83 protein-coding genes and 1 tRNA gene (2 of these 84 running past the window's edge) are annotated in these 115,343 nt (G+C 53.9%); 42 read left to right on the top strand and 42 right to left on the bottom strand.

The window, feature by feature from the left end; all coding sequences use genetic code 11:
• Positions 1 to 1,531, bottom strand: partial view of a phosphoenolpyruvate--protein phosphotransferase gene (gene ptsP / locus M8T91_RS01460; protein WP_301416127.1) — the 5' portion only. Its footprint begins 737 nt before the window's first position; the window shows 1,531 of its 2,268 coding nt (coding positions 1-1,531); the start codon lies at positions 1,529 to 1,531; its stop codon lies off the left edge, out of view.
• A gap of 138 nt (positions 1,532 to 1,669) precedes the next feature.
• A complete protein-coding gene (locus tag M8T91_RS01465; RefSeq protein WP_436970314.1) occupies positions 1,670 to 2,350 on the bottom strand; it encodes an RNA pyrophosphohydrolase in 681 nt (226 codons plus the stop codon).
• A gap of 168 nt (positions 2,351 to 2,518) precedes the next feature.
• On the opposite strand from M8T91_RS01465, the gene M8T91_RS01470 reads away from it, so the two are divergent.
• Complete coding sequence (locus M8T91_RS01470) at positions 2,519 to 3,175, top strand: histidinol-phosphatase (protein ID WP_301416129.1); 657 nt, start codon at positions 2,519 to 2,521, stop codon at positions 3,173 to 3,175.
• A 37-nt stretch (positions 3,176 to 3,212) separates the two neighbouring features.
• Positions 3,213 to 4,382, top strand: a complete 1,170-nt coding sequence (locus tag M8T91_RS01475; protein WP_301416131.1) for an imelysin family protein — start codon at positions 3,213 to 3,215, stop codon at positions 4,380 to 4,382.
• A 70-nt stretch (positions 4,383 to 4,452) separates the two neighbouring features.
• Here the strand turns inward: M8T91_RS01475 and mepK are convergent, their stop codons facing one another.
• The 5 genes from mepK to M8T91_RS01500 all read right to left on the bottom strand — a co-directional run bounded on the left by mepK (position 4,453) and on the right by M8T91_RS01500 (position 11,259).
• The gene (gene mepK / locus M8T91_RS01480; protein WP_301416134.1) at positions 4,453 to 4,986 is read right to left on the bottom strand and encodes a peptidoglycan L,D-endopeptidase MepK; all 534 of its coding nucleotides are present in this window, start codon (positions 4,984 to 4,986) and stop codon (positions 4,453 to 4,455) included.
• A 311-nt stretch (positions 4,987 to 5,297) separates the two neighbouring features.
• Positions 5,298 to 6,488, bottom strand: coding sequence for a L,D-transpeptidase family protein (locus M8T91_RS01485; protein ID WP_301416136.1), 1,191 nt, complete (start codon positions 6,486 to 6,488; stop codon positions 5,298 to 5,300).
• A gap of 24 nt (positions 6,489 to 6,512) precedes the next feature.
• Positions 6,513 to 7,760 (bottom strand): L,D-transpeptidase family protein, encoded by a 1,248-nt coding sequence (locus M8T91_RS01490; RefSeq protein WP_301416138.1) that lies wholly within the window; start codon positions 7,758 to 7,760, stop codon positions 6,513 to 6,515.
• A gap of 194 nt (positions 7,761 to 7,954) precedes the next feature.
• Complete coding sequence (locus tag M8T91_RS01495; RefSeq protein ID WP_301416140.1) at positions 7,955 to 9,937, bottom strand: L,D-transpeptidase family protein; 1,983 nt, start codon at positions 9,935 to 9,937, stop codon at positions 7,955 to 7,957.
• A 434-nt stretch (positions 9,938 to 10,371) separates the two neighbouring features.
• A complete protein-coding gene (locus M8T91_RS01500; protein ID WP_301416142.1) occupies positions 10,372 to 11,259 on the bottom strand; it encodes an NRDE family protein in 888 nt (295 codons plus the stop codon).
• A gap of 35 nt (positions 11,260 to 11,294) precedes the next feature.
• Here M8T91_RS01500 and lgt point away from each other — a divergent pair, with 35 nt between their 5' ends.
• The 9 genes from lgt (at position 11,295) to M8T91_RS01545 (ending at position 18,989) form a co-directional block, all read left to right on the top strand.
• On the top strand, positions 11,295 to 12,149 hold the full coding sequence (gene lgt, locus M8T91_RS01505) for a prolipoprotein diacylglyceryl transferase (protein WP_301416144.1): 855 nt from the start codon (positions 11,295 to 11,297) through the stop codon (positions 12,147 to 12,149).
• Positions 12,150 to 12,983, top strand: a complete 834-nt coding sequence (locus tag M8T91_RS01510) for a thymidylate synthase (protein WP_301416146.1) — start codon at positions 12,150 to 12,152, stop codon at positions 12,981 to 12,983.
• Between the two features lie 15 nt (positions 12,984 to 12,998).
• On the top strand, positions 12,999 to 13,508 hold the full coding sequence (locus M8T91_RS01515) for a dihydrofolate reductase (protein ID WP_301418984.1): 510 nt from the start codon (positions 12,999 to 13,001) through the stop codon (positions 13,506 to 13,508).
• Positions 13,509 to 13,795: 287 nt separating this feature from the next.
• Positions 13,796 to 14,578 carry a DUF3450 domain-containing protein gene (locus tag M8T91_RS01520; RefSeq protein ID WP_301416148.1) on the top strand — a complete coding sequence of 261 codons (783 nt, stop codon included), beginning with the start codon at positions 13,796 to 13,798 and terminating at the stop codon, positions 14,576 to 14,578.
• Entirely contained in the window at positions 14,575 to 15,945 is a 1,371-nt protein-coding gene (locus M8T91_RS01525) for a MotA/TolQ/ExbB proton channel family protein (protein ID WP_301416150.1), read from the top strand. The genes M8T91_RS01520 and M8T91_RS01525 overlap by 4 nt, the downstream gene beginning before the upstream one ends.
• Positions 15,946 to 15,959: 14 nt before the next feature.
• On the top strand, positions 15,960 to 16,487 hold the full coding sequence (locus M8T91_RS01530; RefSeq protein ID WP_301416152.1) for a MotA/TolQ/ExbB proton channel family protein: 528 nt from the start codon (positions 15,960 to 15,962) through the stop codon (positions 16,485 to 16,487).
• Positions 16,488 to 16,602: 115 nt separating this feature from the next.
• Positions 16,603 to 17,004: an ExbD/TolR family protein gene (locus M8T91_RS01535; RefSeq protein WP_301416154.1), complete on the top strand. Its 402-nt coding sequence runs from the start codon at positions 16,603 to 16,605 to the stop codon at positions 17,002 to 17,004.
• Positions 17,005 to 17,006: 2 nt separating this feature from the next.
• The gene (locus M8T91_RS01540; RefSeq protein WP_301416156.1) at positions 17,007 to 17,624 is read left to right on the top strand and encodes an energy transducer TonB; all 618 of its coding nucleotides are present in this window, start codon (positions 17,007 to 17,009) and stop codon (positions 17,622 to 17,624) included.
• A gap of 12 nt (positions 17,625 to 17,636) precedes the next feature.
• Positions 17,637 to 18,989: a tetratricopeptide repeat protein gene (locus M8T91_RS01545; protein ID WP_301416158.1), complete on the top strand. Its 1,353-nt coding sequence runs from the start codon at positions 17,637 to 17,639 to the stop codon at positions 18,987 to 18,989.
• 412 nt (positions 18,990 to 19,401) lie between these two features.
• Here M8T91_RS01545 and M8T91_RS01550 read toward each other — a convergent pair whose 3' ends face one another.
• Complete coding sequence (locus M8T91_RS01550; protein WP_301416160.1) at positions 19,402 to 19,995, bottom strand: TetR/AcrR family transcriptional regulator; 594 nt, start codon at positions 19,993 to 19,995, stop codon at positions 19,402 to 19,404.
• Between the two features lie 506 nt (positions 19,996 to 20,501).
• Between M8T91_RS01550 and M8T91_RS01555 the strand changes: the two genes are divergently transcribed.
• Complete coding sequence (locus M8T91_RS01555) at positions 20,502 to 21,566, top strand: MBL fold metallo-hydrolase (RefSeq protein WP_301416161.1); 1,065 nt, start codon at positions 20,502 to 20,504, stop codon at positions 21,564 to 21,566.
• Between the two features lie 281 nt (positions 21,567 to 21,847).
• Positions 21,848 to 22,498 carry a cytochrome b gene (locus M8T91_RS01560; RefSeq protein ID WP_301416163.1) on the top strand — a complete coding sequence of 217 codons (651 nt, stop codon included), beginning with the start codon at positions 21,848 to 21,850 and terminating at the stop codon, positions 22,496 to 22,498.
• A 305-nt stretch (positions 22,499 to 22,803) separates the two neighbouring features.
• Here M8T91_RS01560 and rtcR read toward each other — a convergent pair whose 3' ends face one another.
• A complete protein-coding gene (rtcR, locus tag M8T91_RS01565) occupies positions 22,804 to 24,405 on the bottom strand; it encodes an RNA repair transcriptional activator RtcR (protein ID WP_301416165.1) in 1,602 nt (533 codons plus the stop codon).
• A gap of 222 nt (positions 24,406 to 24,627) precedes the next feature.
• Here rtcR and M8T91_RS01570 point away from each other — a divergent pair, with 222 nt between their 5' ends.
• The 5 genes from M8T91_RS01570 to M8T91_RS01590 all read left to right on the top strand — a co-directional run bounded on the left by M8T91_RS01570 (position 24,628) and on the right by M8T91_RS01590 (position 30,990).
• Positions 24,628 to 25,863: an RtcB family protein gene (locus tag M8T91_RS01570; protein ID WP_301416167.1), complete on the top strand. Its 1,236-nt coding sequence runs from the start codon at positions 24,628 to 24,630 to the stop codon at positions 25,861 to 25,863.
• A gap of 302 nt (positions 25,864 to 26,165) precedes the next feature.
• Positions 26,166 to 27,236, top strand: coding sequence for an RNA 3'-terminal phosphate cyclase (gene rtcA, locus M8T91_RS01575; RefSeq protein ID WP_301416169.1), 1,071 nt, complete (start codon positions 26,166 to 26,168; stop codon positions 27,234 to 27,236).
• Positions 27,237 to 27,872: 636 nt separating this feature from the next.
• Complete coding sequence (locus M8T91_RS01580; RefSeq protein ID WP_301416171.1) at positions 27,873 to 29,141, top strand: RNA ligase RtcB family protein; 1,269 nt, start codon at positions 27,873 to 27,875, stop codon at positions 29,139 to 29,141.
• Position 29,142: 1 nt separating this feature from the next.
• Positions 29,143 to 29,832, top strand: a complete 690-nt coding sequence (gene prfH / locus M8T91_RS01585; RefSeq protein ID WP_301416173.1) for a peptide chain release factor H — start codon at positions 29,143 to 29,145, stop codon at positions 29,830 to 29,832.
• Positions 29,833 to 30,033: 201 nt separating this feature from the next.
• The gene (locus M8T91_RS01590) at positions 30,034 to 30,990 is read left to right on the top strand and encodes a hypothetical protein (RefSeq protein ID WP_301416175.1); all 957 of its coding nucleotides are present in this window, start codon (positions 30,034 to 30,036) and stop codon (positions 30,988 to 30,990) included.
• A 177-nt stretch (positions 30,991 to 31,167) separates the two neighbouring features.
• Here the strand turns inward: M8T91_RS01590 and M8T91_RS01595 are convergent, their stop codons facing one another.
• The 8 genes from M8T91_RS01595 to M8T91_RS01630 form a co-directional block, all read right to left on the bottom strand.
• Positions 31,168 to 32,058 carry a U32 family peptidase gene (locus tag M8T91_RS01595; RefSeq protein WP_301416177.1) on the bottom strand — a complete coding sequence of 297 codons (891 nt, stop codon included), beginning with the start codon at positions 32,056 to 32,058 and terminating at the stop codon, positions 31,168 to 31,170.
• 10 nt (positions 32,059 to 32,068) lie between these two features.
• Positions 32,069 to 33,064: a ubiquinone anaerobic biosynthesis protein UbiU gene (gene ubiU, locus M8T91_RS01600; RefSeq protein WP_301416178.1), complete on the bottom strand. Its 996-nt coding sequence runs from the start codon at positions 33,062 to 33,064 to the stop codon at positions 32,069 to 32,071.
• 12 nt (positions 33,065 to 33,076) lie between these two features.
• Positions 33,077 to 33,559, bottom strand: a complete 483-nt coding sequence (gene ubiT / locus M8T91_RS01605; protein ID WP_301416180.1) for a ubiquinone anaerobic biosynthesis accessory factor UbiT — start codon at positions 33,557 to 33,559, stop codon at positions 33,077 to 33,079.
• A 217-nt stretch (positions 33,560 to 33,776) separates the two neighbouring features.
• On the bottom strand, positions 33,777 to 34,163 hold the full coding sequence (locus M8T91_RS01610; protein WP_301416182.1) for a putative zinc-binding protein: 387 nt from the start codon (positions 34,161 to 34,163) through the stop codon (positions 33,777 to 33,779).
• A gap of 954 nt (positions 34,164 to 35,117) precedes the next feature.
• On the bottom strand, positions 35,118 to 37,550 hold the full coding sequence (locus M8T91_RS01615; RefSeq protein ID WP_301416184.1) for a PKD domain-containing protein: 2,433 nt from the start codon (positions 37,548 to 37,550) through the stop codon (positions 35,118 to 35,120).
• A gap of 33 nt (positions 37,551 to 37,583) precedes the next feature.
• The gene (locus M8T91_RS01620; protein ID WP_301416186.1) at positions 37,584 to 40,280 is read right to left on the bottom strand and encodes a TonB-dependent receptor; all 2,697 of its coding nucleotides are present in this window, start codon (positions 40,278 to 40,280) and stop codon (positions 37,584 to 37,586) included.
• A gap of 598 nt (positions 40,281 to 40,878) precedes the next feature.
• Entirely contained in the window at positions 40,879 to 41,856 is a 978-nt protein-coding gene (locus M8T91_RS01625) for a FecR domain-containing protein (protein WP_301416188.1), read from the bottom strand.
• Positions 41,857 to 42,018: 162 nt separating this feature from the next.
• Positions 42,019 to 42,606: a sigma-70 family RNA polymerase sigma factor gene (locus M8T91_RS01630; protein WP_301416190.1), complete on the bottom strand. Its 588-nt coding sequence runs from the start codon at positions 42,604 to 42,606 to the stop codon at positions 42,019 to 42,021.
• Positions 42,607 to 42,733: 127 nt separating this feature from the next.
• Here M8T91_RS01630 and M8T91_RS01635 point away from each other — a divergent pair, with 127 nt between their 5' ends.
• From M8T91_RS01635 to M8T91_RS01655, 5 genes are all read left to right on the top strand, one after another.
• The gene (locus M8T91_RS01635) at positions 42,734 to 43,363 is read left to right on the top strand and encodes a biliverdin-producing heme oxygenase (RefSeq protein ID WP_301416192.1); all 630 of its coding nucleotides are present in this window, start codon (positions 42,734 to 42,736) and stop codon (positions 43,361 to 43,363) included.
• Positions 43,364 to 43,392: 29 nt separating this feature from the next.
• The gene (exbB, locus tag M8T91_RS01640) at positions 43,393 to 44,346 is read left to right on the top strand and encodes a tonB-system energizer ExbB (RefSeq protein ID WP_301416194.1); all 954 of its coding nucleotides are present in this window, start codon (positions 43,393 to 43,395) and stop codon (positions 44,344 to 44,346) included.
• Positions 44,346 to 44,780: a biopolymer transporter ExbD gene (locus M8T91_RS01645; protein ID WP_301416196.1), complete on the top strand. Its 435-nt coding sequence runs from the start codon at positions 44,346 to 44,348 to the stop codon at positions 44,778 to 44,780. The genes exbB and M8T91_RS01645 overlap by 1 nt, the downstream gene beginning before the upstream one ends.
• Entirely contained in the window at positions 44,777 to 45,613 is an 837-nt protein-coding gene (locus tag M8T91_RS01650; RefSeq protein WP_301416198.1) for an energy transducer TonB family protein, read from the top strand. Before M8T91_RS01645 ends, M8T91_RS01650 begins: the two co-directional genes overlap by 4 nt.
• An 86-nt stretch (positions 45,614 to 45,699) precedes the next feature.
• Positions 45,700 to 46,146: a YbaN family protein gene (locus M8T91_RS01655; protein WP_301416200.1), complete on the top strand. Its 447-nt coding sequence runs from the start codon at positions 45,700 to 45,702 to the stop codon at positions 46,144 to 46,146.
• Here the strand turns inward: M8T91_RS01655 and M8T91_RS01660 are convergent.
• The 10 genes from M8T91_RS01660 to M8T91_RS01705 all read right to left on the bottom strand — a co-directional run bounded on the left by M8T91_RS01660 (position 46,136) and on the right by M8T91_RS01705 (position 60,278).
• Positions 46,136 to 48,154 (bottom strand): TonB-dependent receptor, encoded by a 2,019-nt coding sequence (locus tag M8T91_RS01660; RefSeq protein ID WP_301416202.1) that lies wholly within the window; start codon positions 48,152 to 48,154, stop codon positions 46,136 to 46,138. The genes M8T91_RS01655 and M8T91_RS01660 overlap by 11 nt on opposite strands.
• A 338-nt stretch (positions 48,155 to 48,492) precedes the next feature.
• Positions 48,493 to 50,058, bottom strand: a complete 1,566-nt coding sequence (locus M8T91_RS01665; protein ID WP_301416204.1) for an ABC transporter ATP-binding protein — start codon at positions 50,056 to 50,058, stop codon at positions 48,493 to 48,495.
• Complete coding sequence (locus M8T91_RS01670) at positions 50,055 to 50,861, bottom strand: ABC transporter permease (protein WP_301416206.1); 807 nt, start codon at positions 50,859 to 50,861, stop codon at positions 50,055 to 50,057. Before M8T91_RS01670 ends, M8T91_RS01665 begins: the two co-directional genes overlap by 4 nt.
• Positions 50,862 to 50,879: 18 nt before the next feature.
• Entirely contained in the window at positions 50,880 to 51,869 is a 990-nt protein-coding gene (locus tag M8T91_RS01675; protein ID WP_301416208.1) for an ABC transporter permease, read from the bottom strand.
• 60 nt (positions 51,870 to 51,929) lie between these two features.
• Positions 51,930 to 53,492, bottom strand: coding sequence for an ABC transporter substrate-binding protein (locus M8T91_RS01680; protein WP_301416209.1), 1,563 nt, complete (start codon positions 53,490 to 53,492; stop codon positions 51,930 to 51,932).
• Positions 53,468 to 54,001, bottom strand: coding sequence for a tRNA (N6-threonylcarbamoyladenosine(37)-N6)-methyltransferase TrmO (gene tsaA / locus M8T91_RS01685; protein ID WP_301416211.1), 534 nt, complete (start codon positions 53,999 to 54,001; stop codon positions 53,468 to 53,470). The genes M8T91_RS01680 and tsaA (M8T91_RS01685) overlap by 25 nt, the downstream gene beginning before the upstream one ends.
• Positions 54,002 to 54,834: 833 nt before the next feature.
• On the bottom strand, positions 54,835 to 55,341 hold the full coding sequence (locus M8T91_RS01690; protein WP_301416214.1) for a DUF8051 family protein: 507 nt from the start codon (positions 55,339 to 55,341) through the stop codon (positions 54,835 to 54,837).
• Positions 55,342 to 55,351: 10 nt separating this feature from the next.
• Positions 55,352 to 55,885: a tRNA (N6-threonylcarbamoyladenosine(37)-N6)-methyltransferase TrmO gene (gene tsaA / locus M8T91_RS01695; protein WP_301416216.1), complete on the bottom strand. Its 534-nt coding sequence runs from the start codon at positions 55,883 to 55,885 to the stop codon at positions 55,352 to 55,354.
• Between the two features lie 498 nt (positions 55,886 to 56,383).
• Positions 56,384 to 57,268, bottom strand: coding sequence for a LysR family transcriptional regulator (locus M8T91_RS01700; protein ID WP_301416218.1), 885 nt, complete (start codon positions 57,266 to 57,268; stop codon positions 56,384 to 56,386).
• 658 nt (positions 57,269 to 57,926) lie between these two features.
• Positions 57,927 to 60,278, bottom strand: a complete 2,352-nt coding sequence (locus M8T91_RS01705; RefSeq protein WP_301416220.1) for an Ig-like domain-containing protein — start codon at positions 60,276 to 60,278, stop codon at positions 57,927 to 57,929.
• Positions 60,279 to 61,417: 1,139 nt separating this feature from the next.
• On the opposite strand from M8T91_RS01705, the gene csrA reads away from it, so the two are divergent.
• The 6 genes from csrA to M8T91_RS01735 all read left to right on the top strand — a co-directional run bounded on the left by csrA (position 61,418) and on the right by M8T91_RS01735 (position 80,831).
• Positions 61,418 to 61,606, top strand: coding sequence for a carbon storage regulator CsrA (csrA, locus tag M8T91_RS01710; protein ID WP_301416222.1), 189 nt, complete (start codon positions 61,418 to 61,420; stop codon positions 61,604 to 61,606).
• A 1,272-nt stretch (positions 61,607 to 62,878) separates the two neighbouring features.
• Positions 62,879 to 71,494: an RHS repeat-associated core domain-containing protein gene (locus M8T91_RS01715; RefSeq protein ID WP_301416224.1), complete on the top strand. Its 8,616-nt coding sequence runs from the start codon at positions 62,879 to 62,881 to the stop codon at positions 71,492 to 71,494.
• A gap of 2 nt (positions 71,495 to 71,496) precedes the next feature.
• A complete protein-coding gene (locus tag M8T91_RS01720) occupies positions 71,497 to 72,111 on the top strand; it encodes a hypothetical protein (protein WP_301416226.1) in 615 nt (204 codons plus the stop codon).
• A gap of 411 nt (positions 72,112 to 72,522) precedes the next feature.
• Positions 72,523 to 77,778 carry an Ig-like domain-containing protein gene (locus M8T91_RS01725; protein ID WP_301416228.1) on the top strand — a complete coding sequence of 1,752 codons (5,256 nt, stop codon included), beginning with the start codon at positions 72,523 to 72,525 and terminating at the stop codon, positions 77,776 to 77,778.
• 816 nt (positions 77,779 to 78,594) lie between these two features.
• On the top strand, positions 78,595 to 80,022 hold the full coding sequence (locus M8T91_RS01730; RefSeq protein ID WP_301416230.1) for a cytochrome-c peroxidase: 1,428 nt from the start codon (positions 78,595 to 78,597) through the stop codon (positions 80,020 to 80,022).
• A gap of 269 nt (positions 80,023 to 80,291) precedes the next feature.
• The gene (locus M8T91_RS01735; RefSeq protein ID WP_301416232.1) at positions 80,292 to 80,831 is read left to right on the top strand and encodes a hypothetical protein; all 540 of its coding nucleotides are present in this window, start codon (positions 80,292 to 80,294) and stop codon (positions 80,829 to 80,831) included.
• Positions 80,832 to 80,978: 147 nt separating this feature from the next.
• On the opposite strand, the gene M8T91_RS01740 is transcribed toward M8T91_RS01735, so the two are convergent.
• The 6 genes from M8T91_RS01740 to M8T91_RS01765 form a co-directional block, all read right to left on the bottom strand.
• On the bottom strand, positions 80,979 to 82,238 hold the full coding sequence (locus M8T91_RS01740; RefSeq protein ID WP_301416233.1) for a sensor histidine kinase: 1,260 nt from the start codon (positions 82,236 to 82,238) through the stop codon (positions 80,979 to 80,981).
• Entirely contained in the window at positions 82,228 to 82,902 is a 675-nt protein-coding gene (locus tag M8T91_RS01745; RefSeq protein ID WP_301416235.1) for a response regulator transcription factor, read from the bottom strand. The genes M8T91_RS01740 and M8T91_RS01745 overlap by 11 nt, the downstream gene beginning before the upstream one ends.
• A gap of 738 nt (positions 82,903 to 83,640) precedes the next feature.
• Entirely contained in the window at positions 83,641 to 84,813 is a 1,173-nt protein-coding gene (locus M8T91_RS01750; RefSeq protein WP_301416236.1) for an alpha/beta hydrolase, read from the bottom strand.
• 6 nt (positions 84,814 to 84,819) lie between these two features.
• Positions 84,820 to 87,945, bottom strand: coding sequence for an efflux RND transporter permease subunit (locus M8T91_RS01755; RefSeq protein WP_301416238.1), 3,126 nt, complete (start codon positions 87,943 to 87,945; stop codon positions 84,820 to 84,822).
• Positions 87,942 to 89,021 carry an efflux RND transporter periplasmic adaptor subunit gene (locus tag M8T91_RS01760; RefSeq protein ID WP_301416240.1) on the bottom strand — a complete coding sequence of 360 codons (1,080 nt, stop codon included), beginning with the start codon at positions 89,019 to 89,021 and terminating at the stop codon, positions 87,942 to 87,944. Before M8T91_RS01760 ends, M8T91_RS01755 begins: the two co-directional genes overlap by 4 nt.
• A gap of 1,146 nt (positions 89,022 to 90,167) precedes the next feature.
• Positions 90,168 to 90,905, bottom strand: a complete 738-nt coding sequence (locus tag M8T91_RS01765) for a hypothetical protein (protein ID WP_301416242.1) — start codon at positions 90,903 to 90,905, stop codon at positions 90,168 to 90,170.
• Positions 90,906 to 92,136: 1,231 nt separating this feature from the next.
• Here M8T91_RS01765 and M8T91_RS01770 point away from each other — a divergent pair.
• The 4 genes from M8T91_RS01770 to M8T91_RS01785 all read left to right on the top strand — a co-directional run bounded on the left by M8T91_RS01770 (position 92,137) and on the right by M8T91_RS01785 (position 96,212).
• Positions 92,137 to 92,877, top strand: coding sequence for a hypothetical protein (locus M8T91_RS01770; protein WP_301416244.1), 741 nt, complete (start codon positions 92,137 to 92,139; stop codon positions 92,875 to 92,877).
• A gap of 221 nt (positions 92,878 to 93,098) precedes the next feature.
• A complete protein-coding gene (locus M8T91_RS01775) occupies positions 93,099 to 93,332 on the top strand; it encodes a hypothetical protein (protein ID WP_301416246.1) in 234 nt (77 codons plus the stop codon).
• 390 nt (positions 93,333 to 93,722) lie between these two features.
• On the top strand, positions 93,723 to 94,382 hold the full coding sequence (locus tag M8T91_RS01780) for a response regulator (protein WP_301416248.1): 660 nt from the start codon (positions 93,723 to 93,725) through the stop codon (positions 94,380 to 94,382).
• Positions 94,383 to 94,412: 30 nt separating this feature from the next.
• Positions 94,413 to 96,212, top strand: a complete 1,800-nt coding sequence (locus M8T91_RS01785) for a sensor histidine kinase (RefSeq protein ID WP_301416250.1) — start codon at positions 94,413 to 94,415, stop codon at positions 96,210 to 96,212.
• A gap of 110 nt (positions 96,213 to 96,322) precedes the next feature.
• On the opposite strand, the gene M8T91_RS01790 is transcribed toward M8T91_RS01785, so the two are convergent.
• Positions 96,323 to 97,060, bottom strand: a complete 738-nt coding sequence (locus M8T91_RS01790) for an NUDIX hydrolase (RefSeq protein WP_301416252.1) — start codon at positions 97,058 to 97,060, stop codon at positions 96,323 to 96,325.
• 125 nt (positions 97,061 to 97,185) lie between these two features.
• Here M8T91_RS01790 and M8T91_RS01795 point away from each other — a divergent pair, with 125 nt between their 5' ends.
• From M8T91_RS01795 to M8T91_RS01825, 6 genes are all read left to right on the top strand, one after another.
• Complete coding sequence (locus tag M8T91_RS01795) at positions 97,186 to 98,349, top strand: hypothetical protein (RefSeq protein ID WP_301416254.1); 1,164 nt, start codon at positions 97,186 to 97,188, stop codon at positions 98,347 to 98,349.
• 168 nt (positions 98,350 to 98,517) lie between these two features.
• A complete protein-coding gene (locus tag M8T91_RS01800) occupies positions 98,518 to 99,582 on the top strand; it encodes a bifunctional nicotinamide-nucleotide adenylyltransferase/Nudix hydroxylase (protein ID WP_301416255.1) in 1,065 nt (354 codons plus the stop codon).
• A gap of 92 nt (positions 99,583 to 99,674) precedes the next feature.
• Positions 99,675 to 101,126, top strand: coding sequence for a nicotinate phosphoribosyltransferase (locus tag M8T91_RS01805; protein ID WP_301416256.1), 1,452 nt, complete (start codon positions 99,675 to 99,677; stop codon positions 101,124 to 101,126).
• Between the two features lie 588 nt (positions 101,127 to 101,714).
• Entirely contained in the window at positions 101,715 to 102,284 is a 570-nt protein-coding gene (locus M8T91_RS01815; RefSeq protein WP_301416258.1) for a hypothetical protein, read from the top strand.
• A gap of 62 nt (positions 102,285 to 102,346) precedes the next feature.
• Positions 102,347 to 102,676 (top strand): hypothetical protein, encoded by a 330-nt coding sequence (locus M8T91_RS01820; protein ID WP_301416260.1) that lies wholly within the window; start codon positions 102,347 to 102,349, stop codon positions 102,674 to 102,676.
• Positions 102,677 to 103,742: 1,066 nt separating this feature from the next.
• Positions 103,743 to 104,387 carry a hypothetical protein gene (locus M8T91_RS01825; RefSeq protein ID WP_301416262.1) on the top strand — a complete coding sequence of 215 codons (645 nt, stop codon included), beginning with the start codon at positions 103,743 to 103,745 and terminating at the stop codon, positions 104,385 to 104,387.
• Positions 104,388 to 104,917: 530 nt separating this feature from the next.
• Here M8T91_RS01825 and M8T91_RS01830 read toward each other — a convergent pair.
• The 6 genes from M8T91_RS01830 to rpsU all read right to left on the bottom strand — a co-directional run bounded on the left by M8T91_RS01830 (position 104,918) and on the right by rpsU (position 110,689).
• Positions 104,918 to 104,994, bottom strand: a tRNA-Ile gene (locus M8T91_RS01830).
• Positions 104,995 to 105,340: 346 nt separating this feature from the next.
• Positions 105,341 to 105,730 carry a diacylglycerol kinase gene (locus tag M8T91_RS01835; RefSeq protein WP_301416264.1) on the bottom strand — a complete coding sequence of 130 codons (390 nt, stop codon included), beginning with the start codon at positions 105,728 to 105,730 and terminating at the stop codon, positions 105,341 to 105,343.
• A gap of 91 nt (positions 105,731 to 105,821) precedes the next feature.
• Positions 105,822 to 107,645 carry an RNA polymerase sigma factor RpoD gene (gene rpoD, locus M8T91_RS01840; protein ID WP_301416266.1) on the bottom strand — a complete coding sequence of 608 codons (1,824 nt, stop codon included), beginning with the start codon at positions 107,643 to 107,645 and terminating at the stop codon, positions 105,822 to 105,824.
• Positions 107,646 to 107,845: 200 nt separating this feature from the next.
• Complete coding sequence (gene dnaG, locus M8T91_RS01845; protein WP_301416268.1) at positions 107,846 to 109,804, bottom strand: DNA primase; 1,959 nt, start codon at positions 109,802 to 109,804, stop codon at positions 107,846 to 107,848.
• A gap of 19 nt (positions 109,805 to 109,823) precedes the next feature.
• Positions 109,824 to 110,270: a GatB/YqeY domain-containing protein gene (locus M8T91_RS01850; protein ID WP_301416271.1), complete on the bottom strand. Its 447-nt coding sequence runs from the start codon at positions 110,268 to 110,270 to the stop codon at positions 109,824 to 109,826.
• 203 nt (positions 110,271 to 110,473) lie between these two features.
• Positions 110,474 to 110,689 (bottom strand): 30S ribosomal protein S21, encoded by a 216-nt coding sequence (gene rpsU, locus M8T91_RS01855; RefSeq protein WP_043319591.1) that lies wholly within the window; start codon positions 110,687 to 110,689, stop codon positions 110,474 to 110,476.
• A gap of 174 nt (positions 110,690 to 110,863) precedes the next feature.
• Here rpsU and tsaD point away from each other — a divergent pair, with 174 nt between their 5' ends.
• From tsaD to folK, 3 genes are read left to right on the top strand one after another with little or no spacing between them, the layout of a single operon-like run.
• Positions 110,864 to 111,898, top strand: coding sequence for a tRNA (adenosine(37)-N6)-threonylcarbamoyltransferase complex transferase subunit TsaD (tsaD, locus tag M8T91_RS01860; RefSeq protein ID WP_301418986.1), 1,035 nt, complete (start codon positions 110,864 to 110,866; stop codon positions 111,896 to 111,898).
• A gap of 41 nt (positions 111,899 to 111,939) precedes the next feature.
• Positions 111,940 to 112,329, top strand: a complete 390-nt coding sequence (gene folB, locus M8T91_RS01865) for a dihydroneopterin aldolase (RefSeq protein ID WP_301416274.1) — start codon at positions 111,940 to 111,942, stop codon at positions 112,327 to 112,329.
• Positions 112,330 to 112,331: 2 nt separating this feature from the next.
• A complete protein-coding gene (gene folK, locus M8T91_RS01870; protein ID WP_301416276.1) occupies positions 112,332 to 112,829 on the top strand; it encodes a 2-amino-4-hydroxy-6-hydroxymethyldihydropteridine diphosphokinase in 498 nt (165 codons plus the stop codon).
• Between the two features lie 182 nt (positions 112,830 to 113,011).
• On the opposite strand, the gene M8T91_RS01875 is transcribed toward folK, so the two are convergent.
• Entirely contained in the window at positions 113,012 to 114,070 is a 1,059-nt protein-coding gene (locus M8T91_RS01875; protein ID WP_301416278.1) for a type 1 glutamine amidotransferase domain-containing protein, read from the bottom strand.
• A gap of 103 nt (positions 114,071 to 114,173) precedes the next feature.
• Positions 114,174 to 115,343, bottom strand: partial view of a HAMP domain-containing sensor histidine kinase gene (locus M8T91_RS01880; RefSeq protein WP_301416280.1) — the 3' portion only. Its footprint extends 105 nt past the window's final position; 1,170 of the gene's 1,275 nt are visible here — the last part of the coding sequence; its start codon lies beyond the right edge, outside the window; it ends in the stop codon at positions 114,174 to 114,176.

A 115,343-nucleotide genomic window follows, 5' to 3' on the forward strand; every position in this document is an offset into this window, starting at 1 on the left:
CACCGCCAATATCCAGGGTGCGCATGGTCACCGGCAGGGGGGCGAAGCATTCCAGCTGTTCCCGGTAAATCTCCCGTTGCTCCTCCTCCGAGGGGAAGCGGTCGCGCAGCAGGAAGGGCACTTCGGTGCGAAACAGGCCGACACCCTCGGCACCGCGCTCCCTGGAGCGCACCACATCGGCCATCAGGCCGGTGTTGACCAGAAGACACACCCGGTGGCCGTCTGTGGTTTCTGCGGGGAGACTGGCGGTGTGATCCAGGTTGCGGGTGAGCTCCCGCTCTTCAGCCACAATGGCGTTATAGTGGCGTTTGAGTGCCTCACCGGGGTGGATATGCAGTACGCCGCGATAGCCGTCCACGACCACGGAGATGCCATCAATGGTCTCATAGGGCAGGTCCTGCACGCCCATTACGGCTGGCAGCCCCATGGCCCGCGCGATGATGGCCACATGGCTGTTGGCGGAGCCCTTTACGGAAACAACGCCGATCAGTTTTTGCCGGGGGACTTCGGCCAATACCGCGGCGGTGAGCTCCTCCCCCACCAGGATAGTGTTTTCCGGGTAGTTGCGCTCGCTCTGCTGTTGTTGGTACAGGTGGGCCAGCACCCGCACGCCGAGGTCGCGCACATCGGCGGCTCTGTCGCGGAAATAAGAGTCGGACATGGTTTCAAAGCGCCGTACATGCTCCAGCATAACCTCGGCCCAGGCCCTCGGCGCACAGAGCTGCTGTTGCCGGATGCGATCACAGACTTCGGAGGCAAGGACGTCGTCGTCCAGTATGCTGATGTAGGCATCGAACAGTGTGGACTCCTCGCGGCTGAGTTCGCCCTTGAGGCGCTCCCCCACCTGGTGGATTTCCTCCCTGGCGGCGGAGAGGGCCTGCTGAAACAGGGCCAGTTCGGAGTCGACATCCAGGCACAAACAGTAGGGTACGGTGGCCAGGTTGGCCTGGGGTGTGACGATGCACGCGTGGCCGATCGCAACCCCGGGGGATGCAGCGATGCCACTAAAGTGGGTTTCGCGCCTCTGCTTGCGCATGGTCGCCAGTACCCCGGTGGCTTCCGCATGGGCAATGACACCGGCGAGCTGGGCAGAGAGGGTCACCAGAAACGCCTCTTCGCCCTCATCGAAGCGACGCTGTTGCTCCTGTTGAACGACAAGAACCCCGAGTACGGTGCGGTGGTGGATAATCGGTGCGCCGAGGAAAGCGCAGAAACGCTCCTCCCCGGTCGCGGGGAAATACTGGAAAGCGGGATGGGACTTGGCCATATCCAGATTGATGGGTTCCTCGCGGGCCACCACACTGCCCACCAGCCCCTCGCCCGGCGCCAGGTGTACCTGACCGACAGCATTGGAGTGGAGGCCGTCGGTGGCCATCAGCACATAGTTTCCGGACTGCTTGTCGCGAAGATAAACAGAGCAGACCCGGGTGTGCATTACCTCACGCACACGTTGCACAATAATTTTGAGCACCGCGGGGAGGTCCCTGGCGGTGTTGACTTCCTGTACGATACTGCGCAGAGATCCGAGCAATGGCCTGTCCTCGCCAATCAACGGAGAAAGTTCAGGCCCGGAACCGGTGGGTGCTCCGCCAGGGCCCTAGGTGTTCAGACATAGTAAAGATTCCGGTAACTCCCCTATACCGGACTCATCACTGGCGAAAGGGGCGCGCTATTCGCCCTGTTTGTGCAGCCAGCGCCTTTCCAGCTGTATTTGCTGTGGGGCCAGCTCGGTTAGCGCGCGCCGATACACCTCGCGCTTGAAGGTCACTACCTTGCTGAGCGGATGCCAATAGCTCACCCAGCGCCAGTGGTCGAATTCGGGCTTATAGCCGTTATCAAAACTGATGGCGGTCTCCGCCGCCACCAGTTTTAATAAAAACCATTTCTGTTTCTGGCCAATGCACAGCGGTTCGGCACGCCGGCGGATCATCCGCTGCGGCAGGCGGTAGCGCAGCCAGCCGCGTGTGCAGGCGATCATACTGACCTGATCGCGAGTGAGACCGATTTCTTCGTAAAGCTCCCTGTACAATGCCTGTTCTGGGGTTTCGCCTGGATTAATGCCGCCCTGGGGGAACTGCCAAGCGTCCTTGCCACCGACCCGTCTGGCCCACAGCACCTGGCCGCGGGCATTCAGCATAATGATACCGACGTTGGGGCGAAAGCCCTCTGCATCTATATTACTGCTGTCCTCGCCACCCTGCCTCTGCCTCCTGTTGTTCCGTGCAGGGGGATTGTTGCGATTTGATTGCTTGTTGGGCCTACGGCGGCTTCTTCTCCCGGTTTGAGCCGGCTTGCCGTCGTCCAAAATAATACTGTCCTCGATACTGTTGCGTGCTGCTGTACGCTGCACTCGCTTGTCCCGTATTGTTCCACAGAGGGGTGTTTACAGCAATTCGGTGACGCAGTCTGTGTGCAGCGCGTGAATGCAGGGTAAAATTGTATGACGGTGTGGTGGCATTGGCTGGATTTTGGCAGTGGAGTTTCCTTTGGCAATCAATAGTAACGGGGCAGGTGAGCGGTGCACTTGGCAATTTTTGATCTCGACAATACCCTGATCGGCGGAGACAGCGACCATGCCTGGGGCGAGTTCCTGGTACAGCGTGCGCAGGTGGACGGCGAGCACTACCGCTCCACCAATGACCATTTCTATCGGGACTACCAGCGGGGAGAGCTGGATATCTCTGCTTATCTGGAGTTCGCACTGGCGCCTCTGTCCCTGCTATCGCGCGAGCAGCTGGAAAGCCTGCAAAGGGAATTTATGCAGGAAGTCGTCAGTGAGCTGTGGCTGCCCCGCGCACAGGCGCTGATTGGGGAACACCGCCGCAAAGGGCACCATATCATGATCATTACCGCGACCAATCGCTTTGTTGTGGAGCCGATTGCCGCACACCTGGGTGTGGATACCCTACTGGCCACAGAGCCGGAGGAATTAGAGGGGCGCTTCACCGGGCGCGTGGTCGGCGAGCCCTGTTATCGGGCTGGCAAGGTGGTGCGATTGCAGCAGTGGCTGTCACACAACGCAGACTATGTGGACGGGCAGAAGTGGTTTTACAGTGACTCGATCAATGATTTGCCACTTCTGACTGAAGTGGAGCATCCGGTCGCTGTGGACCCGGATGCTCGCCTGCGCACAGAGGCGGAAGCGCGGGGCTGGCCGGTAATCAGTCTCCGATGACTGCAGATTCTGGCAAAGGGCAAAAACGGGGAATCGCGTGAACGATACCATTCGGCAAACAGCCTGTGCGCTGTTGCTGGCCAGCCTGGGGGCCTTGTTGGGTTGTGAACAAAAACCCGCAACGCCACCGGAGTCCGTGCAGGGGGCTGCGCTGGTGCCCATCAGTGAAAAAGCGGCCTCGGATCTCTCGCTGGCGATATGGCAGGCGGGCCAGGCACAGGTTATGCACACCCGTGCCACCGCGGCGACCCTTCGACGTGCAGTGGCGGCACTGTTGGAGCACCCCAATGAAGACCGGTTGGAGAAAGCCAGGCTTGCCTGGCTGGATGCCCACCGGGAGCTCGCTGCGATGCTGCCCTATATCCAGTTGGCCTTTTCTCCGGTGGCTTTGCGCAGTCAGGGTCGCGAGCTGCTGCTGACTTTGGACAGCTGGCCTGCGCAGGCGGGGTACCTGGATACGGTGCCGGGCTATTCAGACAGCGGCATCGTCAATGACACTGCCATAGAGCTAACCCTGGCAAACCTGCGCAAGCAGCACCGGCTCACTGCCCATGAGGAGGCGAGCATCGGTTTTCACGCCCTGGAGGTCATGCTCTGGGGGCCAACCAGCGAGCGTATGGCGGAACAGTTTGTCGCCGACTCCAGGGGGGAAAAACCCGAGGCCCTGGCGGCCAATCGGCGCCGTGCGCTGACCCGCCTGATCGCCCAGGGTATTGAAGAGGATATGGATGGTCTGGCGCGCAGCTGGCCCAGTGCAGCCAATCAGCTGTCGCGTCGCTACCTCGCCCTTGGCCCTGTGGCACGGCTGCAACAGATTCGCGCCGCCCATACCCAGGTAATCGACGAATTGCTATTGCCGCGCCTGCCTGAGGGCTCTGAAAGCGATGTGGAGAGCAGTCGCGCAGCGGACTCCAAGCAGGCGCTGCTGGCGGCTATGGCAACTTTACAATCCAACTGGATACCCACCGGGGGGGGCGGTTTGGCAGAGTTGCTGCTGGATCGTCACCAGGTGAGTGCGCTGGAGCAGACCTTTGCCGATCTGGAGGCCCTGTTACTGGAGATGGAAGATCCGTTTGAATTAGCGGAATTGGGCCAGCTGGCCAAGGCGCGCAAATTGCTGGAAAAGGTGGCGGGCCTGATGGCTGGTACTACCCAGATTCCCGTTTCCGAAATGGATGTGGTGCCCGTTGTCCTGCCGGTAGAGTGAGGCGCAGAAATATCAAACCCCGCTACAGGCCGGGGTTTGATAGTGAGCAGACAGAATCCCTGATAGCGCTTTACCAGCGGCGTACCGGGCCGGTGTCCACGTGGACGAAATTGCTCTTGGGGTAATAGCCAACGCCACCCGCTTTCAGGGCCAGGGCTGCCTGCCGCAGTTTTGACAGGGAAACACCGGGCATGCGGATGTCCATGGCCATACCGCGTGTATGGTAGCTGCGCTTGGCGACTCCGCGGCCGGCCGCGCGCAGTTTGGCATTGGTCTTGGCCGAACGGTACCCGGAGATAATCTCAATAGTGCCTTTAAAATTGAATTTTTCCTTCAATTTATACACGATATCCAGCAGTTTGGGGTCCATTCGGGTCACTTCATTGGCCCGGTGGTCACGCAACAGTCGGTTGAACTGCTTGAGACCACTGCTGCTGTAGGCTCCATTGGTCCAGTAGGCGGCCTCCAGTTTCTCCCCGGTATGCAAGTTGCGCATTTTTAGGGTGCGGGAACTGCCGACTTTGGCAAAAGTTGGCCCGGCGCTGACCGCCGCCGCTGTTGCGCAGGTTACAGCCAGAAACCGACGTCTGGATGGATTCTTCATAATTCCGCCTCGTCGCTTGGGGACTTCGGTGCGCCAGGGGGCCAGCGCATCGAGGGTACAGCGGAAAATGTACAAAAAATAACCAGATGTTACAAACCACAGGCTGCTAATTTGAAAATATTCGAAGGTTTTCGCTGGTAAATTATTGCTTGTGAGCTAAGGCCCAGGCACCACCGCCCGGACTATTCCAATGTTGCGGGGCAGCTGGCGGGGACAGCGTTGTCATTTTTGCAAACAGCATAAAAATTCATTTTTTTGTGACTGGTTGGTTCTATTTCTTGTGTTTTAGTACCGAAGACGGAAGGGCGCGCTTAGCCTTCGGCCGGGGAGTGGGTTTTCTTGTCGCGGTGGTAAATATCGCGTCGGAACTGCGGACGTCCGTCACGACCCAGCCAGGCGGTCATATAGACGATATAGAGACGGGGTGCCGGCTTGATGCGCACATTGCGGGTTTGGTCTCCCGACGCTGCCTGAGCAATCTGGACTCTGTCCCAGCCCTGGGGCGCCAGCAATGCGTAGGCCAGCTCTTCCGGGTGCTGTAGGCGCACACACCCGTGACTGCGTGCGCGCGCCTGTAATGAAAACAGGCTCTTGGCCTGCGTATCGTGCAGAAAGATGGCTCGCTTATTGGGTGTGACAAACTTTAACTTGCCCAGTGTGTTCCCCGGACCACTGATCTGGCGCAGAGTGGCGTGGCCGCCTGCGGCACGGGCGATGCCCTCAGTGGTAATGGGGGAGGTGACCCCGCTGTGGTACTGGATAACCCGATACCCGCGCCGGTGCATAGCCGCGGGGTTGTGGCGCGCTTTGGGCAGCAGCTGCGTGACCAGAATACTGCGTGGTACGGTCCAGGTGGGGTTGAATACGACATGGGTGATACGGCTGCGCATATCCGGCGTGCGGGTGCTGCTTTTACCCACTACCGTTTTCATATCGAGCACCACCTGATTGTCCTCCACAAGCTGCAGCCGGTAGTCGGGAATATTGATCAGTACATAGCGGCTTTCCGGGGGAAGAGACAGCCTGTCCCAGCGCTCTGCGTTCAGGGTCATTTGTCCGGCCCGCTCCGTGGGAGAGACAGCCAGCGCAGCGAGGGTTTCCCCTTCCGCAACGCCGCTGGGCGCCAGCCCGTGCCGGCGCTGGAAATTCTCCAGGGCGGTCTGAAGGGCCATGTCGAAGCGCAGGGGGTCTCCCGCGGGAGCGGAGGTTGGCCCCGGCTGTCCGCGATAGTCCCCGTAGAGTTGCAACAGTTTGCGCAGTTGCAGCACCCGCACGTTTCTATCGCCGGCCTGTAGTGGCTCGCCCTGGGCAATGGGCTGCCAGTGTTTGGCCAGTTCTCGGTAGCGGTTGGCCGCTTTGCGCAACTGTTCCCCCGACGTTGTCGGGTCGAGTGCCTGCTGGACCCTGGCTGCCAGCAGGGCGCCGCCGCTTGGGGCCGCGGACGCGATCATGCCGAGCAGTGCGGCGAGCCCGAGTTGGCGCAGCAGGTCACAGGCCATCATGAATGCCCGCAGGGGGGCTTGTGACTAGCCACGACTTGCCTCTGCTACAGGGCCGTCGCGGCGGTAGATATCCGGGCGGAATTGCAACTGCCCCTTTTCATCTATCCAGGCAGTCCAGTAGGCGACGTAAACGGGTACCGGTTTTTTCAGCGCTACGCCGTGGGTGCGGCTGCTCGCCAGGGCGCGGTTGATACGCGCGTTACCCCAGCCGTTTTGCTGCCCCAGCATCATTCGGGCAAACACCAGCGGCTTTTCCAGGCGGATACAACCGTGACTAAAGGCCCGCTGGGACTTTTTGAACAGGTGCTTGCTTTTGGTATCGTGCAGGTAAATGGCATGGCGGTTGGGGATCATAAACTTGACCCGACCCAGGGCGTTTCCCGGCCCACCCCTTTGATGCAGCATGACCTTGCCGCGGCGCACGGCGGCGATATTGCCACGGGTGAAGGGCACGGCTCTGCCGCGGTGGTTGATCAGCCGATATCCTCTGGCGCCCAGCGCAGAGCCGCCTTTCGGCAGCAGCTCTTTCAGGGCGATACTCGGTGGCACACGCCACACTGGATTGAACTCAAGCCGTGTCATGCGGGTGGTCAATTGCGGGGTTTTGTGTTTTGGCTTGCCCACTACCACCTTCATGCGGAATTGTTCACGATTGTCCTCTATCAGGCGCAGGCTGAAATCGGGAATGTTGACAACGATATAGCGCGGACCCAGATCTTTTGGCAGCAGCTCCCAGCGTTTGAGATTGGCTGCAAGGACACGCACCAGCTTGGCGGGATTGGTATTGAGGCGGCTGCGGGTGTGTTCGCCAACCAGTGCGTTCGCTTTCAACCCGTGACGCCGCTGGAATCTGCGCACTGCCTGTTGCAGGGATTTGTCATACACATCGGCGTGGAGGTTGTCCTTCGATCCTGAAGTATCGAAATCACTGGGGCGGTAATCCCCGTACAGCATCAGCAGGCTGCGCAGTTGTGCGACACGCGGACCGCGACTGCCCGGTGCTATTGGTTGCCCGGCACGAAGCGGTTGCCAGTGATCGCTTTCCGCCAGCGCCCGGTAGCGCGCCAGTTCCTCACTGAGCAGCGCATATTGCCGCCCCGCTGGTGCAAAGGGGTCGCTGCCGACAACTGCATTGGTGCCAGCAGACTTTCCGGTCTCGGCAGTGGCCGGGGGCAGCCCGGACCCGAAAGCCAGCAGCAAAGCGAGGGCGCCGGCGTGTCGTAGAGCCCTGTGCAGTGTGCACCCAGAGGGCGGACGCTTGCGAATACCCATAAGTCACCCCTGTCAGCAGTGGAAGGATCAAAGAGACCGAACACTCTGCTCACATTGGTAACTTGTGACTGCGGGACTCCTAATACTTTTGAGAAATGCGTTCCCCAGGCTCTGTGAGGCAAAAGGAATATAGAGCAGTTGACCCGGACAGGGGACTCAGGGCCGGGTCAGAAAGAAAGGGTGCAGCGGTAGACCTAGAACTGGTTGTCTGTGAGGCCATCTTTGGCATAGATATCAGGGCGGAAATTCAGATTGCCCTCGCCGTCGACCCAAGCGGTCCAGTAGGTAATGTAGATGTTCACCAACTGGGTCAGATCTATCTCGGTGGTTTTTTCACCAGTGGTGAGCTGGCCGATGCGCCACTGATCCCAACGCCCCTGGGGACGCAGCAGGGCCTCCGCCAGGTGGCGCGGTTTTTCCAAGCGGATGCAGCCGTGGCTGTAGCCGCGGTCCGTGCGGGAAAAGAGGGTGCGGGCGCGGGTATCGTGCAGGTAGACATCATGCTTGTTGGGTATCTCGAACTTTATCCGCCCCAGTATATTTTCCTCACCTCCCATTTGGCGCATCAGATAGGTGCCGGCACCAGCAGCCGAGAGGTTGCCGGAGGTGAGTGGGAGATACTCACCGCTTCCGCCGACCACCCGGTACCCCATGTTTTCCATACCGGCGGGATTCTTGCGGGCCTTGGGCAGTATTTCATTGACGAGGATACTGCGCGGTACTGTCCAGGTGGGGTTGAAAATCACCTTGCTGACCCGTGTGGTGATCTCGGGTGTTGCGTGTTTCTTCTTCCCCACAACCACATTCATGGCCAGTTTGACCCGGCCGTTTTCAACATATTGCAGCCGGTAGGCGGGGATATTGACCTGGATAAAACGGTCTCCCAGGCTGGAGGGCAACGCTTCCCGACGGTCGATATTCATCTCCACAATCTTCGCCCGCGCAGCGGGAGAGAGATTGAGGCGCTTGCGGGTGGTGCGCCCCACGATCCCATCTGGCTTGAGACCGTGGCGTTTCTGGAAGCGCATGACAGCCTGGTGCAGGTTCCGGTCGAATCGATTGTGATCGGCGCCGCGATAGCGGTAGTAAGCCTGATAGTCGCCGTAGAGAGAGAGCAGATCCCGCAGTCGGCCCACATGGGGATGGCGGGCCCCCAATGTCATTGCCGGGCCTGGGGGAATCGGGCGCCAGCGTCCACTGGCGGACAGGTCGCGCAATCGCTGCAGCTGGTTTCTCAGTGAATACGCATCGCTGCCATAGGGGGTATCCTCCTCGAAATAGGCCCCCTCGTTATTGACCGGAGATGGGATAGCTGTGCTGCTGCGGCCGTGATAGTCGCGCCTAAGCTGGTTGCGGTTTTGGTTGTAGTAGACCCGGCTGTCGCTGCCACTGGCTCTCGAGCCGCTTGCGCTGCGGTCTGTATGCGTATTGTGGCGTATGGGATCGAGGCTGCGGGTGGAACTGGCGGGAGGCGAGTGGCTGTCTTCATTGCCGCTGTTGTAGTCCTGGGAATAGGGATGGCTGTGCGGACTGCTGCCGATGATACGGGCCCGGTCGTAGCCGCGAAAATACCTGCGTCCACTGGGTTCATTTGAGGCTTGTCGAGGTGCGGTGGGCAAGGCAACCATGCGAAACCCCTGGTCTTCCCGTAATACCGGGGTGATACCGCGGGGTGGACGACTTTTGGGGGTGAGGCGTTCCAACTGGGTATCCTGGGCGTAGGAGACAAACGCATCGGTCAGAAGGACATCCAGCACCGCGGCCATCTGCAGGCGCTGTGGGGTATCGCGCAGGGTGCGGTCGAAATACCCGAGGTGGTAGCGGTAGTCCACCATACTGCTGGGGTTGCCGGAGCTGGCCGCAGTGAGTTGCCTGAGCAGGTCGTTGGCACTGTCACTGAGACTGTAATTATCGAACCAGAGCAGGCGGTAATCGGTGCGCTGGTAAATTTTGCGCACCGCTGCGGGGTTGAAAATGGGGTCCTGGGCGGGCCAGGCATTCGGGTTCTCCTCCAGCCAGTGTATCAGGTGGGGGCGCACGGCATTTTCCGGCAGTATCGGTATGGTTTTCTGGTTAGCGGCGAAGGCGTAATAGAGAATAGACACACACAGGCTGCCGAGAATCAGCAGGGGCAGAATGGACTTGCGTTTGTGCTGCTCTGGGTTGAAATACGACATGGTACCTCAGCGATACTGCAGGGGCCCGGTGTTGTCTTGTGGATAATCCCGGGCGCCAGATCGTTGTTACCTTCCCAACCTGTGGCGAGCCCAACCTGATGTTGCTCGGTGTTTGGCGATGGCTCGCACTTGTCATGCGTCCCGCGCGACCTCCTCTTCAGACGCTGACTGGCACTGCACACTTGCGCGTAACTCAACCAACTGCCGTCTGTGAGAGTAAGTATGGCAATAAATGCAGAATTTGCTTGGCGTTTCCTTCTTCTCGCAATGGTTGCCGGGGAGAAGGCGGCAATGAGGCAGGAAACGCCATACGTCCTGTGGCGCGGATGTTGATTTGAAGGAGAGCATTTGATTAGGGAGTAAATGCTTGAGCGATCAGATACGGCCAATTATTCTGCCATGGCGCCCTCGTCTGACGGCCTTCAGGGGGCAGACTAGGGAATCGCGAAATGACGCAGTGGTCCCTCGGGCTCCCCCTCTGTAAAAGACTGCTCCCACAGCTGACAGCGTCCTTTTTTACTGACCGCAATCAGGGTGCTGGCACGTGTGCCATAGCCGACTTGATCACTGTCTGGTGCCGCTGTGCCGAGCCGCGGGGCTCTTTGCTGATCAATCTGTACGAATATAGGAGAGAGCGCCCGCTCTCTTGCCAGTCCTACACCAGTGTCGGGGAGTGCGGCCTCGGGCGCCGATCGTCGGTTGCGCAGCAGCGCCAGGGCGGGGCGCACAAAATTGTTCTCGGTGATGGCATCGCCCATGCCCTGCAAGATGCGCCTGAGCCCTCTTTTTCCCTGTATAACCTTCGGCCAGGGGGCGTCCGGAGCGCCGTTGGAAATACCGTGTACACCGATAGGAAAGGGGAAAGGGACGTGGCGATTACCGGCGCAGATCAGGGGTTTTTCGGCCTCCAGATCGAAGAGCAGTGCATTGAAGCCGCGATAGTGCTGCCCCTGGAGCCCCAGGGCAAATTGGCAGGGTGTGCTGTTGCCGGCGAGGAACTTCAGGGGGATTTCGCCGCGGGAGAGCAGGTCTTCGGGCACATCCCGCCGGGGTTCACGGATATTGGTCACTGCGGCGACCCGGCCGCGGGCCATGCCCGCCCAGGTGCCGCCGCCTTGCAGGTCGCGTCCAGCGACCAGGCCGAGTCCTTTCCAGGGCGCTGCGGGTGCGCTGGGTCTGGCATAGAATTCATCGCGATTGGCGAGCAGCAGCAGTGGGTAGTCCCGGTGGCAGCGATACGCGAACAGCAAAAGGCACATAGGGATTTTCCAGGGTGACAGGGCCGGATGCGCCCCTTTCGCTGAGGGGGGCTTTGTGAGCATAATACGCCCTTTATCGCTGCCAATCCCGATCACCCATGCTGACTTACCCTGAAATTGACCCTGTGGCCTTCGCCGTTGGCCCCTTAAAAGTGCACTGGTACGGGCTTATGTACCTGGCCGGCTTTATTGTTGCATGGTGGCTGGCATTGCGGCGCAGTACCAGGCCCTGGTCCCCGGTGATTAAATCCGAAGTGGAGGATTTGATTCTTTACTGTGCCATCGGGGTGGTTGTCGGCGGGCGGCTCGGTTATATGTTCTTCTACAACCTGCCGGAGCTGATTGCAAACCCGCTGTCTCTGCTCAAGGTGTGGGAAGGGGGGATGAGTTTTCACGGCGGCCTGATTGGCGTAATGCTGGCCACAGCCTGGTACGCCCGTAAGATTGGCACTACCTTCCCTGCCCTGATCGACTTTGTCGCTCCCCTGGTACCTATTGGACTGGGGCTGGGGCGCCTGGGTAATTTTATTGGCCAGGAGTTGTGGGGGCGCCCTACCCAGGGGCCATGGGGGATGGTGTTTCCAAGGGATCCAGAGCTGTTGGCGCGCCATCCTTCGCAACTGTATCAGGCTTTTCTCGAGGGGCTGGTGCTCTTCGCCGTACTTTGGTGGTTTTCCAGCCGACCGCGCCCACGTCTTGCTGTTGGCGGTATGTTTGTATTGCTTTACGGGGTTTTCCGTTTCCTGGTGGAGTTCGTGCGCGAGCCCGATGGCCATATTGGTTTTGATCTGTTTGGCTGGATGACTCGTGGTCAGCTGCTGAGTTTACCGATGATGGTGGCCGGTATTGCCCTTTTGGTGTGGAGCTACCGCACCCAGCCCTCGCCGGAGGAGCGGGACAGAGGTGCTGTCAAGCAGGCGTGCACCCATTCGAATGATGGGGCGCAACAGTAGATGAAGCAGTATCTGGATCTGATGCGCCATGTGCGGGAGCAGGGCGCGGAGAAGGAAGATCGTACGGGCACCGGCACCCTGAGTATTTTTGGCTATCAGATGCGCTTTAACCTGGGCGAGAGTTTCCCGTTAATTACTACGAAAAAATGCCACTTGCATTCCATCATCCACGAACTGCTTTGGTTCTTGCGGGGGGAGACCAATATCCGTTATCTGCGCGAAAACGGGGTGCGGATCTGGGATGAGTGGGCCACAGAAGCCGGTGATTTGGGGCCGGTATACGGTCGCCAGTGGCGCTGCTGGCCGGCGCCACACGGGCGACATATCGACCAGATGGAGCAGCTGGTGCACCAGCTGAAGACCCGGCCGGACTCCCGCCGCCTCCTGGTCAGTGCCTGGAACCCCGCGGACCTGCCGGATGAGAGCGCCTCCCCTGTGGACAATGTGCGTGCAGGGCGCATGGCCCTTGCCCCCTGTCATGTGCTTTTTCAGTTTTATGTGGCGGACGGCAAGCTGTCCTGCCAGCTGTACCAGCGCAGTGCGGACATCTTCCTCGGAGTACCTTTCAATATCGCCTCCTACAGCCTGCTTACCCTGATGCTGGCACAGGTGTGCGGGCTACAGGCCGGTGAATTTATCCATACCTTCGGCGATGCGCATCTCTACGCCAATCACCTGGTACAGGCAGAGCTGCAGTTGCAGCGGGAGCCCCTGCCGCCACCCACGATGCACCTGAACCCGGATGTGGAAGACCTGTTCGCCTTCCGCTTTGAGGATTTTGAACTGCGGGATTATCGGGCCCACCCGCATATCCCGGCACCGATTGCGGTTTAAGGGGGCGTTGTGGCGATGGATATCCCTGTGGCCCTGATTGCCGCAGTGGCGCGCAATGGCGCTATCGGCAAGGACAATGGTTTGCCCTGGCGGCTCTCCGGAGACCTTCAGTTCTTCAAGCGGATCACCATGGGCAAGCCCGTGGTCATGGGGCGCAAGACATTTGAATCCATTGGTCGCCCCCTCCCGGGGCGCAACAATATTGTGATCACCCGCAATGCCAGTTGGCAGGCTGGTAGTGTAGAGGTGGTGGCGTCATTGGAGGCGGGGCTCTGCCGGGCCCGCGAGTGGGCCTTGAAGGTCGGTGCAGCGGAGGTGATGGTGATTGGTGGGGCGCAAATTTACCGCCAGGCCCTGCCCCTGGCGTCGCACCTTTATATCACCGAAGTGGATGCTGAGGTGGATGCCGACGCCTTTTTCCCAAAGTTGGATGACTCATGGGTCGAAATTGTAAGAGAGTGTTACCCCGCTTCAGACAGGAATGAGTATAATTACGCGTTAGTTCAATACGGCAGATTTAAATAAAAACAATTTGATTAAAAGTTGATCAGTCTGTTAAATTCTCTGATAGCTTGCACAAAGCGTGACGCCGCCAATGTGTGAAAGTGACTCGACCGTGTTACCCGGTTGTTACCTTGTTACCCATGCTGGCCGATGCTGACAATCGGCATTTGAATAATCAAATCGGCTGTTTACAATGTGCGGCTCTTAGCTGTCTTCTAACCAATGTTTTTCAAACAAAAGGACACCGCGTTGTGGCAGCTAAATCATCGCGACCATGTTGTGAAATATTGAACCCACTGGGGGGTCTAATGAAAACCAAGCGATTCATGGCTGTGGCGCTGACCACTGCGCTGTCTGCCGGCGCGCTCTATGGCAGCGTAGCCACCGCGGATACTCTCGATAACGTCCTTGCCGTCGGCCAGCAGAAAACCACTGCGGCCCGGGCATCGCAAAAGCGCATCGACAAGATTGCCGAGGAGACCAGCGACCTGCTGCAGGATTTCAAGGTGGTCAACAAGGAAATCGACGGTCTGCGCGTATACAACCGGCAGCTGGAAAAGCAACTGGCCAACCAGCTTGCAGTGATCAACGAACTGGACGAATCCATCGCCAACGTCACTGTCATTGAACGCCAGATCCAGCCACTGATCCTGCGCATGCTGGAGGGCCTGGAGCAGTTCATCGAACTGGACGCGCCCTTCAAACTGGATGAGCGCATGGCCAACCTGGAGCATGTAAAAAATAATATGGACCGTTCCGACATTACGGTTGCGGAGAAATTCCGCGAGGTACTGGAACTGTATAATTACGAAGCGGAGTACGCGCGCAAGATTGACACTTACGGCGACACCCTGAATGTAAACGGCCAGGAGCGCGAAGTGAACGTGCTGCAGATCGGCCGTATTGCACTGCTCGCCCAGACAACCGATTCCACGATCTCCCTCGCTTACGACAAGGGCCAGCAAGCCTGGGTTGAAATCGATTCTGGCACCTACCGCCGCGCCCTCATGAACGGCTTGAAGATTGCCAGGAAACAGGCCTCCATCGATATCATGACCATGCCGATTCCGGCTCCGGAGGCAGCGCAATGAAAACCTCTATCGCCAAACACATACTAGTGGCAGCTGCGGCTGGCCTGATCAGCTTCTCTGCAGTTGCGCAGGAAAAAGCCACTTCTCTCGATGACCTGTTGAAGATGGTTCGGCAATCCAAAATTGCGGAATCCCAGGAACACAAGCAGCGCGAAGCTGAATTCCGCCGCCAAAAGGCCAACCAGCAGGCGCTGCTGAACAGGGCCAAAAATATCCGCACCGCTGAGGAAAACCGCTCTGCGGAGCTGGAAAAGCGATATCAGGAGCAGGAAGCCGCCGTTGACCAGAAACGCCAGCAGCTGGATGAGCGCCTGGGTTCTCTGAGAGAGCTGTTCGGCCATATGTCCTCTACCGCCGCAGACCTGCGCGCTAGTATCGATTCTTCTCTGGTCTCTGCGCAGTACTCGGGCCGTACAGAATTTATCGACGGCCTGCTTGCCAAGATGAATACGGCCACCAAGCTGCCCACCATTGCAGAAATCGAGCGCCTGTGGTTTGAAATCCAGCGCGAAACGGTTGAATCCGGCAAGGTTGTCAAGTTCAACACCACTGTGATCAAGCCCAATGGCGAACAGACTCAGCAGGAGATTGTTCGTGTAGGTAACTTCAACTTGGTATCCAACGGCAAATACTTGGAGATGAACGACGCCTATAAAGTGGCTGAGTTGATTCGCCAGCCGGACGCCAAATTCCAGAAAATGGCGGAGAATCTGCAGGTTTCCACCGCCGGCTTCAGTGCGTTTGGCATTGACCCCACAGGCCCCACCGGCGGTTCCTACCTGAAAGCCATGATCAACAGCCCGGATCTTATCGAGCGTTGGCACCAGGGTAAAATTGTGGGTTATATCATCACAGCCGTTGGTGCCTTCGCCATGCTGCTGGCTATCTTCCGCCTGGTCGTGCTGTTCGGTGTCGGCGCCAAGGTGAATGCCCAGCTGCGTTCCGCCACGCCGAATACCAACAACCCGCTGGGCCGCGTACTGGCGGTGGCAGAGGAAAACAAGGGTGTTGACGGTGAAACCCTTGAGCTGAAAATGGAAGAAGCGGTACTGAAGGAGCGCCCGGCAATCGAATCCGGCCTCAATCTGCTGAAAATCATCGCCATGGTGGCGCCGCTACTGGGTCTTTTGGGTACCGTTACCGGCATGATCATTACCTTCCAGGCGATCACCATCTTCGGTGCCGGTGACCCGAGAGCAATGGCCGGCGGTATCTCCTCTGCGTTGATTACCACGGTTTTGGGTCTGTGTGTCGCTATCCCGACGGTATTGATGCACACTATCGTGAACGGTCGCGCCAAGCGTATCCTGCATATCCTGGAAGAGCAGAGTGCCGGTATCGTGGCGGAAAACGCCGAGCGTAAATAAGAGGAGGCGGCGACATGCACGCACTAATCGACGCGTGGGCCGCTGTCAACGCCTTTATGGCGTCGGGCGGGCCAGTACTGTTCCTGATCGCCGGCCTGACCTTCTTTATGTGGACGCTGATTTTTGAACGGATCTTCTATTTCAACAAGGGCTTGAAAAGTGACGTTCAGGGTGCGGTAGACCTGTGGGAGGGGCGCGGTGAGCGCAATTCCTGGGGTTCCCACCAGATCCGTTATGCGATGATCTCCCGGGTTTCCGAGAGGATCCAGGACAATATGGACATGATTCAGGCCTGTGTGGCCCTGGCGCCCCTGTTTGGGCTCCTGGGTACGGTCTGGGGCATGATCAATGTGTTCGATGTTCTCGCGATTACCGGTGGTGGTGACGCCAAGCAGATGGCCAGCGGTGTGTCCATGGCAACTATCCCCACCATGGCGGGTATGGTTGCGGCTCTGTCCGGTGTTTTTGCCAACACCTACCTCACTCGCAAGGCAGAGCGGGAGACCCAGCTGTTGGAAGATCATCTCACCATGGATCACTAGGCACGCATCAGCAAATAGGCCAGCTTATTTGCTGTGAAGGTTTAGCCAAGCCAGAGATTCCCGCCACGGGTGCCCCGTGGGCCCCTCGCGGGAAAAGTTCGCTAAGAGAGTTGCTATGAGCAAAAGACAAAATACGGCAGAAGAAGAGGCAGGAGCCATTGACCTCACGCCCATGTTGGACGTGGTGTTTATTATGCTGATCTTCTTTATCGTCACCGCAACTTTTATCAAAGTGCCGGGTGCCGAAGTGGTGAAGCCGGAAGCGACAACCGCTGAACTCAAGGCCGCTTCTATTCTGGTAGCGATCAACGAAAGCAATGAGATCTGGATTGCCAAAGAGAAAGTTGACGAGCGCCAGGTAAGAATCGTCCTGGAGCGTCTCTACTCCGAAAACCCGAAAGGGTGGTTGGTGATTCAGCCCGATAAGGGAGCGAATATTGAGAAAATTGCCCTGATTGCGCAAGCGGCCAGGAAGATCGGTATCGAGAAAGTTTCGGTCGCGACAGAGAAGAGTTAGCTATGAATCCGGTAAGACTCCTTGGGGCCGGTACGTTGGCGGCAGCCACGACATTTGGTCTCATCTTCACCATGCATCAGCTGATTGAGGCAAATATGACTGCTCCGGAGGAAAAGGAGCAGTTCAAAGTTGCCGATGTGGTGATGCCCGAACAAGAACTTGAAACACAATACAACACCGCCAAACCGGAGAAACCGGAAGATCCGGAAACACCTCCGCCGGAGATGCTTGAGCCGGAATTCGACGACCCAACCATTGACAGCAGCATCAATATCGCGGCCCCCCGCGGTAACGACGGTATCAAGCTGTCCGGGTTCAGCTTTGGCGAGGGCGATTATCTGCCCATTGTGAAAGTACAGGCCCAGTATCCCCGCCGCGCACAACAGCGCGGCATCGAAGGCTATGTTATTGTTATGTATACGGTGACCACCAATGGTTCTGTGCGCGACCCCGTAGTGGTTGAGGCCTTTACTTCGAAGGGTAAGCCAACCACTATTTTCAACAGGAACGCGCTTAAGTCTGCATTGAAGTACAAGTACAAGCCGCGGGTGGTCGATGGCAAGCCGATTGAGGTGCCCAATGTGCGCACCAAGATCAGCTTTACTATGGCCGAGAACTAAAGGGGAAGCACTATGAAGTTGACAACCATGGCTAGAGGTTTGTCCAGGCTCGCTGTGCGCGTGTCGGTAGCCTTTCCCCTGGTCCTGGCACCGGCGGTCAGTGTTACCATACTGGAAGCCGCAGGTGCTTCCGCGCCTTTCTCGCAGGCACAGGCACAGGAACAAAAAAAACCCAGCAAGAAGAAGACCCGCAAGGTGCCGGCCATGCGCCAGGCGGCCTATAAAAAGCTGGAAAAAGCCCAGGAAGCTTATGACGCAGAAGACTGGGCGGGCGCACTGGCTGCGCTGAAGGACATGGATGCCAGTAAGAAGCGGTACAATGGCTATGAAATAGCGCAGATGTACAATCTGTTTGGTGTTGTCTATTACAGTATGGAGCGCTACAAGGAGGCGATCCCCTACTTTAAGAAGGTGCTCAACCAGGGTGAGAAAAATCTGTCGGTAGCGCTGGAAGAGAGCACTTTGTTTACACTGGCCCAGTTGTATTTTGTTACTGAGAATTATAAGCAGGCGGTCAACTACCTGAACCAGTGGATGAAGGTTTCAGACCGCGTCACGGCGGATTCTTATGCGTTGCGCGCCCAGGCCTATATGCAGACTGGCGACCAGGGCAAAGCGCTTGCGGATATCAATGTAGCGGTATCCATGTATGAGAGAGAAGGCAAAGTGCCCAAGGAGAACTGGTACGGATTGCAGCAGTACATTTATTTTGAGCGTAATGACTACAAAAGCGTGGCTGCTGTGCTGGAAAAAATGTTGCAGCATTATCCAAAGCCTGTGTACTACGTCACCTTGGCGGCAATGTACGGCGAGCTTAAGCGCGACAGGGACCAGTTGCATATGATGGAGGCGGCATACCTTGCCGGGGCTTTGCAGAAGGAAAAAGACCTGCTGAATATGGGCTATCTCTTTATGGGGTATGAGATGCCCTATAAGGGGGCCAAGGTCATTTCCAAAGGGATCAAGGAGAAGAAAATTCCGCGCAATGCCAAGAATCTGGAAACCCTGGCCCAGGCATACCAGATGGCTCAGGAACTGCAAAAGGCCATTCCGCAATTGGAGGCAGCAGCCAAGCTGTCCGACAAAGGCCAAATCTATTCCCGCCTGGCGAGTATCTATCTGGATCTGGATGAGAATGAGAAAGCCGTTGCGGCGGGCAAGAAGGCCCTGGCCAAAGGCGGGGTTAAACGCCAGGATCAATTGTATGTTGTAATGGGCATGGCCAATGCCAACCTGAAGCAATATGACGCTGCACTCAGCAGCCTTAAGAAAGCCCTGAAAGACAAGCGCTCTGAGAGAACTGCCAGGCAGTGGATCGCTTTTGTCGAGGGTGAAAAGGCCCGTGAAGAGAAGCTGGCAATTTAATTGTCTCAGCGTTTATTTTTTAAAAAGGCCGCATAGTTTCATGCGGCCTTTTTTTATGTTACAGCAATAACCTTTTGCTGTGCAGTAGCGGAAATACTCAGCCACCTTGAATAGGATTGGATTGTGCGTTCTCAGTCCATAGAATAATTGGCTCTCCACGCAGGCTGGTACTTTAGGGCAGCCCTAACCATCTCGTTTCCTCGACCGCGCCGACAAAGGCTTTCTATCTTCCGGAGCTGGTCACCAGCACTACTTCCACACTGCCACAGGTAGCATCTCCTTTGTATTGATAGGTGTTAGGGTGGCAGCAAAAATAGGTGTGAAACCTTGCACATAACTGCGGGTTTTGCCTCACCACTGGGGCACTTTAGGAATGGCTTCTTATGTAGCCTGGGAAGTGCCACTTTTCGGGTTAATCCGCTGGATAGGCAATACCCTTTTGGATAGCGCGCTCCAATAGGGTGAACAGGTGGTCAAAATCTTCTTTGAGGTGGGCATCTCCCCACTCGTTTGCGTGCAGTGGGTGGTGAAAGCGAAATGTTGCGAAAAACAGAGAGCGGGCAGTTGCAGGGCAGTTGTCGATTTCAAATGAACCGTCAGCGCAGCCGTCGGACAGGATCTGTTCAACCTGTTGGATCATAATCTCAACATGCGCTAACACGATTTTTTGCGATGTATTTTTCGCAAGTAATAAATAGGAGGCGAACAGCTCAGGGTCATCATCAGCCTTGTGCTGTTTGATAGCCATCAGTGTTTCAAACCACTCCCGCAAGCGCTCGCTGGGGCTGGAGGGTTTCTGCGCTATTGTGGCTAAGGGCGATGTGACCCTCTCAAACCACCGTGTCGTAATGGCTTCATGGAGCGCGGCCTTGGTGTCGAAATGCCGATACACGGTCCCGTGGCTGACGCCAAGTGCGCGCGCGACATCCACCACCGTCGTTTTGCGCGGGCCAAACCGGCGCAACACATCCTCAGCGGCATCCAATATCTGTTCAGTAGTAAGCATCTTATCGAAGAACCCTTGTTGGGCTTGACTTCAATTGGAATGACAATTATCGTAAATTGTCATTACAACGTCAACCAGAGCAGTTAACCGGTGATCTCTGTGGAAATGAGTGAATCTTATGTCTTTTGATCTGAGCGCCACTATACCGCGATCCAATCGGATTAGCCGTATTCTGGCCGGTACGCCGGGTCAGAAAAAGAAAAACCGCCTCTGCCCCCCAACTCCCCGCCTGGACGGCAGGAGGGCCCTGGTCACCGGAGGAGCGGCTGGCGTTGCAGAATTTGTCTCATGTGGATTGATGGAGCGCGGGGTCCAGGTGGTAACAGGGGCCAGAGGCCTGTCCCGCGGCACCGCTAGTCACACTGAAACAGACACGCTGGCAGTTGATTTGAGTGATCCCGCCCTTGACTCCAGTGGAGCCTCTTGCCTTTGGAACCAGTTGGGGGGCCTTGCAGCTCCGTTTCTTACCTAGTGCAAGCGGGCTGGATCAAGCAAACCCTTTCGAAATGGTAATCGCCAGAATGAGGAACCTAATTATTTTATTTTTCGGCACGCTACTGGCTGCTTGCGCCGCGAGCAAAGTGGATATCAGGGAAAGATCCCCAAATTTCAAGGATGGGGTATTTAGCAATACCAACCCGGTAGAAACCAAATCTTTCTGGGAAATTGTATGGAGTGGGCTTACTACCGAGACCCCTACAGAGCGTGCCGAGTGGCCGGACTGGGTGGAGGCACAGACGGATGATGCCCCGCTCGAACGGGTTTTGGGCAGTGATGCACGGATCACCTTTATAAATCATGCCACCTTTCTGATTCAAGTGGGCGGATTCAATATCCTGACTGACCCGGTTTTCTCCGAGCGTACCAGCCCGGTTTCTTTTATTGGACCGAAGCGGGTACATAGTCCGGGCATTGCTATTGACAGTTTACCCAGGGTTGATGTCATTCTGATCAGCCACGATCATTATGATCACCTGGACTTGAATACTATCAGCAAGTTGATTGAACGGGACAACCCAAATCTCTATATGGGACTTGGGGTTGGGCGGCGATTGTCGGTCTCTGAAAAAATTAGCGAGTTGGATTGGTGGGAGAATATACAGGTTGCTGACAACTTCCAGCTTTGGTTCCTTGATGTCCAGCACTTCTCTGGCCGTTCACTGACGGACCGAAACTCTACCCTTTGGGGCGGCTTTCTTTTGGAGGTTGGTGGTAAGAAAATCTATTTTGGCGGAGATAGTGGCTATGCGGATCATTATCTGCGTACCTATGAGCGCTTCGGGCCAGTAGATGTCGCCTTGCTTCCGATCGGCGCCTACGCACCCAGAAACTTATTCAAGCCTGTTCACCTGGACCCGTTTGAAGCTGTTCAAGCACATATTGACCTAAAGGCTAACCTATCGATAGGCATGCATTATGGGACCTTTCAGCTGAGCGCAGAAGCGCATAACGAACCCGTTGAACTTCTTGAGCAGGCCAAACGTGAGGCAGGTCTTCCTCCCGACACCTTTATTACGCTTGAGGTGGGGCAACCATTTCAGTTGCCCAATCTCGTCGCCTCCGGCATATAACCTGCACAGTGAATATTAGATACTGGTGCTGTATGCAGCCTTTTAATGGCTTTTGGTGGGGAATGGAATTTGTCGGAGAAACAGTATCGCTGAACAAATGCCGTCATTAATTTGTGCAGCGGTAATAAAAAGATGCCATGAAAAATAAATTGCCCAGGCAGATCCATAACTGGATGTGCCACAAAAATCTCAATTTCGAAAAGGGATTTACGAAATCGACGTGATAGGTTGATGTATGGATCGTTTGATGGCCAGAACACCGGGGAATTCAGGAGAACCTGATGAGTATTAGAAACACTGCCAGTAATTATGGTGCAATCGCCAAGTGGTTGCACTGGGTAACGGCTGTACTTTTTCTCGCATCCTATGTCAGTGTCTATTATCGACATTGGTTTACGCAGGAAGAGACCCCGGAAAATTGGGTCGCTCTGCAGATGCATTTATCCGTGGGGGTTACGATTGCTGTCGTTGTAGCGCTTAGAATTCTCTGGCGTATTGGCAGCCAAATACCGGATCCAGAGCCTGGAACGAGATTAGAGCATGTGCTTGCGCATACAGGGCACTATGTTTTATATGCCGTCATGATACTGTTGCCAATTACCGGGTATGTGGGTACTTCTGTAAATACAGAGTATTTTTTTCTGTTTGCTATCCCTAAATTCGAAAGCACAAGCTTGTACCAGCTCTTAATTGCGGATGGAATGGGTATTTCCTTCGAGGAGTTCGAAAAGCCAATAGATTTTATCCACAAAAACCTACTGGGAGCATGGCTGGCGTGGATTTTAATCGTGGGGCATATCGCAGCGGCGTTATACCACCACTTCATCAGGCATGACAGGACGCTGCAAAAGATGACAACAAAAGGCAGTATCCAGACCGCTGATGCACCGGGTAAGGCTCAAGTGCAGTTGGACAACAGAGAGGTAATTTAACGGGTACTACAGGTAGGGTTTTCACGGGTACAAATCTCACCGCCAAGTAAATTTTGGTTGGCCAGAGGCTATGCGGGCTGCGAGAGTTGAACCGCAGTTGCATAGGTCACAGTGCGTGCGCACTGACATTTACTGGATAGGCTTAGGGGAATTGTAAAAAAGCTTTGCTTGAGGGCTGGGTGGGGCTTTGAAGCCTTGCATGATCCCACTGGTGAATTCGTGACGAATAACCACGCAAGGTAACAGAACGATCGGCGTGAACTTTTCGCAGCGGCGAATCGCGCAAATGATTATACCCAGTGATTCTACAGAGTGGCTTTGATATCCTCAAACCGTACCCCGTGTTTCTCCAGCAATTGCTTCACCCGGTGGGAGTCGTTGCTGGATTTCTTGCGCTCACGGCTGATATTGAACAGCTTTCTGCCAGCCTCTGCCATCGAGTGGCAACTTCGGCAGACCTCGATGAGGTTGGCGAGGTTCAGTTGTTCGTAGTAATCCATTTGTTTGGTGCTGTCGTGCCCCAGTAACCGCTCAATCAGGGCGCTGGGGTTCAGCTCTGTACCGGGTGCAGATTGCCATTTCTGTCTCAGCCGGCATATCTCCTCTTCGACCACGGCCACTGTAATACGACCGCCATCTGCAAGGGTGCCCATACGGGTTATGCTGGCGTTGAGGTCGCGGAAGTTGGCTGTCCAGAGGGCATCCGGCGAGCGGCAGAAGGCAAGGTATTGTTCGCGCGCGGCTTTGTTGAATTTTACCAGGTAGCCGGACTTGCCGGAAAAGGTCTCCAGTTCAAAATCGATATTGGGTTCCAGGTCCTCTATCCGCTCCTTCAGAGAGGGGAGTTGGTAGGTCCACAGATCAATCCGGGCCAGCAGGTCTTCCCGGAACAGCCCTGCCCGGGATTGCTGGCTCAGGTCCCTGTTGGTGCCGGCGATCAGCTGGAAGTCACTGCGGACTTCCCTGTCCGATCCAAAGGGCATAAAGCGCTTATCCTCAATCGCCCGCAGTAGCATCGCCTGCTCATCCAGGCCCAGTTCACCGACCTCATCCAGAAACAGTAGGCCATTGTTGGCTTCCATCAAGAGACCTGGCCGGTTGGCTGCCGCACCAGTGAATGCGCCTTTCTTATGCCCGAAGAGCGCAGACATGGCATTTTCACCCCGCAAGGTTGCACAGTTAACCGCTACCAGGCGGCCATCGAGTTTGCCACGCTGTTTTCTGAGTGCATAAACCCGTTGGGCCAGTTGGGATTTGCCAGCGCCTGTGGGGCCGGTGAGCAGGATAGGCGCACTGGAGCGGATCGAAACCTGTTCCAGCTGTGCAATCATCTTGTTGAAGGCGGCGTTATTGGTCTCAATGCCGCCTTTCAGGTAAATGGTGCCCTCTTGGTGCTCTTTTTGGAAGCGCGAGGCGATCTGGTCGTACTTGGATAAATCGAGATCGATGATCTGGTATTCACCGGGCTGATTGCTGTTCCGTCTGGCCGGAGCGGTTTGCAGCAGCTGGCCCGGCAGGTAACCCGCCTCAGTGAGCAGGTAAAGGCATATCTGGGCAACGTGTGTGCCCGTGGTGATATGCGTGAGGTATTTTTCCCTGTCGGGCTTAAAGTCATAGCCGCGGGCAAAGTCAAGCAGGTTGCTGTAGACCGTTTCGAAGTCCCAGGGATCGTTGAAATTAACCCGATGGTGCATCACCTGGGTCTCGGGTGAGACCCGTGCAATATCCTCGGTGACTTGATTGGCGAGGCTTTGTGAGTGGTTATCAAATAGCAGCTCGAGACGTTCGATAAGTAAATCGTCGTGCTGGCACATTGAAATAGTGGGGCGCCACTTATCCCAGCGCTTTTCGCCCTTGCCGCGCCGATCCATGGTGGTGCCGAGAATACTGATGGCCACTGTTTTCATGCTATCAAATATAATAAATATCTATCATAAAAGATAGATATTGATTGTTTCCAAGTTGAGCTACAGGCTTCCAGAATGATTATTTTTGTAAAAATTTCATTTAAAAACAATAACATAAAAACTTTTTACGAGGCCCTGCACAGGTTGGCACTCTCTTCGCAATAGCTATAGTAATAGCACGAAAACCGTGCACTAAGAACACAGAATGAAGAGAGCAGAGCAGTGACACAGCAATCTTATGAAGTGATGCAGGAAGGCGGTGTGCCAATCAAATCCTGGACGGTCGGTGTGCCTTTTGAGGATGAGGCGAAGGAGCAGTTGAAGAATATTTCGCGGATGCCCTTTATTCATCAATGGGTGGCTGCAATGCCCGATGTGCACCTGGGCAAAGGGGCGACCATTGGCAGTGTTGTGCCAACGCTGGGGGCGGTAATTCCTGCGGCCGTCGGTGTGGATATTGGCTGTGGAATGATGGCGGTGCGAACCAGCCTGAAGGCCGGAATGTTGCCGGAAAACCTGGCGGGTGTGCGCAGCGCTATAGAGCGGGCTGTGCCGCATGGCCGTACCGGTGGGCGGCGGGGTAAGGGCCGGGGCCGGGATAAAGGAGCCTGGGCGAATTTACCCGATGATGTGATGGCCGCCTGGGTTCCCCTGGCAGCCCGGTTTGATGTGTTGAAAGAGAAGCATGGTGTATTGAAGAACACCAACAACATCAATCACCTGGGAACTCTGGGAACCGGTAACCATTTTATCGAGATGTGTCTGGATGAGCACGATAGCGTGTGGCTGATGCTGCACAGCGGCTCCCGTGGGGTGGGTAATCGCATTGGGACCTATTTTATTGAAATGGCAAAGAAAGACATGGCGCGTTGGCATATCCATCTCCCCGACCTGGATTTGGCCTACCTGTCGGAGGGCACTGATCATTTTGATGAGTATGTCGAAGCGGTCGAATGGGCTCAGAACTTTGCGCGTATTAATCGTGAGGTGATGATGGCCCGGGTTATCACAGCGGTGAAGGATACATTGGGACTGGCATTTGAGGCGCGTATGGAAGCGGTGAACTGTCATCATAACTATATCTCCCGCGAGCATCACTACGGACAAAATGTGCTGGTGACTCGAAAGGGCGCCGTGCGTGCCCGTGCTGGGGAAATGGGCATAATTCCGGGCAGTATGGGTGCGCGTTCATTCATTGTGCGAGGCCTGGGGAATGCAGAGAGTTTTTGTAGCTGTAGCCATGGAGCGGGGCGAGTGATGTCACGTACCAGGGCGAAAAAGTTGGTTTCTCTGGAAGCCCATCGTCAGGCAACTGCAGGGGTGGAATGCCGAAAGGATGCCGGTGTGATTGATGAGACTCCGTCAGCCTACAAGCCGATTGAGAAGGTGATGGAAGCCCAAAAGGATCTTGTTGAGATTGTATACACCCTAAAGCAGGTTGTGTGTGTGAAAGGGTAAAAGGAGGTTTGGATTGCCAGGGGATGGCGAGGGCTAAAAAGTGTTACAAAAGTTATAGGGCGTGCTGATGAGCAGGGAGTGTCACCACTTAAAATGATTGGCATACAGGTGGCCAGGTAAAACTGGTGACAACCTAATCAGCGCTGGGCGTAGGGTTGAGGATGCAGGCTCGATGCTTTAAAGCGGGTGTCAGCTGGCGCGCGTTTCCAAGCCTTTCGCTGGCCGGAAGTCATGCTCCGGTTGTTGTTATCCGCGGGTTCGAATCCCGTCACGTCCATCAAAAAATAGGCAGGGAACGGGTTGTGATTGTAATTGATGGCTCCCAGGGTGAAGGGGGCGGACAAATTTTCAGGACTGCGCTGAGCCTGGCAATGTGCCTGGGAAAACCGGTCCGTATAGAAAATATCCGCTCAGGAAGAAGCCGGTCCGGGTTACTGCGGCAGCATCTGGCCTGCCTGCGTGCGGCAAAAGAGATTAGCGGGGCAAAAGTGGCTGGTGATGCGCTCGGCTCATCGGTGGTGACTTTTGAGCCCGGCGCAGTGAAGTCGGGAGCATATCGCTTTGCGGTCGGTTCCGCTGGCAGCACTACCCTGGTCTTTCAAACGGTGCTGATGCCATTGCTGCTGACAGATGGGGTAAGTACATTGTATTTACAAGGTGGTACCCATAATGCTTGGGCACCAAGCTATGATTTTATAGAGAAGTGTTTTTTGCCGGTATTAGCGCGGATGGGTTGCAGTGTAGCGGTTGATCTCAAGAAATACGGGTTTTATCCGGCTGGTGGCGGTGACTGGCGCGTGAGGATAGTGCCAACAAAAAAAATCCAAGCGTTGACTCTCATGCAGCGTGGTGAAGTGAAGCGTAAAGAAGCGGTGGCACTATCGGCCCGTATCCCAACGCATGTGATCGAAAGGGAGCTCAACCGGGTTAAGAAAAAGTGCTACTGGGAGAATTCCTCACTACATCAAAAACTCGTGAGCTCAGACGGACCGGGAAATATGCTTTCACTGCGGGTAAATACAGGAGACGTTACAGAAGTGTTTGAATCCGTGGGGGAGCGAAACATCCGGGCTGAACGCGTGGCAGAGCGTGCAATCAGTGCCTTGAAGCGATATATGAAAGCGGGAGTGCCTGTGGGAGAGCATTTGGCCGATCAGCTTTTGTTGCCGATGGCGCTAGGTAATGGTGGTTGCTTCAGGACCTTGAAGCCGAGTCAGCACCTGTTGACGAATATTCAAGTGATTAAGGCAATAAGCGGCATAAAGATAGAGCTCAGTGAGCATTCAGAGGATGACTGGGAAATTGTTGTCAATCAGGGAGGGCTGGGAACAATGACCGATTGCCGGAGAGAAATACTGAGCGAACACCCTTAGCCTGTGTGTTTTTTCTAAAATGGGTTGGCATTGTTGATATGGGTTGGTTCAGGCGGGTTGTGAAAAAATGCCGATTTTCAACAACCCACCTGAACAGCCACAAATAAGCCCTTGCAATGGCACTTGAAACTGACTATAGTCATTGTACTTGTTATCAACATACGCTTTTTATTTCAAGCGTTAATTCTATCCTGTCTTCAAGCGAAGAAATCAAGTAATGGGGGGCTCAGCATGTTTAAAAAAATCACTATCTACGCACTGTTGGGCTTCGCTGCCAGAACCTTCTTCGGATAAATCTGTTTCTTTCCCTCTTCGGGATAAGTGCTTCAACATTTATCTGTTGTAGGCCGATAGCCTCATCAATTAGCCACTGATATCGATAGTTGCCTGAAACTCTCTGTGCAACTGCGATGCTGTGCCTGAGCGCAGTTTATCGGTCCCGGCTTTGAAGTTACCAACAGGCATCCTGGCTATCCTGCGCCTGCTCATCATGTGTCTAAAAGAGCAATCGCCTCTGCCAGGGGCAGTTATTGTCCGTAAGCACTTTACGCTTTTTGCAGGTTTGAAACTACAGGTTTTCAGGCCGGGGACACTGCTGCTTTGAAAAAGTTAATAGTTCTTCAAAATTGAGAAAAAATGCATACTTTTAAAGAAAACTCAGCTAGTGGCAGTGCCGTGGTGAAAACACTGCAAGCATCGTCACAGGCTGTAATACGCCTGGTAATTTCTGATAAAAACTGGCTGGAGACTTCTGCAGTGGATCAGCTGAAGAAAACAGCCGAATTGCCCGGTATGCGTTGTGTGGTGGGGATGCCCGACTTGCATCCGGGCAAGGGTCAACCAATAGGCGCTGCGTTTATTACCCATGGTCACATATACCCGCACCTGGTGGGTAGCGATATTGGTTGTGGTATGGGCTTGTGGAAGCTGAATGTGAGCAAAAGACAGGTCAAGCTGGATAAATGGGAAAAGCGCCTTGTGGATCTGGATGATCCCTGGAAGGAAGGAGATAGGGACAAATGGTTGATGGATGCCGGTGTTGTAACCAAAGATAACGCGTTGAAAAGCGAAAATCTGAAACTGGGAACAATCGGCGGTGGTAACCACTTTGCGGAAATTCAGCAGGTGAATGAAATATTCGACCCTGTGGTTCTATCTGGATTGGGTTTGGATAAACACGCTGTGGTGTTTTTGGCCCACTCAGGATCTCGTGGCCTTGGGCAGAAAATACTGCGCCGCTATGTTGATGTCCATGGTGGACAGAGCCTGATAAGTAAGGCAGATGTTAATGGGGCTCACTCAAATGGGCAGAGGGTCATCTCTCAATATCTTCAGCAGCAGGATTATGCCATTCGCTGGGCAGTGGCCAACCGGGACCTGATTGCAGAGAGGTTTTGCCAGCGTTTAAGGGTAAAGAAAAGTGCTTTACTGGATGTTTCGCACAACAGTGTAACGGCATTGGATCGGGCCTCTCTGGAGGCATTGGGGTTAAAGCACACGGATACCGAGCGCTATTGGATTCATCGTAAAGGTGCCAGTCCAACGGATCAGGGTCTGGTGATGATTCCGGGGTCGAGGGGCAGTCTGAGCTATCTGGTGAGGCCCAGGATTTCGGACATACAGAGTTTGGCGGCAGGTGGTTTTTCTCTTGCACACGGCGCGGGACGAAAATGGAAGCGCAGTGAATGCAGGGGTCGGCTTCAAGGTCGCTACAGGGTTAGGGATCTGGAGGTGACCGAGATGGGTAGTCGGGTGATCTGCCAACAAAGAGACCTGCTCTATCAGGAAGCGCCTCAAGCCTACAAGAACATCAGTACAGTTATAGATGATTTGATACAGGCGGGCATGATGGATGTGATTGCAAGCTTTAAGCCGATTATCACCTATAAAACGCGGAGAAAGTAACGTGGTTAAAGAAAACAGGCACCATGAAGCCGTCTGTCTTCAAATCAGTGTCGGCCAGGGCCCAAAGGAATGCGGTTGGGTTGTGGCTCAGTTAATGAAGCGGGTAGTACGAGAGGCGGGAAAGCGATCTATCTCCGCGGAGATCATAGAAAGCCTGGCTTTTGACAAGGCAATGCGCCAACAAAATCTGATCGAGGTGGATGCCTATCTTTCCAGCTTGATTCGTCTGGAAGGGATTGGTGCTAAAAACTTTGCGCGCTCCTGGAGCGGACCGATCCTGTGGCAAGGGAAAAGCCGCTATCGGCCAAAACACAAGCGCAGCAACTGGTTTGTCGGCATTGAGCCGGTCTTCGTGGATGATACAAAGGAGATGAATATGCATCAATTGGCATGTGAAATCACTGTAGAGACCATGCGCGCAGGTGGTCCTGGAGGGCAGCATGTTAACAAGACCAGCAGTGCTGTACGTATTACCCATCGGCCAACTGGGATACAGGTTCGCGCTGAATCTGAGCGGTCCCAGCACCGGAATCGTCAGCAGGCGTTGGAGCGTCTGCAGTTGAAATTGTTTGCTGGAGAAGCGATTGACAGGCACGCACAGACTCGAGACAGATGGTTGAAACATTACCAGCTAGTGCGTGGAAATCCTGTGCGTGTATTTCACGGGGCGGATTTCAAAGAAAAGCGTTAGCGGCAGACCACAGGCTGCAAGTGCAGAGAGTTTCATTCATAACGCTAGTAGCTGCAAGGAGAATCAAAATGTGCATTTTCAAAGTACTTTTAAAGAATGGGAATACGTCAGGGGTGGGATGCCGCTCAACGCCACCGGCACTTTCGGAGTTGATCGCCGGAGCCTTGGGCTGTGCAAAGTATCAGAATTGGATGACAAACAATGAAAAACGAACAAGTAAAAGAGGTTTTGGCGTGCTTAGGCGATGAACGTCGGGTATTTCGGTATTTTAAGGATCGTTACTGCTTCGATCTGATCGAATTTGAAATGAATCGTCTGCGTTGTAAAAGCATGAAAGTGTCTGACCTGAAGACGGGAGTATTGAGCCAGCAGCTGCAGAAACCTGTAGTGGCACAGGCACTGAAGCACTGTGCGAATGGCGTGGTCTCCCGGCAGGATTTACAATCTCTGTGGTCAAAGGATCTGTTGCCCTTCTCTCTCAGTTTAACCAGTTGGGGTGATGGAGATCGGGGCTGGGATCAGACTTCTAGAAATCAATGCAACCTGGTGCTGCAGTTGAACTTTGATGGCAAGCACAACGCGCTGTATCGTAAACTGGTCAAACCCGATGCACACTGCGGCCCCTTCGAGTGCTGGGGACACCCCGTACAACGAGTCCGTCGCAAAACCATGTCATGGGTGCGTATGGATATTGGGTTTGATACCAATGAGGTGTTGATCGAGGAAATCCAGAATGACTGGCTGCGCAATGCCTCAGTGACATTGGCCAGGGTAAAGATGCGTAGAGTCAAGAAGCCCTCTGCCAAACCGGGAGAGCTGTTTGCGAATATTCTCGGTAATTTCGAGGACCTCGAACAGTATGTTGAGCAGACGCTGGCGCCTTATAGAAAGTTGTGGGCCGAGGCATCCATGTTGGCAGCCCTTCGGTTTATTCGTGATGAACTGGGTATCTCAACTGTTTACTACCACTGCTTTGAAACCGGAAAGCGGCTAAAAGCCGTATGCGGGTCCCCGCCGCGCTCCATGTACACGCAATTGCCCAGGAAATTTGGTTTTGAAAAGACGCAGAAACCACCAGCGCTGTTGGCTGGCGATAAATTTGCCAGACGCTGCATAAAGGCGATCAGGCGCCCTCATTGGTATCGGCTGGCTATTTAAGGCCAGGTGAAATCCCTGTTACGGACTGGCATAGGATGCAATCCTTACTGTTGAATACCGTTATCCTGAACACATGGATTGAATTAAGTCGCCACCCGGGGGATTTTGAGCGGATAGGTTTCACCAACGACCTGTCGCGCAAGCTCCCCCGCTTTGTGGGCACCCGGCATCTCTGCCTCAGGCCGGTGTGCCGGTGCCACTGCGGGCGATCAGTTCGAGACCGGGGTGATCGCACCAGTAACCATCGACGCCGGGGGGCAGTAGTTGCGGGTGCAGATCGCCGTGTCTGGCGCGGTCGAAAGCCTCAATCACCTGCTCCATCTGTTGCCATTGCGGTGACAGCCGCAGGATATCAATGCCCCGTTCACACAGCTGCGGGAAGTGGTGCAGCAGATTGAGCGGCTTTCCGGACAGCGTCTGTATACCGTTGATCACAAACAGCGCCTCGCCCTCCTGGGATTCCAGTGGCAGGCCGTGCGGGTATTCCATACAGCGGTAGGCACAGTTATCCTTGTCGAGGCCGAGGTGGCGGGCAGTAAAGCAGCGCGCAGAATAGGCCAGTGGCATATGGCCGTAGGCAAACAGCTCGACTTCGGGTTTCTTTTCGCAGGCGTTGAGCACCGCTGCCAGTTGTCGCGAACTCATTTCCACCGGCACCGTCCAGCGCACCATGCCGAGTGACATTAGATACGCCAGTGTGTGCTGATTGTAGATATTGACAGTCGGGCCGCAGGCAAACGGCAGGCGTGCCTCCGACAACAGCTGTACCGCCGACATATCATTGGCCTCAACCAACAGTTTGCTGTTACTGCAGATTTTTCGCACCCAACTGAGGTCGGCATTGGATTCCAGTAATGTCAGTGTCGACAGGACTATTTGCTTGTCGGAAACCTCTGCCAGCATCTGTGCCAGCTCCAGCCAGTCCGGTGCCCGCAACGCGTGTCTCTTGCCGCACACCACTTCTCCCAGGTAAATACTATCCAGCGGCGTGGACAGCATGGTTTCATAAAAGTGATTGATGTCGGTGCGTTGCCAATAGTATTGCACTGGTCCCAGAGCGAGCCGCATTGTGTATTCTCTATTGCCAGGGGCGGTCATAAGCGCCCAGTGTTGTTTGCTTGCCTTCGGAATTTTTCGCCAGCGTCTTGCGCCAGCGGTCCTTTATCGAAAAATCCGCACCAGGCTCTAGCACTGCATCGATTGCCTCTCGCCAGGTACGCACCACCTGTGCCACATAAGCGGGGCTGCGCTGTCTGCCTTCAAGCTTAATGGCCTGGATACCGGCCGCTTTAAGCTCTGGTAGTAGTGCCATGCTGTTCAGGCTTGTCGGTTCTTCGAGCGCGTGCTGGCGTTTGCCATCCACAATAAAACGACCCTTGCACAGGGTGGGATAGCCGGCGTTTTCATGTTCCGCAAAGTGGTCGATCAACACGCCGTTCAATCGCGTCTCCAATCCACTCGCGGTGTTTCGCCACTCCACCGCCCTGGCCGGGGAACAGACGCCGTTCTGGTTGGGCGACTCGCCGGTAACATAGGAGCTCAGGTGACAACGCCCCTCGGCCATGATGCAGAGGCTGCCGAAGCCGAAGACTTCCAGCTCCACACGACTTGCAGCTGCCAGTTGCTGTACCTGCTTGAGGGACAACACTCTCGGTAATACCGCACGACGGACACCGAATTGCTGTCGATAAAACTCCAGTGCCGGTCCACTGGTGGCAGAGGCCTGCACAGACAGGTGCAGGGCCAGATTGGGGTGCTTCTCGCGCGCATAACTGATCAGGCCGATATCCGCCAAAATGACCGCGTCGGCACTGAGAGCGGCTGCGCGATCAACGGCGCCCTGCCAGCGCGCGAAGCTGTCCGGTTTTGCATAGGTATTGATGGCCACAAACAGTTTTTTGCCGCGAGCGCGTATATGCTCCAGGGCGCGCAGCGCACTTTTGTCGTTGAAGTTGAGGCCACCAAAATTGCGCGCATTGGTTGCATCGCTAAAGCCGATATAAACCGCGTCTGCTCCATGATCGAGTGCGGCTTCCAGGGCCGGAAGGCTTCCGGCGGGACATACCAGTTCCACAGTGATTCCTTGCTAATTCGCAACAATCGCTGCCAGTTCGGCAGCAGTCATTTCCAGCCAGCGCTGGGCCCATTGCGGTATACGCCTTCGATCAAGCGCATCCAGACGGTTTTTCACCGTGAGCCCGATTTCGGTCTGTCCGCCGAGGCATAACCTGCGCTGAAAAAACAGCGTGTCCGGGTCCTCTCTGCCACTGGCAATGGCGAGAAAGTCGCAGATACTGGCAGAGATGGTCGAGTCGGCCGGTACACCCGTGGGTGCGCGCACAAAATAGGCATCGCGCTTGGAGATACGAAGGCATACGCCGAAGTCCGTCACCGAGACCTCCAGGACTTTGCTGTCGAGGAAATCAAACAGTCCGTCCTGCAGCTCTTCCGACAGCCGCTGATTGAGCAGCTTGATAAAGACAACTTCGCCCGGCCAGTTGGGCAACAGTGGCAGTAGGTTGCAGCTGAACCGGTAGCCTATGCGGGCAATCGATCTTCTGACAAGCAATAGTCCCCCTCCCTATCCGCAATAATGGTGACAGCCCGGCTCCGGCCTCGGTGAAGCGTGTGGCGTGGTCCGGGAAGCGTTCCTGGCACCTGTAACCCTGATCCGCCTTGCCATTTTCACTGGCGGCAGGGTTTTGTACAGGCGTGCTCTCTGCAGTCGCTTCTGCCCTAAGGCAAGGCGCTACTAATACCTGTAAATATCTGGCAATGCAGATGACTCACTGCCCCTTAAGTGCGGCCAGCCGCGGGGTGACCACCGTCTGGTAGATACGCTCTACCTCTTCCGCTGCCGGATATGCATGCATTTTTTTTCGAACCCCCTCCCGGGACAGATCCACATGCACCTCCGGTTCAATCCCATGGCGCCGGAGGCAGTTGGCCGCACAGTGCAGCGGGCAGCCGTCCAGGACTATTTTCCGGCGAGCGGACTTGGCAATTTTTACCAGCGCTTCCACATCGCCGCCCACACCGGCAACACAGGACATTTCTGCCTGTTTGTTGTGATCGAGCCGCACGGCCAGTGCGTTCGCTAACTGTGCGGCACTGGAACAACCGGAGCACGCATAAACCAGCGGCAGGGCCCGGTAACCCGTTCTGTTATTCACTGACGATTGTCCTCTTTTTTTGCTGCGGCCGACGGAGTAACCCCTTCAACAGTCTTTTGGGGAAGTCTGATCCATAGCGATTCCCGAGCGGTGAGCAACCTGCAGGTGTGATAGCGGATCGAGGCTCTGCTGCGGACATCGGTTTTCCTCTCGTGGCGATCGTCTCTCGAGGTGCTGCATTGGGTGTGGGAAACCGCTGACGCAGTGACCGGGGGCCATCGAAAAATCGTGAAAGCGGGGAATATAAAAGGGACTGCCGGGGGGAACACCTGACCAGAGTGGGTAGATCGGAAGTCGCTACCCCCGAATAGGTAGAAAATAGCCGTGGCAGAGACGGCTTGGTGACACCCAAACCGAATACTAACGGGGGCTCTGGGGTACCCGCAGAAAAGCGCACAGATTTTGTGTGAAAATCACAATCTTTGTGGGTACTACCAAATACATGAATGTGTGCGTAAGAAAACTTCAGCATCCGGACAGCCCAATAAGCAGTGGGCGGGCGATGCCGAACCAATTCATCCAGCCCATTGTCTGCCGCAATGCACTGACCCGAACAGGGAGGTTCGGGCTATAACTCCAGCAGTGAAATGCTGGAGTTATTAGCAAAGGATTGCCCATATGCACTGCAAACCCGGCGCAGTGCACAGGCTTCTCCCTGCAGGGTTGGAGATTCGAGGGGTCCTCAGTACCCTTATACGCCCGCTATCGGCACAGCGCGCGTTTTGCTACGGAATACCCTGGGCCTGGAGTGAGGGAAAAGACTCCGTTGGCCCCTGTGCTAGGTCGGGCAGGATAACAGGGGAAAAGGCTGCTGCCAGTGGCCCAGGCCTTGGATAACTACAGTGATTGCAGGCAGGAGTTATTGGCAGCAGGGGGAACGATCAATCCCAATCGCCACTTTATCCCGAGGCGGTGTCCATCCCTGGACAGGGCACTGCGCAATGCACTGCAGACTCAGTCGAGTTCGCCGGCTTCGCACTGTCTCCAGTCACCAAAGGTACCGTCATCTGCACCTACCCAGTTTTCATAAAGAAAACTGAGCTCGGGTAGCTCCTTAATATTGAAGGAAAAATGAAATCCCTCCGCTTTGTCATCGGTGCGGATACAGGGCACTGCGGGTAACCAGGTGCGGAAAGTGAGAGACGCCCCTTTCTTGATCACCTGGCCTTCTGCAAGCCCTTCAAACCAGGGCGTCAGGCTGGTCAAGCCACCGTTGATATGGCGTATTTGAACATTCTCGATGGTGTAATCCGCATCCACAGCAGTCATAGACCACTGGATAGATTGCTCCTCAGTGGCAGAGAGGTCCCAACGGAGTCCGGAGGGGGTGGCATAGGGCGGAATATTTTCATATGGCATCGGCCGCCACAAACTCCCTCTGCTGGAAATACTCCGCAGACGTACGCCCCTGGCCTGGCTCAGTGGTTCCACCTGTACCACAAAATCATATTCCGGTGCATCGTCAATAAGATCCGTGGCGTAGTAACGGAAGGTATAGGTACCTGGTTTGGTAAATACGAGACCGTAAGCATCCTCACAATCCTCTGAATTCGGGTCACTTGTAAATTCTCCACCATCCGGTGCACTGACCAGTTCCTCATGGGTGAACACCTCATCGCCATCGGGGTCAACCACCACAGGGCGGTGCAACAGCGACATACACGGCAGTATTTGAAAATAGTCCTCTCCCGGTGACAGTCTTCCCCAGTTGCGCGCCCAGACTACAGAGCGGATTTCCGGTACGGCATTGGAAACCTTGGCAAGCCCGTCATCCTGGGAGTAGGTCCTTGCATACAGGCCCCGGTTATCACTCACGATCAGGCGGGCGGTATAGGAGCCCGGCAGGTCAGTGACCACTTTGGCACGGCGGTACTCCTGGCTTTCCGGCTCAATGACAGCCTCGATCACGGCCTTACTGCCATCCGGCCTGTCGACCAGTTCCCAGTGAAAATCCATGGGGTCGTCGTTGGGGTCGCTGCTGGAAGCATCGAATATTAGGGCGTCACCCACCAGTACCGATTTGGATTGTGCCTCGACACCCCGGGTATGGGGGTGGCCATTGACATTGCCCACTTTGGCCTGCAGGGTGGCTTCAGTGGTTATTGCATTAACGCCATCGGAAATGGTCATTTGTACGCGGTAGGTACCCGCCACATCCAGGACCTGGATTTTTTTGCCCATGGGTTTCCAGGAGCCAATATCCTGCAATTCTGCCGTACTGCCGCTTGGCTTTTCCACCAGCACCGCCTCGATAATTTGCAGCGCCTCCCCTTCGGGATCGTAGCCGACAAAGTTAAACTCGGCACGTTCCCCTACCTCTTGCTCACCGATACTGTAAGAGGGGAAATACCCGGTTGCTTCCAACGCCCCGATGGGGGCCTTGTTGTCCTCCGCTTCCGGGTCCCTTTCAACCACAACCGTCACCTCCCGCTGTGCACTTTTTCTGGCGCCGTCAAAAACGAACAGGTTCAGGTTATAGGTGCCGGCGGCAATCGGGGTAAATGTCAGGGTGGAGCTGGTTGTGCCTGTGAGATCAGGCAGCGGCACACCATCCGGATCAACCGGGCTGGATGTCCATCTCCAGCGGTATTGCAAGGGTTTGCCCTCTGGATCGTAACTTTCACCGGCATTCAGCACTACCTGTTCACCCAGAATAACGCTGGCATCTTCGGCAATTGCAACCGGGGGGGCATCGCCAGAGGACACGGTAACAAGGACCTCAGCCGGTGCACTTGTGATTCCGTTAAAGGTCACAACCAGCTGCAGTTTATATTCGCCTTTGACATCCAGGTGCAGGGTCGCCCTGCTCCGGTCGCTGTTAGAGAGATAAGCGGCACTTTCGGCGGGTTTCTCTATCAGAACCCAGAGGTATGCCAGGTCTCCGCTCTCCCCGGTGGGCGGTGTACTGAAGCTGCCATCCAGGCCGAGGCTGTCTGTGCCCAAAGCGACACTGTGCCCCGGCTCGGTGATCGCCACCGGAAAAGGACTGGTGGCGGTGAGCGTTAAACGGGAAGCAACACTGGACGCAGTGCCGTCATCCACGATCAGGCTGACAACATAGTCGCCCGGTAAATCGGCAGTGAATCCTGTGTGTGCATCATCGGCACTGCTCAGCGTGGCCTCGCTCAGTGCCGGGCGTTCAATCAGCTCCCAGCGATAGCGCAGGGTTGCATTGCGCGGGCTGCTGCTGTCGGTGCCGTTTAAGTTAACTGTCACGTCGCCATCCTTTAGGGAAAACGTATTGTCGACAGGCGCCAGCAGGCTAATGCTGGCGGTGGGTTTTTCCGGTGCGCTATCTGCGTCACTGCCGCCACCCGAACCACCACTACAGGCAGCGAGCAGGAAGGACAGATACAGTGAGACCAGTAAGCCCATTGAGCTTTTCATCGGTGTGACTCCCTCGTTGAATATCGCAATCAATTAGTATTGATAGGTAAAGCTGAGTTTGGCGGTGCGTCCTGGAGCGGGTACCAGCCCAAGGCTCAGGGCATCCAGGTAATATTGATCGGTGATATTGTCGACCGTGAAATCCATCGACAAATTGTCGTTGAGTGCCAGGCTGGTGTAGATATCCACCAGGTTGTAGCTGTGCCACAGTACCGGCTTGTTGAATCCGGTGGGGGCGTTGTAGCGGGGAATGGAATTGCGCTCACCCATAAAGGTGCCTCGCAGTCCCATTTTCAATCGTTTTTGCAGCAGGCGTACCCCCAAATGCGCACTGGCATGCCAGTTGGGTGGTATCATGTTATTGATGTAACTTTGCGGTATGCCCCAATCGGTACAGTAATATCGAACATAGCTGCCCACATTGCAGACTTCTATATGCTCGTAGCGGGTACCGCTTATTTCAGCAATCCAGTATCGGGTTTCATAGCCAAGATTCAGCTCCCAACCCTCAAGATCCAGGCTATCGATATTGCGCAAGCGGAAGAAATCCAGACCATCCTGTTCCTGTTCCCAGGCGTTGGGCTGGGTGCGGGTAAGATAGTCATCCACGTGATTATCAAAATAGGCAAGCTTGAAACGCAGCTGATGTGCGCTGTGGAATACATCCTTATTCAGGTAATTCATGCCCAACTCGTTATTGGTGGCGTGCTCCGGGTTTAGGGGAATATCCAGTGCGGGGCTCACCGACCAGCCGGAGGTATTTTCGAACAGGCTGGGCATACGCAGGGCTTGCGCATGGCGGGCATAAAATTGCAAACCCTGAACGGGTTCCCAGGTCAGGGCTATGACAGGCGCGTTACCGGAATGCTGGTTGCTGTAGTGCACCGGCAGGCACCCACCCTGCCCATCTGCGGTACAGGCCGGATCATTGCGGTCCAAAGGCAGTGGATTATTGTCTTTTGAATGAAAGCGGGTATGGCGAATGCCCGCTGCCAGGGTCCATTGAAGCCAGGGGCGCCATTCCACTGCGGTAAATGCACTGAATTCCCTGCGCCAGCCGCTACGGGAACCCAGGTAGAATCCCTCAGTGGCCGGGGTATCGGTATCCACCTCCTCCCACTGTCCTGAAACGCCATACTCCAGTTTCAGTTCACCCAATGGATAAAAGCGCATACTGTTGGCGATATCCACGCCCCAGCGCTGGTAGTCGTCGGTACGGGCAGTATTGTTCTCCAGGTCGATAGAACCCACACCCGGAGTGTTTAGATTGGTTGTGGCATCGGTGTGCCAAGCATTGGCCCGCAGGTCGGCCCAGTCATAGGCTACGGGCTGCCAGCGGTAGCGCGCGGTATAGGTGTGGTTGACCACTGCACTATCGAGCCACTGTCTCGCCTGCCCGAATGCAATGATCTGGGAGGGCATCATTTCCCCGTAGGTGCTGTCGTAGCGGATATAGCCCAGTTCGAGGCTCTGGTCACCGGGCAGTGCCAACTCGCTTTTTAGCAACCAGGAATCACTGGAGTAGTGGGTATTGGGGATCTGCTCCCCGGCGCGAAAGGGGGAAGCCCCCTCAAGCGTAACCGGTGTTTCTGTATACCAGGCCAGTTTTTCCGGTTTGCCGATGAGGACCTCCGGCGCCGGTCCCTCAGTACCGGCATAGTAATTTCCCTGCTCGCGCCGGGCGTGGGCCAGGACCAAGTCGCCCCAGTCAAAGCGCCGGGCTCCGGCAATACTGGCTGCATAGCCTTCAAAATCCAGCAGGTTCGGCCTGTCCATGCCATGTTCGGGGGCAAAACGGTCGGGCATCAAATAGTTGTCGGTACAGTAGATGGAAAAGCGGCAATCGGAGCGATAGGCGTTGCGCGGCAGATAATAGCCGGCATAGGTGCCGGCTTCCGGTGCTGCGGAGTTATTGCCGATACCACTGACACGCAGGCGCAGCCCAGACAGCGCTGACGGTTTCACAATATCCTCGGCGCGCAGGGTGTTTACAATGACAACACCGCCCGTGGCCCCGGTGCCCTCCGCTGTTATCACAGGGCCCTTGTCGATGCGCAGTGTGCTAATCAGGTCCGGATCAATATAGCTGCGGCTGGAAATACCGGCATAACCGCGATAAATCGTTGTCTCCTGGCGACTGCCATCAATCAACACCGGTACCCGACCCTGTCCCTGCATACCGCGAATATTAATATCGAGACCACCGGAGTTGCGGTTTTCACTAATCAGGACACCCGGCGTACTCTGGAAAATATCTCCGACACTGGTACCGCGAAAACGCTCGATATCCCCTTGGTTGATAATATTGACCGAGCCGGCTTCGCGGTAGGCCTGGTCTTTACTCTTGTCACTGTGGCTCTGCACCTGAATGCTGTCCAGCACCATCAGGTCTTGTTGCGCAATGTTTTCCAACAGCCAGGCGCCGCTGCCCACAGGTACGGCGCGCAGAGGGGTGCCGCGCAACAAGGTGCGCAGGGCCTCCTCGGCGCTGTAGCTGCCAAACAGTGCCGGTACTGAAATGCCCTCTACCAGGCGCTCATCAAAAGACAGGGTAATGCCCGCCTGGCGGGAGTACAGGTTGAGTACGTCACCTAAGTGGCCGGCGGGCAGGTCGAATGCAATCAATGGTGCAGGACTGCGTTCTGCCTGGGCCACGCCGGTTACAGGAAATAAAACCAAGAACAAGACAAACAGGGCCGGTAGAAAATATTTCTCGGTACTGGGCTGCATGGGACAAGCTTTCTCTTTTCAAGTATTTACCTGTAGATCGAATAAAATGAAAAAAACCGTAATCACAATAAGAATTACTATATTTTTTTGCTCGATAATGACGAAGACTCTGGAAGCCAGCTGTTCGCATTGGGCTGTAAGTCGCCCATGGATAAAAATGCAGTGAGCCAAGTCACACACTGGAGCCTTGCTCAACCACACAATTGGGGCGATTAAACAGGGAGTTTCATCGGCCTGGCTGGATTCAGATTGTATTAAATGACTCATTACAAAGAGCACTGTCACAACGCAGCACGGGTTGTTCAACATTCGACCCGGGGCCGGTGTGAATTTTATAAATAGGGGTAATTCGGTCCTGATCAAAGAGATTGCAGAAAGGGACGATCAAAAACACCGAACATAGCCATGGGATTTTTTGAGCCGACGGGTCGAAGCCAAATTGCCCCTGTGCTGTAGGATGGGGAAACGGTACCGGCAGTCAAACCGGTGAGTGCTCGTTTTCACTTAGATAACTTATTGAGAGTTACCAGGCACAAGTGGGTTACGGCATTTTTTAAATAATTTGTCAGTGGGTAAGAAAGATAAATGCCTAACCCGGTTATTGTATTGTTGCCCACCAGGGGGTCAAATAACGCACCTCGCCGCCGACAGAGCGCGCCAGGGTTTTGAGGGTCAAGTCCAGTTGCTGCAACTGGAATACCCCGGATATCCGCTGGGTTTCAAGCCTGGGATCACAGCGTAAAAACCCCCGAAAATAGCGTGACAGCTCCTGCAGAAATTCCCCCAGAGGCATGCTGCGAACAGAGAGCACACCATCCACCCAGCCACTGTAATCAAACATGCGACTGTCCAGCACTTGCACATCTGTGTGAGTAATTCGAAAGGCCTCCCCCGCGTTGGCTTGCATGGGTGAGGCCCCATGGCGCGGCCGCATTTCCACTTGGCCTTGCACCACTTGCAGCAACGCATAGTGGCCGCCATCTCGGACAAAAAAGCGCGAATCGCGGGCAGTGAACAGACTGTCGGCCACGGAAACGTGCAGGGGGCGCGGATCGGGCGCGCCGGCCAGGTGTATCTCCCCGCTGCTCAGCCGTATCCGGCGCCTTGCCCCACTGAAATCCAGTTCAATGGCGCTGCCAGAATTCAGCCAGAGTTGGCTATTGTCCTGTAATGTGTAGTGCCGCGGCTGCCCCTGGGCAGAGTAATCTGCCTTGAGGTGATGAAAGACACCCCGGTGGTGTCCGATCCAGCCGGCGGCAAGCATACCCAGGGTGGTGCCACCGACCGCTTTTAGCATCCGGCGGCGACGGATCTTGCGCATGTCCTTATCGGTTTTTATCAAAGTGGCAGAGGCGAGCCCGGGTGCTTCACGGTTGAGCTTGTGAAATGCCGATTCCATTGCCTCAAGGCGCTGCCAGATACGTTCGTGTTCGGGGTTTGCGGCACGCCATGCCCGCCACGCGATCTGTTCCGATTCCTGGACTTCCCCGGAGGCCAGTCGGATACGCCATCGAATCGCTTCGCCCACAATCGCGTCGGGGAACGGGGCAGATTCAGATTCCGTTACGGATGTCATGTCAGCGCAATACCATTATCAAAAAATCACTGTTCACCGGGACAGCATTCGCGCTTGATCAGCGCTGGAATGGTGTCCCTGAAATGGCCCTTTTAGCGTTGCTGTCCTTCCGGGGTTGGTATCTGGCGGCAGGGGGTTGCAACTCCCTGTTCTATGACCGGATCAATAGCGGTCCCCATAGGTGGCGGCATAGCATTTGAGCATTGCTTTGGCGATGTATTTTTCCACCGATGACAGGCTCAGTCCCTGACTTTCCGCGACCTGTCTATAGGTCATACCATCCAGCCGCGCCATTAAAAATACCGTTTTTTCAAGTGGTCGCAGGCCGCTTAACAACTGGTCAATGTGCTCCAGCAGGCCGAGCAGCTCCCATTTGTCTTCCGGTGACGGGTATGTCGCTTCGGGCAGGTTCTCCAGCACAGCGAGATAGTTTCTTTCCAGCACCTGGCGGCGAATCTGGTCAATCAGCAGGTTGCCGGCCACCTTGGTCAACCAGGCTCTCGGGCTGCGAATGGCCCCGGGCAGCCTGGGGCGATCCAGCAGCCGTACAAAAGTGTCCTGGGCCAGGTCCTGGGCATTATTCCCACCGGGGTTGCGGCGGGCTATCCAATGCACAAGCCACTCGTGATGCGACTGGTACAGTTCATTAAATCCCTTGGAGTGGGTTTTGATGGCCAATGCGGGGACCTCACGCTGGATACTGCTGCAGTTGTAAAATATTTTGCAACTATAAATGATTAACATTCTCATTTAAAGAAAAGCTTTGTATACTCCCCTGTCTCCATCGAGATGGGTTAAGTGCAGTTTGGTCCGTCACCAGTTACAAACCCACCGGATAAATGTGAGGAAGCCCTGATGACCTTGCTGGGAGTTGCCTGTGACTGAACCCGCTGAAACCCTGTCTGACCCATTCCAGGTGCCGGCACTTTCCGCCTGCTTGAAAGCCGGCACACACTCGATCCATGAGAGCCTGGATACACGCATTATGTCGCTGTCGGTATTCTCCAGCCGCGAGCGCTATGCCCTGTTTGTGCGCACCCAGTCCCGTCTGCACCACGCCGTTGCCCGCTGGTTTGAAAATGCCCGGTTGCAAAACTGGCTGCCGGAGTTAGCGCAAAGAAATCGCCTGTGGGCAGTGATAGAAGATTGCCGGGATATCGGGCTGACACCCGAAGCCCTGTCAGAGGACAGGGAAGTGGCGGCACAAGTGCAGATTCTCGATATCTACAGCGCGCTGGGCTGGCTATATGTGGTTGAAGGGTCCAATCTGGGCGCGGCATTCCTGCTGAAACAGGTCAAAAAACTCGATCTGTCGGAGACGTTTGGTGCGCGCCACCTGGCCGCAAACGAGATGGGGCGGGGATTACACTGGCGCAAATTTAAAAATGCCCTCGACGCCCTTGAACTGGCCGGCGAGCAGCGGGAAGCCGCCCTGAAAGGCGCGATTGCCGCGTTTGCCTTTGCCCGACAGAACGTTGAGCAGCTGCTCGCATCCCCTGAAAATTAATTCAGCCAAGAGCTTGGCAGGAGTTGGCAATGGAGTTCCGGACCCTTTTGTTATGGTGTCTGCTGGGTGGCACTTTTGTGCAGTTGCCGGCCCTGGCGCAGGATAACCAGGCGGCAAATGCCGCGTATCAGTCCTCTGCCCCGGCTTCAGCCTCTTCCCCGCAAGCCGAGGTGTTGGTGGACGGGTCCTCCAATCAGGCCGCGGGCCAGGGCACAGAAACCATCGGTGATACGGCCTTCAGCGGCCACGACCTGTCACCCTGGGGCATGTACCAGGCAGCGGACATTGTGGTAAAGACGGTGATGATCGGTTTGCTGCTCGCGTCGGTTTTGACCTGGGCTGTGTGGTTGCTGAAAACGGTTCAGTTGCGTCTGGCCCGCCGCCGCGCCCAACGGCTGCTCACACAACTGGTGCAGAGTAACAGTTTCGCCAGGGCACACGATGGCCTTGAGGGACTGGCTGGCGATGCCTTGCTGCTGGCTGAGGCCTGCCGCCATGAACTGGAACTTTCCTGCGATGGTCCGACATCGGATGAGGGGTTGAAGGAAAGGGTGGTGGCCCGGCTTGAACGCGTGCAGGCTTCACTGGTGCGGCGTATGAGCCAGGGCACCGGTATGCTCGCCACCATCGGTTCCGTGGCGCCTTTTGTCGGTTTGTTTGGGACGGTCTGGGGCATTATGCACAGTTTTATCGGTATAGCCCAAACGCAAACCACGAACCTCGCCGTGGTTGCGCCGGGGATTGCGGAAGCGCTGCTGGCAACCGCAATGGGCTTGGTGGCAGCGATTCCCGCCGTGGTGATCTACAACTACTTTTCCCGGACTATCGGTAATTACCGCGCGGTACTCTCCGACATTGCCACGGCAATTCTGGTCTTGATCAGTCGCGATCTTGACCGCCACCACCCACAGGCCCGGCCAATGGATGATTTGACCGCAGCCGGCAAACTGCATTCGGCGTCTCTGGCCCGGGGTACCCACTAATGGCGATGAACCTGCAAAAGGATCATGGTGAGGTGCTGACGGAACAGCATGAAATTAATGTCACGCCCTTTATTGATGTCATGCTGGTTCTGTTGATTATTTTTATGGTGGCTGCGCCACTGGCGACGGTGAGTGTGCCTGTAGCGCTCCCCTCTGTCGAGGCGGCCTCACAACCCCGGGAGGATGATCCCCTGTATATCACTTTACAGAAGGATTTGACCCTGACTCTGGGGGAAAGCCAGCCGGTGACTCGCAATAACCTTGTCCAGCAGCTGAATGCCAAAGCCGCCGATACCGGGCAGCGCATTCTGTTGCGGGCGGATATCAAAGTGGAATACGGCGAAGTCATGGCCATCATGCGCCTGTTGGCGGCTGCCGGCTATCACAAAATTGCCCTTGTGGGGCGGGAGCAGCCGGCGGCAACCGCATTATGAGCCAGTTGGCAGGGCCCGGCCATGGATTCGTACAGCGCCGGCAATGGCCCTGGCTAGCAGCCGTTGCCGGTGCCCTGGTGATGCACGCAGCCGTAGCGCTTTATTTCTTCCGGCAACCGGACACACAGCTGGCGCTGCCTCCAGCGGCGCTGCCGCAGCTTGTTGACATCAGTCTGGTGGCCGCACCGGTGGCTCCCCTCCAGCAGCTCCCGGTTGGTCCCCAACAGCAGGCGTCCTCACCCGCGCCCCGGCAGCACAACACGCCACAACAACCGGAACCTGAACCGCTGCCGGAACCCCTGCCGGAAAGTGTCTCCGAAGTTGCCATCCGGGCTGCCCAGAAAAAGGCGGAGCGCGAACCCCGGCAGCAGGTACCGCAACAGCCAGTTGCGAAGCCGCAGGAAACCCGGCGGGAGGACGCCACTGGTGAAGCCACCGGAGATCAATACGTAGAGGAAGCCAGCGCGCCTGTGACTGCCCGGACCCGGGCGGCCGAAGTGGCTTCAGCCCCCACAGAGGGCGCACTGAATGAACGGCAACTAGAGGCCAGACTGACCTGGCAAAACCGGCTGCAGGTGCACCTTGAGCGCAGGAAGCGCTACCCGCGCAGGGCCCGGGTCCGCCGCCAGCAGGGCACGCCCTGGGTGCGCTTTACCATGGACCGCCAGGGGAAGGTACTGGCGGTCAAACTGCACCGCGCCAGCGGTGTGGCCACGCTCGACCGTGAAGTGGTTGCCCTGGTGCGTCGCGCTGAGCCCTTGCCCAGGCCACCGGGAGAGGTTGTTGGAGACCCGCTCACGTTGGTTGTGCCAGTCGATTTCTTTATACGCTGAACCACAGGGTTCACTGCGATTGCAATTCCGGCAACTATAAAATGCTACAGTAGCGGATCTGTGTACGAATCTTCTCGAGGCACTCAATGAAAGAAACCACCGAGGAAGGCCTGTCGAAGTATGCAGTCAATTTGGCCCCGGGCTGGCTGCGTTGGCTGTGGGGCGGACTCGCCTGCTTTTTTATTGCCCTCGGGGTCATTGGGGCCATTCTGCCCGGGCTGCCATCGGCGGTGTTTATTGTACTTGGCGCCTGGGCAGCCTCCCGCTGCTCCCGGCGCCTGCACCAGTGGATTGAAGATCATCACCTGTTTGGACATTGTCTGGAGATCTGGCGCAGCGGTTACATCAGTCGTCGCACCAAACTGGTTGCCAGTCTGACCATGGCGTTGTCCCTGGCGATTGCCGTGCACCATATCAACAATGGGTACCTCCTGGTATTCACCATCGGTGGCCTCGGTTGCGGCGCCATTTGGATATGGTCCCGCCCGGAGCCGAAGGGGGCACGCGGCCATCGGCCTTCGGTTAAAAGGTAGCCCTTGCCTCGATACGGATATCGCGGCCCGGCTCCGGCACGCCGGCAAAGCCCCCGTAGGTGAAACTGGTCTGGTCGATATAAAATTCATCGGTCAGGTTTCTGGCCACCAGTGCCACTGAAAATGTGCCATTGTCCGATGACCAATCGATTCTTGTGTCGTGAACCACATACCCTGCTTTTGGCGTGATCCCCTCTGGCAGCCGGGTCAAATCCTCCATCGCGGTCATTATGTAGCCCAGGCGGAATCCTTTTCCCAATTCGACTTCATTGTTCCAACGCAGCCTGTCACCGCGTGCCGCTGCCAGGCTGCGGACTTCGAGAACCGGAGTGCCATCGGGATCATTCAGCACAACCAGGCTCAATGCCAACGTCGATCTCAGTCTGGAACCCATCCACCCGATCGTCGCGGAAACCCCCTGCGATGTATAATCACCGGATGCGTTGAAGACCTGGCGAAAAGGGGCACCCCTGGCACCACCTTCAAAAACCACCACATCGCGCAGGTGCACCTCAAACCCTTCAACCTCCACAAACAGCTGGCCGTCCTGGGAAAATGGCGCATCCCAGGTAAAATTTGCCCCTAGGGAAGCCTGCCTGGCCTGCTCAGGCCGCAGCCCCTTGTGTGGAAAAATCGTCTTCCCGGAAGTGCGCCCCGCGCGACTGGCCGGCAGTGTGTTGGTCGCCCGATAAGCCAGGCCATAGCCGGCGAACAACGCCAACTGAGGGGTCAATGCGAAGGTGCCCCGAAGTGAGGGCGACAACTGAATATGATCGAAGCTTTTTTCGTCATAGTCTGTTTGCAAATACTCCGCCCTCAGACCGGAATTAAGCTGTAGGCTGCCCAGATCGAAATTGACATCGGCAAACAGCCCTGCTGTTACGGCATCGTTCTCATTGTCTGAACCCTGGTATTCGGTTTTGTACTGTTCAAGCCGCCCGTCAATACCGGTTGTGATCACTGTATGGATATCACCAATACTGCGATCAAAAGTCAGTGTAAATCGGCCACCGTATCGCATCTGCGTGTGTGCATCCCCATGGTCTTTATCAGCAAGGGTGGAATCCGCAGCGTAAATGAGTGCATAGGGCGAGCCCGGGCCTGAACCCTGATAGCGTGCGGACAGCGATAATTCCTCCAGCGATTGCCGAACCGGGCCACCACCGGCACGGCCCTGTGAATACTGGCGCTCATAAAATTCTGTAGGTAGATCACCGGCTCCGTAGGGGAGCAGCCCGGCATTTTTTCCATACAATGCAGAGACATCAAATGTGTGATCAGCGCTCGGCTGGAATTGTACTTTCATATACCCCGAAGTATTCTCGGAAGCGGAAAGGGACACGGTGTTGCCCTTGCCATCTTTGTAATCATCAAAGTCCTGATAGGATGCAAACGCCACCGCGGATACGGTATCACTCAGTCGATAGGCGGTTGTCGCTGAGCTGCCCAGGGCATCGTTTGTGCTAGCGCCTGAAAAACTAACCCCGAAAAGCCCCGGTTTTTCTTCGGACAGCAAGTCGTCCAGGGAAACAGAGCGGATTTCCAGGGCGCCCCCCAGGGCTGCCGGTCCATCACCGGCTGCAACAGGCGCCGTTTTGACGGTAACAGAATCAATCAGTGCTGGATCAATAATCGATACGGCACCACGGTGCTGGAACAGGTCTCCGGCGCTCGGCACCCCGTCAAATGTTACCGCAAGTGTCGTTGCTTCGAGTCCGCGTAAATAGTATCTGGTTGCATTCGGCCTCGGCCCGCCGACATCCACTTCCGGAGAGAGCTTGAGCACATCGGTCAAACCCTGCGGCGCTACCGAGAGGATGGCATCGTTTTCCAACCTGTCTGCTGCATGGGTATGTTGACTGCCCTGGACGATGATGATTTCCATATTGGAAGAACGGTCATCCCCCCAGGCAGACGCGCTCTGTGCAATGGTTTCGGTACCTGCCGTTGTGCCGCAAATCAGCAGTGCCTGATACAAAACACAACGACGAAAACGGTTTTTCTCCATACCCCCCTCTCAACTACTTGAATGATAATGATTACTATTATCGGAAATGCTATTGAAAAGAAAACAGCGGATCAATTCGTATTCCCTGAGGTGGGACCTCCAGATAACAGAGGGCAAACGCACCAGATAATCTCTGGGAACCTGGGCTGGGCAATGCGGACTTGGAAAGTGCAACCTGCAGTTTTCAAGAAACGCTTTTGGCTAAAAATATAACTGCGCTAAAGTGCGCGGGGGGATTGGTTCAACATGCAAACCCATTGCTTATTTTATACAGCGCATCCCTTTGCCGGTGAGGCCACCGGGCACGGGTTTTTCAAACAATGGCATCACAACCCCAGTTACGGGGATGCGACAGGGTGAAACCGGCCCTCTTGCAAACACACGACCTGATCGGCGATATGGCGTGTCGCGGGCAGATCATGGGTAAACACAATGAGGGCGATGCCCTGCTCCTTTTTCAGTCTGTTGAAACAACTGAGCATGTGGGACTTGGACAGTAAATCCAAAGCCGCGGTGGGCTCATCGGCCACAAGGTACCGTGGCTGCAGGATGAGCCCGCGGGCAATAACGAGTTTTTGCGCTTCTCCACCGGATAGCTGGGCGCTGCGACGCTGCAGGAATTTTGCATGGGTTGGCAGCCCGACCATATCCAGCACCTCCTGTATCGTGAGCGTGCCCTTTTTTGAACGGTGCGGGTCACCGACTTGCCGGCGTCGCTGCGCAAACCGCAGTGCCTCTTTCAGTACTGCCTGCACCGTAAAATGACGGGCCATAGCCCGGTGTGGAAGCTGTGGAACAAGTGCCGCATAGTCATACAGGCCATGCGCGGTTTCAGGCCCTGTTTTTAAATGGCGTGTCCCGTTCAGGTTCTGCGGGGATTGGCCCCATGACCAAAAGACACGACCGTGCTGCTTTGTTTCAAACCCTGTCAGTACGCGGGCTAAAGTAGACTTGCCCACCCCAGACGGACCGGTGACGACCAGGCACGACCCTGCCGGTACAAAGGCCGACACGGACTTTAGGACAGGCCGGTCGCCATAGCGATGGGACAGGCCTTGTATCCGCAGTCCGGCACCGGGGCGGATATTCACCGGTCTGTTGGGGGTGCGGTGCGCAATCGGGGGATTGGGACTCGGGCGTTTACCGCCCAGAAGCCGTCTCGTGTAGGGGTGTTGTGGACGGCTGAGTACCTCATCCGTTGTACCGGATTCGACAATGCGCCCTTTGTGAAGCACGCAAACCCGATTGGCGATTGACGCTATCAAATCCACATCGTGGGCAATCAGGAGTTGGCAGCGCCTGTCCGCACCCTCTTTGAAGGTCTGCACAATCTGCGCCTGGGTGACGGCATCCAGCGCCGAAGTCGGTTCATCAAAAATAAGGTACGGTGGTCTGCACACACAGGCCAGCGCCATCAGAACCCGCTGTATCTCACCACCACTCAGTGCCGCCGGGTACCGGTGGTAGAGCCGCTTGGGGATATGGCATTTTTCACACAGCAATGGGGCATCAGCACCATGCAGGCCATGTACACCGATAACCTCATGCACATGTTGAATCACCGTGCGATGCGGATTGAGTGCATCAGACAATCCCTGCATGAGCATGCCTACCCGGCTACCACGCAATGCGCGTATTGCCGATGGCTTTGCACGCAAAACGTCCACACCATCGATCCACGCGCTGCCTGACCAGCGAAACTGTCCTTTCGCAAGGGGCTGGCGGTTTTGGGAATCGGCCAAGCGGCCCGGAACCAGTCCGAGCAGGAGCTTTGCGAGGGTTGACTTGCCGGCACCGGAGGCGCCCAGCAGGGCGACCGTTTCCCCGCAGCGCACGTCAAAGGATAGCTTGTCGAGCACTGTGTCTTCGCCGGTAGAGAGACACAGCTGGTTGATTGCAATCATACCGACAGTCTGGCCCCTGTCATCACGTAGCGTTCGAATCTCTGCCCAAACGTAAGGCAGCCCCAGAGAAACAGGCAAAGCACCAGTGTCGGTGGCAATAGCAGCCACAGCCAGGCGTCCGTGTACAGATAGTTGAGGGAATCCTGAATCATGGAACCCCAGGTGACCAATCGCGCATCTGTGATCCCGAGGAAACCGAGCCCCGCGGTCATCAAGGCTGCGCGGCGGATATGCTGGATAAACAACCCCACCAACACAGGGGATACCGCCGGTAAGACGTGCACGGTCATACAGTAATACCCGCTTTCCCCCCCGATGCTGGCATAGCGTACATTTTCCCGTGTCAGCTCCCGCAAAAACACGGCACGCAAGACACGCACATCGTCATACCAGCCGGTTGCAACAAGCAGTACAACAAGCGCAATCATGCCGGGGCTCAACCAGACTGAAACCAGCAGTATCAGGAGAATGGAGGGTATGGACTGAAGGATGTCGATGAACCTCAGTACCAGGCCAGACAGTTTTCTGCCTGCAGTCGCCACAAAAATACCAACGCCAATGGACAGCAGCAAGGTTAACAGCGCAGCGATGACAGCAATACCAATGGTGTTCGGTGTGGCAATGAGCAGGCCCGTGAGAATATCCTGGCCAATATCATTGGTGCCCAACCAGTGATCGAGACTCGGTGCTGCCAGTGTATCCAGGCTCGTTTGATAGCCCGGCAGAAAATAAACCACCGCTGGCAGCAAACAAAGGCCCAGGGTGAACAGGACAATGAGTTTAACCTGGACAGGCCGTATCATCCGATTCTCCGCCATAGCCTATCCTCTCCGGGAATGAAGCAGTACAAGGGTGTCGATTATCCAGTTGAAGCTCAGTATAAATATAGAGAGCAGCAGTACGGTCGATTGAATAACAATATAATCCCGCTCACCAATGGCCTTATAGAGCACGAGGCCAATGCCCGGATAGGAAAAAACGATCTCGACAAATAAGGCACCGCTGATCAATCCTGAAAAAGCATCGCTCAAGCGCGATGCAATAGCGGGAAAAATATTTCTGCCATAGTAGTCAACCCTTTCACGTACTCCATAAATTCCACGCGCCCGTGCGTTCAAAAGGAAAGGCCGGGTCGATAAACTGATGGCTTCGCTGCGGGCCACGAAAAAAAATCTGACAATTTCATGCATCGCCAGGGCGAGGGCGGGTAATAGGGCATGAAGGAGAATTTGTATCGCATGCGCAACCATACCCTGGGCCGGAAACAGGGGTTGAGCCCCGCTTGCCGGCAGTATCGGCAACAGAATGGCAAATACCAGTAGCAAGCCGATCGCCATAACGAAGGGGGGGAGGCTTGCGAGCAGAGTCATCGCGCCTGTGAGAAAGCGATCAATCCCACCATGGGGTTGACGCCCCGCTTCAATCCCGCAGGCAACGCCGGTAATCAGAAAAATCGGCAAGGCGAGCAGGATCAGAAACAGCGTCCACCCCAGCGGTTGGATAATAATATCGGCAACCGGGGCAGCGTGTCGGAATGAGTAGCCGAGGTCCCCGTGTAAAATACCAAAGCCGTAGGCCGCCAGTTGATCGAGCCACGACCCCTCGAACCCCATGTGAATGCGCAGTTGTTGTATTTCCCCTGCATTCAGCCCACGGGTGTATTCCGAGGCGACCATGACCTCCAGTGGATCGCCCGGCAGCAGGCGGGGCAGATAAAAGGTAATGACGAGTAAAAGGGCAAAGATCAATAATCGATTGACGAATCCAATCAATACCATGGTAAAAGTCGCTAAAACAGCTGGATTGCCCATATCGTTACTGCGGAAAGCCCGGCTATTACCTGGATCTGCTCAACCCCGAACACACCGCGGTCAACCCACAAGAACCGATTTGTGGACGGAGGTAGGAATACCGATGGCGACACCATCGGGTAAAAAGCGCGGTGCAATCTTATGATTGTGTGCCGTGGCGTAGGTTGGGTTAAACAGCATGTAGGAAGGCAGTTCATTAGCGTAGAGCGCCTGGAATTTCGCCAGCAATGCCTTGCGTTGGTGAAGACTCACAACCTGTGCCTGCTGCTCCAAAAGCGCCGTCATCTCCCTGCTGCCGGCAAAGTAATCACCGTTCCAGAAATCACCCGCAAGGTAACGCGCCAGATCGCTGGGATCTCCCATGGTGCTTGTGGACAGCAGTGACAAGTCGAAATTACCCGAGCGCAAGGCCTCCCGCAGCGCTGTGCGCTCGAGAATGCGGACATCAACCGACAGGCCGATACTTTCCAGCTGTTCGGAGACAACAACCGCCTCGCGCCTTAATGGGGTATCTGTCACCAGTGTCAGATGGATCACCTCTCCATCCGAGCACCACCGTTTGTGTTGATCCCTGCTCCAACCGGATTTGCTCAGCAGGGTTTGTGCCTGTTGCGGATCAAAGGCGTAGGAAGGCAGTGCAGTGTCTCCCCCCCAGGGAGAATTTGGCTGAAAAAACCCGGTATCGGCCGGGGTTGCCTCGCCCTGGCGAACGGTTTCAATCAACGCTTTTCGATGGATTGCAAACGCCAAGGCATGGCGCCTGTCACGATCCTGAAACCGGTTTCGGTTGTTAAAGAGCAACCGTACCACGTGATTACTCGCTGCCGTGACAACCTGAAACCCCATGGATCTGGCTTGTGTGACTCTGTCATAGGGCAAAAAGGGTATGAGATCGACCTCGCCGGAGCGCATGGCGCGCAGTGCGGCGTCTGGTCCCATAGTGACGATAGCCATCTGGTCAAACAGGGGATCACCCCGGTAGTAATCGGTATTGCCCTTGAAAAAATAACGACCCTCCGCCCGGTCGTAGCCTGAAAAGCGATATGGCCCGCTCCCCATCAGTGCCGAACCGCTGGTAAATCGCTCTGGCGAAGCGTGCCCGGCATAGAGGTGTTCAGGCAGTATGGGGAGGTTGAGGAGGGTACCCGACAGCAACCCGGCATCGGGCTCCCGCAAGAGGATGTTCAGCCGGTTTGCACTGAGCGCAACTGCCCGCGCTATTTTTACTGTCGAGACAAACAGGTAGGGATGTTTTGCCATATAGGCAACAGTAAATACCACATCCTTTGCGGTCAGAGGACTTCCGTCATGCCAGCGTATATTGTCCCGAAGGGTAATCGTGCAACTCAAACCATCGCTGGACAACTGCCAGGCACGGGCAAGGCCCCCAACCAGTTTACCGGTGCGGTCTTGCGCAATCAGGGTATCGAAAATATAGCTGGTATAGAGATAGCCAATCCCATCCTTATGGTGCAAAAAAGGGGCCGGAAGGCCGCGATCCCCTCCCTCGTCGGCAATGACAAGGCGGTTTGCACGTCCATTGGCACCTGCACTGGATAGGGCAAAGCCCAGAAACGGCCATAACGCCGTGTATTGGATTAATGCTCTGCGGCTGAATGGCATTGGCATTTGTCCGGGTTGCTGCTGGGGTGCTGGGAGTTTTCCACATTGTCCCCTTCAGTGCCCGGATAGTCCCACCCTATTTTTGCCTCTTCAATCCTGTCGTCAGCGGGAATATACGGTTTGATATCCACCACCTTGGTGCCATCCAGGCAGTCGAGGCCGCTGACGGTGAGGCGAGTGCCCTCAATACGGATCAGCTTGACCGGACTCAGTGCAATGGGATTGGGTCGATTGGGGGACCGGCTCGCAAAAACACCGCGGACATCCTTGCCGTTTCGACCACACCGCTGCAATTGCGTCCGATCAGATTGATCAAACCAGTATAAAATAAATAAATGTGTGGCAGACTCGATTTTGTACAGGCCCTCCAGATACTGCGCATCAACTTCAATGACCGAGTGGTTGGTGTTAAACCGGCCTGAGCGTGGGCATTGCGCCAGGGCATTGAAATCCGTATGTATCGTACCAATAGGGTGCAACGCAATAGTGCCAGGAATGTTTGCCTTCATACTGCTTGACTCCATAGTTTCTTTTCCTTGCAAAAAAAAGAGACCCGAACGGGATCACATTATCTTTCCATCCTCCCGGTCCAACAAATTGCATTTTGTGAGGGCTAACCTCAGCATTCCTGAGCCAGTGACCCTGGCCAGTGGTATCGGCACCGAAAGGCCGGCACGGTGAAAGAACCCGGTAATAGCTTCAATGATTGCACAATGCTTGGAATTCCCAGAGATGTCTTTGGAAGGCAACACAGTCCCCCATTCTGGCGGTTCGTGCTGATTCAGCAGTCGAAAAGGTGGTGCTGGCATACACTCTGTAGCGATTTTTCGGCAAAGCCAAATGCATTTAAAGCACCGCGCAAAAAGGACGTTGTGCGTAATCACTATAATGAAGGGGTTGTGGTTAAACCGATGCCCAGCATTCTAACGATCTGGATACCAAAATTATACTCTACATGAGCGCCTGTAGCTCGGATAAAAACAGGCGTGCTGCACTCTCAGGGAGTTATAACCCATTCTGGTGCTTGAGGGCTTGAAAGAAAGCAGCGTATCTGAAGGACGGCGAGCCAGTAACCTTACGCTCAGCTTTTTGTAATTTTTCGAAAAAGCGCTCAAACAACAATCTCAGTTTACGTAATACCGACAAATCCAGCAAGTGCACTTCGTCAATGGGAATATAACCGGGGTTTCACACAGATCTACGAAGAACCAACAATCTTATGGAAAAACCAACTCCCTTAACTCTTTATCTGATAGTTCTGCCAACCATTTTTCACCACTGGCCACCGTTAGGTCAGCCAATGGGTGGGGCTGATCATCGAAGGGGCGACAACAACCGTTTGCTATTTTCTCATTGCTGCTTTTGTAGCAAAAGCTATAATGCCAATACCAATAATGAGCAAAACAACTAGAATTGAATTTATAGTTGAAGATGAGATATCCATTTCAGATATTCCAGACCTAGGCAATGATAGGTAATAGAGCGATAAAAGTGTAAGAGGAATAGCGAGAATAAGCCCTGCAACCTCGATAATGAATAGTGTTATAGGCATCTTATCTGGGGATACAGGAAAAATCTTCGCTAAATCCAAGGCATAGACCAGAAAATAGGATATTCCACATATAGCGGAAGCAATGAGCGCAAGATTACCTGCACCAATGGAAAAATAAGCTAAAGACAAGCTGGCAATGCCTAACACGGTTAAAAAAGTATTAAACATACCGAGTATTGCAGGCGCTATATGTGAAAAATTTCTGTTCTCAATTGGACCACCTGGAATTAGCAAACCGAGTAATACTGCCGATAAGACTAATAACCCGGATATTGCATAACCAATAAAATTTTCCATAGTATCTCCCTCAGGAATCTCTGAATAAATGGCATTGGCATTTGTCCGGATTACTGCTGGAGTATGGGGGTTTTTCCACCTTGTCCCCTTCAGTGCCCGGATAGTCCCACCCTATTTTTGCCTCTTCAATCCTGTCGTCAGCGGGAATATACGGTTTGATATCCACCACCTTGGTGCCATCCAGGCAGTCGAGGCCGCTGACGATGAGGCGAGTGCCCTCAATACGGATCAGCTTGACCGGGCTCAGTGCAATGGGATTGGGTCGATTGGGGGACCGGCTCGCAAAAACACCGCGGACATCCTTGCCGTTTCGACCACACCGCTGCAATTGCGTCCGATCAGATTGATCAAACCAGTATAAAATAAACAAATGCGTGGCAGACTCGATTTTGTACAGGCCCTCCAGATACTGCGCATCAATTTCAATGACCGAGTGGTTGGTGTTAAACCGGCCAGACCGCGGGCATTGCGCCAGGGCATTGAAATCCGTATGTATCGTACCAATAGGGTGCAACGCCATAGTGCCCGGAATGTTTGCCTTCATACTGCTTGACTCCATGGTTTCTCTTCCTTGCGAAAAAAAAGAGACCCGAACGGGATCACATTATCTTTCCATCCCCCAGGTCCAACAATTTGGATTTTGTGAGGGTTAACCTCAGCATTCCTGAGCCAGTGACCCTGGCCAGTGGTATCGGCACCGAAAGGCCGGCACGGTGAAAGCACCCGGCAATAGCACCAGTGATGGCATATTGGGCGAAATTGCAGAAATGGCTTTGCAGGACAGTACAGGCCACAATCCGGTGGTGTATGCAGACTCAGCAGTCGTAGGAGTGGTGCGGGCATACGCCCTGTGATGATTTTTTAGGAAAACCGCGTGCTTGCAAAGCACCGCGAAAAGTGGCGTAGTGGCAATGGCCACCAGGGTGCGTTATCAAGCTCCAAACGGTGCGCCCAATCGCTGTATTACAGGGGTTGTTACGCCGGTGTCCGCCATCCTCACTCTCTGCGCGCCTGCCGCTTGGGGAAAAGCAGGCGGGCAGTACTACCCGGGCGCTTTGCTGCGCAATATCGAACTGGCAATTTCAAGCAGGGGGTCCTGCTCTCTTGTGGGCAGGTAGGCAAACAGCACCCGGACGGACTTGTGTACCTCACAGATTAAATCGATTTTTCCGTTATTGAGGGTTTCACGGGCAGTGTCGGTATGCAGCAATCCAATGCCAACCCCGCCGGCAATCAAGGTGCGGATCACGTTTTCCCTGTCCACCTTGATGATCTGCTTGGGGCGAAAATTGTGTAACTTGAACAAATTCTCTGCTGCCCGTCCACAACAGGTGGCCGGATTGGGAGAAATCCAGGGCATTGCACTGAGGCTCTGCCAATTCAGGGGCTGTGAATTCACCACAAGCCCGGCTGGAGCCGCCAGAAATATGCCGAATCGGGAGACTTCCAGCGTGTGAATGTCGGGGGCAGGGTCATTGGGCTCGTTATAGAAGCAGGCATCTAAAGTGCCATTGCGCAAACTTTTGAGCATCTCAACAGACTGCTCAAAATATTGAAGCCTGACATCCACTCCGGGGCAGCGCTCTGATAAACTCGAAAGGAGGTGGCCAATGGCCGGTGTGGAGGATTCACTCCCGGCACCAACAACCAATTTCCCCGTCAGTGCGTCTTTCATGCGAGACGACTCATCAATAAAATCCCGATGGGCAGCAAGGATTTTTTCTGCCTTGTTCAGCAGTCTTTTTCCATCGTCAGTCAGGCGCATGCCTTTGGTATTGCGTTCAAATAAGACCAGTCCCAGCTGTTCCTCAATGGCCTTGATATGTGCGCTCACCGCAGGCTGGCTGAGATACAGGCACTCTGCCGCCCGGGTAATGCTGCCTTCTCTGGCCACGGCAACGAACGTTTTGATTTGATAAATTTCCATGCTGGACAACGCAAGTCAAATTGACGGAACAGAAATTCCCTGGTTTTCAACCGGTATCAATCACCATTAAAAAGCGAAACTTTGAATCGCAGGCTTCTGCCATACGGGTATGCAGCGAATCACTTGAACAGGGAGGGGCTCTGGGTATCGTATCGAACATTCATGCCTGTCAGGCTAGCAGAAAGCCGTCAAAGCATCAATTTTGGAATCTTGAGGTCTGCACTCAGGGAATCCGGGTGGGGAATAGCGTATGCGCGTTTTATTGAAAGTTTAGGAAATAAAATCCTGTAAAGTGACCTGATTCTCCCCACTGAAAGGGTCGTGCCACACGGCTGGAAAACACTGGGTCAAATAGGCAAATCAAAAACCATAAAAACCGCAGGAGATTGCCAAAAACCGCGCCAGGCAAAGGGTGCGCTGCGGCCAGGTGGTATCCTGTGGAAAGGATACGCCGAATGCCGATTGCCGCACAGACCGCCCATTGCTGAACTAATCAGCAGGGTGGCTTCTGCCAGTCTTCGCTGGGGGAAACTGGCTTCCGGATCGGTAGCAGGCCGTGCAAGATAACACGCGAATTAAGTCCGGGCTGTTGCTGGACAGCCCGGCGTCAGAGTTCTGCCGACCCTGTTCGGAACCCGGCGACAGATGCCAATCCGGGCTAGGGGGTGGTGGTGCAGATAGGCACACCCCGGATTGCCGGTGTGACGGGTTCAGGCGGGCCTTCAATTGCGCCTCCAGCACCGGTGAGGGTAATGGGCACATACTCTAATAAAGCATTGATTGTTAAGTAGGGTTCAGAAACAGGCCAAGCGAAGGGCGGCGCGCCGAAACCCGCCACCAAATTGGCATTGACAAAAGAGGCCGAGTCAGAGAAGGGGGGGGTGGGGGGAGCGCCACCAAAGGCGGTGAAACAATAGACTACCATGTCATCAAAATCGAGTTTGGCAAACTCCATACCGCCTTCAGTAAAGGTCTCCAGGGAAGCGAAGGTTCCCGTAGCCTCCACCTGGGCACGTGTTGGCGCACAATAAAAAGTCTTCGTCACCAAATCGCCGTTCACATCCTCCTGCGTCCCCTGGTAAGAGGCGATATTGCACAGGGCGACGACCGTGACCGGTACCGTATTACTGACAATGCTTCCCTGGCTGGCAAACACACTGGTGCTGCCGACCCCCACGCCTGTGACCTCGCCCAGGCTGTCCACCGTGGCGATTGCGGTATTGTCGCTGTGCCAATCCACGCTGGTGGTGATATCGGTACTGCTGCCATCGCTGAAATTACCCAGGGCGGTGAGTTGCTCACTACGCCCCTGGGCCAGGTCCACCGCCGTCGGCGTCACCTGAATACTGGTCAATACCGCATTGGTCACGGTCACCGGAACCGTATTGCTGACAATAGCCCCCTGGCTGGCAAAAACGCTGGTGCTGCCCACCGCCACTGCCACCACCTCGCCCAGGCTATCCACGGTGGCAATTGCGGTGTTGTCGCTGTGCCAGTCCACGCTGGTGGTAAGGTCGAGGGAACTGCCATCGCTGAAATTGCCCAGGGCCGTAAGCTGCTGGCTGTTGCCCGCGGGCAGGCTCACCATCGCCGGGGTGACCTGGATACTGGTCAATACCGCGCTGGTTACGGTCACCGAAACCGTATTGCTGACAATAGCCCCCTGGCTGGCAAAAACACTGGTGTTGCCCACCGCCACTGCCACCACCTCGCCCAGGCTATCCACCGTGGCGATTGCGGTGTTGTCGCTGTGCCAGTCCACGCTGGTGGTAATGTCGAGGGTGCTGCCATCGCTGAAATTGCCCAAAGCCGTGAGTTGCTGGCTGTTGCCCGCGGGCAGGCTCACCATTGCCGGCGTTACCTGGATACTGGTCAATACCGCGCTGGTTACAGTGACCGAAACCGTATTGCTGACAATACTCCCCTGGCTGGCGGAGACACTGGTGCTGCCCACCGCCACCGCCACCACCTCGCCCAGGCTATCCACCGTGGCAATTGCCGTGTTGTCACTGAGCCAGACCACACTGCTGGTAATATCCAGGGTGCTGCCATCGCTGAAATTGCCCAGGGCCGTGAGCTGCTGGCTGTTGCCGGCAGGCAGGCTCACCACCGCCGGCGTTACCTGGATACTGGTCAATACCGCGTTGATTACGGTCACCGACACCGTATTGCTGACAATACTCCCCTGGCTGGCGGAGACACTGGTGCTGCCCACTGCCACCGCCACCACCTCACCCAGGCTATCCACCGTGGCAATTGCGGTATTGTCACTGCGCCAGGCCACACTGCTGGTAATATCCAGGGTACTGCCATCGCTGAAATTACCCAGGGCCGTGAGTTGCTGGCTGTTACCCACGGGCAGGCTCACCACCGCCGGCGTCACCTGGATACTGGTCAATACCGCATTGGTCACGGTTACCGACACCGTATTGCTGACAATGCTCCCCTGGCTGGCAAAAACGCTGGTGCTGCCCGCTGCCACCGCCATCACTTCGCCCAGGTTATCCACCGTGGCAATTGTGGTGTTGTCACTGCGCCAGGCCACACTGTCGGTGATATCGGCAGTACTGCCATCGCTGAAAGTTCCCAGAGCCGTGAGTTGCTGGCTGTTACCCCTGGGCAGGTTCACCACCGCTGGCGTCACTTGAATACTGGTGAGCACAACTCCGCTCACAGTGATTGGCGTTCGGTTGCTGACAATACCCGCCAAGCTGGCGAAGATACGGGTACTCCCCGGGGCTACGGCCGTGGCCACACCGCTGTTATTGACGGTGACCACCGCGCTATCTTCACTTTGCCAATTCACACTGTTGCTAATATTGGAGCTGGTGCCATTGCTGAAATTGGCTCTGGCAATATATTGCTGTGTCTCACCCGGCGCCAGGGACAGATTGCCTGCGGGAAATATTGAGATGGATACCAGTCTGGGGACCTGATTATTATTGTTATCTGAGTCGCAGCCAGCCAGAACGGCACCGAGCAAAATAATCCAAAAGAGCCTTAAAGTCATTTCCCTGAACCCCGTTGCGTCAATTTAAAAATTAAGGTGCCAAGCCACGCTCTGGCCCGAGTGTTACACGCTTTTTTATTGAATCAATACGCCCATCATGGCGCAGACAGATAGATTGATTGAGAGGCCCGCCGGTGCTGTAAATGGCAATGCCCTGGTGACCACTGTTTTTTGATTAACCGCTTCGGTAAAAACGCAAACAAAAATACAAAAGGAATGCGTGCACCGAGTGTAGTAAGAGCGCAGAAATGACACAACCCATACACAACCCGGCATCAGCATATTGCGCATGCCACTGGCCACGCGGTAAAAGACCTGCCGTTATAGCGCAGCGATTAGGGAACCGGCGGTATGGCAGTCCCCGGCAGGCCGCAGGGTTACCGTTTTCAATGCAGCCCGGCAGTGGGCTTTTGATCGCTGCGTGGAGTCTGCAGGCCGTCAAAAAACAAGCCTTTGGATGTCTGGTAGCAGGACAGGGAGAGAGACAAAAATTACTGGGGTTCAGAACGGTTTCGGCTCTTTAAAAAAATCGGCGAGGTTGTCCAGTGGCTTTCTCGTGTAAGTAGCGGTAAAGCAGGCCAGTGAAAGCGGTCCTTTTTAAAAGGGCACTGCGGTTTTTCCGGGCTCCTGCGATGAGAAATATAGGCATCCAAATGATCTTATTGGATTGCATTGCGTTTTCTTTCGTGTCAAAGCGGCGTAGAATCCTAAGACTTTTATCGGTATTTGGGCCGGTTTTTGCGAGCCAGTAGCGCAAGGGGCCCAAAAAGCCCGGGCAGTTTCCAGCCCGGGCATTTTCTGAAAGAGCCTTCCCTACAGCAGGAGAACGATAAAGTGGCCTGAGCGTAAGTAAAAGGCGCTGACCCAAGGTGTGGGACCACCAAAGGGCCAGCTAACCAAATTGATAACTCAACTATCAAAATGGCTATATGGATAATACGCTAGAAGCCCGCTCGTCTTCAATAAAGCGGGGCCCCTGCAAGCGCCTGGCGCAGTTACCCGGGCCCTGGGCGCGTTGCGTCCGCCGGTTCTGCTTTACCGCCTACCGTTCCCGCGCCCCTCCGCTTTCCACTGTGACTGTTCAAATACGCCCATCACAAAAAGTCAAACCGGGATCTGCAACCCGGAAGGAAAGGCTTATGTTGGTTGTAAAACGCCGCCCCGGCGAGAATCTCAGAATCGGAAGCAATGTTTCCGTCACCGTATTGAGTATTTCCGGCAACCAGGTCAGGGTGGGCATCGCGGCCCCCAAATCCCTGCCGGTGCACCGGGAAGAAGTGTATTTGCGTATCCAGAAGGAGCAGGCGCAGGACACGGAAAAGTGTTGAAAAGCCCATTCTGCCAGTGGGAGCGCCCGGTACCGCAACTGCCCTGTGAAACCGCAGCCCTGGGCGCAACAGGGGCGAGCGCCTCCATTGCAGGTATCTGTGCAGGCTCGCCGCGCATGGCATTTTGCGGGGCCTGCGCCAGCATACCACCACATCGGATCACTGTAGTGGGGCTGATCGGGCCCGAAAGTTTCCTCTGGTGGCCTTCGACAAGATTGCGGCATCCAGAATGAGACCCGATACGATTCGGCACAATTGCTCATTCTTCTTTTGCGGTCGCTGGAGTTTGTTGCGCGGCTCGGTTCGCATTTCGCTGTATTGTTGGCGCCAGTGCTAGAGCGCCTGCTCGGTTATCTGCCTCTGTGGTATCGCATCCACGCGCGGCATTTTCTGACCGCGCAGCTTTTTAGCACCCCTTCCCAGCCCGGCCCGTGACGGAAGCCACATAAAAATACGGTAAGGTGTCGCGGCTTCGTAGGAGTGAAAAATATTTGTCCCTCATTATGGGAGGGATCACAAGTTTGGCGCTTATTTCATTTCCTTAATATCTGCATGACAAGTAAAATAAAAAAAATTTGACAAGTCTACGTTTGCTGAATTGAAACATCTGATTGCCAGGGGTTCTGCTGTTTCGGTACTTGAAGGGCCTGTAAAGCGTACGCTTTTACCATTTCACTTTTCCTGTTGCGGGAATTTCCGGGTATTCAATTCATAAAGCCAAAAATTCTAGAGATGGTTCCCAAATGGTGATTTGGGAAGCTCAAAATGACAGCGCGGTTCACTCCAAACAGGCTGATTTTAACCACCCTGCTGGATTGGGTACGTAAAAAATAACAGTTTGAAAGCTTTGGAGTGGGTAAGGTGTTTGTAGTACGATCTATTGTGATATTGGCCCTTGGGCTGATATCTGGCACAGTGTTGGCTGATGTAAGCGGACCTGCCAGTAACACCACCGGCCAGTTTACAATCAATTACTCTGTAAATCCTTCCGCCACCCCGGTTGCTGCTGAACTCCGGCTTTTTCGCAATGGCAGTTTAAAGTCAACCCATACCGCGAGCACAAGAGGGGGCAGTTTTACTTTTTCAGTTTCCAATTCCGCCAGTTACAAAGTGGAATTTTACTACAAGAATTGGTATGACCCGTGCCCAACCTGCCTGCTTTCTTCTATTCCTGGGAGTGACAATAAAATTGGTGCAAATGTACCACTGGCTCCGCAGAGGCTTAACCCAGAACAACAGGGCACTTTCAATAATCCGGGGGGTTCCTGGATATTGAGTGGTCGCCATACGGTCAAGGTCAGTATCCCGAAGCCCGGCGGGATCACGCTTGCTGCCAACAATAAAACCGGTGCATTTACTATCGGTTGGGGCGCTGCCCCTGGAAATCCGGGTAAGTACCAACTGAGAGAGCGAAAAAACGCAGGGAGTTGGGCTACGGTTTATAGTGGTTCCGGCAGACAAACCTCGGTTTCCGGCCGCCTTTCCGGCGTGTACGAATATCAAGTCAGAGCCTGTTATGTGGCTTGTAGTGGTTATACTGCAAGCAAGGCGATCACCGTTGTCAGAACCCCAAGTGCCATTAACCTGCCCGGGTCTTCAACCAGTGGCAGCTTCACGGTTTCCTGGAATGCCGTATCCGGGCGCGACAGCTATATATTGCGGGAGCAGAGAAACGGTGGCAGTTGGTCTACGGTTTACACCGGCTCCTCAACCAGTAAGACCCTGTCTGGACGCTCAACCGGCACCTATCGGTATCAGGTTGCTGCCAAAAAAAATGGTGTAACCGGGAAATATAAAGCCTCCGATAACCTGATTGTTTCCAGGGCCCCCGGGGTCCCTGGCGGTTTCACTGTACCCTCGTCATCCGCAGATGGCATTTATGCGATTCGCTGGAATGCCGTTAGCGGAGATGGCGATATAACCTACCGAGTCGAGGAAACCGGTGAAACTTCCGCAAGTTGGACTCAAAGTGGGACATCCAGGTCATATACCAAAACGAAAAGCGGAACCTATTCCTACAGGGTCCGTGCATGCAGTACTTATTCGGGGGTTCGATCCTGTGGAAACTTTACTGGCTTCAAGCAGGTAAATACGGATTTTCCTGATTTCTTTATACAATCTCACCAGGGCGCGAAGGTGACACTGGTGTGGGATGCCGAATGGGCGGCAGGACAATATCTCGTGCTGTCCCGCAACAGCGAGCAATTGTTTCGGGCCGCCGGAGTGGAAAACGGCGTTTATATCGATACAGTGCCTGCCAGTGGTACCTATCACTATCGCCTGGAAAGTTATCGATGCCCTAGTAGTGAATGTTTCGATTTAGGGCGTGCAAGCGATTCAATTACTATCGTGCTGGCACCGGGCAAGCCGACAGTCTCTGCTCAGCACACCGTTTCCTATGATGGCAATACTGTTATTACCTCCAACAGCTCCGGGCCCATCAACACGGTGCGCTGGCAAAAACGCCAGAGTGGTAGCTGGCCAGGGGAGGGTAATTACTCCACCGCGGCAAGCCATTCCTTCCAAGTAGCCGGGCTGGGGGATGGAACATGGGAATTTCGCACCAAGAACTGTAACAGTGCCGGCTGTAGCAGCAGCTGGAGCAATCCGGTATCCCTTGAGGTGTGGAATCAGGTTATACCCACTAAACCGACCATAGAACCACTGCCCAACGATGATGACGGCGTTATTTCCCTGCGGTGGACGGATTTAAAAAACCAAGACGTCTATCAATACGAAATCTATCAGAACGGGCAATTAGCAAAAACCCTGGCCAGTGACCCGCAAACACCCAATGCGCCGCATACTTACACCCTTCCCAAGCGCAGTGATGGTAACTATACCTATACGGTCAAAGCCTTCAATTTACGTTGCTCACGTGAGAACAACTGCCCTACCAGCAGTGCCGTCAGTGTGATTGTTGCCGAGCGTCCAAGCCCTCCGGGAGAAGTCAAGCCATCTGCCACTTTTACCCGTACCGGTTTCATCAATCTCAACTGGGGGGCTGCCAGCGGCAATGTAAAATACTACGAAGTGATCCCCGGTAGCGCAAATGCATCTGATGGTCCCATTACCTGGTATGAAGGTGACAAGCGTGCCCATACGGATTTACAGAGCTTATCCCGGGACTATACCCTTAACGATGGTTTCCATGCCTTCAAAGTACGCGCCTGTAATCAGGTTTCCGCCTATGCCCCCTGTTCCGGAGACACCGTCTCCGACATCGTGGAGGTCGCAATATCCGAGCCGCCGGTGGCCATTGAAGTACCGCCACACAGGGAGACCGCACTGCCCAATACCGCTACTGGGGTATTGGCATCGGATCGGGTAGGCATCGTTGGCGGTGAGTTCCGGGTCACCGAATCCGGAGCGGCCAACTACACCGTTCCCATAATAACCGGCCCCGCCTCCGGCGGCGCCGTACCCTCAGTAGCACTGTCTTACAACAGTGAAAGGGGCAATGGCCTTCTGGGTATGGGGTGGAGCATCAGTGGTCTCTCCGCAATCACTGCCTGTCGCCGCACGCAGGAAGAGGACAATGTCAACGGCAGTGCCTTTGATCGGTATTGCCTGGATGGTCACCGCCTCAAACTGATCAGCGGTACTTTGGGTAGCGTAGGCTCGCTGTATCGACCCTCGCTGGATTCCTTTATACGTGTGAAACTGGTTTCCACCAATGTGGGCACTGGCAAAGGCTTCGAGGTTTATCGCAAGGATGGTTCCATCTCCTACTACGGCTTGAGCGAAGACGCCTATACCGCCAATGTCTGGCACTTGAATCGGCAAGAGGACAGCGCGGGTAACTATATTCAATACCGTTACCTGAAGGATGCGGATACTGGCGAACATGTGATTGACACTATTTATTATGCAGCCAATGCCAGTGATGCCCCACTCAACGAGATCCGGTTTGTTTATGACAGCAGCCGCAGTGACAAACTTTATGGCTATGCTTTTGGCGAAAGTAAATCCCTGACACGCCGTCTCACCTCCGTCACTTCTAAAGCCAATGGCACCGAGCTGCGCCGTTATGTACCCACGTATGAGACCGGTGCTACTGGCCGCCTGCGCATGGCGGCCATCGAGGAATGTGTTGGTGACAATTGTCGGCCATCGACCAGTTTTAAGTACACCGAGCTGACCGCAATGGGAGTTGGCGACGATGCACCCAATACGAGTTTGCTCTCCCGTAACTTTATAGGCGGTAAGGCTGGTGATATCAACGGTGACGGCATACAGGACCTGGTATGGATTAAATTATCGCCGGGAGATCCATGGACCAATGATGATGACCGCTATTATTTTCGTATTGCCCTGGGTGATGGCAATGGGGGCCTGAACCCACAGAATACGCAGATCCGCGCGCGCTCCAATGTCCACAAAGAATGGCATCTGGTGGACTACAACGATGATGGCAAAAGTGATTTGCTACACGTACCGGCAGGTAGTGGTAGCGCCTGGAAAGTGAATCTATCACTGGGTAGTGCCTTCTCCGGTACCGAGCTCACCACCGCAATTCCCTATGAGCCCGATCAAAAAGGCAATATGTATGATTTTAATGGGGATGGACTGCCGGATTATTTAAAAATTCAGGCCGATGACGGGATGTACGGTGATGAAGCAGAAGTGGCCGCTGTTGTCCGGCTCACGGAGCGGAAACCGGGTGGAGGTCTCCAGTTTGCCTCTGCAGAGACGACCCGGGAAATACTGAACCTGCCTGAGATTCCCTATCCCCCCGGTTATGACCGGCAGAGAGTTGCCATCTCAATTAGGGACAATGATATTGTCTCTGATTTGAACAATGACGGCATTGCGGATTTCAGTGCAATTGTAACCACCAAATGGATATGTGATCCCCCCCACTTTGAATGCCCAAACAATACGCCGGTTTTGATCTGGAACCATTTCGCCATTCTTATCTCATCCGGAACAGGCAGCCACAGTATCATCTTCCAGCAGCAAGAGCACTGGCAGGCTTTTAAATCAGAACAGCGTTTTGCAGATATTAACGGGGATGGCCTTGTAGATATGCTGTATCGCTCAGATGATGAATCCCAATGGGCTTTATATCATTTTACCGGCGATAATTTTGTTCGTGCCGGAACGCTGGCCTCCCAGGTCGATGAAGACCCTCTACTCTATGACTGGAATGATGATGGCCTTACAGATATTCTGTATCCAAAAGATGTCAGCGGCAGCTTTGGCACCCTGCATGTTCTTCTCAACACGCCCACCGGTTTTGGTAATTCCTTGAATACCGGCTTTGTCTGGGGTGTGCACGAGACCGACATCTTTCATTACACCTTGGACCTGGATGGCGATGGCCGTGGGGAAATTCTGGAAATCTGCTCGGAACTTGAGGACGTTACCTCGGGTAATCCCTGTGACAACCGGGTGCCGTTTGCAGAGAAGTACCTGCGCATTCTCAAGCCCAAGCACAAAAACAAGCCAATAGATGTATTGAGCCGTATTACCGATGGTTTCGGGGTGAAAACCGAGATCCGGTATGCCCGCCTGAATGACGCTTCCAGTAATGTTTACACCCACACCACGGGCGCCTCCGGGTTGGATTACGGTAATGGTTCGCCGGTATTCGATCTCTACTCCCCCATGTATGTGGTACAGAAGGCTACCTCGGATGCGCCGGCAGCCAACAATGACGCCAACACGGTAGAAGTGCACTATCACTACGCCAAGGGCCGCATACAGGGCGGGGGCCGCGGCTTTTTGGGCTTCGAGCAGGTCACCAGTTACGACCCGCAGAATCAGGTCAAGACCACCACTTACTATCGCCAGGACTACCCTTATATCGGCATGCCAGAGGAAACGGCCAAGGTCATCGAACCGAGCCTGGGCAATATTGCCGTTCCTGCTGCCTGTAGCGATACCAGCCAAATTTTGATCAGTTGCTCAGTGAACGAACTGGATGCGTTTGCGCCAACCGGTAAAACGGTTTTTCCCTATATTAGTAAGGCCATCGATAAATTGTACGAGCTTGATGGCACTTACCTCGGCAATAAAGCCACCCAGACCATTTACGACCGTGCCAAAACGGCCGACCTGCTGTATGGCAATGTCTCCGAGGTGATCGTTGAAAACTTCGATGCAGCCGGCAACCGCTTGCAAAACCAGACCACCACGAACAACTATAACAATGTGGTGGACAGCAACCGTTGGCACACGGGACGCTTAATCAAAAGCACGGTCACCACCGAGCGGTTCGGCAGGCTCGCAGCGCCCGCCATTACCCGCCAGGCAGACTTCGGCTACGATCCGATCACCGGATTGCTCACCGATGAATGGGTAGCAAAGGGCACCGGGCTCGAATTGCATACCCAATATCAACACGACCGCTTTGGCAATCGAACCTCTGTTAAAGTCACGGATGCCGTTGGCAACAGCCGCATGACCCAGACGCTTTACGATGGCTATGGCCGCTACGCGACCACCCGGATCAACGCCCTGAACCAGACCACCGCACAGCTGCAGGACTTCAATGCCTTCGGTGCAGCAGGGAAAGCACTGGATATCAGTGGCGTGGCCACCAGCCGCGCTTATTCACAATATGGCGATGCCTATTTTGAATATGTTGAAACCGGCAGCCACAGCACCACCCTGAAAACACTGTGCAGCGCGACCGTGACTTGTCCCACGGTGGCCGGTGTTCCTGCCCATTACAAATCTACCACGACCGGTATCGACCAGACCCGGGTTATCACCTATCACGACCGCCTGGGGCGGGAGGTTCGCAAACAGACACAGGGCTTCAACGGCAACCCGATCTATGTGGATACCCAATACGATGCGCAGTCGCGGGTCAAGGCGGTGTCGGAACCCCACACCGGCAGCAACCCGCGCTGGTCTTTCTACCACTATGATTTACTTGGCCGTACCACCCTGGTGGATGCACCGGACGGCCAGTGCGATGTTGCCACGGTTTACAATGAGCTTTCGATCACAGTGACCAATTGTGGCCAGAGTAAAACCACGCAAAACAATCTCCTCGGTGAGGCGGTTGAAATCACGGACGCTATCGGTGGCAAGCTGCAATACAGCTACTACGCTGACGGCCAGCTGAAAAACGTCAAGGTACTCGACAGCAGCGGCCTCCAGACGGCACTTACCAGTATCGAATACGACCAGTTGGGCCGCAAAGACAAAATGATCGACCCGGACAAGGGTACCTGGACCTACGGCTACACCGGTTTTGGCGAACTGCACTGGCAGAGGGATGCCAAGGCTCAGGGTACCGCCATGACCTACGACGCCCTGGGGCGTATGATCACCCGTGCGGATTACAAAAACTTCGACTCGCTCAGCCAAAATGGTGACCTGCAGCAGTTCGCCCGCTGGTACTACGATCAAGACCCGGGCTGCGATTCCCTCTACCGGTTCGATGGCAAACTGGTGGCCGTCGCCCAGGCGCCGGTGGCCATTCAGGGTGGCTGCAGCCCCAACCTGGAAGATCTCGGTCACCTCAAGTTACTGCATTACGACCAGTACGGTCGCCTGGGGGAAACCACCACTTCCCTGGGGTTGATCGGCGGTGACGGTGACTTCTTCGAAAAAGTCACCTACGACAAGTACAGCCGTGCTGTAAAAAACTTCGACGCCAGCAACCAGCAGGTGGGCCAACAGGGCGACTACCTCTATGGTGTGGAGACCGTTTACAACGCCTATGGCTACAAACAGGGCCTGCGCGACTTGCGGGCCCCGGTCGGAAGCGGTTTTTATTACACTGTGGAAGCTATGACCACCCATGGCCAGGTGAGGGAGGTCAGGCTGGGTAACGGTCTCACCACAACCTATCAGTACGATCCCCGGAGCCATCGTCTTACCGATATTCTCACCGATATTGCCCCCGGCATCGGTCAGATACAGAACCTGCACTATGATTGGTACACCATTGGCAACCTGATGTCGAAAACCGACCAGAGCGGCGATGGCAGCTACCAAAAAAGTCTGGAAGAAGTCTATCAGTACGACGATCTCAACCGCCTGCGCTACGCCTACCTCTATAACAGCGGAAGCCAGGCAGATGTACAGGAGGTCCGGTACGATAGCGGCGGTAACATCACCTTCAAGACCGGTGTGGGCAACTACAGCTACAATGGCCCACAGCCCCACGCCGTCACCAGCATCGGCAGCATCAGTTACCAGTACGACAACAATGGCAACCTGGTGGGTGACGGCAGCGGTCGAATCCTGCAATACAGCGTTTTCGACAAGCCCACCCTGATTGAAAAGGGCAGCCACAGTACCCGCCTTCTCTACGGCCCGGACCGCAACCGCTACAAGCGGGTGGATGACAACGGCAATGGCAGCGTCACCACCTTACAGCTCGGCGGTGTTGAAAAAGTCATTGAGCGGACCCGGAATGGCAGCTTTGTCAAAGCCTATTACCGCAGAAGTCTTGCCGGAGTGGCAATGGAAACTGTGAATCTGGATCAATCGGATCAGGTTACCGGCAGAGAGACCCGCTACCTGCTCAAGGACCTGCAAGGCAGCCTGGATGTGATTACCACCGAAGCCGGCCAGGTGGCAAAAGACCACTTGGGCAATAAGCTGGTCTATAGTTTTGACCCCTGGGGCAAGCGCAGGGCCCCGTTCTCCTGGGAACAGCTCGGCACACCGGAAAATATCATTGCCACACTTGGGGTGGGCAGCTTCAATCACCTCACCAGTAACCGGGGTTATACCGGCCACGAAATGCTCGACGCCGTGGGCCTGATACACATGAATGGTCGGGTTTACGACCCAACACTCTCAAGGTTTGTTTCCGCCGACCCCGTGATTGATGATGTGGCCAGTGTGCAGGGCTACAACCGCTACGCCTACGTGCACAATAACCCCCTCAGTTACACCGACCCCAGCGGCTACAGCAAGTGGACGCGTTTTCGGGACCGCTGGCTGAATGGCCGGGCCATACACTATAAACTGTCACAGAACCCTACACTGAACGCTGTAGTCCAGGTGGGCGTTTGTATAATGGCACAGGCCGCCTGCCCGGCGGTATTGGCTGGTTACAATGCCGTGCAGACCTACCAGGTTACCGGTAGCTGGGCGTTAGCTTTCAAAAACGGGGTCCTCGGGGGCATCTCCGCGGGCGCATTCGCGGGTATGCCGGGCGGCTGGAGTCCAACCGCATTTGCGTTGCGGGGCACGTTTGGCGGTGTACTGTCTGTGATTGGAGGCGGGAAGTTCGGGCACGGATTTGTATCGGCCGGTGTCGGCGGCGGGTTTGGCAAAGATACCCAACTGGCGACAAGGATGCTGGTGTCGGGGTCTATATCGGAGGCAACCGGGGGCAAATTTGCCAATGGGGCAGCGACCGCGGCCTTTGCAATGGCAATGGGTTCGATAGCTCGATCAGGAACACCGCCCACCGAAAAACCCAATATTACTGGGAGCGATAAAGTGGCGTTTGTGGGCGGTGCAGGGGATGGGAGCGGGTTGAGCGACCCTGTTGTCCAGGATAAGTACAAAGCATACATTGAAGAATATGGCGAAGAGAGTGCTAAGTATTTTGAATGGACTGACTCCGATGCTCTTTCAACCTATATTTCAGATCACAAAGGCAGGGTTACAGTTGTAGCTCATAGCTATGGTGCTGATACAGCTTCGCATATAGTTGCGGGTGGTTCACAAGTATACAAGTTGGTTACCGTTGATCCAGTTGGGTGGACTAGGCCCAGTATGCAGGCGATAGCAAACAATGCAGTGATTTGGAATAACTATGATTCAACTGGCGGTATGTGGTCACACCAGAGTAATTTCATAGCCACAGTTGGTGGTGCATGGAATTCTCGCCCTGATGGATATGCAACCAACCACACGGCTAGCTCTCTAGATCATATGTCCATCTGTATTAAATATTGCAGGCCATGATTATGACCAGAGTCCTATTTAGAATTCCTGCTCTAATTTTGCTGTCGTTCGGTCTTCTAGGTTGTATATCGACGATGCCCGGTGACCTTCGTTTTTCTGGGGTGGAGCTTATTGAGGTTCCTGAAGTAACTGGAAAAGAAATAGATCGTGGGCGATATACCTTGAGAAGTGGTTATATCCCGAGACTTATGGTGAAGCTGGCTTCTAAGGAAAATATTTTTTCTTTTGCCAAAAAAAAGGGGGTTCGTGTAAGCGCTAATGTTTATTTCTGTGAAAATCCGAATGAGGAAGTTTTATTGAAAAGAGGGGGTGTTTTTATAGGCGATAAATCGTTGGATGATCTTTTGCTGAGCAATGCACCAATAGATAGCCTGAACACTAATAGGTCTGGGGACTACATTTATATAATAAAAATTGGACTGTACTCCCCGGAAATTGACGGTGGCAGCATTACGCTAGAGGCTTTTGACCTTGTTAAAAATCCGCGAGATATATGTCTCTTTTTGGAGTTAAAGTCTATGCTTGGTGGCTACGAGTCTAAAACAGTAAAAATACCACAGAAAGAAATTAAAAAGGCCATTTCTCCAATCTTGTACCATGAAGGGGTCAAGTCTTGACATCACACATTGAAGAACCCCTAAAGCTGTTTCTATACAGCCACCAGTAAGAGACTTCCTGAGCCAACCGGTCGAAAAGTGGCGCCAAAGCCCCGGCAGTGCAACTTGCCGGGGTTTGTTGTTTTACCAACCTATTCAGCGGCCAACAGCAAACACCCCACCCGCACCCTAACACGCGGTCCGGGTTGCGGGGCCAATTTGAATTCCAATATAATCGACTATTGGAATCCGGGTCCTGTGGTCTTCTTACATCTCGCCTGTTTCCAGGCAAGCTCCCAAACACTGTGGATAAAGACTGCGTTATCATTCGCGGCCAGGAACCCCTGTACTCGCATCCGCACCCGATGGGTGGTGTAGAACAAAAATTAACCAGAAAAAGTGTTGCTCACCGTGAGCACCGCAGGACCGGCAATGTCGTTTACCAAATTTCTTTTACTCACTTTGGCCACCCTGATCAGCACGATGCTGGCCGGCTGTGATTCCGAGCAGTGGAATCGCCCCGCGGTCACGCTGGAGTCCATCCAGGTATTGACTGCCGAGGACGCCACCGACATCGGGGCCGAGGTGTCTTTGACCGTGGGCGACAGCCAGGCACTGATTGCCCTGGGCCGTTACAGCGACGGCAGCAGCGCCGATCTCACCGACAGCGTCAACTGGCGTAGCGACAATGCGGCCATCGCCGCTGTCGATGCCGATGGCAGGGTCGAGGCCCTCAGTCAGGGCCGCACCCGCATATCCGCCAGTTTAAACGGCATTACCAGCAATGCCGTCACCGTCGCCGTCACCGACCCGGTCTTGACCAGTATCCAGGTGACACCGGCGGTGGTGGAGCTGCCCAGGGGCAACAGCCAGCAATTCACCGCCCTGGGCCGCTATAACGATGGCAGCACCGCCGATCTCACCAACAGCGTCAATTGGGCCAGCGACGATACCGACATCGCCTCCGTGGATACCCTGGGCGAACTTAAGGCCGTGGCGATCGGCAGCACCACCGTCACGGCCAGCCTGGGCGATATTGTCAGCAATCGTGTGGCGGTCACCGTCACCAATGCCGTCCTGACCGCCATTCAGGTGACACCGCCAAGCGCCAGCCTGCCCAAGGGCAACAGCCGGCAACTCACCGCGCTGGGTACCTTTAGTGACGGCAGCACACTGGATCTTACCGACAGCGTCAGTTGGAGCAGCGACAGTACCGCCATCGCCACCGTAGACACCCTGGGTGAACTCACCGCAGTGGACCTGGGTAACACCACCATTTCTGCCAGCCGGGACGATGTTGTCAGTAATCGCGTGGCCATCACGGTGACCAGTGCCATTTTAACCGGCATTCAGGTCACACCGCCCAGCGCTAATCTGCCCAAAGGCAATACCCAACCGCTTGCCGCCCTGGGCACCTATAGCGATGGCACCACTGCGGATCTGACCAATAGCGTCGCCTGGACCAGTAGCGATACGGCGATTGCTGCCGTGGATAGCCAGGGTGCGCTGATTGCTGTCGACGAAGGCAATGCGACCATTTCTGCCAGCCAGGACGCTATCGTCAGTAATACGGTGACAGTGACCGTGTCCAGTGCCGTATTGACCGATATCCAGGTGACCCCGGCCGTGGTCAGTCTGCCCAAGGGCAACGCCCAGCAACTCACCGCCCTGGGCACCTATAGCGACGGCACCCGTGTCGATCTCACCGACAGTGTGGACTGGCATATTGGCGATACCGCCATTGCCACCCTGGATATGTTGGGTGAACTTGTGGCGGTGGGTGAAGGCAGCACCACGGCCTTTGCCAGTTCGGCGGGTATGGTGAGTAATACTGTGACGATCACGGTCACCGGCGCCGAGTTAACCAGTATCCAGGTGACCCCGGCCAGCGTCGACCTGGCCAAAGGCAATACCCAACAGCTCACCGCCCTGGGCCGCTACACCGACGGCAGCAGTGCCGATATCACCGACAGCGTCGACTGGCACAGCGACAATACCGCCGTCGCCACCCTGGACAGATCGGGGGAGCTCACGGCAGTGGAGGAAGGCAGTACCACGGCCTCTGCCAGTTGGGGTGACATTGTCAGCAATACCGTGACCGTCACCGTGAGCGGTGCCGTGTTAACTGCGATTCAAGTGACACCGCCCGCACCCAGCCTGGCCAAGGGCAACCGCCAGCAACTCACCGCCATGGGTACTTATAGCGACGGCAGCACCGATGATGTGACCAATGCAGTTGCCTGGAACAGTGGCGATACCGCGATTGCTACTGTGGATAGCCAGGGCGAGCTGACCGCGGTGGACGAAGGTGATACGACCATTTCTGCCAGTTGGGAGGGTATTGTCAGCAATACCGTGACAGTCACCGTGAGCGGTGCCGTGTTAACTGCGATTCAAGTGACACCGCCCGCACCCAGCCTGGCCAAGGGCAACCGCCAGCAGCTTACCGCCATGGGCACCTTCAGTGATGGCACGACGGCTGATCTCACTACTAGTGTTGCCTGGACCAGTAGCGATACCCATATTGCGACAGTCGATAGCAGTGGCCAACTGACGGCGGTAGACGAAGGCACCGCCACCGTGTCTGCCAGCAAGGAGGGGGTTGTTAGCAATACCGTAACAGTTATCGTCACCCCCGCCGTATTGACCGCGATTCAAGTAACGCCTGCCACCGTCGACCTGGCCAAAGGCAATGCCCAACAGCTCACCGCCCTGGGCCGCTACAGCGATGGCACTATCGTCACGCTCACCAGTGTCAACTGGCACAGTGGCGATACCGCTGTCGCCACTGTAGATATGGAGGGGCAACTCACAGCGGTGGAAGAGGGTAACACCACGGCCTATGCCCGTTTGGGCGGTATTGTCAGCAATACCGTGACGGTCAATGTCACCGGCGCCGTGTTAACCAGTATTCAGGTGACACCACCTGCGCCCAGCCTGGCCAAGGGCAATACGCAGCAATTGACCGCCCAGGGTACTTTTAGTGATGGCACTACCGCTGATTTAACCAGTAGTGTTGCCTGGATCAGTAGTGATACCGATATTGTTACGGTGGATAGCAGTGGCCAACTGACGGCGGTAGACGAAGGCACCGCCACCGTGTCTGCCAGCAAGGAGGGGATTGTTAGTAATACCGCCACAGTCACCATCACCGGTGCGGTATTAACCGCGATTCAGGTCACGCCGGCCAGCAATAGTCTGGCCAAGGGCACCACGCAACAGCTCACCGCCCAGGGTACCTTTAGTGACGGTACTACGGCGGATTTGACTGATAGCGTTAGTTGGAGCAGTAGCGATACCCATATTGTTACGGTGGATAGCGGGGGCCAACTGACCGCGGTAGACGAAGGCAGCGCGACCGTGTCCACCAGTAAAGATGGGGTTGCCGGCAACCCGGTGGCAGTTACGGTTACCCCCGCGGCGTTAACCGGTCTCCAAGTGATACCGGCGAGCGCCAGCCTGGCCCTGGGCAGCAGCGAGCCGCTCTTCGCCGAGGGCACCTTTAGTGATGGCACTACGGCTAATGTGACCGACAGTGTGAGCTGGAGCAGTGACGATACGGCGATTGCCCGCGTAGATACTCAGGGCAAACTGATAGCAACGGGTCTGGGCAATACGACGGTGTCTGCCAGCCAGGATGGCATTGTCAGTAATACTGTGGCGGTCACAGTCACCGCTGCCGTATTAACCGCCATCCAGGTGACACCGTCCACGGTCAGCCTGGCCAGGGGCAACCGCTTGCAATTAAGCGCCCAGGGTACCTTTAGCAATGGCAGTACCGCCGATATCACCAGCAGTGCCAACTGGAATAGCGATGACAACGCCATTGCCACCGTAGATAGCCAGGGTGAAGTCACTGCTGTGGGCGTGGGTGGCACGACGGTGTCCGCCAGTCAGGATGGGATTGTCAGCAATACGGTGACGCTCACTGTGCCTTCCCTGGAGAAGGTGCAGGATGTCACGTTGAATTTTGAGGCCGTCAAGCGTTTTCGTTTTGACTGGACCGAGGTTGCCGGCGCTAGCCATTACCGGCTATTGGAAAACCCCGATGGTATTTCCGGCTTTAGCCCGGTTGGCGAAGAGGTGACAACGGGTACTCTGCCACTGGAGGTGCCCCTCTACGCCCGTACCAATGCGCAATATATCCTGCAAGCTTGTGCCGGCCGGGGTGCTGGGGAGCTGTGTATCGACTCGGATCCCGTCTCGGTCAGCGGCACCCTGGTGGGCAGTATCGGCTACTTTAAGGCCAGCAATACGGACAGGCGTGACGGGTTTGGTTCCTCTGTGAGCCTGAGTGCCGACGGTCGTACCCTGGCCGTGGGGGCATCCCGTGAAAGCAGCAATGCTGTGGGTATTAACCCGGCTGGTCAGAGCAACAACGCTGCCGTTAATGCCGGCGCTGTGTATCTATTTGTTCAACAGGACGGCAGCTGGGTCCAGGAAGCCTATATAAAGGCCAGCAATACGGATACAGGCGATAGCTTTGGTGGGGCTGTGAGCCTAAGTGCCGATGGCAATACCCTGGCGGTGGGGGCATTTGGTGAACAGAGCAATGCCACTGGGGTCAACGGCACTGGCCAGGAGGTTAACCCGTTTCCAGCTGCCGGCGCCGTCTACACCTTTACCCGCGATGATGATGGCTGGGTCCAGCAGGCCTATATCAAGCCCAGTAATACGGATGCCGGCATGAGTTTTGGTAGTTCCCTGAGTCTGAGCGCCGATGGCAATACCCTGGCGGTGGGGGCGGCCGGTGAAGACAATCAGGCCACTGGGGTCAGCAGCCAGGGGCCGCGCAATGGCGGCGCCCGCGACTCTGGCGCTGTGTATGTGTTTGCCCAAAATAACGGTATCTGGGCCGAGCAGGCCTATATCAAGGCCAGCAATAGCGAGGCAAATGATCTGTTTGGTCGTGCTGTGAGTCTGAGCGCCGATGGTAATACCCTGGCGGTGGGGGCCAACGGTGAAGACAGCCCCGCCACCGGGGTGAATGGCAACCAAGGCAATGATTTTCGCCAAACGCAAACGAGCGGTGCTGTCTATCTATTTAGCCGCGATGCTGTGACTGGCTGGGATCAGGAGGCCTATATCAAGGCCAGCAATACCGGTGAGGCGGACTTTTTTGGTACGAGCGTCAGTCTGAGCGCCGATGGCAACACCCTGGCGGTGGGGGCTGAGGGTGAAGACAGTAATGTCATCGGAATCGATGCAGACCAACAAAATAATAATGCCTTCAGATCCGGTGCTGTCTATGTGTTTAGTCGCGATGCTGTGATTGGTTGGGATCAGCGGGCCTATATCAAGGCCAGCAATACGGATACAGACGATGGCTTTGGTGCGGCTGTGAGCCTGAGCGCCGATGGTAACACCCTGGCGGTGCGGGCAATCAAGGAAGACAGCCGCACCACCGGAGTCAATGCTAATTCACTAAATAATGCTGCCTCCAGGTCCGGTGCTGTCTATGTGTTTCGTCGCAACGCGGGCAGCTGGTTCGAGCAGGCCTATGTCAAGGCCAGCAATACGGACATCGGCGACGAATTTGGTAGTTCGGTCAGTTTAAGCGGAGACGGCAATACCCTGGCCGTGGGTGCACCCGATGAAGACAGCGATGCCACCGGAATCGGTAATGATCAGAGCAATAGTGCTGATGATCCTTTTGATTATAATGCTGGCGCCGTCTATGTGTACTGAGTCTGGAGGCTTACCAGTGCAAGGGGCAGTTAGTGTCAAAACACCGATCCGGGCGGCGGGCAACCGCCCGGATTGCCCGGCCATCACCCAGGTGCGCGGGTCGAATAACACGGACTTATGCCGCGTCTACCACGCCTGCCAGACCTGCAACCCAAATTTCCATAACTCTTGTTAGACGCTCACTGCCGGAATCATCGTCCGCAGGCAGGTTGCCGCGGAAATTCCCGCACCCAGCAACAGTGTATGCGCTATCAACATCGGTCCTTGCAGATAAACACCGTTGTGAGCCGCCAAAAACGGCTCCGCACACCTCAGGCAAGTGGAGATCATTGACACCACGCAGACCGTGCCCTCCACGGAAAAGCGGGAGTCATGGGGATTACAGACGATTACAGCCACAAACTCTGCTATGGCCCAAATGATAGACTCGGGAAACACCTTTGAACGGGCAAGTGGAACATAGGCCATGCCAATTGCCGGGGTATCGCCATAGCGCACCGGCAGGGGAGGCTTTTACCAGGCGATTCAACAGGCCCTGGGTATTTCATAAACAAAGTAACACTTTAGGCTAGAGGAGTGCCGGGTAACCAAAATAGCATTGACAAAATATCCAATCTTGCCTTGTGGTTGCACCAGGCAGAAATGCGCGAGCAACAAGAACAAAAGAAGAGAAGACAGTAGTAAGAGAACAAGATGATGAGCGGTTCAAGATATTTTCAGAATAAATTCAGCATGCTATGGCTTGCTGTTTTTTTTGCAGTAGTGACAGCAGGTTGTGAGAAAAGGGATCAGCAAGACTCAAACGCCGGGCAGGACTTGATCGATAAGCAACTGAATTCTGAAGTGCGCGAATTGGTTACCTCCATGGGTTTGAGTGGTGACCCCGCAGCAGGGCGCAACCTCCCGGTTGTTGACGACCCTGTTGTCCAATTGGGGATGAAGTTGTTTTTCTCCAAGGCATTAGGCGGGGATATGGATGTGGCCTGTGTCAGCTGCCATCATCCTGTACTGGGTGGTGGTGATAATTTGTCGCTGCCCGTTGGGGTTGACGCTGAGATTGAGGATCTTTTGGGTCCGGGCCGATTTCACAGCATGGCCGGAGAACACTTTGATGGTGGCCCAACCGTCCCCAGAAACGCACCGTCCACCTTTAATATTGGTTTGTGGGACCAGGTGTTGTTTCACGATGGCCGGGTTGAAAGCCTGGGGAAAACGCCAGGCGTTAACGGTGATGACAATAGGGGCATCCGCACACCGGATGTGCGTTTTGGTGAAGCAGACCCCAAGGCGGGGGACAATCTCACGGTTGCACAAGCGCGATTCCCGGTGACTTCGCCAGAAGAAATGAAAGACTTTGGCCTGATGGCCGGCACCACCAATGCCGAAGTGCGCGCGTTTCTGGCGCAGCGTATTGGCGGCTATGGCACACCACCGGGCGGGGCATTGTTGCCAAACGAATGGCTGTTTGAATTTCAAACGGCCTTCAACGCTGTCGGGGGCAGCGCAGAAGAACTCATCACCTTTGAAAATATCACCAAAGCCATAGCCGCTTATGAGCAATCCCAGGTATTTGTAGAGACACCCTGGAAGGCCTATGTGCAAGGTGACAGCTCAGCCATCAGCAATAGTGCCAAACGCGGTGCATTGGTTTTCTTTCGCAGTGTCGACGAGGGCGGGGCCGATTGCGCTTCATGCCACTCGGGCGATTTCTTTACTGATGAGCAGTTCCATGTGGTGGCTATGCCGCAGATAGGTCGCGGTAAAGGGGATGGCGTGTATGGCGATGAGGATTTTGGCCGCTTCAGAGAAACCGGGGATGAGCAGGACAGATATGCCTTCCGCACACCGACACTGCTCAACACCACGGCGACCGGCCCCTGGGGGCATGCCGGGGCATATACAACGTTGGAAAACGCGGTGCGCCACCATTTGAATCCGCAGGCGGCATTGGACGGATATGATTGGACACAGCTGGATGCAACGATTCAGGCAGCCAATATGCTGGAAAATACCCAACTGGCAATCAACACGCTTCTGCAGAATCGTGCCGAGGGCCTCCCAAGTCTGCAAGATGTGGATTTGAATAATCAGCAATTCGACGACTTGATGGCGTTTTTAGCGACATTGACAGATCCCTGTATTGCGGACCGCGCATGTATTGGCCAGTGGATTCCGGATGCGGAGGATACCAATCCGGATGGGTTGCGTGTAGAGGCCATCGATGAGAACAGCAACCCCCTGTAATCTCCAATGCTGTACCGGTCACCCAGGGTGCGTGGGGATGACCATCCCCACGCCATCAAGAGCGGCTGATGACCTCCTGCAGAGTACCGAGCATCAGCAGTTGCATATTGGTATTGCCAGTTTCTTCATGTGTTGAAAAACCCGGCAGAGAAACTGTTTTTGGCGATCTGATCATTTGCTGTAATCTTGTTTGGACTCTGGCTGGCCGGTGGCCGGGGTGTCGCATTCATTACTTTGCTGAAGGATTGCCATAAACAATGATTCATACAATGCGGTCATACATCTGGGTTATTCTATTTCTACTGCTTGGCTGGACCCAGGCCTTCGCGGAGGAGCCAAAGTATCTGAGATTGATGGACAGGCTTGATCGCGCAAACGATGGGTACTGTTTCGATGTGCAGGGGGTTAGGGGCCATTTTCGGGCAGACAAGCCGCTTGTTGCACATAACTGCAAGGAAGGAGCCGCACCCGATGGGCTGGTGGAACATAATAAAGACAACATGTTGTTCTTCCCGGCTTTCAACCAATGCGTCACCGCTATGGGAACCGGAACTACGGTATTGCCTGGTACCAGCTTGATGCTGAAACCCTGTGTAGAACACGGGGTATTCGCCAGCCCTTCCATGCAAAAGCAATTTACATTTAATCACAATAAACAACTGGAACTTGGCGACTCCAATCTTTGTGTGGTTGTTGGCAACCGGTCGGCTCAAACGTTGAGCAGCCGGGACCGGTGGAGAACCCTGTTTTTGGATGATTGCGACAAGATTCCACTGGAGCGATCACAGTGGGAACTCATTGCGCCGTGACACAGCTGAGAGAGTGGTTCAGGCAGGCCGTTGCGATCAGGTCGGCCCGCCCCTGTGTACTTTATATCGGTCTCACACCTTGTGGCGGAAGCCAGAGGGCCACACCGGGCGCTTCAGGGCTCGCGCGCCGGGATCAGCGCTTAACGCTCAAATGAGCCGGCAAAACCTGACCGAAACCTGAAAATAGGCGTCTGACTTGACGATATCCACCTCCCAGTCGTATTGAGCCGAGATCTTTTCAACCAGCCTGAGTCCAAGGCCAAATCCGGAATTATGCCCGCTGGCTACGGCGTGATGCCTGTTTACTATTCGAATGGAATCGGCCTCTTGATGGATCACTATGGTTCCTTCGTATACGTGCTGAAAAGCATTGCCAACCAGGTTTCTCAACAGGATAAGACACGGCATTAGGGGGAGTGAGGTTTCATAGGGGCTGGTGTTGATTTGTATCGATACCGGCTTTCCCCTGGTCAGGTACTGCATTTCGGAGGCCACCTGGGTAACCAGTGCCTCAAGGTCAATGATCTCCGGGGCAATGGGCTGGTTGTCGCCACGGCTCAGCCAGAGAAAAGTGTCCACCAGGCGTGACATGGTGGTAGTGGCAAAATCCAGGCGGCTGAGTGCAATATCCAGCTTGTCTGGATAATGGAGGTCGAGCTTCTTTAACAAGTCAACATTGCTCTTCATGACAGCCAATGGAGATCGCAGCTCATGGCTTGAGAACTCAAGAAATTCTTTTTCCCTGTCGATACTCTCCTGCCTTCTGGTCAGGCTGTCAGTGATAATTTCAGCGATATCTGAAATTTCCTTGTAGCGAAATTTTGGGTAGGATGTCTTTTTATCCGTAATATTTTTAGCAGAAATTTCCTGAGCCCAGGCTTTAAGGGATTCCAGCGGCGACACGATGGTTCTCAGGATAAATAGCAGGAAAACAGCAAAAATTGCCGAGAAAAATATACTGAGTAATAACAGTCTCCAGTAGACAGAGACACTGAGGTTGCCGATCATGATTTCGGTTTTGTGCCAGTCAACCCGCTTGCCAACATAGACTTTATCCCCTAATTTATTCCGTGTGAGTAATACATAATAAAGTTTGTCGGGAGCATGAAGTAATGGCGTATCAGCCTTGAACTTGACCATATCGCCTTCTGCCGATGGGAGCTTTCCCGCATGTTGTTTGAAGTCTTCCGGAAAATGATTCCAATCTTTGCGGATATAAATCTCGAACTGGGTTGTATTCCCGGATTCGTCTTGACTGGCAGCATCCTCAAGAAAGGTTTTGGTGGCGGTTGCAGTCCCCTCTTTGAAATAATCGAACATCAATACAAAGAATATCCGCGACATGACCAGGCAGGCGAGAATACAGGTAACCGTAAAAACGACATTGAGGCGGGTCCTAATTTTCATAGGCGGGCTTCACGACATAACCTGAGGGTTTGATTGTGTGGACCAGCGGAGCTTGCTCCGGCTGGTCGACCTGCTTTCGTATATGATGGATATGGACTTTCAGGTTATTGACCTCTGTATCATTGTCCCCCCAAACTGAGTGGATCAAGACTTGTTTACTGACTACCCTGGGGCTTGCCCGCATGAGTATTTCGAGCAGTTTAAAAGCGGTAGGGGAAAGTTTTAGGACACGCTCCCCGCGGCTGGCGATATTCTGGTCCAGATCCAGGGTGAGGTCCCCGACGGATATCTTTGTGGTTTGTCCGCTCACTCTGCCGCTCAAGGCACGAATTCGTGCAACCAGTTCATCCATGGCAAAGGGTTTGACCAGGTAATCATCCGTTCCCGCTCGAAAACCGTTCAATTTGTCATCCAGCTTGTCTTTCGCGGTGAGCATAATGATCGGGGTGGTATTGCCGCTGGCGCGCAGTTGTTTGCAAACATGCAAACCATCTATACGGGGCAGGTTGATATCCAGAACGATGACCTGATAGCTGTTCGCGCGAATCAGATCAAGGGCATTGACACCATCGCTAGCGTAGTCGCAGACAATATTTTCGATTTCCAGATAATCGATGATGGTACTTGCCAAAGCACGGTCATCTTCAACCACAATCACTGTCATGTGTGAACTCCTGTGCAATAGCGATTTGCCAGATACGATATCAATGGGTTTTTCCCACAATTTTCTCACAGTCTGTTGCGAATATATCTTTCGGTGCTATCTACCTGGACATACCCTGCGCAAAAGGTTACTGACTGTTGCTTCCATAAACCCATTGCCTTAATCGGAAAATCCACGGTCACTCGCCACAGATACCCGGATTCATTCCCGGAGGACAGTTACAGTTACCAATCGCTAGGCTATCTGCTGATAGATGTCCATAAGACCATATTTTTTCACAATAATTTTCCGGCAGCAGGGATAGGGCCTATCAGTGCTGGAACCATTTGGCCTAAAATTTCCCAGAGCTTTGCCAAACAGAGAGTAAAACCACTTGTTCCAGGGAACAGGGTTCTCGAAATGGGATTTTGCAGAAACCTGTTCCCGAACTCATACCACGCACGTATCCGCTGATCAGGTCCTGATATCCCGTCGCCGGAGAATTTGACCAAATCCGGGCTTACCCCGGCAGCCGTGCGCAGCCCGAGAGAGCATGTTCCAGACCAGTACCGGCTTGTTGGTTCAGTGCCCCCACTGGGGGCATTCACAAGAGCCCTATCGTCTATCCCAGCAGAAAAACCTGGGTTTTTTTCCTTTTCAAGGTCTAACCACGTTCATCGATACACAGAGACGCACCGAAAGGCACCTTCGCCAGGGAAGGTTCCATCCAATCCAGATAAAGCGAGGGATTTTGTGCAGCTATAGGGTAAAAGTCGATTTTATTTCTTTCATCATCACCTCAAAATAGGGATTGAATGTCAGGCGCGCATGGATCTTGCCCGGTTCGTTATAGCCCCATGCGCTGTACCAAACTTCGCCACCGCTGCGACAATCATTGCCGGCCCCCTCAGCCTCTTGCCCATTGTGGCAAATACGCTCGCTGCCATGGATTCCGTAGTAGGGGTTATCCGGAGAAAAGAGCATACCCATGTGGGACATATTGCTGATCCGCAGGGCGGGAACCCTGCTGTCAATAAAAAGGGTGCGCGCATCTGCCAAGTCTGGCGGTGAGGTGCCAAACCACATAAACCGGCTTTGCGGATGGGTAAAATGCTCAACAAACAGTCTGTGTATTTCTGCACTGTGCAGGACACTGTCGTGTTCGCTCAGCGCTATAAACACCGGCCGCCGGAACTTTTCCCTGCTGAGGCTGGATAAAGTTTTGGCACTGGTTTTATAGTACTGGGAAAACCCGTTGGTGGGCATACTGGCGTAACGGGTATAGTTTGTGAGCCTTTCGGGGTCCGGCACAAACAGCCAGGGCTTGAAGCGGCTGAGCAGCGGTGTCAACCTTGCCAGCGGCTGGCCGGATTGAAATCCCGGTGAAAACAGTATCAGGCCCTTGATCAACGGATCTGCAGCCGCTTCAAGATATGCCAGATTGCCTCCGGTCGAAAATCCTCCCAGATACACTTCCTCAACATCAGCTTTTAGCAGCGCAACCTGTCGGCGGACCTCCTGTTGCCAGCTATCGTGATCGGCAATAAGCAAATCTGCGGGCCGGGTTCCATGGCCGGACAGCAACAGGGTGCGCACCAGGAAGCCATGCCGGCTCAATGACCCGGCAATATCCACAAAGGACCAGGGCGAATCCCCGAGCCCGTGGACCAGCAGTACACCGCGTGTCGGTTGCAGGGGCTGGTCCGGGAAGCGTTCGAACGGCAGGTTGGCGGTGATTTCCGCCTGCACATCCCCGGTGAGGAAGTATCGGTGCCTTGCCAGTAGTTGTTCAGTTTGTGCGATGTATTGCTCGAAGGAACTGTAGTCGGTGACGGGACTTGCCCCCGACGGGGTCAATAGCGGGTGTGCAGGGAGGCCACGGCAGCTCACCAGAAAGGGGATCAGACAGAACCCAAGGATGTATAGTCGCATCACCTTTTACCCCTGTTCCAACACCGCGGGTGATTCGGCTTCGGCGATGGCGCGGGAGATGGCGCCTGGCGAGCCGGTTCCACGGGCGATGAACTGATAGGCAACCGGGACGATAAACAGGGTAAACACCGTTGCCATCATTACGCCCGCCAGCACGACAGTGCCAATGGCGATCCGGGTTTCCGCGCCGGCGCCACTGGTGAGGACCAGCGGTATGGTGCCGGCAATGGTCGTCAACCCGGTCATCAGGATAGGCCGGAAACGGGTGGATGAGGCTTCCATCAGGGCCGCGTCGAACGACATGCCCCGATCGCGCAACTGGTTGGCAAATTCCACGATCAGGATGCTGTTTTTGGCCGCCAGCCCCACCAGCATAATCAGGCCGATCTGCGAGTAAATATTCAGCGAGTTGTCGGTAAAATAGAGCCCCAGCAATCCCCCCGCCAAGGCTAAGGGCACGGTCACCATCACAACCAGGGGGTGGATATAGCTCTCGAACTGAGCGGCCAGGACCAAATAGACCACCAACAATCCCAGTAAAAAGACAAATAAAATCGAGCTGCCTGACTCAATAAAATCCCGGCTCTGCCCTTTGTAGTCGATCATAGCTTCGGGCGGCAAATGGGTGCGAACCAGCTGTTGCAGGTAACTCAGGGCTTCCCCCAGGCTGTAACCTTCGCTCAGGTTTGCCTCCAGGGTAATGGAGCGAATGCGATTGAAGCGGGGCAGGGTTTCAGCCGCGCCATACTCCTGGATATCCACCAGGTTGGAGAGGGGGATCAGTTGCGGAGAGCGGCTTGAACGCACATAGATATTGCTGACGTCAGTCAGGGAGCGCTGGTTATCCCGCATGCCCTCAACAATCACATCATATTCTTCACCGTTGTTGAGGTAGGTGGTGATCCTGCGCCCCCCCATCATGGTTTCCAGGGTGCGCCCCACTTCGGTAATGCTCACCCCCAGGTCTGCCGCCCGGTCGTAATCAACCGTGAAGTCCAATTGTGGGCGGACATCCTTGTAATCGGTATCGACGCCACTCAGTCCAGGATTATTGGTGTTTATTTGTTCTTGCAGTATCTGCACCCATTCGGCCAGCGCATCATAATTACTGCCTCCAAGAACAAACTGTACCGGTTTGCTGACGCCCCCACCCAGCCCCTGTCGCATCACCGGGAAAGCGCGAACCCCGGGAAGGTCTGCCAGGGCAGCACGTACATCGGCCATAATCGCGTTGGCGGGGCGGCGCTCGGACCAGTCATTTAATACCGCGATAGCAAAACCGGAATTGAAATTTTCGATATTGCCGAAAGAGCGGGGGGTGCGGACCAATAACCGATTGATTTCCCCATTGTCAACAAGGGGTATCAAGCGGTGTTCAATCTCATCCATATACTCTTCCATAAAGGCATAGCTGGCGCCCTCGGGGCCATTCACAATCAGGAAAAATGCCCCCCGGTCTTCATAGGGCGTGAATTCCTGGGCTATACGCGGGTAGGCCATAATGCTCACCCCGGCCACAAGGGCGACCACCAGGGAGACGATCAGTGGTCGTCTCAACGCCAGCTTCAACAGGCGGATATAACGATCGCGCAACCTGTTTGAGGCCGAGTCCACCCACCTGACCAGGCGGCCGGGTTGGGCGTCATTGTGGCTGGATTTCAGGAGCTTGGAAGCCAGCATGGGACAGAGCGTCAGGGCCACCAGTGACGACAGGCTGACAGCGGCGGCGATGGTCAGCGCAAACTGGGTGAACAGCCGGCCGATATCCCCTTCGAGAAACGTGATAGGCACAAAGACGGCAATCAGCACCACCGTTGTGGAGATCACCACAACCCCCACCTGCTTGGCGCCGCGGTAGGCGGCAATCAATGGCGGTTCGCCATATTCCTGCATGCGCCTGACAATATTTTCCAGCATCACAATGGCATCATCGACCACCAGGCCGATGGCCAACACCAGTGCCAGAAGGGTGAGTAAATTCAGGGAAAAACCAAACGCATACATGGCAATAAAAGTTGCCACCAGCGAAACCGGTACCGTTACCGCGGGGATTAACATGGCGCGGACCCGGCCGAGAAACAGGTAGATAACCAGGACCACACAGGCGATGGCAACCAGGAGTGTGAAATACACTTCGTGAATGGATGCCTCGATAAACACCGCCGCGTTATAGCTTTCCTCGATTGACATGCCTTGGGGAAGACTCTGGTTGAGACGTTCGGTCAATTCCAGTACACCGTTGACCACCTCGATAGTATTCGCGGTGGACTGGCGGATAATCCCGATGCCCACCATGGGCACGCCATTGCCACGGAAAAAGGTTCTATCCTCCACCACACCCAGTTCGACTTCAGCGATATCGCCCAGGCGAACCAGGTAATTATCTCCACCCCGACCAACCACCAGGGAGGCAAAATCCTCCGGCTCAATAAACTGTCGGTTAACCCGGGCGCGAAAGATCCGCGTTTCAGATTCCAGCCTGCCCGCCGGCAACTCCACATTCTCGGCGCGTAGTGCAGCCTCGATGTCGCCAACACTTAAATTGCGGGCCGCCATTGCCTCCCGGTCCAGCCAGATGCGCATGGCGGTATCCTGGCCACCACCGATACGCACCCGGGCAACGCCATCCACAGTGGAATACTGATCAACCAGAAAGCGCTGTGCGTAATCGGTCAGCTCCTGTACGGTCATGCTGTCACTGGTTAAATTCCGCCAGATGATCACATCGTCATTACTGTCGACTTTCTGTACCTCCGGGGGGTCGGCATCCACCGGCAGGTCATCGGCAATACCGGAGATCTGGTCCCGTATATCATTGGCCGCCGCATCGATATCGCGGTTGATGGAAAATTCCAGGGTGATGCGGGACCGGCCATCCTGGGAAGAGGATTCAATAAACCGCACACCTTCTATACCCGCTATGTGTTCCTCCACCACCTCGGTGATGCGGGTCTCGACAATATTGGCTGGCGCACCCGGATAATTAACCTCGATGGTGACAACCGGCGGATCAATATGCGGGTATTCACGCAGGGACAAACGCTCAAACGCGACCCACCCGAATGCCACCAGTAAAATCGACAGCACGCTGGCAAAAACGGGCCGCTTGACAGAGATATCAGACAAAATCACGGCGTCAGCTCCTCAGAGCGCGGCTGTGCCAGCAGGTCCACCAATTGGTTGTCATCTGCCTGTACGGCTTTCACTTCCACTACAGCTCCGGGCCTGAGGCGGATATTGCCGTGAGTTATTACCTGGTCCCCCTCTGCGAGGCCCGCCAGAATCTCCACGTCGCCCTGGAGACGGGCGCCAATGGTCACTGCAACTTGTGTGGCCACTGTGCGCTTGTCTTTAGTGGTGATACGCCTGACAAACTCCTGCCTACCGCGACTCATCAGCGCTTCCTCCGGAATCACCAGCGCCGACCTGGGCGGTGGCAGCAGGCGCACTCGCATCAGCTGGCCCGGGCGCAGTTTCTGGTCGGGGTTTGGCAATATCGCGCGAACGGAGATGGAGCGGGTGACCGGGTCAATTCGGCTGTTAACACTACTCAGGCTGCCACGGAATACCTCGTTCGGCCAGGCGGCGGTGGTTCCCGTTACCTCAGAATGGGGTGTCAGGAGCGACAGAAAACGCGCCGGCACTGAAAAGTCCAGCTTCATGGTCAGGTCGTCATCGATGGTGGTAACCACAGTTCCCGGTTGCACCAGTGCGCCAACGCTGATATTGCGTTGACCAATAATCCCGTCGAAAGGAGCCAGGATTCGCCGCTGGCGTATCTGCGCCTGGATGGCCTCCATGCGTGCCTGGGCAGTCTGCTTCTTGAGTACCTGCTCATCCAGTGCCGATTCCGAAGCGCTGCCCTTGGCAATCAGCGGGTTGAGTCGCCTGATCTGCAGCTCCGCTTCACTCAGTCGAGACCGCTCCTCGGACAGCAGTGCTTGTTCTTCCGAGGCATCCATTTCAAGCAGCAGATCGCCGGTGGTTACCCGGTCGCCGTCTTCAAAATTGATCCGGGTTACCTTTTCGGTGACCGTCGAGGTGATAATCACATTTTCATCGGCTTGCAGGGTTCCCAAAGCTTCGATTGGCTCAACCCATTCGACACGCTTTACCTCCGCGACGAAGACCGGAGTGGAGGACGGCTGGGAGAGCACCTGCCCCGATGTCAGAAATATCATCGTGAGTATCAGTGGGCGATAGATCATAATTCGAAACTCCTGAAACAGGGGCCTAGCCTATCGTCGCGGCGGTTAAGAGGGAGTTAACACAGGAGACTTTCACCCAGGGCTGCGCAGCTCGTTGGATGTCAGCTTCAGTCGGTGAAAAATTGAGGACCATAACCATCGGGCAGGCTTTCTGCTACCAGCATTGGTTCACGGTAAAGTGCATGGTGGCAGCATCAACAAAGAGGGTGATTGGACGAGCCAATTTCAGGACTCTTGGATGTGCCGGTTGATAATGGAAGCGAGGATGCTAACTGAACATTGCTGTGATCTGCTGGCCACAGGGCCCTCCTGTTCTCGGCGGGAGCAGATGGGCCAGTAAGCTGCCCTCCACACCAGGGTATACGGATTCCCTAACGGAAACTCTGAATTGGGGTGTCACTCACCAGGGGAGATGTACAGTACTATACAGGGGAATAGTCACTCTTCTGCCGCCTTATTTTTAATCCCGGTAGAAGCTGCATGAATTGGTGCCATACCAAACTGCCGTTTTCACTACTGGCGATTTGACCCCCTTTGCCAGCCTGCTAATCCTGAGAGAGTGCGACCGTCGCCTGGATTAGCTCGCTCCGTCGCGGATGCTGTCCATGATCCCTGAGATCCTGCCACAATGGAGCACAGCACCGAACAACCGGTACGACAGAAATTGCTGGCACTTGCTGCCGGCTTTGAGGGGCTGAACGATCACGACCAGTTGTGCTTGGATTCCGCGTTCCAGCCCACTTGCGAACGCCTGAAAAGACGCGTGGGCACTGCCACCCTGTATCGCCTTGGCAGCAACAGAATCTCCTTGTGGTGGCAAACTTGCACAAACTGCCCAAAAATTTCATTTATCGCAATATATTACAATCTTGCCAAGCTAATCTCTTTATTCGCAGGCAAGGGCAACCCGGGCTAAATCGTTGGTGTTTACTCTCGCCTTTTGTGGTAATCAATGGATGAGTGGGCTCAGTCTTGAACACCGTACTCGCCTTCGACAACCTATTTGACAAAGTGATAACTTTTTACACCTATAACGAATATATCTATTAGTGCCCATCAAGCCTCATCAAATTCTCTGCCAGTTCTACAACCCGCTCTGATATGGATTGATTCAGAGCGGGTATTTTTTATGTATCAGGCGAAGAATCAACTCCAATCAGCCCCTATATCATAAATGCCGGATTTGACCGGATCATGTTCTTGCCACCAATCGTAGCCAGTACAGCTGTTACACCGCCAGTGGTAATAGTAACCCTGGGGGACATAGTAGTTCTCAAAGGCAGTCTGCCAAGTATTTGAGCCAGCAGTTCGATATTTAAAAAATACATGGGTGTAATCGTTGCTGCTCTGTACGCATACGCCTATATGCACCTTGTCAATATTATGACGACGCCACCAGAAATAACTGCCGATGTGAGTATTTAAATAAGCGCCATTATCGGGACCATCGTGATGATCATAGCCAACCTGTAAATCACCGAATCGAGCGAGAAACCAATTATCCTCGCAAGGCGCTAAAATCGCAGTGGGAAACGTTATGTCGCTATTTTCTTTGAATGCTTCAGCCAACCAGGCACTTCCGACACTGGCGCTATATAGCTTACGCATAACCTCCGGTGCCTCCCGATTTTCAGTCAACGCATAATAAAGATCCAAAGGATTCAAGTCACCTGCACCCATGTCCGCCAAGGACCGAGTGCCAACTGGTCCAGATTCTAAAACGCCGATATCTTGTACCTGACCATTGTTAGTCAGTGCGATAAATTGAAACTCTTTACCATTATCAAACTTGACAGTATCAAGCACCTTGGAATCCGCCTGGGCACATAGGCCGAGGGATAACAATCCTGCGAGTGCGATAGCTTTACTTTGACAATAAATCATTTTCCTTTCCTCCAATGATTGAGGGCTTTGAATTGACCTCAGCAGTATTATGATGATGACCCTCCTGGAACAATATCCCTGAATTTGGGGATGAAATAGGTTTGGTTTTGGTATGGGCGTAAAAAAGATTTGATGTATCTTATCAAGATTTCAGCAGGGGGAGCTGCTGTCGGTACTACCGATTTATCTATCGACCTCCCACAGAAAAAGATAATCAACCTGAGTAGCGGAAGTATTAACTATTTGGCGGCGTATTTAACTTATCTAAACCATTTCTCGCTAATTAAAATATCGATAATTGACGCAAAGTGCATGAAAAACCTGATGATGACATCCAGCTTGTAAAGTGAGACAAAATACTTCCTGAGTCTCTCAGGCGCCGAAACAATCTACCCGCTTCATTCTGCTTCTTACACGTCTTTCTGTCATATTCCCAGGTACTCAATAGGCCACTTATTGATGGCGAGACAGGCCTCCTTTCCAGTTCAAATACCAGTTGCCTGGTTTCATTACATTCGCAGGCATGTCTATGATCATTTTGGCCTCCTCTCAGCCACATTTCTTAGGGGTTTTAAGCAATTTTCGGTCTCCCGGCACCTCCCAAGCCGGCTCCCAGGGCAGAGAAAATACAACGATGCGGTTATGCTTAATTGTAAGCAAATGAATCTCGCTGGCTCGGCCTGCTCGTGATTTACCGAAAGATTTAGGACCGTTTTTGAAAGCACCAATGTCGTCTGGATACACATTTACAGTCGTGAAATTAAGAGAGATATAATAGACCTGGATATTGATCACATCCTTGTAGTGGAGATCCAGAAAGATGCTGGCCGCGCCCCTTACTTGGCCAAACGATTCAAAAGCATGTAGAAGTCGTGACGACGTTCAAATTTTTCAGGTAGATCTCGCCATAACAGCCATACTCGGCCATTTAAAGAATGGTGTTGAGTGCCGGTATACTATTTTCATGTCGCCCCGTTGGAGAAACAGAAAAGCGTTGATGATTCTGTATTTCACGTTGTAATTTCCGCTGAATGATTATATCGGATGTAGTGTGAAAAAAGATTGATTGATCTGATAAGATCAATCAACAAAGTACCCAGCAACTTTTCCATATACACAATAAATTAGCGTATTTCATCCCTAAAATTGGGGATTTTATACTGAGAAATCCATCCTCATACTATTGCTGAGACTTGCTCAAAAGCTTTAAACGATAATCGAGGATGAAAAAATGCTACAATTAAAAGGCAGGATTATATTAATTGTGAGTCTGCTGTCTCTTGGTCTTTACGTTCAGGCCAATTCGAAGGTGATTGATACAGTTAAGTTCGGAAATACCCAAGAGTTTCAATTTATCGCACTGACTGACGATAATGGTCAAATACAGGATATGGGAGTATTAGAAATTGGGTTGATAGGCACTCGTACACTGACCAATGTGGATGCGGATGCATTGAATCCCTTGGAGTTGTATCGCACTTTGAATAACAATCATGAGACTCCGGAGATTATGCATAAACTGTATGGCGCCAGCACCAGTGGCGTATGGTTGGCCGAAACCATCACAGAAAACAATGATAGAATCTTTCATGCGAAAGATATGGAGAATTGTCCAGACGATGTGCCTCTTATAGGGTTCGACGATTCCAGCACGGGTTATGATTACCACAATGAGCTGGATAATGTCGCTTTTTTAAACCTTTTTGTGAGCGACTATTTTATGTGGCGTCGTTACAATACTAACAGGATTAGATTAGGTATATGCGTACAAAGTAGTACTGATTACACCCGTATATTTATTAAGTATCGAACTGCTGGATCAAACAATTGGCAGACTGCCTTTGAAGATTACTATGTCCCCGAGGGTTACAATTACCATTGGCGGTGTAACAGTTGTGCTGGCTACGATTGGTGGCTACAGATTGATCCGGTTGAATCAGGGATCTATGATATAAGAGCTGATTGGGATTGATCCTCCCCGTTGTTATATGCTGGTGGTTAACCCGGCTTGGCTTGAAGTATTCACTTTTCATGCCATTCCGGGCATTTATTCCACGACATGCCGCTATAAAAGGAGGGATTACTGAGTCAATTTATTGAGGATATAAATGGTTTATAACTGCCTAACCAATCCCACCCTCCCCAAGTCAGTCGATATACCATAGTGTGCTCTCTTTTTATAAGGAGTACTTCATGAACAATCGAACCCACACCGAATTGTTATCGCTGTTTTCCGGGCACTATGCCAGCAGTCCTGCTACGGTTACCTTCTGGCGAGAGCACAAACCCTACCCTAAATATTTCAGTCTATCTAAAAAACAATTGGGGTTTACGCCGCCATCCGTGCGATTGAATCCAGTCATCGCCTTGGTCTTCGCCCGCGTGTTACTCGCTACGCAAGCTCACGCTATCATTTTACAGTGGTAGGGCGGCGGAGTGATCAATCCCGGTGGTATTTTCCCGAGCGGATGGCGACATGACAGATAGTATTTTTGCTTCAACAGATAAAGTTGTGGATTGTTAAACAGTACTATTTAAAAAGATGTCATCGAAGGGAAGCATTACAAGACATTTGGGTTCAGGAGACAAGGATTCAGACGACACACAAAACTGTTGGCAGTTTTCTTGGGTACCCACTAATAAAGTAAATGGGACAGATGCAGCCTCTTAAATTATGAAGTGGGAGGGAAATCAACGGAATCGGATTCAAGAATAGCATCAGGTAGTAGGGGAAAGACCAAACAGATATTACAGGTGTTCATATAGCAGATCGAGCTATATCCCCTTGAGTAAAGCCAAATAGAGAGGATCAGGAGTGTGCCGATACAAGCGGGTATTAGTGTGTTAATCATTGAAGATGATTATCAATTTCAGCGTTACTTGTGCGATATTATCCGGGGTGCTTCGTGGTGTCAAAGTTTGTTTGCTGTGAGCGATCTCAAATCTGCCTATAGGTTGATTGATACGATGAAGTTCTCAATGTGCATAGTAGACATAGGACTACCAGACGGTAATGGTTTGGATGCGATTAAAAGTCTCACTTGCGGTTCAAATGAGACCCTCTGTGTTGTCAGCACGGTGTTTGAGGATAAGGAAACAGTGTTGGCAGCGATAAAATCTGGTGCTTGCAGTTACCTTTTAAAAGATGCCTTAGGGAATGATATTCTCAATATTTTAAATGATGTTCTTTCAGGGCGTTCTCATATTAGTTCCCGCATCGCGCACTATCTAATACAGGCATTACAACAAGGTGATCCCGATCCATCTGGAACCGATCTCCGGATTATTACAAAGAGGGAGAAAGAAATTTTGGAATTTATTGCACGCGGTTACAACTGTCCGGAAGTGGCTGAACTCTTGAAGCTGAGTTATCATACTGTGGCTTCACACATTAAAAATATATACTGCAAAATGCAGGTATCCTCACGTTGTGAAGCTGTGTTTGAGGCACAAAAACAGGGTATTATCCGTGTCTAATTAATGAATTCAAAAGCTGGGGTACTGGTAGTGATGCTTTTACTGCCAGTTATTTTTTGGGGATTGATGCTGGCTATCGATAATCTGGATGGCCTGGGAGATTTGTACAAATTTGAGCAGGTGTCATGGCAGTATAGCCCCGGTGATATCCCCTCTGAACTTGGGTCGGCCTGGCAGTTCGAAAAGCTCCCAAGGCTATTTAAAATAGAAAAAGCAAATGTCAATATTTGGTTTAGAGTGCAGCCTAAAAACGATACTTGCAGTTCCTTGCAAGCAATATTTATTCCAAAACAGAAATGGGGAATAAGACTTTTTATTCATGATCGTTTAATTGGTGAAACTCCGCATAGCAGCTTTGTATTACCCAACTGGAATACACCGGTGTTTTTGAGTCTTCCACAAGGCGAATGCAATTCCATACCAACCTTGTATATCCAAATGAAGTTGGGGAGCCGAACAGCCTTGCTTAGCCCGTTCTACATTGCTACGCCGGAAAAACTACTCCCAGCTTATCGTACTCATCAATTACTCAATGTAACGATACCACAAATAAGCTGTATCATTTTGTGGGTATTCTCACTGCTAATGATGGTATTCTGGGTTCAGCGAAGAAAGAATAGCGTATATGGTTGGTTCTCGCTAGTCGTCGCCTTGTGGGCCAGCCACACAACTTTGCGTTTAATGGCTCTTCCGGGATTCATGCCATATTGGATTTGGTCATTTCTACTAACCGCCTGCGTAGTTTGGTTCGTTTCTATCGGAATCGTGTTTACCCACAGATTTATCAAAATAAAAGTTCCGATTTTGGAGGTGGGAGTCAACACCTTAAACGTATTTTTAAGTATTGTAGCTGCTTGGCTTTTATACATAAGGTCAGACTATTACCATCTTATTGCAGGTAAAATATGGATAGGATTTGCTCTATTGATCGGTATCTATAATCTAATTCGATTAACCTTCAGTCGCAATCTGTTATTTCAGGAGAGAATTTGCTTATCCGGTTGTTTTCTATTGATTTTAAGTGTCGGAGCACATGACTATGCGATAGTGAATTTTTGGGTTGAGCAATCCAGGCAGTATTATTTGCATCATGCAGGGTTTATTTTTATTGTTGTATTTTTAATATTATTAATACTACGTTACCAACGATTACTGCTGTATCAATACCATGTGAAGCGTACTTTTAAAAATCTAATTTTTAAGAATGCACAGCGTTTTCGTCAAGATAAATTCAACCTTATCTCAAGAGAGCGTAAGCGCATTATGCAGAACTTACATGATGGTGCAATAGGACATTTGATTTCGGCCGTTAATAGCCTGCGCTTGGGGAACATTAACCCTAAATTGATCATTGATTTGCTGCAGCACTCGATTGATGATCTAAGAATTATTATCGATTCCCTTGACGAAGATATGAATGACCTTGGCCTATTCCTAATTTGTTTTCGACAACGCTATGAGCCTAGACTCAAAGCCTGTGGTATTGAATTGATGTGGACGAATAGCATAAATGAGAGATACGTGCTTGATGCTGATAAGGCACTGAATATATTGAGAATTATCCAGGAGAGTATAACAAATGTCATCAAGCATTCTGGGGCGAGCAAGTTAAAATTTTTGGCGGAAATCGATTATATTGAAAGTACAGGTTGTCCTGCGCTATATCTTACCCTATCTGACAATGGAAGGGGGTTTAATGGTCAACTGGCAGGTAGAGGGATAAATATTCTCCATGAGCGTGCTGAAAATCTGAAGGGAAGTTTGCAAATTATAAGTTCAAAATTGACCGGTACTCGAGTGCAACTTATGTGTCCTCTAGCGGGCTGTTGAGAATATCTTGAATTCATATATTAACCGAAAACTCTATTGTCATTAAGGGGGGGATTATATTATCCGTTATTTTCCAATCTCGCCAAGAAATAGGAGAGGACTATCTTTGTTTACCTTGGTCCTTCAATAGTTCTGGCGAAGAAGTGGGTTCGGCTATCTGGCTTTACCCGATAGAGCTTGGCTGGGCGATTGCTGCCCGATTTCATCTCTCCTGTTTCCTCGAGAATATCTGCAACCAGAATCCGGCGCCGGAATGATTTCTTTTCTACGGAATTGCCCAGCACGGTTTCGAAGGTTTGCTGTAGCTCGGTCAGGGTAAATTCTGTTGGTAGCAAGTTGACAGGCAGTGATGTGTACTGCACTTTGTTCTTTAATCGTTCGTGGCAGATTCCAAGAATCTTGCCGTGGTCGAATGCCAGTTTGTACGGTTTCTTTACCTTGTTGACCGGGACCCACGTTACTTCTTCCGAGCTTTCGTCCCTGCTGAGGCTGATATCCTCACTGGCGATAAGCGCCAAATAGGCAACGGTGACCGACCAGCCTCTAGGATCGCGGGCTTTGCTACCAAACGTTTCCACCTGCTCGAGATAGGGAGTATCAATCCCGGTCTTCTCCAGCAACTTGCGCCGCGCAGTATCAGATAGTGTTTTATCGTGTTTCAAATCAATAAATCCACCTGGTAGTGCCCATTGGCCCATGGCTGGGTGTTGGGCGCGTTTTACAAGCAGTACCTGAAGTTGTGCGTCTCTTACCGTGAAAATCGCCATGTCCACGGATGTCAGCGGGACATCGAAGTCATGAATATTGTAATTTTTTAAGAACGCTTTCTCAGAATCAACTTTTGACATGGATACTCTGCGGTTGCATTGGTCTATTTTTATTGCTATGTTAGTGGCATTGTGCCACTTTGTCAAAAAATAAAGTTGTATTGAATCGTTGCCGGATTTCATGAGTAATATTGGGGATTTTAGGTTTGTCTGCTGATGAGAATGGTCTCGGTGCTTCTTTCCCAAAGGCTGTTGCCGATATATTACAAGCGAAGAATGTTCCCGTAAGTTATCGCTCTTACCCGGAAAAAAACATTGTTCAGCACCTTTTGAATGATGGGCGTACGCTCAAACTGGCCTTGCCTGTTACTTTTACGCCTTATGCCTCAGTCAAACCCTGTTCAGCGAGATGCCAGTTCTGTTCGGAGAATCTTCGCTCTGCCGGGGCTTTGCACCAAGCGTCATCATTGTTAAGGCCAGGGGAAAAATACTTTGAAAACCTGGAAAATGTGTTAGAAGAACTGGCAGGAGTCCCTTTTGGTATCTCTCTGTCTGGCTTGGAGTCGACAGATAATCCGGACTGGCTGGTTCAAGTCTTGGATGTGCTCAATCGATATGCGCAATATCAGGGGTATGATTATCCAGAAAAGATACTTTACTCAAACGGGGCTGGGTTTGCTGATCAAGCTCAGCGCATTCGCCTGAAGATGGCATTCAAAAAGTTTGGTTTACACCGAATTGAGTTTTCTCGGCATAGTCATATTCAAAAAGAGAATGATGCAATCATGCGATTTCGCCAGTTTGAGTCTATCGGGGATACGCGCATTTTCGAGGAAGTAGTCGCTGAAATTGCTGACGAATTCGACGCTCGACTGGTTTGTATTCCCCAGATTGGTGGGATAGATTCCCTTGAAAAGCTTGAAGAGTACCTGGAGTTTGCTCAACGACTTAAGGTAAGAGAGGTTATTTTTCGAGAATTTTCCAAGCTGAGCGAGGCGCATATTCAAAATGGTACAGAGCGGTATATTCAGAGCCATCGAGTTGATATTACAAGACTGCTGCTGGATTTGAACCTGTCTGATAAGGGGGGCGAGCACTGGGAGACGGTGTCTGCAACCCTCGGATACTACTTCTGGAATCTTGTGCTTAGGTGGAGGGGGGCGGTGCCCGTTACATTCGAAGCGGCCGATTATTCCACTATGAGCCGTTTACACAGAAGTGATATTGTCTATAAGCTGGTCATGCATGCCAATGGCAACCTGACAGCAGATTGGAGCCCCAATGCGCATGTCATCCTGTCGCCAAAGCCGGTTCGGGAGTCGGTGAAAATCGGTTTAATAGAAGCGGCTGAAGAAGTGCTTGACATATAAGTGGCTCTAAGCCACTATGCGTTCAGGCACACCAATGGGTGGGGTTCACCTGGTTAGCCGCCGCTGGCCTGCGAACGCTGGCGAGAGTACGGGCCTGGATAGACTGGGCTGCGTTTCAGCTTTTCTCTGCATAAGAGAAGGGGGAATAACAGCAAGGGGTTTGCTGACATGCCGGTTCATCATGCAACTCATAAGCCATTCGATTTCCTGGTCTTTATCGGCCGCTTCCAACCGTTCCACCTGGGGCATCTTGCTGTCATTGAGGCGGGATTGGTCCAGGCAGAGCAAATAATCATATTGTGTGGCTCCGCCCACCAGCCCAGATCTGTCCGCAACCCTTGGACGATAGCTGAGCGGGAGGCCATGATCCGTGGCGCTGTGCAGGACCTAGATAATGCCCGTATCCACATTGCCCCATTGATGGACATCATTTACAACGAAGAATCCTGGGTAAGAAATGTACAGGTAACCATCAATGGCATGGTCACTGCGCATCACGGGGTGCCGCACCGTCAGCCCAAGTTGGGCTTGATTGGCCACAGCAAGGATCAAAGCTCTTATTATCTCAACCTGTTCCCTCAGTGGGGTGCCGTTGAAGTAGAGAACTTCAAGGGGCTTAGCGCTACCCCCATTCGTGAGGCGATCTTTGCCGAAGGGAATAAGTACGTCCTTGGGGAAGCTGAAGGTGTATTACCTGCCAATGTCCAGCGGGAGTTGCTTGCCTTTTGTGAGACCGGGGCTTTTGCCGAAGTAAAAGGTGAGCAAGACTTTGTCGCAAAGTACAAGCGGGCCTGGGAGGCAGCACCTTATAAGCCGACTTTCGTTACCGTTGATGCCGTCGTCGTTCAGAGTGGCCATGTCCTGATGGTTGAACGCAAAGCACGACCCGGAAAAGGCTTATTGGCCTTGCCTGGAGGTTTTGTAGGCTCAGGTGAGAAATTGGTCGACGCCTGTTTAAGGGAATTGCGAGAAAAGGCTCGCTTAAAGGTGCCTACGCCGGTACTGAAAGGCTCCATCAAAGGCCGGGAGGTTTTCGATGATCCGCATCGCTCGGGCAGGGGCAGGACCATCACTCATGCCTTTTACATTGAGCTTGAGCCCAACAGGGAACTCCCCAAAGTGAAGGGCAGTGATGCTGCCAGGCACACGATGTGGGTACCACTGGCTGACTTGGACCCCACCCAGATCTTTGAAGACCACTACTTCATCATTCAGGAGATGACCGGGATGTAGAAAAACTTTCTCCCAGCAGGAATACGTAAGGGAGAAAAACAAGGAGAAGGGAAAGACCCGACTCCTTCAACAATGACCGGAGGATTTCCGTCATGACCATTGCAAATCGCAACCTCATCTTGAATGCCGATTCTTACAAGGCATCCCATTATCTGCAGTATCCGCAGGGCACCACGCAGTTCTCCAGCTATATCGAGGCGCGGGGCGGTCAATTTAAACACGCCGTGTTCTTTGGACTTCAGATGTTTATCAAGGAATATCTGTCAAAGCCCATTACCAATGACGACATTGATGAGGCCAGGGCGGTGTTTGAAGCTCACGGTGTACCTTTCCATGAGACTGGCTGGCGTTACATTGTGGACACTTGTGGTGGCTACCTGCCGATTGAGATTCAGGCGATCCCAGAGGGGATGGTGGTCCCCGTACAGAACGCCATGGTGCAGGTGATTAACACCGACCCGCAGTGTGCCTGGTTAACCAGCTATGTAGAAACGGCCCTGCTGCGCGCTGTGTGGTACCCCACAACCGTGGCCACGGTATCCTGGAATTGCCGGCAGATTATCCAGGGCTACATGATGGAAACCTGTGAGGCAATCGAAGGGATTGACTTCAAGCTTCACGATTTTGGTGCGCGCGGTGCAACCACCGAAGAGGCCGCAGCCATAGGCGGTGCAGCACACCTGGTGAACTTCCAGGGAACTGACACCATCAGTGCCATCATGGCGGCAAGGCGCTACTACGGTGCCGAGATGGCCGGGTTTTCTATTCCCGCTGCAGAACACAGCACGATTACCGCCTGGGGGCGGGATAACGAGGCTGCGGCCTACGCCAACATGTTGGGCCAGTTCGCAGGCCCGGGAAAGCTGGTAGCAGTAGTGAGTGATTCTTACGATCTCTGGAATGCCATCGACAACATTTGGGGCGATGCGCTGAGAGGCAGAGTTGTAGCCACCGGGGGAACTCTGGTTGTTCGCCCAGATAGCGGCGAGCCAGTGGCCATCGTTATCGAAACCATTGAGCGTCTGATGAAAAAATTCGGTTGTACCGTGAATAACAAAGGCTACCGGGTGCTGCCTGACTGTATCCGGGTTATTCAGGGTGATGGTATCTCCCAGCAAACGATCGTGGCAATCCTTGAGGCAATGAAGCAGCGCAAGCAAAGCGCCGACAATATTGCTTTTGGTATGGGCGGAGCGCTTCTTCAAAAGGTCAGTCGCGACACAATGCAGTTTGCCATGAAGACCTCTGCCGCTAAAGTCAAAGGAATCTGGCGCGATGTTTACAAAGATCCTGTCACTGATCGGGGCAAGCGTTCCAAGAAAGGGATTTTGGCAGTCGTGAAAAACAATCGGGGCGAAGTAAGGACCATCCGTGAACTGGATCTTGGACAGCGGGTAAACTTACTGCAAACCGTCTTCAAAAACGGACAGCTCGTGAGAGAGTTCAATTTTGACCAGGTGCGCGCCAATGCTTTAGTCAGTGCCATTGCTACTGAGTCAACAGAAGAGGCTGATGCGGAGTTACACAGCCCCGATCTCGGGTAATATCTGTGCAATAGCTTCGATGATCTGGTGAGCGAGGCTTTGTAAGTGGTTGTGGAAACGTAGCCCAAGATGGTCGACCTGCAGGTCGTTGTGCTGGCTCTTGCAAATGAATGGAGCGTCGCTTGTTCAAAGCTTGTCACCTTTGCCGCGCCGACTGATGGTGTGCAGGGGGGGCTGTCGCAAACTTTGCGTTTGGCCGAAATACACCTATGATCTGGACGCAGTTACCCAGCGAGCGCCATAAACTGGCGATAGGTTGGTATGTCAGCCTGCCTCAGTTGCCCTTTTCGGATCATGTGTGCCGCTTCAATTCCGTCGAGAGTGGCAGCGGCTGAATATTTTAGAGGAGTGTTTGACAACCCACCGATTGAATGTGGCGTGATCCACAGTCACCCCGTGTTCTTGCATAATTTTCTCAAGATCACGATAGGAATGGGGACTGTGCACCCTTGTTCGGTGGCGAAGCAATGTTTAGCAGACTTTCTACTCGCCTGCGCCAGGTTAATATGTCCAATTTATATATTATTCGGACGTTGATTCCTTCGCTACGCTTAACAGAGAAAATCGATGCAAATGGTGTTGTGACTGATGTATTATTGTTTGTGTTCAAGTTTCAATAGTCATCCCCAAGCTAGACTTGTAGAAACGGATGATGAGCAAGCACATGAAGTCGTTCGGGGAAGGAAAAGGGGCTATGATGGAGAGTTCAATGCTGACAGTTTCCTGAAAGATATTTCTGTTGACCAGCTTTTAAGCTTGGATTTGTTAAAGACACATTCAGGGCTATTGGTATTATCACGGAGAATAGTTAATCACATAAATAGTTTAAATATACAGAAAATGGATTTTTATGATTGTGTATTGAATACTAACTCAAAAAAAATAATAGGAAATTTTGTTACAGTAGAGAGCAATTATGAATTAAAAATAATTGACCGGGATACAACTCCAAACCATTTTTGGCCATACCTCAAGAAATTTAAATATGAAAATCATGTTATTACAACTAAGCAAAATTTTTTATTTGGCTGGGATATCGCTGAGCCGACAATGCTTATATGTAGTGAACAGTTTTGTGAGATGGTGCCCAAGTCAATATTTTTAATTGACTATAAGGAGCTTCCTTGTTGCTTCGATGAAACTAAGCGAAGAAGATAGAGAGTTCGTAGTCTGGTAGTGTTTTCTACCGATAAGGTTCCAGGGGGGTTGTTAGGTAAAGAATGATGAATAAATATGGAATACCAGATCCGATCAAAGAGTACATAGAAAAGCATGAATTCTGGGAAAAAAGCATTGGAGGTGTCGAGATAATAATCGAAAAAGTCCAATATCAAAGTGAGGAAAAAGTTTCCTTCCAATTATCAATTTCTAATAATCAAAATGGATTTAAGTTAGAGGATGGCATATTGGAATATTTAGATCGTCACAATCCAAATATAAATCAATTTCTTTTATCCGATTCAGAGAGTTCAGCTTGCGTGATTTGGACATGCAATCAGAAGGCATTTGAGGAATTGCTTGACGTTGCACTTGATTATATTAAAAAATAATAATGCTATGCATCCGTCTTGTTGATGATAATTTAGCTTTAACCATCCAATGAGCAAGAGCCAAATATACTGATGTGGAATGACATTTTGATCCGGGCTCCTTCGTGTCAATAGACCGCCGGCAAGGTGACCGGCTATGCTATGTGGCCAATGATCACCTGGGCACACTACATGAGATCCTGAGCGAAACCGGGGCGCCTGTCTAGGCGGCAGATTATACCACATGGGGCCAGTTGCGCCGCTTGTGGCGAGGTGACAATGAGAACAGAGTTGGTGTACAGGTGCCGTTTCAGGAGTACGATGAGAAGGGCAATCCGATCTACGGCACCAATGTGTTTGGCAGTTTAGATCACGGAGTTCACGGTTCACTTGCTCTCAAAGCCTGTGTTGACCCGGACCCTTTCTTTTGCCCGATAAGGTTCCAGGGCCAATGGGCAGATGAGGAAGCCGGGCTTTATGACAACTGCTTCCAATGCTGTGATCCTCAAACTACACAGTATATGCCGCCTGCTCTGACAGGGATACAGGGGGAATTGAGGATTAGAGGGTGTGTGGACGATCCAACCACTGCAGTGGATGTATTGGGGCTTGCAGAAGGTCATGGACCTAATAGGCAATGGTTCTCGAAAAACGAAATTCTGAAAGGGGCTGGCCGTGAACTTAGTGGATAGCCGGGTACCAAAGGTACTTTGAACAATAGGATTCCAAATCAGTATGCAATCTACACAGAATAAAAAATACTAAATCACCTTGAACCAAAATCCATGAAAGGTGACATAATCAATGCAGGGTGATTTGTCATCGGGTGGATCAAGAAAACGTACACATCCAAACATTTTTCACAAGTTTATGCGGGAATTTGCAAAGAAAAAATGTGACGATCATATATAAGGTAAAAGATGCAGGATAAATTTTCATGTATGGTCCAAGTAATCCACGAATAAGTTAAATATAAAGAGAATGGTATGTTTATAGATGAAAGAAGCGGAGTAAAGTTTCTTTTGGCCCCGCGTGGAGTATTCGAATTTGGATATGACGCAAAACAAAAAAATTTGCTGATGATAATTTGCCTGACATCTATCATTCGATTGAGGCAATGAAGATCGATGAGCAGCTATGTGAAGGGTTTTTAGTTTCTGCCTCACCAATTTCCCTAAAGCAAGTTAAGCAATTCAATTCTCAATCGAAAAATAAGATTGCTGTTGAAAATGAAATGCTTGAAGATAATGATGCTTTCCATATGACATATGATGATCTTGAGAACTTTTCGAGTTTTTATAACTACCGAATAGCGAATGAACTCCAAATTGAGTATTTGATGAAATCGTATTCTGCTTTGTTTCCTTGGGGAGATTCTCTTGCAGATGTCAAAGTTATTGATGACTGGATGTCATTAGATACTGAAAGCTCCCCTAAAACAGAGAATGGTTTAAGGTGTCTTTTTTTCTTTACCTGGACTTTGTCAGAGTTTCAAGCCAGGGGTGAATGTGAAAAAAGAATGTACGATAATGTAAACATCGAAGGAAGCAAGGTTATTAAATCTGGCGGAGCCGAGTTTTGGCCCTGGCAGAATTATGGTCAAGAAAGCGCATTTTGCTTACCCAGCTCACGGGTTCCATCGTCGACCTTAGGGGGTGGCCTGGCTGTTGGGCGAGATACGGCTCACATTTCCGAGCTAAAAAATGATTATTTTCGGACTTTTGGGAATTAATATCTTAAATTTAGAATTTATCGCCAGACGCCACGATATTTCGCTTTCAAACTCGATCAATTTCGGTGGAATTACCTCACCATTCAAAGGGTTGTTCAGAAGGGAACTCAACACATAAAAGGACTCGCATTCCTTGATAGTGGAGGTATTTGATGGTGAGAGAGTACGTGTAAGTCCGGCGAACCCGACTTAACTGTGATGGTTCTGTTGCAAACATGTCTTATAGGGCATTTTATGTGACTTTCAGTGCCATGGTTTTAGGCTTTCTCGTTCTGTAAATGCTCTTCGGGCATAGGTGAGCAGTTTTTGTTTGGTAGGAGGATGCTGAGCTAGGAGAGGCGGGGACGTATAAGTTTTAAAGGAGCTGATAGGGGAAGTCTTGGGCCAGAGAAGAGTTAAGAGGTAGTGATATTTTCTACAAGTACAAGCGAGTAATGTGCGGCCAAGTTTGCTTACCTATGTAAGCATAACCTGGCCAAAGCGGCCACATTATGGTTTCAATACTATATTGGATGCAATGCTAATGAAAATGGTGGGCCTTCCCAGACTTGAACTGGGGACCTACCGATTATGAGTCGGGTGCTCTAACCAACTGAGCTAAAGGCCCATTTTCACTATGATAACCGTTTCCGTATCCAGTCCATGCAGGGCGATGCGGATGCGCATACAACACCGCTTGCACAGATTGTAGCAAACGGCAGGCAAAGTACTCGATTTCCCTTTTTAAATCAATGCCTTTGTTGCAAGGATTTTCCTGTATGCGGGGTTGCTGATGGTATTGTCCGGGGCTTGGTTTATTGCCTCGCTGAAGGGATGTGTATTTTGGGGTGGGTGCTTGCTAAGAACAGAAAATCTCCGCTTCCTCTTCTTGCTTCCCTGTCCCGACAAGCGTTATGCCGCCGGTACGCCGGTATTTTCGGGAGGTGGGTGACTATTGGTATGTGCGTTCTATTTCAGAGCGACAGCTTTGGCAGCAATATGCAGCACCACACCAAAAAGGCCAGCAACAGGGTAATGGCGACGGCGGCGGAGCCGGTATCTTTTGCCATCTTTGCCAAAGGGTGCCGCTCTGGGCCAATGCGATCCACGGTAGCTTCTATGGCGCTGTTGATCAGCTCCAGGGGAAGTACCAGCAGGGTAGCGGCGATCAGAATCGCCCGCTCAGCGGGTGTTTCACCAACCCATAGGGCGAATGGTACCAGCAAGAGAACGAGGATCACTTCCAGGCGGAAAGCTTCCTCGCTGCGCCAGGCGGCGATCAGGCCCTGCACGGAGTAGTCGGTGGCATTGATCAAGCGTGCAATGCCTTTCTTGCCCGGTTTATTGGCGAATTCTTCTTGCATGGTGCTCTCCAGGAATCCCCAGCCCCCTCGCGGACAGTTGTGATTGTGCCATAGTCAAAGGCCCGGTCGGAACCGGGCCTTTGACTGGCGCTTACTCGTCGAGGAAGCTGCGCAGGTGTTCCGATCGGGACGGGTGTCGCAGCTTGCGCAGCGCCTTGGCCTCGATCTGGCGGATGCGTTCGCGGGTTACGTCAAACTGTTTGCCCACCTCTTCCAGGGTGTGGTCTGTGTTCATGTCGATACCGAAGCGCATGCGCAGTACCTTGGCTTCCCGCGCGGTCAGGCCGGAAAGCACCGAGCGGGTGGCGTCGTGCAGGCCGGTCTGGGTGGCGGTGTCCACCGGTGAGGACTGGTTCTGATCTTCGATAAAATCGCCCAGGTGCGAGTCCTCATCGTCACCGATGGGCGTTTCCATGGAAATGGGTTCCTTGGCGATCTTGAGAACCTTGCGCACCTTATCCTCGGGCATTTCCATACGCTCGCCCAGCTCTTCCGGTGTGGGTTCGCGGCCCATTTCCTGCAGCATCTGGCGGCTGATGCGGTTGAGCTTGTTGATGGTCTCAATCATGTGCACCGGGATGCGGATGGTGCGCGCCTGGTCTGCGATGGAACGGGTAATGGCCTGGCGAATCCACCAGGTGGCGTAGGTGGAGAATTTGTAGCCGCGGCGGTATTCGAACTTGTCCACCGCCTTCATCAGGCCGATATTGCCCTCCTGGATCAGGTCCAGGAACTGCAGGCCGCGATTGGTGTACTTCTTGGCGATAGAGATCACCAGGCGAAGGTTGGCTTCCACCATTTCCTTCTTGGCACGGCGCGAGCGGGCTTCGCCGATAGACATGCGGCGGTTGATTTCCTTGATCTGGCCGATATCGAGGCCGGCGCGTTCCTGGCACAGGGCCAGTTTGCGCTGGGCGCGGATGATGTCGTCCACTACGTGGCGCAGGGCGTCTGAGTAATCGCGCTTTTTCTTGATGACCGCAGGAATCCAGCCTTCGTTGGTCTCGTTGCCGGGGAATTCCTTCACAAAGGTCTTGCGCGGCATGCGGGCACGCTTGATACACAGACTCATAACGAGGCGCTCCTGCTCGCGCACACTGTCGAGAATGTAGCGTACCTCGCCATAAAGGGGGTCGAACTGGCGCGGTGCCAGTTTGAAGTAGCGGAAAACTTCACCGACGGCTTCCAGGGCCTTTCCGGCCTCCTTGGAGCTGCGGCCATGGGCTTCTATTGCGGCATCGGCGGCTTTTTTTGCCGCTATCAGGGCACCCATACGCTCGGCCAGCTCTTCGGGATCGATGCCGCCAATGTTTTCCTCTTCCTCGTCCGTCGTTTCTGTATCGCTGGTGGCCTCCGCGGCCTGGCCGGCCTGGGCCCCAGGGGGAACATCTTCGGCGGGATCGAGCCAACCGGCGATCACGTCCGGAACACGGCGCTCTTCTTTCCCGATCAGGGCGTACTCGTCAATGATCTGCTGAACGGCGCCGGGCCAGTAGGCGAGAGCGGCCATCAGTTCCCGCAGGCCCTCTTCGATACGCTTGGCAATGGCGATCTCGCCCTCGCGCGTGAGCAGCTCAACGGTGCCCATTTCGCGCATGTACATACGTACCGGATCGGTGGTGCGGCCCACATCGGACTCCACCGCGGCCAGTGCGGCGGCGGCTTCTGCGGCGGCGATCTCATCGGCGGAGCTGTCGCCTTCGGCCATCAACAATTCTTCGGCATCGGGAGCCTTTTCGAAGACCTTGATGCCCATATCGTTGATCATGCCAATAATGTCTTCCACCTGATCGGGATCGGAGATGTCTTCCGGCAGGTGATCATTTACCTCGGCATAGGTGAGATAGCCCTGCTCTTTGCCGCGGGCGATCAGATCCTTGATGCGGGAGGTCTGCTGTTGGGTTTTGTCGGTCATGCACAACCCTGAATTCTTGGGATGAAAATACGGGACAAAGACGCGGGATTATAGCGTATTTGCATTAGCAATAACCACTCTGGCTGTCAAGTGACAGCATTGGTGTGCGGTTTGGGGTGCTTGTGGCTCCCGATCCCGTCCGCGGGTGGGGGTGTGTGAATATAGTGTTCAGCCTGCAGTTTTCAAGGGCATAGTGCAGATTAATTGTGTTTTTTTCGCCAATTGGCCAACAGCGCCAGCTGCTCTTCGGGGCTGAGCTGGGCGCCGCTTTTCAACTGGGCCAGCAGGTCGCGGTTGCGCTGCCTGCTGGCGGACTCCTCCAGGCGTTTCAGGCAGTCACTGAACTCCATGTGGGGGTCGTACTCCAGATTGCTGTCGCCCTGAGCCAACTGGTGAATGCCGGACACCAGCGGGGACATGGCGAGTCTGGCCAGGATGTCGCAGGCGTCGGCTCCGTGATGGGCGCGCCAGTAACCGAGCAACTGGTTCAGGTTGTATTCGGGGCGGTCCCTGAGCAGCGCCACCAACTGAGAGAACAGCACCAGGTCGGGATCGCTGCTCGCGCGAAAGCGCTCCAGATCCCCGACCTGGGCGCACAGCTGCGGGTGGTGCAGGAGCAGGGCAATCAACATGCGTTCCGGCGGCAGGTGGTACTGGCCTCTGCGGCGCGGGCTGTCCCCTTCTGGTTCAAGATAGGGCGTGTCCTCCGCTGGCCAGGGCTGCGGTGATGTTCCGTGCTGGATATCCTGACTGGATTCTTGCGACGCCACGGGTGCCTGTCCGCTGGCGGTGTGCCGGGGCTGCTGGGCTTGGGTGTTGCGCGCTTTTTCTGCGCGGATCACTTCCTGCAGAGTCTCCTTATCGAGACCGGTGCGCGAGGCCAGCTGCTGAAACATCAACTGGCGGTAGACCCCTTCCGGCAGCAGATCCAGCAGGGGCGCGGCCAGCTTGGACAGGCGCGCGCGGCCGTCCATGGTCTGCAGGTTGATGTCCTCGCTGAGCAGGTCGAAGAGGAAATCTTCCAGTGGCAGGGCCTGCGCTTCCATCAATTGCTGGAAGCGTTCCCCGCCCAGTTGGCGCACCAAGGTGTCCGGGTCTTCCCCCTCTGGCAGCAGCAGAAAGCGCAGGCTGCGCCCGTCCTGCATCTGTGGCAGGGCGGATTCCAGCGCGCGGCGGGCGGCGGCGCGGCCGGCTCGATCGCCATCAAAGCAAAACAGCAGCTCGGTGGCGTGGCGGAAAGCCAACTGGATATGTTCCTCGCCACAGGCGGTGCCCAGGGTGGCCACCGCGCAGCGGATACCGAACTGCGCCAGCGCCACCACATCCATATAGCCCTCTACCACAATCAGGCGGTCCAGATTGCGGTTGGCCTGGTGCGCCTCCCACAGGCCGTAGAGTTCGCGGCCCTTGTGAAAGATCGGGGTTTCCGGCGAGTTCAGGTACTTGGGCTTTTCGTCCCCCAGCACCCGCCCGCCAAAGGCAATAGTGCGGCCGCGCTGGTCGCGGATCGGAAAAATAATGCGGTTGCGGAAGCGGTCGTAGTGGTGCCGTGCACCGGCTTTGGTGTTGCCATCGTTGTCCCGGCGGCGAATGGCCAGGCCGGCCAGCGCCAGTTGCTCGGCTTTCTGCGCAGAGTTCGCCAGAGCGTTTAGCAAATTGTCCCAGCCCGGCGGCGCCAGGCCGATACCGAAATCGCGGGCAATCTCGCCAGACAGGCCGCGATTGCGCAGATAAGCCACGGCGTTGCCGGCGGCGGGATGACTGCGCAACTGTTCGCGGTAGTAGTCGGCGGCTTTTTCTGTGAGCTGGTAGAGGGGCTGGCTTTCCTGCTGGCGCTTCTCCCGGCCCGGCGCCGGTTGCTCGCGGGGTACTTCGAGGCCGCGTGTTGCCGCCAGCTTTTCCACCGCCTCGGGGAAGGGAAGGCGGTCGTACTCCATCAAGAAGCCGATGGCGTTGCCGTTGGCACCACAGCCAAAACAATAGTAGAACTGCTTGTCCGGACTCACGGTAAAAGACGGGGTCTTCTCGTCGTGGAAGGGGCAGCAGGCGGCGTAGTTCTTGCCGGTTTTGCGCAGTTTGACCCGGCTGTCCACCAACTCGACGATATCTGCCCGGGCGAGCAGATCGTCGATAAAGTGCTGGGGGATCCTGCTGGCCACGGCGCTCTCCGTTTCGGGATCAGGCCAGCTGGGCTTTGACCAGTTTGCTCACCGCGCCCATATCCGCGCGGCCCTGCACCTGCGGTTTCACCTGGGCGATGACCTTGCCCATATCCGCCATGCCGCTGGCGCCGGTATCCTGAACGGCGGAAGTGACGATTTCGTTGATCTCGGCTTCGCTCAACTGCCTGGGCAGAAACTCCTGTATCACCTCGATCTCGGCCTGCTCAACCGCCGCTAGCTCGGCGCGACCGGCCTTCTCAAATTGGGTAATGGAATCGCGGCGCTGCTTGATCATTTTGTCCAGCAGGGCGAGGATGCGGGCGTCGTCCAGGTCGATGCGCTCATCCACTTCTACCCGCTTGATCTCGGCGTTGATCAGGCGCAGTGTGGCCAGGCGCTCCTTTTTACGCGCTTTCATTGCGTCTTTGGTGGCCTGGGTCAGGGTGTCCTTGAGAGTGCTCATAGTGGGTGTTCCGGGATTGCGATTAGAGATGCTGGGTGCTAAGGATAGCGCGTCCGTGGCCGGGGGAGAATGCGGCTGAGAAAACGAAAAACGGCATGCGAGTATCACTCGCACACCGTTTGTGGAGCACCCCTCGGGGTGCATGGCCCATGCAGCGTCTCGCTGCAGCAGGCGGAATACTGCCTGGGGCGGCGCTTAGGCGCTTAGTAGAGGCGCTGGAACTTGCGGTTTTCCCGCTGAAGCTTCTTGGCGTGGCGCTTTACAGCGGCAGCGGCTTTGCGCTTGCGCACTGAGGTCGGCTTCTCGTAGAACTCGCGACGACGCACTTCAGACAGTACGCCTGCCTTTTCACAGGAGCGCTTGAAGCGGCGCAGGGCGATATCGAAGGGTTCGTTGTCTTTGATTCGTACAGAGGGCATTAGGATACCTGTTAAAATTCATTTCACTCGGCCGTTCCGGCAACACTCCCGCAGTTGTGTCCGGTGGCCGGTTCACAGCGAGGGCGCAAATTCTAAACACTCCCCTGCGGGATCGCAACCCCATTTTCCAGTATCATAACCCCACTTAAATAAGGGTAACGAGTGTGGGGTCAAGTGCGCGTTCTCGGTATTGAAACTTCCTGTGATGAGACTGGCGTCGCTATCTACGACTCAGAATCCGGTCTGCTCGGCCACGCACTGTTCAGCCAGGTGGCCTTGCACGCAGAGTATGGTGGTGTCGTCCCCGAACTGGCGAGTCGCGATCATGTGCGCAAACTGCTGCCTTTGGTGCGCCAGGTCATGGCAAAGACGGATACCACACCCTCGAACCTGGACGGCGTGGCCTACACTGCCGGCCCCGGCCTGGTCGGCGCCCTGATGGTGGGGGCCTGTACCGGCCGGGCCCTGGCCTATGGCTGGGGCATACCCGCGGTGGCGGTGCACCATATGGAGGGCCACCTATTGGCCCCGATGCTGGAGGAGAATCCGCCCGCTTTTCCCTTTGTGGCCCTGCTGGTTTCCGGTGGCCACACCCAATTAGTAGAAGTGCGCGGTCTCGGTGACTATACCCTGATGGGGGAGTCTGTGGATGACGCTGCCGGTGAGGCCTTCGACAAGGCGGCCAAGATGCTTGACCTGGATTACCCCGGTGGCCCGCGCCTGGCAGCCCTGGCCGAGAAAGGCGATCCCAAGCGTTTCACTTTCCCGCGTCCTATGACTGATCGCCCGGGTCTGGACTTTAGTTTCTCAGGTTTGAAAACCTATACCCTGACCACCGTGCGCCAGCATGCCCATGAAGATGGCCTGCCGGATGAACAGACCTGCGCGGATATTGCCGCGGCATTCCAGGAGGCCGTGGTGGATACCCTGGTGATTAAATGCCGTCGCGCGGTCAAGGCGTCCGGGTACAAAACACTGGTGATTGCCGGCGGGGTTTCCGCCAATAAGCACTTGCGCGAGCGCCTGACAATGAGCCTGCGTAAAGACGGTGTCAGTGTCTGCTACCCTCGCCATGAATTCTGTACCGATAATGGCGCTATGATCGCCTATGCGGGCAGCCTGCGCCTGCAGGCGGGTGCGCAAACAGGTTTGGCGGTGGATGTGCGTCCGCGCTGGCCCATGGCCGAATTGTCCAAGACCGCACTATAAAAAGACAGCCGCTCCGGCAGTACAATGAAAGGAGCTGATAGATGGATATTGTTTATATACGGGATTTAAAGGTGGATACCATTATCGGTATCTATGACTGGGAGCGGGAGGTGCGCCAGACCGTCAGTGTCGACCTGGAGATGGCTTTCGATATCAGCGAAGCGGCGCGCACAGATAATATCGAGTACACACTCAACTATAAGGCGGTGGCCAAGCGCTTGATCGCCTTTATTGAGAGCAGTGAGTTCCTGCTGGTGGAAACCATGGCGGAGCAGGCCGCTGCCATCGTGCGAAACGAGTTTGCCGTGGTCTGGCTGCGCCTGCGTTTATCCAAGCCCGGAGCTGTGCGCGGTTCCCGGGATGTGGGTGTCATCATTGAGCGCGGCGAGAGGCCGGCAAAAGGTGCAGCTGCAATGTCTGCGGGAGTGTAAACGTGGCTCAGGTGTATCTCAGCCTCGGCAGTAATGTCAATCGTGCGCAACATATCCGCGCAGCGCTGGCGGCGCTGGCCGCACAGTTTGGCGAGTTACAGGTATCCCGTGTTTTCGAGAGTGAGGCGGTGGGATTCCAGGGGGATAACTTTTACAATCTGGTGGTGGGTCTGCGTACAAGTCTGCCGGTGGGGCAGCTGGCACTCTGCCTGCGCGGCATCGAGGATGCCAATGGCCGCCTGCGCGCGGGGCCGAAGTTCAGTGCGCGCACCCTGGATATCGATATCCTCACCTATGATAACCTCGCAGGCACCGTCGATGGGGTAAAGCTGCCGCGGGGTGAGATCGTAAAAAATGCCTTTGTATTACAGCCTTTGGCAGAGATAGCCCCGCAAGCCGTTCACCCGATCGAGGAGAAGACTTTCCGCCAGTTGTGGGACGAATACGATCGGGCTTCGCAGAAGCTGTGGCCGGTGGAGTTTACTTGGCCTGAATGGTGAGCTTGCCAGAGAAACTTAAAAAGCAGCCGCAGGGTGCTTTTTTATTTTTGTAGGCATCCTAAAAATCTTTGGTCTAGTGGTGCGCGGCCAACAGCGTCCCGCTCGAAACCCTGATTGTCCATGCACCGAGTCAACTCGCCTCGATCGGTAGGGTTGGCCATAACGCCCTTGGCTGGTTTTTTCTATTCCTGACTGTTGGATAACAGCCGGATAATGTCCAGGGTCTTGCCGGGCTCCCAGCGCATGGCGGATACCACGCCGTGCATAGCCAGCAGGCGCCGGTCGAGATCCCCCCTATCGCGAAGCTGCCGCAATTTTTCTCTGGCCTTTTTATAGCCCTGCTGTTCATAGGCCAGCAGCAACGAGACAGTTTGCTCCGCTGGGGTTACCTGGCGGGGAACCGGTGTATACCCCATGGCTTTTACCATACTCTCAGCTGCCAGCCAGGTGGACCAGGGGTTCTGGCCGGTAATGAGTTGGCCATCCACACTGACCTGCGCCAGATAGGCGGGTCCGCCCTGAAAAACTGCACCCTGCTCGCGCAGGCGATCTTCCAGCAGAAAGGGAAACCGCTGTGCGGCGTCGGGAATCAGAAACAGCTCTTCTTCATTGGTGAAAGCGCTGATTTGGCGGCCGGCAATCAGTGGCTCGCCACTGTCCAGGGTGACGTTGGCGAGCGCTGCCGGTCCATGACAAACGGCACCAATGACCTTGCCGTTTTTATGGAAGTCCCGAACCAGAGCCTGGATATCGGTATTGTCGGGAAAATCAAACATGGTGCCCTTGCCGCCGACAAAAAATATGGCCTGGTAGTCCCCGGCGGATACCTGATCAATGGGAAGACTGTGATTTGCCTTTTGCTGTGCCTCCCGATCATTGAGAAAGGCGTAATCGAAAGGCCCCATATCGTCTTGATCAATGACCGCAGGTGGTTTGCCCCCTTTGGGGCTGGCAATATCCACAGTAAACCCATTGGCTGTAAATACGTAGTAAGGGCGGGCCAGTTCGGTCAACTCATAGCCGGTGGGTTTGGCGGAGTCACCCATCACCCCTGTGCTCGTGACTACAGCCAGCACTTTGCCCCGTTTGATATCGGGCCTTTGTTGCAAATAGTGCAGTTCACCGCGTGTTGTATTGGAAAAGTCCTGTTCCAGTGGGGGAACCAGGCTCTGAATCCAGACAATAAAAGTGAAGCAGGTGCCACAAATGACAGCGAGCGCAATAAGGAGTTTCTTCAACATGCCGATCTCCAAAAACGTAGCGAAAATGGTGAATCTTGCGGGTTATCCAGTTAGCCCTTGAAAGCATAAAGTGCGGCAGGTGAAATCCGGGTGAGATCGCTACTCAACAGATCGATTGTTGAATTGATCTCTCGGTTCTTAAGCGCAGTTCACATCGATAAGTGTTTTGCTGGCACTGAAGCGCCATTGTCCAGCCCAGGGCTGTACAGATTCTTGTTGCCAGAAACAATCCCTGACCGATGCCTTTGCTGCCCTCTCTTTTTTGTCCGGAAAGCAGTGTCTTTTTTGTATCGAGTGCAGTCTCTATGGGGTTTTCAAAAAATATGGCACTTCTCTTGGTGTGAATCCTCAGTTCGGGTTTGGATGCATGTTGCAGGGCATTGCCGATCAGGTTGTCGAATAGTAATGACACGAGATGGCGGTTGGCCAGAATCTCCCGGTCGCTTTCTACTTCAAGCTGTATCTGGAAGTTTTTGTGAATAAGGATTTGGTGCTGTTTCAGGAGGCGCTCTTCCAATAACGGGCGTAACCAAAAGGGTTCCGGCTGCAGGGATTCCGAACGGGCCAGGGCCAGCAGAGTCATTACTGTTTTCTCCATCCCGGTCACCGTTTGTAAAAGCTCTGTCTTTTCAGAAGCTGTCATGGTCCTGTTTTGGCTCAGAGTCAGGGTACCTTTGAGAATGGTCAGGGCCGTGCGGAATTCGTGACTGGTGTCGCGGGTGAATTCGGCTTCCCTCTGCAGTGCCTGTTTGAGCTGATTGATGGTGCTTTCCAGGGTGTAGGCCAGATAGCCAATTTCATCCTTGTCACCACTGTGGGGCAGGGATACCAGGGCATCGCAGCTTCGTTGCTGTTTGACCGCTTCCGCCAGGGCAATAACCGGGGCGATTGTTTTTCGGGAAATACCGTAGGCACAGTAAAGTGCCAATAAGACTGTGAAGGTACATGCGCTGCCAAAGAGCCAGAGTAACCGGGCAGATTGTCGCGTGACAGTGATCAGTTCACTGACTTCTGCGGCGAGAATTGCGGAGCTGTTATCGGGGAAATGTACTCTCTGCAGGTGAAAGTGATGGTCTGAATCACTAAACCACTCGGCTTTTTCGGCGTGGTCTGGCAGTGCGCTGCGTAATTGTAGGGGAATGGGCTGCCCTTTGCTGTACAGCTTGAGATAGGGCAGGCGTGGTTCCGGTGGAAAACCGGTGATTTGTGCCTGCTGTTCAATATAACGGACCTCACCTTCGAGTAAATTATCGACAATGTGGTCTTCAATCAC

Origin of the sequence: Microbulbifer sp. MI-G (assembly GCF_030440425.1) — a bacterium.
Classification (GTDB): Bacteria; Pseudomonadota; Gammaproteobacteria; order Pseudomonadales; family Cellvibrionaceae; genus Microbulbifer; species Microbulbifer spongiae.

Bases quoted from the DNA above. Each gene is read 5' to 3' on its own strand.
- M8T91_RS01875 (WP_301416278.1), bottom strand. From the start codon at position 114,070: ATGTTGAAGAAACTCCTTATTGCGCTCGCTGTCATTTGTGGCACCTGC.
- folB (WP_301416274.1), top strand. From the start codon at position 111,940: ATGGATATTGTTTATATACGGGATTTAAAGGTGGATACCATTATCGGT.
- M8T91_RS01525 (WP_301416150.1), top strand. From the start codon at position 14,575: ATGAAAACCTCTATCGCCAAACACATACTAGTGGCAGCTGCGGCTGGC.
- M8T91_RS01700 (WP_301416218.1), bottom strand. From the start codon at position 57,268: ATGGAAATTTATCAAATCAAAACGTTCGTTGCCGTGGCCAGAGAAGGC.
- M8T91_RS01765 (WP_301416242.1), bottom strand. From the start codon at position 90,905: ATGATTTATTGTCAAAGTAAAGCTATCGCACTCGCAGGATTGTTATCC.
- M8T91_RS01645 (WP_301416196.1), top strand. From the start codon at position 44,346: ATGGCGATGAACCTGCAAAAGGATCATGGTGAGGTGCTGACGGAACAG.
- M8T91_RS01555 (WP_301416161.1), top strand. From the start codon at position 20,502: ATGGTAATCGCCAGAATGAGGAACCTAATTATTTTATTTTTCGGCACG.
- M8T91_RS01495 (WP_301416140.1), bottom strand. From the start codon at position 9,937: ATGTCGTATTTCAACCCAGAGCAGCACAAACGCAAGTCCATTCTGCCC.
- M8T91_RS01625 (WP_301416188.1), bottom strand. From the start codon at position 41,856: ATGACATCCGTAACGGAATCTGAATCTGCCCCGTTCCCCGACGCGATT.
- M8T91_RS01615 (WP_301416184.1), bottom strand. From the start codon at position 37,550: ATGAAAAGCTCAATGGGCTTACTGGTCTCACTGTATCTGTCCTTCCTG.
- M8T91_RS01650 (WP_301416198.1), top strand. From the start codon at position 44,777: ATGAGCCAGTTGGCAGGGCCCGGCCATGGATTCGTACAGCGCCGGCAA.
- M8T91_RS01725 (WP_301416228.1), top strand. From the start codon at position 72,523: ATGTCGTTTACCAAATTTCTTTTACTCACTTTGGCCACCCTGATCAGC.
- M8T91_RS01690 (WP_301416214.1), bottom strand. From the start codon at position 55,341: ATGGAAAATTTTATTGGTTATGCAATATCCGGGTTATTAGTCTTATCG.
- mepK (WP_301416134.1), bottom strand. From the start codon at position 4,986: ATGAAGAATCCATCCAGACGTCGGTTTCTGGCTGTAACCTGCGCAACA.
- M8T91_RS01820 (WP_301416260.1), top strand. From the start codon at position 102,347: ATGATGAATAAATATGGAATACCAGATCCGATCAAAGAGTACATAGAA.
- M8T91_RS01620 (WP_301416186.1), bottom strand. From the start codon at position 40,280: ATGCAGCCCAGTACCGAGAAATATTTTCTACCGGCCCTGTTTGTCTTG.
- M8T91_RS01850 (WP_301416271.1), bottom strand. From the start codon at position 110,270: ATGAGCACTCTCAAGGACACCCTGACCCAGGCCACCAAAGACGCAATG.
- lgt (WP_301416144.1), top strand. From the start codon at position 11,295: ATGCTGACTTACCCTGAAATTGACCCTGTGGCCTTCGCCGTTGGCCCC.
- M8T91_RS01490 (WP_301416138.1), bottom strand. From the start codon at position 7,760: ATGGGTATTCGCAAGCGTCCGCCCTCTGGGTGCACACTGCACAGGGCT.
- M8T91_RS01630 (WP_301416190.1), bottom strand. From the start codon at position 42,606: ATGAGAATGTTAATCATTTATAGTTGCAAAATATTTTACAACTGCAGC.
- M8T91_RS01745 (WP_301416235.1), bottom strand. From the start codon at position 82,902: ATGACAGTGATTGTGGTTGAAGATGACCGTGCTTTGGCAAGTACCATC.
- M8T91_RS01545 (WP_301416158.1), top strand. From the start codon at position 17,637: ATGAAGTTGACAACCATGGCTAGAGGTTTGTCCAGGCTCGCTGTGCGC.
- M8T91_RS01815 (WP_301416258.1), top strand. From the start codon at position 101,715: ATGTATTATTGTTTGTGTTCAAGTTTCAATAGTCATCCCCAAGCTAGA.
- M8T91_RS01740 (WP_301416233.1), bottom strand. From the start codon at position 82,238: ATGAAAATTAGGACCCGCCTCAATGTCGTTTTTACGGTTACCTGTATT.
- M8T91_RS01520 (WP_301416148.1), top strand. From the start codon at position 13,796: ATGAAAACCAAGCGATTCATGGCTGTGGCGCTGACCACTGCGCTGTCT.
- M8T91_RS01510 (WP_301416146.1), top strand. From the start codon at position 12,150: ATGAAGCAGTATCTGGATCTGATGCGCCATGTGCGGGAGCAGGGCGCG.
- M8T91_RS01485 (WP_301416136.1), bottom strand. From the start codon at position 6,488: ATGATGGCCTGTGACCTGCTGCGCCAACTCGGGCTCGCCGCACTGCTC.
- M8T91_RS01760 (WP_301416240.1), bottom strand. From the start codon at position 89,021: ATGATCTATCGCCCACTGATACTCACGATGATATTTCTGACATCGGGG.
- M8T91_RS01670 (WP_301416206.1), bottom strand. From the start codon at position 50,861: ATGATACGGCCTGTCCAGGTTAAACTCATTGTCCTGTTCACCCTGGGC.
- M8T91_RS01675 (WP_301416208.1), bottom strand. From the start codon at position 51,869: ATGGGCAATCCAGCTGTTTTAGCGACTTTTACCATGGTATTGATTGGA.
- M8T91_RS01655 (WP_301416200.1), top strand. From the start codon at position 45,700: ATGAAAGAAACCACCGAGGAAGGCCTGTCGAAGTATGCAGTCAATTTG.
- M8T91_RS01775 (WP_301416246.1), top strand. From the start codon at position 93,099: ATGAACAATCGAACCCACACCGAATTGTTATCGCTGTTTTCCGGGCAC.
- csrA (WP_301416222.1), top strand. From the start codon at position 61,418: ATGTTGGTTGTAAAACGCCGCCCCGGCGAGAATCTCAGAATCGGAAGC.
- M8T91_RS01500 (WP_301416142.1), bottom strand. From the start codon at position 11,259: ATGCTCACAAAGCCCCCCTCAGCGAAAGGGGCGCATCCGGCCCTGTCA.
- M8T91_RS01805 (WP_301416256.1), top strand. From the start codon at position 99,675: ATGACCATTGCAAATCGCAACCTCATCTTGAATGCCGATTCTTACAAG.
- M8T91_RS01665 (WP_301416204.1), bottom strand. From the start codon at position 50,058: ATGATTGCAATCAACCAGCTGTGTCTCTCTACCGGCGAAGACACAGTG.
- M8T91_RS01660 (WP_301416202.1), bottom strand. From the start codon at position 48,154: ATGGAGAAAAACCGTTTTCGTCGTTGTGTTTTGTATCAGGCACTGCTG.
- M8T91_RS01770 (WP_301416244.1), top strand. From the start codon at position 92,137: ATGCTACAATTAAAAGGCAGGATTATATTAATTGTGAGTCTGCTGTCT.
- M8T91_RS01800 (WP_301416255.1), top strand. From the start codon at position 98,518: ATGCCGGTTCATCATGCAACTCATAAGCCATTCGATTTCCTGGTCTTT.
- M8T91_RS01590 (WP_301416175.1), top strand. From the start codon at position 30,034: ATGAAAAACGAACAAGTAAAAGAGGTTTTGGCGTGCTTAGGCGATGAA.
- M8T91_RS01535 (WP_301416154.1), top strand. From the start codon at position 16,603: ATGAGCAAAAGACAAAATACGGCAGAAGAAGAGGCAGGAGCCATTGAC.
- tsaA (WP_301416216.1), bottom strand. From the start codon at position 55,885: ATGAAGGCAAACATTCCGGGCACTATGGCGTTGCACCCTATTGGTACG.
- M8T91_RS01560 (WP_301416163.1), top strand. From the start codon at position 21,848: ATGAGTATTAGAAACACTGCCAGTAATTATGGTGCAATCGCCAAGTGG.
- rtcR (WP_301416165.1), bottom strand. From the start codon at position 24,405: ATGAAAACAGTGGCCATCAGTATTCTCGGCACCACCATGGATCGGCGC.
- M8T91_RS01790 (WP_301416252.1), bottom strand. From the start codon at position 97,060: ATGTCAAAAGTTGATTCTGAGAAAGCGTTCTTAAAAAATTACAATATT.
- M8T91_RS01705 (WP_301416220.1), bottom strand. From the start codon at position 60,278: ATGACTTTAAGGCTCTTTTGGATTATTTTGCTCGGTGCCGTTCTGGCT.
- exbB (WP_301416194.1), top strand. From the start codon at position 43,393: ATGGAGTTCCGGACCCTTTTGTTATGGTGTCTGCTGGGTGGCACTTTT.
- M8T91_RS01580 (WP_301416171.1), top strand. From the start codon at position 27,873: ATGCATACTTTTAAAGAAAACTCAGCTAGTGGCAGTGCCGTGGTGAAA.
- M8T91_RS01550 (WP_301416160.1), bottom strand. From the start codon at position 19,995: ATGCTTACTACTGAACAGATATTGGATGCCGCTGAGGATGTGTTGCGC.
- M8T91_RS01595 (WP_301416177.1), bottom strand. From the start codon at position 32,058: ATGCGGCTCGCTCTGGGACCAGTGCAATACTATTGGCAACGCACCGAC.
- M8T91_RS01530 (WP_301416152.1), top strand. From the start codon at position 15,960: ATGCACGCACTAATCGACGCGTGGGCCGCTGTCAACGCCTTTATGGCG.
- tsaA (WP_301416211.1), bottom strand. From the start codon at position 54,001: ATGAAGGCAAACATTCCTGGCACTATTGCGTTGCACCCTATTGGTACG.
- M8T91_RS01540 (WP_301416156.1), top strand. From the start codon at position 17,007: ATGAATCCGGTAAGACTCCTTGGGGCCGGTACGTTGGCGGCAGCCACG.
- rpsU (WP_043319591.1), bottom strand. From the start codon at position 110,689: ATGCCCTCTGTACGAATCAAAGACAACGAACCCTTCGATATCGCCCTG.
- M8T91_RS01835 (WP_301416264.1), bottom strand. From the start codon at position 105,730: ATGCAAGAAGAATTCGCCAATAAACCGGGCAAGAAAGGCATTGCACGC.
- M8T91_RS01720 (WP_301416226.1), top strand. From the start codon at position 71,497: ATGACCAGAGTCCTATTTAGAATTCCTGCTCTAATTTTGCTGTCGTTC.
- M8T91_RS01735 (WP_301416232.1), top strand. From the start codon at position 80,292: ATGCGGTCATACATCTGGGTTATTCTATTTCTACTGCTTGGCTGGACC.
- rpoD (WP_301416266.1), bottom strand. From the start codon at position 107,645: ATGACCGACAAAACCCAACAGCAGACCTCCCGCATCAAGGATCTGATC.
- M8T91_RS01750 (WP_301416236.1), bottom strand. From the start codon at position 84,813: ATGCGACTATACATCCTTGGGTTCTGTCTGATCCCCTTTCTGGTGAGC.
- M8T91_RS01515 (WP_301418984.1), top strand. From the start codon at position 12,999: ATGGATATCCCTGTGGCCCTGATTGCCGCAGTGGCGCGCAATGGCGCT.
- M8T91_RS01680 (WP_301416209.1), bottom strand. From the start codon at position 53,492: ATGCCATTCAGCCGCAGAGCATTAATCCAATACACGGCGTTATGGCCG.